Source organism: Ruegeria sp. N10, assembly GCF_056531545.1.
The window spans coordinates 111584-209435 of the sequence record NZ_JBQFLY010000007.1 but is presented as its reverse complement, the minus strand read 5'-3'; the positions used below and the strand labels follow the sequence as shown (position 1 = coordinate 209435).

The window sequence follows — 97852 nt, the reverse complement described above, 5'->3', positions numbered from 1 at the left end:
TGCTTTTTCTAGTGTGCAGGATGACGCTTCTGGGGCTGGCGCGGACACATGCCCCGTGCGCTTTCACATCAGTCCTTCAGGCTTTCTTCGCGCAAACCGTCGGCCAGCAGGTTCAAACCCAGAACCAGCGTCAACAAAGCCAGCGCGGGCGGCAGAGCAGGGTGCAGGTAGATCGACAAAAGCTTGCGCCCCTCGTTGATCGTCGACCCCCAGTCAGGGCTTTCGGGCGGCAGGCCCAGCCCAAAGAAACCTAAGGTTCCCAGAAGAATGGTGGTATAGCCAATGCGCAGGCAGAAATCGACGATCAGCGGGCCACGCGCGTTGGGCAGGATTTCCCACAGCATGATGTACCACGGACCCTCGCCACGGGTTTGTGCTGCCGCCACATAGTCACGGGTTTTGATGTCCATCGCCAGTCCGCGCACGATGCGGAACACGGTGGGCGAATTCACAAAGACCACCGAGACAAAGACCACCAGAATACCGCCTGGAATATCGAAAAGATCCAGATAGGTCGGCAGACCCCAGATACGATAGGCGTCGGTATTGATGATGTAGCCACCGGTCGAAATCAGAGACAGGTAGAACCAACCCGCAACCCCCAAAACTCCGATCAGCAGCGGTGTTCGGAAGTTCGGTCTGGTATAGTAGCGTGAGTTCAGCAGCACGCCGAGGAATATGATAGGGAATACGAACAAGACAGCCGCCATGTAGTTCGGCACACCGGTCGCAACGATCTCAGGCGTGACCAGCAAATAGAACAGCAGGATCACCGGGAAGGCCAGGATCAGGTTTGCAAGGAAGGACAGCAAGGTATCCAGCCGACCACCGTAGTAGCCTGCCGGCAGACCCAGCGTGATGCCAACCATGAAGGCAAATATCGTGGCAAGCGGGGCGATCTGAACAACAATCCAAGCCCCTTTGACCATGCGGCTGAACACGTCGCGGGCCAGGTTGTCGCCACCCAGCAGATACCAGGCGTATTGACCGTCCTCCAGATTGGACAGTGGCGTCCCTGGCACTTTGTTCTTCATGCCCGAGACCTGCGACAGCGGATCATGCGTGACGATCAGATCCATCGCGCCGAAAATCCCGGTGAAGACCCAGAACATCACAAGGCCAAAGCCAATCATGCCGATTGGACTGTCAAACAGTTTGCCGTAGAGGCCAAGCTTGCGTTTGAAAGCGATCGACATGGCATAAAGGATGATCAAAGACACCCATACGGGCAAAAACTGCTGGGACATGGCACCAATAATTCCGGCGCTGGTGCCCATCAGAACGCCTAGCACAATATAGGCGAGTGCGATTCCTACACTGGCCAGGAAACTGTAACGCAGCGCCAATTGTATCAGTGTCCGCAGGCCTGAGCTTGAGCTCAACGTACCGTCCGGGTTCACCGTCATCTGGTCTTCGGGCAGCACGATGCTGGCCAGCATCCATACGGCAATGGACAAGAGCATCAGCGCAAGGCCAAGTGCAAAAAGCGGGTTCAGGAAGGCGATAGAGCCGGTCCAGGTAAGTGGTTCCATGATCTAACCCTCCTTAAGAAATGCGGATGCGCGGGTTGAGGTAGACATAGCCGATATCAGAGATCAGCTGGGTCACCAGCACCACAAAGACCGACACGACCGAAATTGCCAGTAACAGCTGAATGTCGTTATTGCCCGCGGCCTGAACCAGCGCCCAGCCGAAGCCCTTGTAGTTGAACAGGGTCTCAACGATCACCACGCCATTCAGCAGCCAGGGGAATTGCAGCATGATGACGGTGAACGGTGCGATCAGCGCATTACGCAGCGCATGCTTCATGACGATATTGGGGAAGGATACACCTTTCAGACGCGCCGTCCGGATATATTGGGCGGTCATCACTTCAGTCATCGAGGCGCGGGTCATCCGGGCAATATAACCCATCCCATAAAGCGCAATGGTCAGGACCGGCAGGAAGAAGTTTTCAAAGGTCGGGTTCTCCATCGCTTGCGTGGCCGTACCCTTGAACCACTTCAATCCAACTGCAGAAGAGGTGAAAATGGCGATAAAGATCACGCCCGAGACGTATTCCGGTGTCGCCGTCGTTGTGATGGCGAAGGTCGACAACGTCCTGTCGGTGGCAGATCCTTCTTTCATTCCTGCCAAAACACCAAGGATCAACGCAGACGGAACCATCAGCAGCATGACCCAGAGCATCAGACGGCCAGTCAGAGCCAATCTGTTGCCAACAACGGTCGAAACCTCTTCTTTGAAGACGGTCGAATAGCCCCAATACCCTTGCAGGATTCCGCAAAAATTCGGAGATTCCTCGGCGGTTTTGCCCGGCAGAATGCATCTTCCCTGAACGGTTCCGTCTTCATTCGTGTACCGATATGAGGGCAGGACACCCAGCCATTCGCCGTATTTTATCGGAGTGGATTGGAGGTAACCATTTTTGTTCAGGTAGCTCTCAACCTGCTCATCCGACATCCGAAAGTTGCCCTGCGTTTTCGCCAGCTTTTCGAGGTTCGGATAGAGGTTGGTTAAGAAGAAAACCAGGAATGTCAGACACAATGCCGTCAACAGCATGATGCCAACGCGCCTTAGAATGAAAAGTCCCATATTTGCCCCTGTGGGTCGGCTAGCGCGGGTTTCATGGAACGCCACGCTTAGCTGTTATTATTTGTTCGCCGCATTCAGGACGAAGAAGCCGCGCCGAGGTGGCGCGGCCTTTTGCTTTTGGCTCAGGACGTAAAGCCGAACTTATAAAGCTGCGGCAGGTCAGCGATATGCTTTTCAACACCCACCAAATTGTCGCGATGATGGCGCATCGCAGTCCGCCAATAAGGTTGGATCGTGACACCTTCGTCAATCATGATTGCCTGCAGTTTGGCCATCACTTCGCGACGCTTATCTACGTCCGCGATCGAGTTTGCTTCAGACAACAAGGCGTCGAACTCTGCATTGGCGAAACCTGATTCATTCCAGGCAACACCTGACTTGTAGGCCAGCGCCAGAACCTGGGTGCCCAATGGGCGGTGGTTCCAGTTCGTCGACGAGAATGCGTATTTCGTCCAGTCGTTCCAGAAAGTTGATCCCGGCAGAACTGTGTGCTTGGCCTTGATGCCAGCGTCGTTCAGTTGCGCTACAACCGCAGCTGTGGTGTTACGACGCCAGTCATCGTCGATCGATTGCACTTCATGCTCAAAGTCACCCATACCCGCTTCGTCCATCAGGGCTTTCGCGCCGGCAGGATCATACGGAATGCGAGTTACGGCCGAGTCATGTTCAGGGTGCATTGGCCCGACGTGGCAGTTGTCAGCCGGAATGCCATAACCCGACATACCCAGTTCCAGACACACTTCGTTGTCCACCGCCATGGCTAAAGCCTGACGAACGCGCTTGTCGCCGTAGATTTTGTTACCGTTTTCGTCCTCCGCCAACTGGTTCGGGCGGATAACGATGGTGAAGCCCGACGGGATTTCCGAGCGCACAAGCCCAATGCCGTCGAAGATGTCGACGAATTCGCCAACAGACTCCCAGTTCATGTCGATCTCTTCGGCCTCATAGGCCGCAAGGAATGCAGCCGGGTCAGTGCCGTAGTCGATGAACTCGATGCGGTCTATATAGCCGCCTTTGCCGGCCTCATAACCCCACCATTCGAAGCCTTCGTTGCGCACCAGTACGCCTTTGACGCCAACTTCGTGGCTGTCGGGCAGCATGAAGCCTGTGCCGACCGGGTTTGAAAGCATGTCGTTTGCATCAAAGCTGCTATGAACGATAGGAGCGGGATAGTCCGCCATGCCCGGGATGATCGTGATGTCAGGCGCGTTGCACTTCAGTTTGACAGTATGGGAGTCGACAACGGTGATTGCACCGTCCGCAGCTTGCTGAGTGCTTTCGTCGATAAGCGACGCCATACGCGATGCCATCGAGTTGCCTTCTAGACCAGCGTCACACCATCCTGCGATGTTGCGGGCCACGTCTTCGGCTGTGAAATCGTCGCCATTGTTCCACTTTACGCCCTTGCGAACGTTCAATGTGTATTCGGTGGCATCGGCGTTGGCTTCCCAGCTTTCCAGCAGCATCGGCTTGAACGAGCCGTCGTTGTTGTATTCGACGAGGTACTCCAGCCAGCCTGCTGTGAAAGTAGCAATTTGCGTCCAGTCATAAGTCCGCGGATCTTTGAGCGCGCGCACTTCCATCTGATAGCGGATGGTGCCGCCGCGCTGCGGCTCTTGCGCCGCCGCAGGCGACTGCAGACCGATCAATCCATAGGCTGCCGGTACTGCGACACCCAGCGCCGTCGCGCGGGCCAGAAATTCCCGGCGGCTAAGCTTGCCGTCACGGTATTCCTGCGCGTGCATCTCGGCCGCCCAGTGCACCTTGTCTGTGGTGATTGCCGTATTGGTCATAAATGTCTCCCTGTGACATTGATTTTGTTGATTTGTTCTTGTTCTAAGCGACACGGGCTTGTCCTGTCGAAAGAAAGAAGGGTTCCGGTTTTTGGACTCTTTGCATCCCCATGCCGCTATTCGGCACCAGAATTCACTTAACGTCAACGTTCGGAATCGACATAAAATGCACAAAAGCGACGTTCCCGCAGTGTTGATACTTTGGCGCGGATTTTGTCATGTGGCGCTTCGTCAGGAGAAATCCTTGCGGAGATTCTGTGTCAAATCACTGATAACAGACGAAAAACTAATTCGTTTCCGTTGATCCGTTTGCTTTGGTTGTCAAATCTTGTGGAATGAACAACACCAGATATCACTTTGAGAAATCAACGTGATTCCATGTTTTCATTCTGGCCCGGAACCACGTGCGTTGGCGTTTGGCAAATTGCCGGGTCGAGATCGTGGCCCTTTCACGGGCCTGATCCAAAGTCAGTGTTCCATCCAGATAGGCCATAAGCTCTGGCACCCCAATGGCTTTGCAGGCGGGAAGAACGGGGTCGAAACGATCCCGCATGGCGCGAACTTCGTCGATTGCGCCCAGTTCCAGCATCTGGTCAAAACGGCGTTCAATCCGGTTCAGAAGCCACGCTTTGTCGACGTCGAAAACGATTGGAACCACATCTTTCAGCCGTAAGATTGGCGGTGGAGTATCGGCCTGCCAGGACATCAGGCTGCGCCCCGTGGCACGCTGCACTTCCCAAGCGCGCTGCACGCGCGCGCGGTTCTGTATATCCAGACCAGCCAGAGTCTGTTCGTCAACCCCGGCAACAAGATCAGCAAGGGTCAGCAAGTCTGCTTCGGCCCGCACCTGCACTGGGGTAGCAGGGATCTCGGCCATGCCTTCGGTCAGGGCCGTGAAATACAATCCTGTGCCGCCGACGATGATTGGCCGCTGGCTCCCGGTCAGCAGTGGCACCACTTCACGCAGCCAGTGACCGGCTGAATAATCCTGATCATAGGCGATGTGACCATAGAGCAGATGCGGTGCGCGTTCTTCTTCTTCGGCAGATGGTCGGGCCGAAATCACGCGCCAACAATCATAAACCTGACTTGCATCGGCATTGACGATGACCCCGCCATGGCGTTCGGCGATCTCCAGTGCCAGCGCTGATTTCCCGGATGCTGTGGGCCCTGCAATCAGGACAGGCTTGTCATCGGGAATAGGGGGCAATTGCCGAAATATCGCGTCTGTTGATCGCCGGGTCATATGCGGTTGCCTCAATCCTCACCAACCGCATTGAACCTGCGGAGCTTTTGCTTCATTTTGCGCCGGAAATTAACCCCGTGCCAGCCCGGAGCGCAACATGAGCCTTTCCCCGTCTTCTGAAACTGCCGAAACCCCGAAAACCACATACAAACGTGTCATGTTGAAAATTTCAGGAGAGGCATTGATGGGGGATCAGGGCTTTGGCCTGCACCCGCCGACAGTTCAACGCATCGCGCAAGAGGTGAAATCGGTTCACGATCTGGGCGTTGAGATCTGCATGGTTATCGGTGGCGGAAACATTTTCCGGGGCCTGAGCGGGTCTGCCCAGGGTATGGAGCGGACCACAGCAGACTATATGGGGATGTTGGCCACGGTGATGAACGCGCTGGGAATGCAGTCTGCCCTGGAAGAGATTGGGGTGTTCACCCGGGTCATTTCGGCCATTCGTATGGATGAGGTGTGCGAGCCTTATATCCGCCGCCGCGCCGTACGGCACCTTGAAAAGAAAAGGGTTTGCATCTTTGCGGCCGGTACCGGCAACCCGTATTTCACCACCGACACCGCGGCGACCTTGCGCGCCAATGAAATGGCGTGTGAGGCGATTTTCATGGGCAAGAACGGTGTCGACGGTGTTTACGACAAGGATCCCAAGCAACATGCCGACGCGGTGCGTTATGACACGGTCACCTATGACGACGTTCTGGCCAAGCGGTTGCGGGTCATGGATGCGTCGGCCATCGCGCTGGCGCGTGACAACAACCTGCCTCTGATCGTCTTCGGTCTGGATGAGCCCGGTGGTTTCCGTGGTATTCTTGCAGGCGAGGGGACGTATACCAAAGTTCAGGGTTGAGGTCCGAACGAGACTTGGCCCAGAGTATTAGCAACTCAGCCCTGGCAGTCCCGCCGGGGCTTTTTCTTTTGCTTCAGCTTGACGGTCGCGGATGGCGCTGTCTAAGTAACGGTGTCCTTCTGCGGTGAAGGGCTGCCCGGTGTTTCGTCAGTCCATGACGCAAGCACAGGCTGGGCTGGAAGACCTGCCATGATTTCTGAGATGTCCGGAAACATGAGCGGGCATCTTGTTGATATGACAGCACAACTAAGGAGCAATGAGGCATGAGCTCTCTGGATATCAATTTCGTTCGGGCACAGTTTCCGGCTTTTTCCGAACCCAGCCTGAAAGGACAGGCGTTTTTTGAGAACGCGGGCGGGTCTTATACCTGCAAGCCGGTGATCGACTGTCTGACTCGGTTCTATACACAGCGAAAGGTTCAGCCCTACGCCCCGTACGAGGCCAGCCGTCTTGCAGGCGCAGAGATGGATGAGGCACGCACGCGCATGGCCGCCATACTGGGTGTTGAAACCGATGAGCTGAGCTTTGGCCCATCGACAACTCAAAACACCTATGTTTTGGCACAGGCGTTCAGGCAATGGATGAAACCTGGCGAGGCGATTGTCGTGACCAATCAGGATCACGAGGCAAATTCGGGCCCATGGCGTCGTCTGGCCGAGGCAGGGATTGAAGTGCGGGAGTGGCAGATCAATCCTGAAACCGGATCACTGAACCCGCAGGATCTGGAAAATATGCTGGACGAAAAAGTGCGTCTGGTCTGTTTCCCGCATTGTTCCAATGTCGTGGGAGAGATTAACCCGGTCACCGAGATCACTGCGATTGCCCACGCGGCTGGTGCATTTGTCTGCGTGGACGGCGTATCTTATGCCCCGCATGGGTTTCCGAATGTTGGCGATCTGGGGCCGGATATCTATCTGTTTTCAGCCTATAAAACTTACGGCCCGCATCAAGGCTGCATGGTCATTCGCCGAACACTGGGAGAGTTGCTACCCAACCAAGCGCACTACTTCAACGCCGACGTTCTTTACAAGCGCTTTACCCCGGCAGGCCCGGACCATGCTCAGATTGCGGCAAGTGCAGGTATGGCCGATTACGTCGAGCTTCTGTGTGCTCATCACGGCGGGCCTGACATGGGCGCAGCAGAACAGGGTGCCTTTGCCCATGACCTGATGCGCGCGCATGAGGTGTCCTTACTTCAACCGGTTCTGGATGCGGTAAAGGACCGCAACGCGGTACGTCTGATCGGCACTTCAGATGCCACCCGGCGTGCGCCGACGGTAGCGCTGTCGCTGAACCGTCCCGCTGAGTCAGTTGCAGCAGAACTGGCGCAATACGGTGTTATGGCGGGGGGAGGCGACTTTTATGCTGTGCGCCCATTGCAAGCGATGGGCGTGGATCTGGCACAGGGCGTTTTGCGGGTCAGCTTTACACATTATACCTCGCAGCAGGAGATTGATCAGCTTTTGGAGGCGCTTGAACACGTTTTGTGATCCACTCAGCTTGGGGCTTCGTAGAACGAAGAAAACCTCAGGGTGGATATGGAAAACGAGCGGTCTCCGATCATCTTATGGTACCGACGGGATCTGCGCCTGTCGGACCATCCGGCATTGACTGCTGCTGTTGCAAGCGGCCGTCCGATCATACCAGTCTTTGTTCATGACCTTCTTGTGCAACACCTTGGCGCGGCCCCAAAATGGCGGTTGGGGTTGGGTCTGGAGGTCTTTTGCGACGCTCTGACGAGGCTTGGTAGCCGTCTGATCCTGCGGCGTGGCGATGCGCTTGAGCAATTGCGGACACTTGTCAAAGAGACGGGCGCAAAGGCTGTCTATTGGTCGCGGGCCTATGATCCGGCGTCGATCACACGCGATACACAGATCAAAACGGCTCTGACCGAACTGGGGGTATGCGCAAAGTCTTTTTCCGGTCATTTGCTTTTTGAGCCCTGGACGGTAACAACAAAACAGGGCCAGCCGTTTCGTGTCTACACCCCTATGTGGCGCGCGGTTCAGCGGCGGGACGTGCCCGCGCCGGATGCGTTGGTGTCACGCTTGGCAGCGCCAGCGACCTGGCCTTCCAGTGACAGACTAAGCACCTGGCAGATGGGTGCGGACATGAATCGGGGTGCTGCAATCGTGCGTCCCCATGTCCAACCCGGCGAGCAGGTCGCCCACGATCGCCTTGAGCACTTTCTCGACCATATCCCCCGTTATTCCACTGACCGTGACCGGTTGGATCTGGAAGGAACATCAAACCTGTCAGAATACCTTTCATTGGGCGAGATCGGGCCACGTACAGTCTGGCACAGGGTTCAACAGGCTGCGATGATAGGAACCCCCGGCACTGAGGCATTTCTGCGGCAGATGGTCTGGCGTGAGTTTGCCTATCACCTGATGTATCACTCACCGCATCTGCTGACCGAAAACTGGAAAGCGGAATGGGATGATTTCCCCTGGAACGTCGATCCGCACCATCCTGAAGTTGCCGCCTGGAGGCAGGCCCGAACCGGAATTCCTGTCGTCGATGCTGGCCTGCGACAGATGTATGTGACAGGCCGTATGCATAATCGGGCCCGGATGATTGTTGCCAGCTACCTGACCAAACATCTGATGACACACTGGAAAATCGGGATGAGTTGGTTCGAGGATTGCCTGATTGACTGGGACCCGGCCTGTAACACCATGGGCTGGCAGTGGGTTGCTGGGTCAGGCCCCGACGCGGCACCTTTCTTTCGCATATTCAACCCTCAAACGCAGGCGGAAAAGTTTGATCCGCAAGGGTCTTACCTGCGGCGCTGGATCGCCGAAGGCCAGACGAAACCCAGTGACATTGCGCTTTCTTATTTTGCTGCGGTTCCCCGGTCATGGAACCTGTGCCCGCAGGCGGATTATCCCGAACCTGTCGTGAAACTGGCGGACGGTCGAAACCGCGCCTTGCGTGCGTATGAAAGCCGAAAATCCCACTAAGGAACTGAAAACTTGCCAGAAACAAAATCGCGCCCTAGCCTGATAACTGTACCGCAGAGGGGAGAGCGGATGGTGCTGACGACGACAGAGGGGCAGTCGGATCTGCCCAGGTATTTCGCCCAGGTCTTCAAGATGCTGACCCGAATGGAGTCGGGGCGGTTGGACATTACATTGCCCGATGGCCGCACTTTTCGCGCTGAAGGGCCCAAGGCAGGGCCCGTCGCCCAGATCGACATTCACAACGGAGATGTTTTTGCCCGCCTGATCCGCGAAGGCGAACTGGGTTTTTCTGATGCCTACCTTGAGGGACATTGGAGCACGCCAGACCTCCGCTCATTCATGGATCTGGTCCATTTGGGGTCTGAGACCGTTTATGACGGATTTACTGGGAAATTTCTTGTTCAGGCCTATGAACGGCTACGGTTCTGGCTTCACCGTAATAACAGGACGCAGGCGAAGAAGAATATCTCGTACCACTATGATCTGGGTAACGACTTCTACGGTTTGTGGCTGGATGACACGATGACCTATTCCAGTGCCATTTTTGAGACCGGGCAAGAAAGTCTGGAGAAGGCGCAAACTGCCAAATACGCCAGCCTTGTCGATGAGATGGGGGCCAAACCCGGCGACCATATTCTGGAAATCGGATGCGGATGGGGCGGTTTTGCGGAATATGCCGCGAAAGAACGGGGCCTGCATGTAACCGGCCTTACGATCAGTGAGGAACAATTTAAATATGCGAAAGAGCGTATTGAAAAAGCAGGGCTTTCGGATCAAGTGACGTTCAAGTTGCAGGACTATCGCGACGAGCGTGGACAATATGATGGCATCGCCTCAATCGAGATGTTCGAGGCGGTGGGCCAAAAATACTGGCCGGTTTATTTTGAAACCGTTCGTGAGAGACTGAAGCCGGGGGCACAAGCGACCTTGCAAATCATAACGGTGGGTGACCACCGCTGGGATTACTACAAGAACGGTGTAGATTTCATTCAGAAATACATCTTTCCGGGCGGAATGCTCCCATCACCTTCGATCCTGCGGCAGCAGATCAATCAGGCCGGTCTGAATGTGGTGAAGTCGAAAGAATTCGGCAAAAGTTATGATCTGACACTGCGGAGATGGTATGAAACGTTCAACGCAAAATGGGAACAGATCGCAGATTTGGGGTTTGATGAGCGTTTTCGCCGCATGTGGAATTATTATTTGACTGCCTGTGGCGCAGCCTTTGACACGCGCAATTGCGATGTGACACAGATCACCGTAGTAAAGCAAGTTAACTGACGGACCGTTATATGCCCACTGCCTCGCGTCTCGTAGCCGCCATTTGCCTCATCGTGCTGGCCTTCATTGTCTCTGGCATGATCATCGAAAACGGTGAAGAAGGTAAGGATTATGGGTACTTTACCGTGGTCAACATGGCCCTTGGTGCGGTTTGCGGGTGGGGCATCATGGGTAAGCGGGCCGGGCGCGGTTGGACTGCTGCGATCAACAATGGGCTGACTGGTGTCGCCTCGATGATTTTCTGGGCGCTGTTCGTGCAGGGCTGTTATGAAATGTTCCGGCTTGCCATGCGCAATCGTTACGGTGGCCCGTTCGAGGCCATACTGGCCATTTTCAAAATCGGGATTGAGTATAGTAAGCTGCTGATTTATCCGGAAATCCTGATTGCATTCCTAATTGGTGCCGTTGTCTCGGGGCTGGCCACAGAACAGGCCAACCGTTCGTGGCGCTGATCCGTTTCCTTACAAGAGAGATCGAATTTGTCTGATTTGTTTTTTTATGGAACGCTGCGGCACTTGCCGTTGTTGGAACGCGTTCTTGGTCATCCTCTGAGCGAAAGCAAAGCACGGCCCGCCCGACTTCGAGGCCATGCTGTCCATTCTGTTCAGGGGCAGGATTTCCCGATGATCCTGGAAACGGAAGGCGCCAGTGCCGAAGGGTTGCTCGTGCAGGACTTGTCGCCTGAGGATCTGGCCAGGCTGGATTATTACGAAGGGTCTTTCGACTATGGTCTGAAGCCTTTGAAAGTCGAATTAGAAGACGGGACCGAGGCCGAAGCGCAGGTCTTTTTTCCGGCACCCGATGCCTGGAGACCGGGTGATTTGTGGTCGCTTCAGAACTGGGCGGACAGATTGGGCGAACTCACAACGCTCGCAGCTGAGGAAGAGATGGCCTATTTCGGGAAGGTCGCCCCCCGGGTCATGGCCCGCAGTATTCGCGCCACTCAAACGCGTGCCTGGTCGAAGATTATGGCCGGGCAGCGGCGAACCGGTGATCCGCGGGACATTGCAAAAGACGTGATCGTGCATCGCCATGACCGGGTGTATCTCGATTATTTCGGGATGGAGGAAATCGATCTGCAACACCGGCGGCATGACGGCAGCATGGGTCCGGTGCTGCGCCGTGGAAGCTTGTTGCAGGGCAGTGCGGTCGGCGTTCTGCCCTATGATCCGGTCCGTGATACCGTTTTGATCGTGGAACAGTTCAGACCGCCGGTTTTCCTGAACAACGATCCGGAACCCTGGCTTTGGGAAGCGGTGGCCGGGATGATTGATCCGGGCGAGACACCCGAACAGGCCGCGCATCGCGAGGCGATGGAGGAGGCGGGTATTCGTTTTGACAGGCTGGAATATGCCGGCGGGGCCTATACCTCGAGCGGATCTTCCACCGGGTTCATGTATCTTTATGTTGGTCTGGGTGAGTTGACGCACACCACAATCACTGGCGGCCTGGACACAGAAGGTGAAGACATCCGCAGTCAAATCTTGCCGTTCGACGAATTCATAGACATGACGGATCGCCATGTTTTCAAGGATCTACAATTGGTGTCTCTGGCTTATTGGCTGGCCCGCCATCGGGACAGATTGCGCGGGTGACTATCCCGCTTGTGGTCGCGGCGGTGCGGCTGTAAATCTTCGATGGTACAAAACGACAAGGGGCCATCATGCGCATTGCACGAGATCTTGCTGACGCAGTAGGAAAAACACCGTTGATCCGGCTGCGCCGCATCAGTGAAGAAACTGGTTGCGAAATTCTCGGCAAAGCCGAATTCATGAACCCCGGTCAATCCGTCAAGGACCGTGCTGCACTCTTTATTATCCGTGATGCCATTGCGCGGGGCGATTTGAAGCCTGGCGGCACCATTGTGGAAGGCACCGCGGGCAATACCGGTATTGGCCTGGCGCTGGTGGGTGCGTCAATGGGGTTCAAGACCGTGATTGTGATCCCGGAGACCCAGTCGGAAGAAAAGAAAGACATGCTGCGGCTGGCAGGTGCACAACTGGTTCAAGTTCCGGCTGCACCTTATCGCAACCCCAATAATTTCGTGCATTATTCCCGCCGTTTGGCCGAGGAATTGGCGCAGACGGAACCTAATGGGGCGATCTGGGCCAACCAGTTTGACAACGTGGCGAACCGTCAGGCCCATGTTGAAACCACAGGACCCGAAATCTGGGAACAAACAGAAGGTAAGGTCGACGGGTTTATCTGTGCTATCGGGTCGGGCGGTACGTTGGCCGGGGTTGCCGAAGCGTTACAGCCCAAGGGGGTGAAAATCGGTCTGGCCGATCCTATGGGTGCGGGTCTCTACTCTTACTACACCACCGGTGAAATCGCGATGGAGGGCGGATCGATTGCCGAAGGTATCGGACAGGTGCGGATAACAAAGAACCTGGAAGGGTTCACGCCGGATCATTCCTATCAGATTACTGACACCGAGGCGTTGCCCTATATCTTTGACCTGCTCCGTGAAGAGGGGCTGGTTATGGGCGGGTCAACCGCGATCAACATGGCGGGCGCCGTGCGTCTGGCCAAGGAAATGGGGCCGGGCCACACGATTGTGACTGTCCTTTGCGACTATGGCACGCGGTATCAGTCCAAGCTGTTCAACCCGGATTTCCTGCGCGAAAAAGAATTGCCGGTGCCGGATTGGATGACTGAAGCACCGCGCAGCATTCCCGGCGTTTTCGAGGACGTGTGATGCCGGGGCAGGTTCGCCTGTTTCTGACACTGGTATTCCTGTGTCTTGTCGGGCTCGCAGGCGGTGCTGTCGCGCAGCTGACCGACAGGCAAAGTGAGTATTACCGGGGCTGGATAAAAACGGCTGACCGTGCCGAGTCCGTGATTGAAGCGAACCGTGCGTCAAACGCTGCGTTTGAGAATTTACGTTCTGAAATAAACGGTTACCGAGAGGACTTTAACAAGGCACGCAGCGCCAACACAGACCGTATCACAACGCTGGAAAGCCAGATCAAGGCGCTTGGTCCGAAACCCGAAGGGGACGCGGCCGAACCTGAGGACATCGCTAAATTGCGAACTCATCTTAATGAGCAGCTCAACAGTTTGCGCGTGCCGCGCATCATTTCCGAAGAAGCGTATACCCGTGCAAATGGATTGATCAGTGAAATCGATCGGATCATCCGGACGCGGCAGACAAAACAATTCTTTGAGCGCGGGCCGTCACCGATCAACCCCGTATATTGGGGACCTGCATGGCAAGACGTAAAAGAGGCGCTTCTGAGCCTGACAAATGAAACATTTACCAACCTGCGTTCGGACGTAGTGAAAGAACGTATCCGTGATCGTGGCTTGGGAATCCTGTTTCTGGTGATCTTGGCCGCGGTTTTACTGATCTTCGGCAAACGTTGGTCCGAGCGGGGCGGCGACTATCTGAGGTTGCTGGGCGGAGCGGGCACTGGTGTTTGGTCCTTCATCATTTCTCTGTTGCGGATTCTGTTGCCATGGATCGGTGTCGTTGCCGCCATCGCCGCGATCAGTCTTTCGGGTATTCCGGGTCTGCGAGGCAGTTTGTTGCTGGAAAAAATCCCCTACTGGGCGGCAATTGCCTTCTTCTACGACTGGATTGGCCGACAGATTTACGTGATTGGCGCTTCACAAGGATTCAAGCGCCTGTCTGCTGCTCGGATTACCGAATTGCGGATATACATTGATCTGTTGGCTTTGATGTTGATCCTGCACGAACTGGCGCTTCTGTTTCAGCAGATCGAAAACGTCTCGGATGCGACCCGTGCGGTTATTAGCTTTCCCGTGATCGTCGGAACGGCATTGCTTTTGCTCCGCGTGCGGCAGACCCGAACGAACGACCGCCTGCTGGACCAGGCGGCGTCTACCCGGGCCGCCGGATTCAGCCAGTTGTTGGAATTCCTGCGCAAGGCCATGTTCCTGCTGGGGATTGCAACTCCCGTTCTGGCAATCGCCGGGTATACCAATGCGGCCGAAGCGATCGTGTTTCCGGCGGTAAAAACGCTGGTTCTGATTGCCGCACTGGCGATTTTTCAACGGTTCGTCAGTCAGATATACGGATGGATCACAGGGCAGGGCGACGCTGCGCGCGACTCTCTTTTTTCAGTCTTGGTGGGCTTTGCACTGGCCATCGTCGCGCTGCCTGTTCTGGCAATATACTGGGGCGCGCGCGAAACGGACCTGCTTGAGGTGTGGTCACGTCTGCTGCTTGGCTTTGACATCGGCGGTGTCATGATCTCGCCCAGCAATTTCCTGACATTTATCGCTGTTTTCGCAATCGGATATACGCTGACACGGTTGTTGCAAAGCGGGTTGCGCAACTCGCTGTTGCCCAAAACCAGCATCGATCCGGGCGGGCAGAATGCGATTGTCGCTGGCTCGGGGTATATCGGGATCTTTCTGGCTGCGTTGGCAGCGATCATGGTCGCGGGGTTCGACCTGTCATCGCTGGCAATTGTTGCTGGTGCACTGTCTGTCGGTATTGGCTTTGGCCTGCAAACGATTGTGTCCAACTTTGTGTCCGGCATCATCCTTCTGGTGGAACGGCCAATCTCCAAGGGTGACTGGATTGATGTGAACGGGATGATGGGCTACGTACGTGACATTTCCGTCCGCTCGACCCGTATCGAGACGTTCGACAGATCGGATGTGATCATTCCCAACTCGGACCTGATCAGCGGTGTTGTCACCAACTATACGCGTGGCAATACAATCGGCAGGGTGATTGTTCCGGTCGGCGTCGCATATGGCACTGATACGCGTCTGGTTGAGACCATCCTGAGTGAGGTTGCGAACAACCACCCGATGGTTTTGGCCAACCCGGCGCCCAGTGTGGTGTTTCAGGGGTTTGGAGCGGATGCATTGGATTTTGAAATCAGGGCGATCCTGCGGGATGTGAACTGGGTTCTGTCCGTCAAATCCGACATGAACCACGAAATCAACCGACGCTTCCTTGAAGCAGGCATCGAGGTGCCGTTTGCACAGCGTGATATCTGGTTGCGTAATCCCGAAGCTTTGCAGACCTCAAACAAGGTGAAAGCTGCTGGTTCTGCGTCCAAACAGAAGGCAGATGAGTTGACGACAAGAGAGCCAGTTGAACTGACCGAATCTGATCTGGACCCCGACGCTGGCGATGAATTTTGACGACCTGTCCGAAAGCTGAAGAGTAGCCTTTCCGGTGGTTTGGCACACCGGAAAGGCGACCGGATTTAATTGATCTTTCCCGTGATTTCACCGAATTGGGGCCTTGCAAATTCCATGACATTGGTCCAAACATCGCCGGCACGGAGAGGTGGCCGAGTGGTCGAAGGCGCACGCCTGGAAAGTGTGTAGGCGGGGAACCGTCTCCAGGGTTCGAATCCCTGTCTCTCCGCCATTACCACTTTTGACAGAGAACTATGTCTGCCCCGGCGTCTTGGCTGTGCAACGCAGTTTCGTGAACCACGCCAGATTTCCGAAAGCCCAGGATCGTGTACCCTGGTCGCTATTGCTTTCCCTTAAAAGAATACCCGGTAAGCCGGAAAATAAAAAACACCATAAACATTAACAAAAATATCAATTTGATATAGAGTTATAGTGTTTTTGTTCTGTATCGCTTGGGTTTTCGTGTGACACAAACGCTTTATGACAAATACGGTGGCTTCAAAACGATCAGCCGTGTCGTGATGACCTTCTATGAAATGGCGTTGGATTCGGATGATATCGGCCATTATTTTGAAGATATCGACATGCCTCGGCTGATTGATCATCAGACGAAATTCGTATCGTCCCTGATTGGCGGACCGGCGTCATTCAGTGATGACAGGATCGAAGCCGTTCACAGGCATCTGGGTATTTCACACGACGAATTTGATGTGATGGCTGAGCTGTTTGGCGAAGCGCTGAGCGTGCATGGTATGTCCGATCAGGATATCAAAACCGCGCTGGCTGCAATTGAAGGGAAGCGTTCAATTATCGTCGCCCGAAACGCGGCATGAGCATTCATGCAATAAACGAACAGCTGTTACGCGCCATCGGTGTCGGCATTGCCGTGGTGCGCGCCTCGGATCTTCAGTTCGTGTTTCATAACGGACCTTTCGCAGAGTGGTTTGGAACCCCCGAGAACGGCAGTACTCTTACGGACATTCTGCCTGCCCTTGATCCCAAAGAACTGGAAGACGTCAAGCAATCGGGCCTGAGATATTCGGTTGAGTTGCAGATCAAACCAAAGCGGCGGACCTTGATCTTTGCGGTCGCAGTTTCGTTGGCAAGCGGATTGTCAGAGCAGGTTCTGATTGTCGAATGCCAGAACATCACGCGCATTCGCGAGCTGGAAAGTATGATCGACAGCTATTCCACCATGGTCGAACGCAACACGCGAGAGCTGGAACGCGAAAAAGAACGGGTTGAACGCCTGCTTTTGAACTTGATGCCACGGGCGGTTTATGAAGAATTCAAGACATTCGGTGTTGTCACTCCGCAGCTCTACAAGCAGGTGTCTGTGGTCATGCTGGACTTTGTGGGTTTCACCGATTTCGCGGCCAAGACCGACCCGACAGTGACCCTGAGTGAGTTGAACGACATTTTCACGGCGTTTGACAGGATCGTTGAACAATTCGGGTGTGAAAGGATCAAAACAATTGGTGACGCATATCTTGCGGTCTCAGGCATGCCTGACCCGACACCCGATCACGCGACGGCAGTGGCCCATTGCGCGGTACGTTTCCTGCGTTATCTCGAACGCCGTAACGAAAGCCATCCGCACAAATGGCAGGCCCGGATCGGTTTGGGCATGGGGGCCGCAGTCGGGTCTGTCGTGGGCATTCAGAAATACGTCTACGACGTTTTCGGTCCGGCGGTAAATATCGCGTCCCGACTGCAAATATTCGCCAATCCTATGAAAATAGTTGCGCCGGAAGAGATGAAATACGCCCTGATTGACGAGTTTCAGGTCTCGGACCTGGGACGTGTCGACATAAAGGGAATGGGCGAGATGAATCTTATCAACGTTACGTCCGGGCTGAGCTTACCGCAAAGCAGTCGAACTTTTTGAAAGGTGTCAGTCGTCCTGCGGGATCAGACCCAGCCCTCGCAGATAGATACCAATGCCGCTTTCCAGCAGGTCTTCCGGGGGGAAGGGAGACGTCGCCCCGGTATTGCGCGCGTATAATTCGACCACGCCATGGCTCATCGCCCAGATGTGCGCGCTGAACATCGACGCGGGCGGGCGCTTTTCTGGTGGAATATGTTGCGACAAGTCAGCGGCTGCTTTCTCGAGAACCGATTTGGCCCGATTGGCGGCCATGGATAATTCTGGGGTGCGATTCAACGAAATTCCGCTTTCAAACATGGCGATGTAGTGGCCGGGGTTCTTCCGGGCAAAAGCCAGATAGGCCCGCCCGGTTGCTTCGAAGGCGGATAGGGCAGAGGGTTGGCCTGTGTCATAAGCGTATTGCATCAGGTCCGCAAACATCTCGAATCCCTGCCGTGCGGCTTCGGCGATAAGGTCTTCGCGCCCTTCAAAATGGCGATAGACTGCGGCTGGTGTTACGCCAGCGGTTTTGGCGGCTTCAGATAACGTAAAACCTGTCGGCCCCTTTTCTTCGATCAGGGACAAGGCTGCCTCGATCAGAGCTTGCTTTAGGTTTCCGTGATGATAACCGCGTTTCGACATCCCGGCCTCAGGTTCTTCGATTAGGTATTGGAAGACAAGGGGATAGACCAAATACACCCGGTCGTCCAACACTTGCCCTTGAAAGCCTTGGCCGGGCAGGGCGAAAACGCAACCTACGCTTCCCAGACATCCGGACCACCGCAGATCAGGGGATCAATGTTACCAATGCTTTTTGCGTCCTTCTCATCATAGTCCAGCGTGTGCAGGACCGATTGAATTGCTGCAAGACGGGCGCGTTTCTTGTCGTCGGACCGGACTATTGTCCAAGGAGATATGTCTGAGTGTGACCGGGTAAGAGTTTCCGAAATCGACTGTGTGTATTCGTCCCACTTGTCCAACCCTGCCACGTCAATCGGGCTGAGTTTCCATTGCTTTAACGGGTCGGTTTCACGGGCCAGAAAACGGTTTAGTTGCTCAGCGCGCCCGACATTGAGCCAGAACTTGAAGAGTTTGATGCCATCATTGACCAGACCCGTTTCAAGCGGCAGAACCTGACGAAAGAACCGCTCGCGCTCTTCCCGGGTGCAGAAACCAAAGACGTTTTCGACCACGCCGCGATTGTACCAGCTGCGGTCAAAGAACACGATCTCGCCGGCTGCAGGCAGGTGCGGGATGTAGCGCTGAAAGTACCATTGACTGCGTTCAGTTTCCGAGGGTTTGCTGAGCGCCACATTGCGCGCGCCGCGCGGGTTCAGGTTATCGCGAAACCGTTTGATCGTTCCGCCCTTACCGGCAGCATCGCGGCCTTCGAAGATGATGGCGATCCGTTGCGCCGTGTCCTTGACCCAAGACTGCATTTTGACCAGCTCGATCTGGAGCAGTTCCATCTGCTCTTCATAGTCCTTGGGTTTCATCTTCTCGCTATATGGGTAGGTCGGGTTCAGGATATCGCCTTTCTTCGAATTCTCGATCTCATCCCGCATAGCTTTGGGCGCGCTATCCTGAAAATACTTCTCGATAGAACCTTTTTCGGTCCGAGCCATATGTCACCTCGCGATAAAACCCATATCCGACTATGGATTAGAGCTTGGATTAACGCAAACCTGCACGCTGCGCTGCACGATCAATTGCGGCAGCAACTTCGGGCGCTGCGACAACCTGCGGCATGTGACCGATCCCCGGTAACGCGACCAGTTCGGCCTGCGGGATTTGCTGGATCAGACGTTGCGAATGCCATTCAAGGCCGACAGTGTCATCGGCGGTGCCGTGAACGATTTCGGTTGGCACTGAAATCTCACCGTATCGCGGCTGCAATTGGGTTATCTCATCCAATAGGTTGGCCCGTTGCTTGGCATTTGCATGCATGGAACTGCGCCGAATGGTCAGGCCGGGCCCAAAATGTTCAGCATATCCAGCGGGGGCCGATTGGGGCGCAAATACACTGTCCAATGCCCGCGTTACGTACCAATCGGGCACAAAGGAAGAAATCAGAGGCAGGGCGAGCGTATTGCCGAGCGTGGTAGACGCTAATTGGTTAAACCCATCCAGCGGCGTTTCCCACGGAATGGCGGCGGGTGCGATCAGAACAAGTGCTGAGAGGTCGTCGGGCCTTGTGACCGCCCATGCAAGTGCCACTGAACCACCATAGCTTTGGCCCGCAACGACAGGCTTGTCCGCCCCAAGTTGGGCAGCAGCTTTTTGCAGGATATCCGCTTGCTCCGTGATCGTTTCACCGTCTGGGTTGAAACTTTCTGAAAACCCCAGGCCGGGCCGATCAAAAACGATGACGCGGTAGTTTTCCGCCAGAATGGGTGCCAGCGCAAAGGTCATGTCGCGGGTGTTGCCGCTTGAGCCGTGAAGAAGGACAACATCCGGCCCATTCCCTATGACAACCGCATGAACGGCGATCCCGTCGACATCAAGAATCTGACCTTCGGGTGGGAAAGCCACTTCTGCCTGTGCTTCGTTCCGGGCGCTGCGCCACGCAGTCACAACGGCAAGGCCCAGAATGATGAGGCCAAAGGATATCAAGGTTTTAGTGGCCAATTTTGCTCATATCAAAAGGCGTAGTCTGATAGATTTCGTTTATCCAGTTTCCGTAAAGAAGATGCGCGTGGCTGCGCCAACGGTTTTGAGGTGTCTTGGATGGGTCATCATCCGGATAGTAGTTGATCGGCACGTTGATGGGCGTGTCATTGGCGACGTCGCGATCATACTCCTGTTTCAGCGTGTCGCTGTCATACTCAAAATGATTGAAGATATACAGCGCGCGGTGGCTGGGATCTTCGACCAGACAAGGGCCCACATCATCGCTGCCCAGCAGGGTCGTCAAACCCTGCGCGGCGTCGATCTCATCTTGTTTCATTTCCGTCCAGCGGCTGACCGGGATAACGCAATCGTCAGAGAACCCACGTAAAAAAGGTGATGCAGGGTTCAGGTTGCGGTGACGGAAACAGCCAAAGGCCTTGGCATCCAGCATGTGTTTTCGGACACCATGAAAATGGTTGATCATCGCCATCCCGCCCCAACAAACTCCAAAGGTTGAATGTACGTTTGTCTGAGTCCAGTCAAAGATTTCGCTGATTTCATCCCAATAGGTGACGTCACCAAATTCCAGATGCTCGATTGGCGCGCCAGTAATGATCAGGCCATCAAATTTATGGTCCTTGACCTCCTGAAAAGGCTGATAGAACTCGGACATATGCTCGGCGGCGGTGGTTTTTGTCTGGTGTTCCGTCATACGGATCAAAGACAGTTCGATCTGCAACGGGGTTGCGCCGATCAGGCGCGCAAACTGGTTTTCCGTCTGAATCTTCTTCGGCATCAGATTCAGCAACCCGATGCGCAGGGGGCGAATATCCTGACGCATTGCCTGATCCTCGGACATGACCATAACGCCCTCTTTGTTCAGGACGTCGAAAGCGGGCAGATCTGAGGGGATTTTGATGGGCATGTGTCTGACTTCGAAGAGATTAGGGAAAACTGGTAGTTAGGCGTTATTGCGTCTGGCCTCAAGGGTACGTTCGATCAACTCATCGAAATCGGCCGCATCGCGGATCTTGCCGATGTCATTGGCATCAATCGTCACGCCCCAGTTCTTTGCCATCGCCTCGTACCGGGGCTGACGATGGGCCAGGGCTTGCGCATAGGTCCAGCGGACAAAATCATCGGGGTTGACCTCGGCCTCTGTACAGCCGTGTTGATCCAGATACTCGGTCCAGGAACGTGTCAGGAAATCAGCCTGATAGGACATGGGTTTTGGGGCCTTGTCGAAACGGCGCACAAGGTCGGCTGTGTGACCCTCGTCACCCTTCAGCCAGATCATGAGGGTGTGCCGCGCGAGTTCGGACAAAACCTGATCCCTTGGGTCTTCGGGATCTACCCACTCGCAGATGGATCCGCCCGTATCGCAGATAAAGTGAGGATATTTGTACAGACGCTCGGCGCGGTCGATGAAGTATTCGGTGTCCAGCAGCGCATGAATTTCGGCCAAGCGAAACTGTTCCTGCCTGCGGCGGTATTCCGGCATGTCCAAGCCGCCCAGATCGGGGTTTCCCGGCTTGCCCAGATAAGCGGCAACAGGTGTCAGGTTGGCGAATGAAATATTCGAACCGATATAGATCGAATCCGACAACAGCAGTTCACGCAAGAACGGAACTTTCATGGCCTCGGCCTTGGCATTGTCGGTGATGTACTCGCCCATATAGCGCGTGCCGATCCGGTAATCGATCGAGTAGTGGAACCAGTTCCCGGAATCTCTGAGGATGTTGGATACGTAGGTCTTGCCCAACCCCGACATGCCAAAGAACAGCACTTTCTTTCGGCTTGCCGTGCGCCAGTCATTGGCTGAGGTGTAGATCATTTTGCGCTGTCCTTTTTTGCCCTAGCTAAATCGGGCAGCGCACGGCGTCAATTGGGCCGGGGCGAACGATTCAGAACCAAAAGGCCAATCGCCAGAACGGCAAAGCCCAGAAAGGCGTTAGGGGGCAGGGACTCTTCGCGCAGCAATGCACCCAGAACAATAGCGACCGGAGGTATGACAAGTGTGACCAGCATCAGATTGCCACTGCCGGCCATTGCCAAAACCCGATAGTAAAGCAGATATGCGCCGGCTGTTGCGACAATCGCATAGTACCCGATGGCCACCCAGGTTATTGCGGGTAGCGCCAAGCTGGGTACTCCATCAACTGCTAATGTTATTGGCAATACCAGCACTGTCGAAGCCGTCAGCATACCGGCGGCGGCAATCACCGGGGGAAGGTGCGATAATGTCTGCCTCGCCCAAGCCGCGGCACATGCGTAGGAAACTGTTCCGGCCAACACTGCAATCTGAGCTGTGCTTTGCAGGCTGAAACTCAAGAAGTTCAGCACTCCAATCGCGATTGAGACACCAAGAAAGCCCAGGCAGACACCCAGTAGCCGGGTTTTTGTCAATCGCTCGTCGCGAAAAAACAGTGCTGCTATCAAAACGCCGAAGATCGCAGTCGCCGCGTTCAGGATCGCCGTCAGACCCGTGTCAATGTAAAGCTGCCCCCAAGCCATCAGGCTGAAGGGGATGACGTTGTTCAACAGCCCCATGACCAGAAAAGTGCCCCAGATACGGGGCGCGCGCGGCACTTTGATCCCCCTGATCCAAGTTACCAGCCACAAAACCAGCATGGCCCAGAATGTGCGATGCAAAACCGAGGTCATCACGGGAAGCGTGTCCAGAGCGACCCGGATGGAAACAAAGGAGGCGCCCCAGATCAGTCCAAGGAGCAAAAGCTCGGCCCAGGCGCGGAGAGAGAGGTGTTTTTGTTTGTTCATGCGGGCACTTTTTCATTGATGTTAACCAACGGCGACCCGGTTCATGCGAAAAAGCCCCGCAGAAACTGCGGGGCTTTACAGTTACATAAGATTACTCAGATCAGTTCAGAGCGTATGTGATCTGGAAACCAACGCTCCAGGCGCTGTTGCCTGTGAACGTACCACGTGCCGCGGGACCAGCACCATTCGCGGTGGCATCCCCGATGTCGGTATAACGAACACCGCCCGAGATTTTTGCCTTCTCAAGCGAATACGTGCCACCCAGACCGATGCTCCAGAACCCATCTGTCGGACCGAGGTTCGAAACCGGCGTACCTTGGGAAGTTTCGTAGCCCAGTGTCACAGCACCAGAAAACTCTTCCGAGAACTGATAACCCAAACCCAGCGAGTAGGTGAACGTGGCGTCGTCATAGTCAACCAGGTTGCTGGTCGGCGGATAGTTTGGCGGATTATACACAAGTTGTGGCCAGTCGACCCAACGGATCGAGCCAAACAACAATGTCTTGGGCGCCACGCCAGTCTGGAAATCCAGGTTGATTGACTGGGGCGTTTCAATCTCACTTGTGGTGTTGAACGTTGCCACAGTCCCCGGTGGAATTGGTGGGAAAGGAGGCGGATTGAGCGATTCTGTCTGCGAAAGGTCGTGGCTGATCTTGGAGTTGTAAGTCAGCGATACACGTGCGGCGATTTCGGGTTTTTCCCACGCGACACCAACGACATACCCGAATGCGGTATCAGCGCTGGTATCCACCTGATAGCCTGCGGTAATCGGAACAGTTATCGAAGCCTCGACGCGTTGCGCGCGAATACCACCGATCGCACTGAATCCGCCATCGAATTTGTAGCGCAGCAGTGCAGTGATGGCATCTGTATCCGCTGTCGCCCTCAGGCTGTCGGTCCGACCGCCGGGAATTGGGTTGATAGACAGGGGATACGTGCTCGCGTACTGAATATCGGCGCCGTAGGGTTGATCGTAGATCAGCGCGAAATCAAGCTTTTCCGTAAGCGCCGTTTTGTACCCCAAGTGTGGCGTAAAGAAGTCGTTTGCAACTTCGCCGGAAGCAACGGGTTGGCCACCGTTTGTGCCAAAAAAGTCTGGCATCGTGCCTGTTACGCTTGGGTCGGTATACCCCAACCGAAACTGAACTGCAGAGCCTTCTTCAAAGATCAGGTTGATACCCTGACCGCTGCGGTCCAGACCGCCTGCATAACCAGCCGTTGCTCCAACGCACAAAGCGCACGTTGCGAGTAGTGTTGTTTTCATTCTGTCCTCCCGAACTTTTTTCGAGTATTTGCCTGGCGAAGAATTGAGTGAGTCCATCGCCTACCCGTGTGTAATGCGCGATACTTTCTTTTCAGTTAGTTTAAGGTCAACTGGTGACGGTGCGTTACTTGTTGCCACTACAGTTCTGAACTGTTGCTAAACTGTTACGATTTTCGGACCAGATGTTCAGGAAAATGCCTGCAAAGATGATAGCGGCGCCGATCAACACCCAATGGTCGATGGGCTCGTGATAGAGGAGCATCCCGATCACCGCGATTGTCGGAAGGCGTGCAAAATCAAAGGGAATGACGACGGTTGCCTGGGCGATAGACAGGGCATTGGTAATACAGAAATGCGCCAGCAAACCCGCCAACCCAACCAGAATCAAGTAGGGCGCGGTTTGCATTGTCGGAAGCGCAATCTGACCGTCGATGCCAGCGGCTGTGGCCCCAAGGACTGCTTGCATTGCAGTCAGCCAGAAAACGATACACCCAATACTGGCAAATCGCGTGAGCTTCTTGGTGGTAATCGTTGTAAACGCGAAGAATACCGCAGATGCCGCTGCTGTTATTAAGCCGGGGCTCAGGGGGGCAGCACCTGGGCGTGTGACGATCAGAACGCCCGAAAACCCGATAAGCGCCGCTATCAACCTGAGCGGCGTCAACCGTTCGTTCAGAAACAGCGGCGAGAGCAGGATTACCCAAAGCGGCTGCGTGAACTCCAGCGCGAATACCTGCGCTAAGGGAGCCACTGCCACGGCGTAGAACCAGAGATTTTGCCCCGTGAAATGTAAGGTGTTTCGTAAGGCGTGCAATCCCAGCCGTTCCGTCGAAACTTGCTGCCAGTTGCGAGTCACAGTCAGGACAGTTGCAACAACAACGAACCCAACGATGCTGCGATACATCATGATTTCAAAGGTATCATGCGCAGAACTCAGTTCACGCCCTGCAACCGCCATGGAAGAGAATGAGGCGATCGCGCCGGTCATCCATAGACCGGCCTTGATTACGTCTTTCTGCGCATGGCTCATTTCGGGCGTCCATCAGGTTCGTTGCGGGGCCGCGCTGCCAAAAGACCGCAAGGCCAAGCGCTTATGATAAGCAGGCTAGGTTTGCCCGGCTATTCAAACGTCGAAGGTGCACCAGATTCAAGGTCGTATAGATGACTGCCCTGAACAATAGCTTGAACGAGAAGGACGTTTTGCAGCTCAATCAGTTAGGTTTTTCGCAGGCATCTGCTGGTCATTCCCACTCGATAATATCAAAGCGTTAGTGACAAGGTGATTGAAAGATTTTTCTAAAAGGATCTTTCAACCCTTACAACCAAAACTAAATCTGGTTTTTCAGCAGACGACGCCAATTCTGACGGCAGCGAGTTTAGTTTGGGGCTCCAATGGCCGATATATCGAACATCCCTAAAAGATGCTTCAATATAGGGTCTGATTGCTGATGTAAAGGAATCCCCAATCACCCAAACAGACATATCGTTTAATGCCTTGGTGTTCAAAACCTTTCCATTCCATCCAAAAGAACTTTTTGGTTGGCCATTAAATTCCTCTTTAGAAATTTTTGATTCTCTGAGTATCTTAAAGCGCCAATCATCACCATCACTTAATGGAAAATCACTTAACTTACTAATATCTATCAGATCACCTCTATGTGTTGTACCGCTCTGAACAAAATCAACGCTTGGAGTTTTCAGGGATAGTCCTTCCATCAGAGATTTAAAGGCTAGGTACGAACCTTTTTGATTCCAATGTGTATTTGTCCGCCAATAAAGAATTCCCTCTTTCGATTTAGCACCGATTAGAAAATCAGTTGGATCTACAACCAGAAGATTTGATATATCTTTCAATCTATCAGTAAAAAAAGTGCTATACCTTTGTTCTGAAGGATTCATTTCATTGGGTAGATACTCAGTATAAACACTAGATTTATTTGGTCCCACCAAAAGAGCAACCTTAGTATTCGATTCCATACCTTGTCTAGCTAAAGCCTCAAATCTGGCAACTTCATTCGATATATTTTGACTTGAAGGTTCGGAAAATAATCTACGTTTAGCTACCGTTTGATCAAATTGGTTTCCTAAGAATAGCCAACCTTCTTTACCTTTATACCAATTCAAAGAAGAGCCGAAGCCGTGTTCAAAACCTTTGCGGGGAAATACTACATCTTCATAACCCCTAGTCTCGGACCAATCAGCATTATTAACGTAATAGCCAACAGCACCTATGAAAAAGAGCACTACAGCTATATAAACAGCACTCACCTTATGCTTCAAGTAGCCAAATCGAATAGGACTTTCCACAAGTTTGTAGGTAAGCCAAGCTAGTAGAACAGCAAGCAGAACAGCAAGAATTCGAGCATCTCTATGTGGCATTTCTCCTTCAACAATCTGAAGGAAGGATAAAATCGGCCAATGCCACAAATATAATGGATAACTAATGAGCCCAAACCAAACAGCTATCGGATTCATTAGAAATACGCGGTTCAGCCAAGCCTTAGAACCACTAGCGATTATTAAAACAGCCCCTAAAACTGGAATTAGAGCCCATTTTGAAGGAAACGAAAGACTTTCATTAATGCGGATTACGCCATAAGCCAATAATAGTAATCCGATAAGTGACATCAGATTAGATGTAGTTGAGCCATCGGCTTTAACTTCTTTTGGGTGAATAATTCTGACTGCGACCTTATCAACCCATAGCTTAAATCGGTTAAGTACCTCTGATTTATACAAGAGAAGCCAAGCTAGAACACTTCCACTTAAAAGCTCCCAGAAACGCCCCACCGGCCAAAAAAAGGTTTCTGTCGGATATGAGTTAACAAAACGCAGGTTTAAATAAAACGAGATCAAAGCCACTAAGATTGTAATCGTAAGTAAATCAAACCTACGCTTCCAAGCAAGCCAAAGTACTAGTGGCCAAACAATGTAGAATTGCTCCTCAACAGCTAAGCTCCATAAGTGAAGCATTGGCTTGGTTTCTGAGGCAGTATCGAAATAACCACTCTCATCAACCAAAATAAAGTTTGTAATGAACGCAGCACCGCTCGCGACGTGCTTACCGAGTTGAGAAAATTCGTCCGCTAGTAATGTAAACCAACCGAAAGCCAATGAGCAAGCCATTACAAGTATAAGGGCTGGGAATATCCGTCTAATACGACGACCAAAAAAGTCAGTAAAACTAAATTGCCCTTTGTCTAAATTTTCAAATATGTGACTAGTAATTAAAAAACCACTAATTACGAAAAAGACATCAACACCAATGAACCCACCTTTTATCCAACTAGGAAAGGCGTGAAAGGCTACAACGGATAAGACAGCAAATGCTCTTAAACCATCAATTTCAGATCGATAGGATGACTTGTTAGGAGATGATTGGTTCACTTGGTTCACTTGGTTCACAACTTGCTAGCCACAAAAATCAATATAAACAATAAGTTGGGTTGTTTGAGCTACTCCCACTCGATGGTGCCGGGAGGTTTCGATGTGATGTCATAGGTGCACCGGTTGATGCCTTTGACTTCGTTGATAATCCGCGTTGCCGTTTCGCCCAAGAAATCATGGCTGAACGGGTAGTAGTCCGCGGTCATGCCATCGACAGATGTGACGGCCCGCAGCGCACAGGCGTAGTCATAGGTGCGCCCGTCGCCCATGACGCCTACGGTGCGCACTGGTAAGATGGCGACAAAAGCCTGCCAGATGTCATCATAGAGGCCGTGTTTACGGATCTGGTCGATATAGATTGCATCCGCTTCTCGTAGAATACCCAGTTTTTCGCGGGTGATTTCACCGGGGCAGCGGATTGCCAGACCTGGGCCGGGGAAGGGGTGGCGTCCGATGAAGCTCTGCGGAAGACCAAGTTCGCGGCCAAGAGCGCGCACTTCATCCTTGAACAGCTCTCGCAAGGGCTCGACCAGCTTGAGGCCCATCTTTTCCGGCAAGCCACCGACATTGTGGTGCGATTTGATGGTTACAGAAGGACCGCCCGAAAATGACACCGATTCGATTACATCCGGATAAAGCGTTCCCTGGGCCAGGAACTCGGCCCCTTCAATGGTATCGGCGTGTTTCTGGAACACGTCGATGAACAGTTTGCCGATGATCTTGCGTTTGGTCTCCGGGTCGCTTTGCCCTTCAAGCTCGCCAAGGAACAGTTCGGATTCGTCCGCGTGGATCAGTTGGATATTGTAGTTGTCGCGGAACATGCCGACGACTTCTGTCGCCTCGTTCTTGCGCAACAGCCCGTGGTCAACGAAGACGCAGGTCAACTGGTCTCCAATCGCCTCGTGGATCAGGATCGCCGCGACCGAGCTGTCAACGCCGCCCGACAAACCGCAGATGACCTTCTTGTCACCAACCTGCTCGCGGATCTTGCGGATCATCTCTTCGCGATAGGCCCCCATGGTCCAGTCGCCCTTGAAACCGGCCAGCTTGACGAAGTTCTCGTACAGCTTCGCGCCCTTGGGCGTGTGGTGCACCTCGGGGTGGAACTGCACGGCATAGAAATGGCGCGCTGGATCGGCTGTGATCGCAAAGGGCGCGTTGGGCGATGTGCCAAAGACCTGAAATCCCGGCGCGATTTCACTGACGTGGTCACCGTGGCTCATCCAGACCTGTTCATCCCCGTCGTCAAACCAGCCCTTCAGAATTTCCAGTTCGTCTTTTGGCGTGACAAAAGCCCGACCGAACTCGGCGGTGCCATGGCCACTTTCGACCTTGCCGCCAAGCTGGTGCATCATCACTTGCTGGCCATAACAGATGCCCAGAATCGGCACGCCATAGTCAAAAATCTCTTGCGGAGCACGGGGCGAGCCCTCGCGCATCACACTGTCCGGCCCGCCCGAGAAGATCACCGCGCGCGGGGCCATTTCCCGCACGAAATCCATCGTGACATTCTGGTAAGGGTGAATTTCGCAATAGACATTCAGCTCACGCAGGCGGCGGGCAATAAGCTGCGTAACCTGGCTGCCGAAGTCGATGATCAGAAGGCGGTCGTGGGATGTCTGGGTCATGTCAGCGCCTTAGGGCAAGCCCGCACATTTCGCAAGAGCGAGGTCCGATTCCAGCGCGGGAATCAAAAAAGATCACTGCAATGATTTTTGACACGAGGGTTTCCGCCGGTGGCTCCGTCGGCGCACATGGACAGGGCAGAAGGGTACGCTTTCCAATTCCAGATTTCACCCTTGGCGGCCGGTTCGCCGGATTGCCGCGCGGCAATGTCGCTTTTCCCCCCAACGTGCCGCAATCCCTATGCTTGCGCCCCGGCAAACCTGTATCAAACGCTCAATCTAACCAACAACACGGGATCTTCTCATGACTGAGGCAAACACCCGGCGCAGGGCGAGAGGTGGCGGTGGCGCTGCCCGCCGTGCCGAGCGGACTGCAGTTCGTATCGAGACCGCGAAATACATCGAACGCAACATTCCGAACTTCGAAATCCTCAACGAAGAGGCACTGGAGATCATTGAAAACAACGCGGAAACCGTGTTGGAAGAGATCGGTGTTAACTTTGTTGATAACCCTGCCGCTCTGGAACGCTGGCGCGACGCGGGTGCGGATATCGACGGTGAACGCGTGCGCATTCCGCGCGGCCTTGCTCGTGAGCTGATTAAAACAGCGCCCAGCGAGTTCACCCAACATGCCCGCAACCCCGAGAAGTCGGTCGTGATTGGTGGCCGGAACATGGTTCTGGCCCCGGTTTACGGCCCTCCTTTCGTGCGCGATGCACAAGGCGGCCGTCGTTACGCGACGATGGACGACTTCAACAAGTTCGTGAAACTTGCCTATATGTCCAAGTGGCTGCACCATTCGGGCGGTACGGTGTGTGAACCGACCGACATTCCGGTGAACAAGCGCCATCTGGATATGCTGAAGGCGCATATGACTCTGTCGGACAAGCCTTTCATGGGCTCGGTGACCGATCCCAGCCGGGCGCAGGATTCGGTTGAAATGTGCGAAATCCTGTTCGGTAAGGAATTCGTCCAGCAAAACACGGTGATGACGTCGCTGACCAACATAAACTCGCCGATGACATTCGACGATGTGATGATGGGCTCGCTGGAAGTCTATGCCCGCAACAATCAGGCCTGCATCATCTCGCCCTTTATTGTGGGCGGTGCGATGGCGCCGGTCTCGGTGGCCGGTACTTTGACCCAGGTTCTGGCCGAGGTTCTTGCCGGTGTGGCGTACAGCCAGATCGTCCGTCCTGGTGCTCCCGCGATCTTTGGGGCATTCGTGACCTCGATCGACATGAATTCTGGCGCGCCGACCTTCGGTACGCCGGAAGCTTCGCATATCACCTATGGCGCGGGTCAGCTGGCGCGGCGTCTGAACTTGCCGTATCGGTCCGCAGGGTCGTTCTGCGGCTCGAAACTTCCGGATGCGCAGGCGGCTTATGAGACAGCGAACTCGCTGAACATGGGTCTGTTGGCTGGCGTGAACTTCATGCTGCATGCCTGCGGCTGGCTGGAAGGTGGCCTGGTGGCCGACTTCGAGAAATTTGTTATGGATGCCGACCAGTTGGGCGTTTTGCATTCGCTGGCCAAGGGCGTGGCCTATGATGACAACGCGCAGGCCATGGATGCGATCCGGGAAGTTGGCCCCGGCGGGCACTATCTAGGATGCGCCCACACGCAGGCGAACTTCAAGGAATCGTTCTGGAAGTCCGATCTGCTGGACTACAAGCCATATGAAACCTGGCAGGAAGAAGGTGCGCGTGATACGCGGGCTCTAGCCTCTGTGCGGGTTGAACACCTGCTGGCGAATTATCAGCAACCGCATATGGAGCCGGATACAGCCGCAGCGCTGGAAGCCTATATCGCCGAGAAAAAGGCCTCCATGCCGGATGCGTTTTCCTAATTATTGAAGGACCGGGGCGCGGTTGGCTTGATACAGCCGCGCCTCACCCAACAGCGCGATAAGAATGTCGAGATGCCGGACCAGAGAGTATGCGGCATCATCTTCTTTGCGCAGTTCATTCACCTCTTTTTCCATCTCCATCAGTCGCAGTAGGGCCTGACCTGAACCCGGCAATGACCCGTATCCCAGAATACGTTGCAAATGCCTGTCCCGGTTGTACTCTCTCGCTCCGAAATTGGCGGCTCTTGCCAACATGCGTGGGCGGTGAAGCGTTGAGATCATTGTCATCAGGTCCTGCATCTTACGTGTCCTGTGTCTGAAGGTTTACCGGACTATTTAATGCACAACCTAAGCGGGTGTTGCCTGCGTGACAGCCTCTCCGAACGATGGTTTCACGACTGTTTATCTTTTTGAATCAAATCTGGTTCGTGCCTTGTGCGGTTAACGAACGAGTAACGAATGGACCTCTAGTTAGATTTGGTTAACCCGCTATCCGAGGGCGAAAAGTGACATTTTGTTTTGTCGACGAGGGCAAATAATCATGGAAAACAACATGGCTTTCACCATTCCGGCATGGGTTCCAGAGGGGGCGCAAAGATACCTTGCTCATACCGAAACCGGACGCTCGATCCGCGATATCGCGAGATCGGCAGGTTGCCATGCGTCAACCATCCTCCGGCAAATCCGGCGTATCGAGATGCGCCGTGACGATCCTTTGGTGGATGCGGCGTTGCAGTCGCTGGCAGAAACACATTTTTCCATGCCCGACGACGCAGGCGACTCGGTCGTGATCGCGGATGAAGCTGCCCAGGAAGAGGCGTTCGAAAGAGAGGCATTGCGCATTCTGCGCCGCCTGAGCGAGACAGGTTCGGTTCTTGCCGTGGCTGAAGAAATGGACAAAGCGGTAGTCGTTCGTGACACCGGCAACGCCGGAGCGACCAGAACCGCGGTCGTCGATTGCGAGATCGCTCAGGCTCTGGCCTTAAAGGACTGGATTTCCTGCGATAACCCCGGTCGCATTTCACGGTACAGAATTTCTGCGGCTGGCCGAACGGCACTGAGCCACCTGATCGCAAAAGCGGAAAACAAGGCGCGCGTGGGTACCGAAGTCGGATTTGCCGAAGCTCAGTCGTTGTTTCAGGCAAAAACATCGGGTGGGGCGACTGACCGGATCAGGCGCATTCGCTATAGCGCCACGGAAAGCCCGTTGGTTGCCCTTGCACGCAGACGTGACCGCGATGGCAAGCCTTTTCTGGATGAATCGCTTGTCAGCGCAGGAGAGCGGTTGCGCGAAGATTTCGAGTTGGCGCAGATTGGTCCTCAGGTTTCACAGAACTGGGAGCGGTTTTTAACGGCTGGTGGCCGCAGCAGTTATGACAGTGAAAGCCACGGAGGAAAGGGATCATCGGATGCGCGGGACCGCGTGGCGCGGGCCCTGTCTGACCTTGGCCCCGGACTAAGTGATGTTGCCCTGCGGTGTTGTTGCTATCTCGAAGGGTTGGAACTGGCGGAAAAACGCATGGGTTGGTCGGCACGATCCGGAAAGATTGTTCTGCGGATCGCGTTACAACGGCTGAAACGTCACTATCGGGATCAGGCTGAACGCGACCGCATGATTGGCTGAAGGTACAAAAAAAGGCCCGTTAAAACGGGCCTTTTTTCGTCTTGTTATTACTCAAGCCAGTTCGGGTTCTGCCATCGCCTGAAGATGTTTCATCAGGTTTTCGGGCGAAGACACGCCATAGGGATCTTCGGGGCAGTTATCCATCAGGCCAGGTTCTTCGAACCAGGCTTCGACAACACCGTCGTTTACGATGGCAGCATAGCGCCATGACCGCATGCCAAAGCCCAGATTGTCCTTGTCAACCAACATACCCATTTTACGGGTGAACTCGCCCGATCCATCCGGAATGACCTTGACGTTGGTCAGGCCCTGATCTTGCGCCCATTTGTTCATCACAAAGCTGTCGTTGACAGACATGCAGTAGATTTCATCGACACCCTGGGCAATGAAATCGCCATATCCGTTTTCAAAGCCGGGCAGTTGATATGTCGAACAGGTGGGCGTGAACGCGCCGGGCAATGAGAACAGGATCACGCGTTTTCCGGCAAAATAGTCAGCGGTGGTCTTGTCTTCCCAACGGAATGGGTTTGGTCCTTCGATTGAGTCATCGCGGACACGGGTGTGAAAGATCACGTTGGGCAGTATTGCGCCGGATTTCATGTTCAAGCTCCTGTGATTCACCTGTGATTTTGCCGTGACTTAAAACAGTTCTAAACTGCCTTCAATCGACGATATGCCGCATTTTGAATTAATAACCTCTTCTCATTACTCATTGAAAACATGCGGTGAAACGGATTTTTACAATCTCGTTTTCGCTTATGCGCGGCGGCGTTGCATAGCGGCTATGCGCCGCTGGTGTAACACTGCACATCTGTTTATGTTATGAGCGACAAGATTGACCTAAAGTCAGGAATATTGCCCGTGCGAGATCTGAAGATCCCCGAACAGCGCCATCCGGAAAAAGCGCACCGCCCGGATAATGCGCAGCCCAAGAAACCGAACTGGATCAGGGTCAAGGCACCCGGCGGCAAAGGTTATGCAGATACGCGCCGGATCATGCGCGACAATAATCTGGTCACAGTCTGCGAAGAGGCGGGATGCCCCAATGTCGGCGAATGCTGGAGCCAGGGCCACGCCACCATGATGATCATGGGCGAGATCTGTACCCGTGGCTGCACATTCTGCAATATCGCTACTGGCCGCCCAGACGACCTTGACGCCTTTGAACCCGGCCGGGTGGCACATGCGGTCGAAAAACTTGGCCTGAACCATGTGGTTATCACCTCCGTTGATCGGGATGATCTGAGTGATGGCGGTGCCGAGCATTTTGCTCAGACCATCCGCGCGGTGCGGCACCGCTCTCCCAAAACCACGATCGAGATTCTGACGCCCGATTTTCTGAAATGCGATGCTGACGTTCTGGAAATTGTGGTTCAGGCAAAGCCGGACGTCTTCAATCATAATCTGGAAACCGTACCGGGTTTGTACCCCGAGGTTCGCCCCGGCGCGCGGTACTTCCATTCACTGCGTCTTTTGCAGCGGGTGAAAGAACTTGATCCGTCGATCTTTACCAAGTCTGGCATCATGGTTGGGCTTGGCGAAAACGAACAGCAGGTGCGTCAGGTCATGGATGACATGCGCGCGGCGGATATCGATTTTCTGACGATTGGCCAGTATCTGCAACCAACACCGAAACACCACGGTGTTGATCGTTTCGTGACACCCGACGAGTTCGCGTCATACGAAAAGGCAGCTTACGGCAAAGGCTTTCTGATGGTATCTGCGTCGCCGTTGACCCGGTCTTCCTATCACGCTGGTGATGATTTTGCCCGGCTGCGCGCGGCGCGTCTAGAAAAGCTGCAACACGCGTGACACCTGATCAGATCGCGCGACTGACCTATCTGCGCCACGAGCTGCATCAACAACCTGAACTTTCGGGACAGGAAGAGAGTACCGCAGCACGGTTGGCTGAACTTCTGCGCGACGCAGGCGCTGACCATGTCCTGACCGGAATAGGTGGGCACGGGATTGCCGCCGTTTTCGAAAGTGGCCAACCTGGTCCCACCCTGGGCATTCGCTGCGAACTGGATGGGTTGCCGATCCAGGAGTTGGCGGACCATTCCTATGTATCACAGGTCGCGGGCAAAGGTCATTTATGCGGCCACGACGGGCATATGACTATGGTTCTGGGCGTAGCAGACGGGTTGAAACATCACCGCCCCAAGAAGGGCCGCGTCGTATTGATCTTCCAGCCAGCAGAAGAGACCGGCCATGGTGCAATCGCTTTCCGGGCTGATCCCCAGTTCGCCGGGGTTGCGCCCGACCTCGTACTGTCTTTGCACAACTTACCAGGACTGGAGTTGGGCGCGGTCGAAATTTGTGACGGTCCTTCTAACTGTGCCTCACGCGGGATGCAGATTGTTTTGGCTGGAAAGACGTCGCATGCCGCTGCTCCGCAAGATGGGGTGTCACCTGCCAGTGCGCTGGCAAGTCTGATGCCGGCTTTGACCGCGTTAGGTGGCGGAGGGGATCTGAATGACGACTACGCATTGACCACCGTCACACATGCCACGTTGGGTGAGCGCACGGTCGGAGTAGCACCGGGGCAGGCCGAGCTGTGGGTGACGCTTCGCACAGTCACGGACGCGCGAATGGCGCAGCTGATCAGCGACGCTGAATCGTTGGTCCACGAAACGGCCAAAGCCGAAGGGCTGGCGGTCGAAATCAGTTATGACGAAGTGTTTGAGGCTTGTGCCAATCACCCGGAAGCAGTTTCGATCCTGTCCAAGGCCTGCACGGAGCAGGGCGTTTTTTGCAGATTGGTCGATCAGCCACAGCGGTTTTCAGAAGATTTCGGCCAGTTTGGAAAAAGCGCGAAAACCGCCATGTTCTGGTTGGGGTCGGGAAGTGACCAACCCCAGTTGCACAACCCGGACTATGATTTCCCGGATGCGCTTATTCCGATTGGGACCGGGATATTTCTGAGGGCCATCGAAGCTGTGTTAGGCCGCGACTGCTAGGACCGAGGCTTTCAATTCATCAGATCGCCAACGATTCCAACAGCTTCTATTACAGTCTTCGTATCATCTGATATCGAGATTATTTCGTCGTCGACCCGAATATACCGTTGCCCCGGCTTCAGCGGTTTGAGCTTCCAGTTGTCGAGGTCGTCAACATAGTCAAAACGCAGTTCGTCCGGTAATTTCTGACCTCGGGTGTATCGTTTGATTTGACCGGGCGGAACAGCCTTGCCGTTTGACTTAATGGATTTCTCTACTTTGGTTTTGTTGGCACCTTGTCCTTTGCCCTTGTTGTCTTTTGCATATGACGCGCTTGCAAGGGAGACGATCACCAAAAAGACGCCCGCTATCGAGATAAGACGCTTCATCAAAAATCCTCATGCGACTACCTGAAAGGTAAAGCGACGAGGCGATGGTTGTCCATTGATATTCTAAATAATGAATTTTTAATCGGGTCTGAGTACGAGGCCGGAAAAGGCCCGCTCGGGCTATTCGTCCGTAAAGCGGACTTTGCCAATATAGGGCAGGTTGCGATTGCGTTGAGCATAGTCAATTCCATAACCCACGACAAATTCGTCGGGTATCTCAAAACCGATCCAGTCTGATCGAAAATCCACTTCGCGGCGGCTCGGCTTGTCCAGCAAGGCAATGGATTTCAGGCGCGCGGGGTTACGGCTTTGCAGCAACTTGGTGACATGGTTCAACGTATGGCCTGTGTCAACGATATCCTCGACAACCAGCACGTCGCGCCCTTCAATTGCGCCGCGTAAGTCTTTGAGAATGCGAACTTCCCTGCTGCTTTCCATCGCGTCTCCGTAAGAAGATGCTTCAAGGAAATCCACCTCGATCGGAAGGTCAAGTTCGCGCACAAGGTCGGCGATGAAAACAAAGCTGCCGCGCAGCAGACCCACGACCACCAGCTTGTCAGTGTTTTTGAACTCTGCCGAAATGTCGCGACACAGCTCCTCGATTCGAGCGGCGATAGCCTTTGCCGAGATCATCTCATCTATCACATATGCGCGGTCAGTCATCGCAGCCCCCTTGATCTTTGGCGCGCAACATACGACATGACGCGCCATTGTCACCTGCAAATACCGGACGTCATGCCTATCCATTCGGAAACCCGCCACCTGCCGTATACAGCCCAGCAGATGTACGACCTGGTTGCCGATGTGGCCAAGTACCCCCAATTTCTGCCGTGGTGCGCTGCTGCCCGCATTCGCAAGACCTATGCGATGGAAGAGGCTGAGGTGATGGAGGCCGATCTGATCATCTCGTTCAAGGTTTTCCGGGAACGATTTGGCAGCAAGGTAACCCTGTTTGCGGATCAAAAGAAAATCGACACCGAATACCTGGACGGCCCCTTCAAATACATGAAATCCGACTGGCAGTTCGAGGACGCGCCTGATGGGGGCTGCAACGTCTCGTTCCATGTGGATTTCGAATTCAAGAACGCCATCTTGCAAGGGATTATCGGTGTGGTTTTCAACGAAGCGATGCATCGGATCGTGCGCGCGTTCGAGACGCGCGCGCAAGAACTCTACAGCTAGGTCTTTACCCTTGTCAGGCGCACGCTAGACTACGCGCATGACGGAATTTACTGTATCATTGGCCGCTTTTGCGGCAGGGCCGATTTCTACGTCGTCTCAGGCGCGAATCGTCACATCGCTATCTGTTCTTGACTGGGTCGCTGTGGGCCGGGCAGGCGCGCGCGAACCCGTCTCAACCACGGTTCGCGACATGATACTGTCCGAGGGCGGGAACCCTCAGGCGCATCTCCTTGGCGGCGGCTCGGCGCCGCTACGTGGTGCGGCGTTGGTGAATGGCACGGTGTCTCACGCGCTGGATTACGATGACACGCATTTCGCCCATATTGGGCATCCTTCCGTCGCCATTTTGCCCGCAGCCCTTGCGGTGGCCGAATGGGATGACCGTATTCTTGTCGACTTTCTCGAAGCCGCTTTGGTGGGTATGGAAACCTCAATCCGAATTGGCTTGTGGCTGGGGCGCGGTCACTATCAGGCAGGGTTTCACCAGACGGCGACATCCGGTGCCTTTGGGGCGGCAGTCGCTGTTGGCCGTTTGCTGGGTTTTGACGCAAACCAGATGCGAATGGTTCTGGGTCTGACGGCGACGCGAGCGGCGGGGCTGAAGGCGCAGTTCGGAACCATGGGCAAGCCGTATAACGCCGGACTTGCCGCTTCAGCAGGGGTCGAGACGGCCTTGCTGGTACAGCGCGGTTTTCAGGCCAACGCCGACGCGCTGGAGGGTCCTTATGGATTTGGGGCAACGCATCAAGGTGCAGCGGATCAAACTGCTCTGGATGGGTTGGGCGATGAATGGCTGTTTGAAACGGTCAGCCACAAGTTTCACGCCTGTTGCCACGGTCTTCACGCCGCGCTGGAAGCCGCGCGGGAGTTGGACATAGCGGAGCCAGAGGTCGCCGAGATCCAGATAAAGACTCATCCGCGCTGGATGAGTGTGTGCAATCAACTGTCACCGACAACCGGACTGGGGGCCAAGTTTTCCTATCGGACAGTGATCGCGATGCAGGCGCTGGGATATGATACGGCTTTGCCAGGTAGTTTCACCGACAAGGTCTGCGTCGACCCGCGTATAACGTCTTTGCGCGACCGCATCACGGTCGAGGCAGATGACAGCCTGTCAGAAACGCAGGCGCATCTGTCCCTGCTGCGTCGCGATGGCATTCGCCGCGAAGCGACGCATGATCTGCTGAACCCAATGTCGTTGTCGGACCGTGAGGATCGCGTGCGCGACAAAGCGACCAAGCTGATCGGCGCGGATGAATCGGACACGATCTGGTCGATGCTGCGCACCGGGGGACGTGCCCGCGATCTGGCCGAACGTATGGCGGGTTAAGCCACGCACCAGTGCAACGGAAAGCCCGGGTCAAACACAGTGACTGGTCCATCGCCTGTTTCAATCTTTGAGGGATACGAAACGGGCTCACCCTTGGTCAGGGTAATCATATCCTGGTTCACCGGTAAGCGATAGAAACCCGGCCCGTTGAGCGACACGAAGCCTTCCAGCTTTTCCAATGCACCTTCCCGGTCAAACATTTCAGCCACCAGAGACATGGTGTTGGTCGCCGTAAAACAGCCCGCACAGCCACAAGCCATTTCCTTGTTTGCATCCGTGTGCGGGGCACTGTCCGTGCCCAGAAAAAACCGCGCATCGCCCGATGTTGCGGCGGATAGCAGGGCCAGACGGTGTTCCTCGCGCTTGGCAACAGGAAGGCAATAGTAATGCGGTTTGATGCCACCAACCAGGATATGGTTGCGGTTGATAATCAAGTGGTGCGCCGTGATCGTTGCACCCAGATCAACCGCGTTGGCTTTGACATAATCCACACCATTGGACGTGGTGATATGTTCCATCACAACACGCAGGCCCGGAGTCGATCTGCGGATCGGATCCAGAACACGGTCGATGAACACGGCTTCGCGGTCAAATATGTCGATCTCCGGATCCGTCACCTCGCCATGCACACACATGGGCAGGCCGATTTCGGCCATCTTCTCAAGCACCGGGCGCACTTTGTCGAAGTCGCGCACACCCGAGGCGGAGTTGGTGGTAGCCCCGGCAGGATACAGCTTGACGGCTTTGATCAGACCGTTGGCATGGGCCGCTGCGACATCTGCGGCATCTGTATCTTCGGTCAGATACAGGGTCATCAACGGCTCGAACGTCATACCATCGGGCAGAGCCGCCATAATGCGGTCTCGATAGGCGGCGGCCTGATCGCCGCGCACAACCGGCGGTACAAGGTTCGGCATAATGATCGCACGGGCGAAATGGCGCGCGGTTTCGGGCAGGACGGCCTGTAGCATCGCGCCATCGCGCAGATGCAGATGCCAGTCGTCAGGGCGGCGGAGCGTAAGGGTGTCGGTCATGGCCTTCCGCTAGCATAGCTGTTGCGAAAGACCAACTGCGTCCGCGCAAGGCACAAAAAAAATCTTGTCAACCGACCTGAACGTCGTAGCTCTGTCCAAGGTTGAGGCCTTGACGCCCAGACACTTGCATGACCTGTTTATCCCTAAAGCAGAGAGGGGTTCCATGACACAGCCAGATTCCATCGATGCCGTGCAGCAGATGCTGGGTCGTCAGGGCTATGTCTGCGGTCGCGCCCTTGCGACGGTTGTGTTCCTGTCACTGAAGCTTGGACGCCCGTTGTTCCTGGAAGGCGAAGCAGGGGTTGGAAAGACCGAGATCGCCAAGGCTCTGGCATCCGGGTTGAACCGGCGCCTGATCCGGTTGCAGTGCTACGAAGGGCTGGATGCGTCCTCTGCCGTTTACGAATGGAACTTTCCGGCGCAGATGGTCGCGATCCGAACGGCCGAGGCCGCGGGTGGGGCCGACCGGGGCGCGTTGCAGACTGAACTGTTCTCTGACGAATACCTGATCGAACGCCCCTTGTTGCAGGCGATGCGCCCGGACGAAAACGGAGCGCCAGTTCTGCTGATTGACGAATTGGACCGGACCGATGAACCGTTTGAAGCGTTTCTGCTCGAAGCGCTCAGTGACTTTCAGGTCACCATCCCCGAACTTGGCACTATAATAGCACCTGAACCACCCATCGTGATTGTCACCTCGAACCGGACGCGGGAAGTGCATGATGCTCTCAAGCGCCGTTGCCTCTATCATTGGGTAGATTACCCCGACTTCGAGCGTGAGATCGAAATCCTGCACGCCCGTGCGCCTGAAGCTGCGGAAGCACTCAGTCGCGAGGTTGTAGCCTTTGTTCAGCGTTTGCGCACCGAGGATTTGTTCAAGAAACCCGGCGTGGCTGAGACCATTGACTGGGCGAAATGCCTGTTGGCGCTGGATGTGATGAACCTCAGCCCCGAGGTGATCGGGGATACGCTGGGTGCAATCCTGAAATATCAGGACGACATTCAAAAACTTCAAGGGTCCGAGGCAAAACGCATCCTCGACGAGGCCAAGGCCACGCTCGAACCGGTCTGATGTTTCATCTTTTTCCAAATACTCCGGGGGTATGGGGGCAGAGCCCCCGTAACGTCTGATGGCCGAACAACTTCCGCTGGATATACCCGACAACCCAAAGCTGGCGCACAACATCACCCATTTTGCCCGCGCGCTCAGAAAGGCTGGGCTGCCGATCGGACCCGGTCGTGTGATCGACGCTATTCGTGCAGTGCAGGCGGCAGGTTTTTCCGAGAAACGGGATTTCTACTGGACCTTACACGCCTGTTTCGTGAACCGCCCGGAACACCGCGTGATTTTTGCGCAAGTCTTCCGAATGTACTGGCGAGACCCGCGTTACATGGAACACATGATGGCGATGATGCTTCCTGCAATTCGCGGCGTTCAGGAGGAGCACAAGGCCGACGCCGGTGAAAAGCGCGCGGCTGAGGCACTGCTGGACGGGGTTGAGCGTGATTTGCCGGACGCTGCCGGGCAAGAGGAAGGCGAAACCGAGATCGAAATCGACGCAACCCAGACCGCCTCATCCGAGGAACGGCTACGCAATCTGGATTTCGAGCAGATGAGCACGGCCGAAATCGCGCAGGCCAAGCGCGTATTGGCGCGGATGACACTGCCGGTAAAGCCAATTGAATCACGCCGCGGGCAGACCAGTCATTTGGGGCACCGCATCGACCGTGCCCGCACATTGCGCGCGGCCATGCGGCAAGGGGGGGAGTTGCGCGAAATTGCCAGGCTACAGCCCAAACTACGCTGGCCAAATCTTGTCGCACTTTGCGATATTTCCGGCTCGATGAGCCAGTACAGTCGGATCATCCTGCATTTCCTGCACTCAGTGTCCAACGCCAAGGGAGCGGGTTGGGCCAAGGTCTATGCCTTCACATTCGGCACACGCCTCACCAACATAACGCGCCACCTGCACCAACGGGATGTAGACGCGGCACTTGCCGCAGCAGGGGCCGAGGCGCAGGATTGGGAGGGCGGCACGCGTATCGGAGAGTGCCTGCATCAATTCAATAGGGACTGGTCACGCCGGGTGATGGGGCAGGGGGCGGTTGTTCTGTTGATCACGGACGGGCTCGAGCGGGGCGATCCTGAGCTCCTCAGGAAAGAGATCGAGCGTCTGCACCTGTCCTCAAAACGCCTGATCTGGCTGAACCCCTTGTTGCGTTGGGACGGGTTCGCGCCCAGGGCGCAAGGGGTTGCCGCGATGCTGCCGCATGTTGACAGTTTTCGCGCAGGGCATTCGATTGCCTCACTCGAAGATTTGGCCGCAGCGATTTCACAACCCGACGATGAGGGGCAGAAAGCACGGCTGATGGCCGCGCTTTCCGACTAGCAGCTTACGACAGCTGTTCTTCATTGCACTTGCGGGCCATCTCCATGGCTTTGTAAGTGCCTGTCAGATCGACGGTGAAGGCATAGGATGTCTCGGGAAACACGATCATGACCTTCTTCTTGGCCAGATCATCCGCGAACTGTGGGCTGTCCGACAGAACATAACCACCGGAATAGCCTTTGGTGATGTTACCTTTCATGCCGGTCGCTTCACCCAGATATATGTTGTCGCCCAGCAGGATGGCGACTTCTTGCGTCTCGCCACGTTTGATATCGGTTTCAGCCTTGGTGAAGATGCCGACATATCCCACGCCACGATCTTCGGTCAGGCCCATCTGAACAACGTTTTCCGCATCATCCACCGCCTCGATCAGGCAGGATTTTTTTTCAGTGTCGATGAAGACTTTCCAGCCTTCAACCTCTCCATAGCGTTGGAATGTGTCAGCCCACGCTGCGGTTGAAGTCAAAAGACCAACTGCCGCGCCCAATGCAAGAATACGTTTCAACTGCATGTCTCCGATCTATGATTTGTATGGTATGCAAGCCAGACTTGAGGTCGGTTGCCTGCACAGGCTAGAACTCGGGTCACAAACAATCAATGCTATGATTTGTTGAATATGGCTCGGGCAATGGCCTTGCCCTATGGGGTTCAATATAGACCTTTTGGTAAGCCTGATGCGCTTTTCATCACGCAATTCCCGCTTATGTTGGTGTCATAGGTCATCCGGAGGTTCCGATGGAGCGATTCGACAACAGTCCTGAAACGGCGCTTGACTGGCACCGCAGCGGGCGCGGCGCGGCGCTCGCTACAGTTGTCGAAACCTGGGGCAGTGCGCCGCGGCGGGTGGGATCCCAATTGGTGATTGGCGGCGATGGTCGGATCGAAGGTTCCGTTTCTGGTGGATGTGTCGAAGGTGCTGTTATCGTCGAGGCGCTTGAAGCCATTGATGAAGGTGAAGCGCGTTTACTTGAATTCGGGGTCAGTGACGACGATGCCTTTGCGGTTGGTTTGGCCTGTGGGGGGACCATACGCGTTCTTGTTGAACCCATAGGAAAAGTCCTGTCCGAACCTATGTTGGCGGAACTGGTTGCCGCTCGGGCCGCTCGTGAGCCCGTTGCCTACGAAGTCAATGTCGAGACCGGGCGCAGGGCGTTGCGCCGCAATGCTTATGCCGACAGGCTGCGTATGGATCGGTCAGGGTTCGAAGAGGATGGCCAGACCTTTGTCGCAGTACATAACCCACCGCTGAGGTTGCTGGTCGTTGGGGCGGTTCACATCGCGCAGGCTCTGGTGCCGATGGCGCGGATTGCGGGCTATGATCCAACCATTATCGACCCGCGTGACGCCTTTGCGTCCAGAGCACGTTTTCCCGGTGAAACGATCCTGACGGATTGGCCGGATGAAGCCGTTGCGAAGCTGGGACTGGACGCGCGGACCGCTATTGTCCTGCTGACACATGACCCAAAACTTGACGATCCGGCGCTACAAGCCGCGTTGGCCGCCGATGTGTTCTATATCGGTGCATTGGGGTCAACACGCACCCATGCCAAGCGCATTGAGCGTATGAAAGCGGCGGGTTTTACCGATGCGCAAATCTCTGGCATTCATGGGCCCATTGGCCTGGATATCGGGGCCGCCGGTCCCTCGGAAATCGCGGTTGCGATACTGGCGCAGATCACTGCAGTTCTGCGAGGGAAAGCATGAAATTTGGGCCTGTGCCGGTGTCCCAGGCAGAGGGGGCCATTCTGGCGCATTCGGTTACAGCGGATGGGCGAAAGCTTCGCAAGGGGCTTGAATTGCGCTCGGAACATGTGGCGCAACTGATAAAGGCCGGTCTAAGCGAGGTCATTGTTGCCCGACTGGATTCCGGTGATTGCCATGAAGATCAGGCGGCACGTAAGCTGGCGTCTGCGCTGGCACCTGATCCAGCATCAGCCAACTTGCGGGTTACCGAGGCATTTACCGGGCGGGTAAACCTTTTGGCCGATGGGCCCGGGGTTGCCGTGCTCGATGTTCACGCACTTGAAATGTTCAATCTGGTCAATCCGATGATTACCGTTGCGACCGTTCCACAGTACCAGCAAATGGGGGCGAACGGCATGATGGCGACCATTAAGGTCATCTCATATGCCGTGCCAGAGGCTGATGTTCAGCGCGCCGCCGGGCTGGCACAAGGAGCTGTGCGTCTGGCGCGGCCTGTTCATCGGACAGCCGGTCTTGTTGTAACGGAAATTCCCGGTGGTCCACCGGACGAAAAGGGGATTGCGGCCATTCGGGGACGGGTCGAGGCAGTGGGAATGGAGCTTGCGGAGGTGCAGATTGTTCCGCATCGAACGGATTCCTTGACCAGCGCGATTTCTAAGGGGAAGGGCGATCTTCTGATGATATTGACGGGTTCGGCCACCTCGGATCCCAACGATGTCGCACCGTCGGCCGTTCGGCAGGCCGGTGGGACGATTGATCGCTTTGGTATGCCGGTTGATCCGGGAAACCTGCTGTTTCTTGGGGACTTGCAGGGCCGACCTGTGATCGGCTTGCCGGGATGCGCGCGCTCTCCGGCGTTGAATGGGGCGGATTGGGTGCTGTCGCGTGTCGCATGCGGGATTGAAACAACAGGCGCCGATATTGCCGGAATGGGGGTTGGCGGATTGTTGAAGGAAATCCCGACCAGACCTCAGCCGCGGGCGAAAAGAAACGACTGACCGCCGCCAAGGTCCGCGATATGGCGTATCACACCGTACTTGCGGCCAATGTATTATTGATATTCTAGGGTTTTCTCATCCTTGGCAATACGCCGGGCCGCCAATACGCGCCGGTGTCCTCCCGGGCTTTTTGAAACTGTTCGACCCTATCCCGTGCGGCGTCTCCTCCTGCATCAAAGAGATGTCCGAGCAGGCATTCCAGAACCGCCATCGCGCCAGAAAAGCTAGAAAACGGATGTAAAGTGCGGGTGCTGACGGGTAGAACGACATCCGGGTTGACGCCGGGTGCAATCACCTCGCTCTCCGACAGCAACACAATCTTCATGGCCCGGTCGCGGGCAAAACGCATCGAATGGATCGTATCTGCGGAATAGGGATGGACGGTGATGGCAAACAAACAATCCTCGGACGTGGCCTCGACCAGGTCATCGACAGCCGAGCCCATGTGTCTTGGTATCAGCTGTAATCCGGGATGGGCCATGCGGCCGGCGTAGTGAAAATAATAGGCCAGCGCATGACTGGACCTTGTGGCGGTCACATAACAACGACGTGCAGACACCATGTATTCAACGGCACGCTTGGCCAATTGCGGCTCCATCAGGCGCAGGGATCGGGACACAACATTCATCTCATTGCGCGCAAATCTGGCCTGTGCGTCATTGAAAGGGTCTTGTCTGGGTGACGTGGTTAACCATTCCTGACCAATCCTGTCTTCACTGTCGGTTGTGAGAGCAAGGCGAAATGGGTGGCGAAAGGCGTCAAAACTGTCGAAACCCATACGCTGCGCCAGTCGAACAAGAACACTGGTGCTGATGCCGATCCGGTCGGCGGTCGCTCGGACCGGGTTCAGGCCGAAATCACCGGGATGGTCGATGATATATTTCGCCGCGACTTGCATCTGCGCTGGCATCTCATCGATCTCGCGTCGAATTTGGCTGGTCAAGGCTGTAAGGGTGGGTGTCATACCAAAAAGAAACATATGTTTTCTTTTGTGTAAATTGAATACGTCGTCCAGCGACTCTAACTGAGGGCAAAGATTTGGGTGGTGCTATGACATCAATAACAACTGACAGCTCGGACAGGCCCTACGTTCTAGTTGCGCCAAACGGTGCCCGGCGGAACGCGTTGGATCATCCAGCCTTGCCACTCAGGATTGATCAGATCGTCATATCTGCGCGGGATTGCCATGCCGCAGGTGCGGATGGGTTGCATCTGCATATTAGGGATGCAGACGGACGGCATTCACTGGACGCCGGATTGTACCGGGAAACGCTTGCGGAATTGCAGCGCGAGGTTCCAAAAATGGAGCTACAGATCACGACCGAAGCTGCCGGGCAGTTCGACGTGGCATCGCAACTGGACTGTTTGCAAAAGGTGCGACCTGAATGGGCATCAATCTCGGTGCGTGAAATCGCCCGCGATCTGAACCTTGCGCCCAGGGTCTATGCACTATGTGCGGATCAGGGCACACGGGTTCAGCATATCTTGTACGATACTGAGGACGCACGTTTACTGGAACAGTGGCTCGCTTTGGGCATCGTACACGCGGATCAGACAGATCGTTTGCTTGTTCTGGGGCGATACAGCGATGGCCAGCAATCTGTGCCTGCCGATCTCGACGCCTTTCCAGAATGCCCGGCCCGTTGGATGGTGTGCGCCTTTGGAACGCAAGAACATGCCTGTCTGGCTGAGGCTGCGCGACGCGGTGGTGACGTGCGGGTTGGGTTTGAAAACAGTCTGACGGGGCCGGATGGCAGGCTGTGGGCAGATAACGCGGCCTCGGTTGCAGCATTAGTCGAATTGCTTGGAAGGGCACAGAAATGAGTCATGTTTTCCCACGTCACACGAAATCGGACCTTCCTGTCGCGGTTGGCGGCGATGGCTGTTATCTGATCGACGCAAAGGGCAAGCGTTACCTGGATTGCGGTGATGCGGCGGTATCTTGTCTGGGCCATTCGAATCAGGCCGTGATCCAAGCGGTACAGCAGCAGGTGGAACAGATTGCCTTTGCACATACAGGGTTCATGACATCAAAACCGGCTGAGGCTTTGGCCGAATTGTTGATCCGGCACGCGCCGGGGGATCTGGACCGGGTGTATTTTGTTTCGGGCGGGTCCGAGGCGACCGAGGCGGCAATCAAACTGGCGCGCCAGTACTTTCTAGAAATCGGACAACCTGAACGCCGTCACGTTATCGCGCGAAAGCAAAGCTATCACGGCAACACTTTAGGGGCTTTGTCCGCTGGGGGTAACGCATGGAGACGGGCGCAATTCGCCCCGATGCTGATCGAGATGACGCATATCTCTGCCTGCTACGAATATGCCGAAAAATCGGAAGACGAGAGCAGCTTTGACTATGGTCAGCGTGTGGCCAATGAGCTGGAATCCGAAATCCTGCGGCTGGGCCCTGATACTGTCATGGCATTTATGGCCGAACCAGTGGTTGGAGCTACCCTTGGCGCAGTCCCTGCGGTTGAAGGGTACTTCAAGCGTATTCGCGAGATCTGCGACCACTATGGTGTGTTGCTGATTTTGGATGAGGTGATGTGCGGTATGGGCCGAACCGGTCACCTGTTTGCCTGCGATCATGACGACATCGCGCCGGATATTTTGTGTATCGCCAAGGGGTTGGGGGCCGGATATCAACCAATCGGAGCCATGCTGTGCACCGGCAAAATCTATGACGCGATCCGCGACGGATCAGGGTTTTTCCAACATGGACACACCTATGTCGGTCATCCGGTCGCCACAGCCGCCGCATTGGCGGTAGTCCGTGAGTTGACCGAACGGGATTTACCTGCGCGTGCCGGGGTCATGGGCAACAAGCTGCGATCCGCCCTCGAGGCTGCATTCGGACAGCACCCGAACGTGGGAGATATCCGTGGGCGCGGGTTGTTCCGTGGTGTTGAACTGGTCGCTGACCGCGACAGCAAGGCCCCTTTTGATCCATCACGTGGCATCGCAGGTAAGGTGAAAAAGGCAGCACTGGACGAAGGGTTGATTTGCTATCCCATGGCTGGCACGCGGGATGGCCTGAACGGCGATCATGTCCTGCTGGCGCCGCCCTTTATTATTGAAGAGGAACAGATAGGCGAACTCGTCAGCAAACTGGAACGCGCCCTTTCTGCTGTGCTTTGACTTTACCGTGAGCGCACTGTTCGCCCGCAGCTTATTTGTTAATGTCGCGGGAGAAGTATCTGAAAAGGCGAAATCAATAGTGCTGGATATTTGGCGCAGTTTCCGTGCGCTTCCCCTTTGGGTGCAGATCTGGGTGGCCGTAATATTGGTGCCGGTTAATCTGGTTCCGCTTGCTTTCCTGGATCAGCCACAAGGGATGCTCATCGCTGTTCTGGCGATTACCGGTATGGCGCTGAACATACCCATCATGGCGGTTGCGCGCGGGATGAGTGGCGCGATGGCCTTGCCGCACATTCTGTGCTGGGTTCCACTAGTTGTCATTGTAGCGCTTTTGTTGTTTTCCGATGCGACCCTGAGCACTGCCTTTGCCAAGTTTCTTTGGGTGCTTCTGATCGTTGACGTAATTTCCCTGCTTTTCGATTTCAGGGATGCGGTCAACTGGTTACGAAGCAGACGCGCGACCTGAACAAAAAAAGCCCCTTCGGCAGCGAAGGGGCTTTGATCGTTTTGGTCTTTGAAGCAGATTACTTATGCGGAAGCGGACCGATCATCATGACCATCTGACGGCCTTCCATCTTCGGCATGTTCTCGATCTTGCCGACCTCTTTGATGTCTTCGGCCACACGCTCCAGCAATTCGCGACCCAGGTTCTGGTGTGCCATTTCACGGCCACGAAAGCGCAGGGTGACTTTGACTTTGTCGCCCTTTTCCAGAAACTTAAAGACGTTCTTCATTTTGACGTCATAGTCATGCGTATCGGTGTTGGGTCGGAATTTGACCTCTTTCACTTCGATGACTTTTTGTTTTTTGCGCGCTTCGTTTTCGCGTTTTTGCGTTTCGTACTTGTACTTGCCGAAATCCATGATCTTGCAGACCGGTGGGTTCGCATTAGGCGAGATTTCGACTAGATCAAGACCTGCATCTGCGGCCATCTGCATGGCTTTGGCGGGATGAACCACCCCGACGTTTTCACCTTCGGCACCAATCAGCCGAATTTCGGGGGCACGGATTCTTTCATTTACGCGCGGGCCGGTTTCACGTTGAGGCGGCGCGTTGTGAGGTCTGCGAGCTATGGGTTCATTCCTTTGATGATTGCAGAATTTCGAGCCCGGAATTTAAACCGGGCGAGACCGCACTTCAAGCGGCATAAATACAGGGTAATGCGAAAAAACTTGTTTTCTGCCGGTGTTTTTCGCGTTCAGGGCGGCAAAGCCCTGAACGCAGGGTTGCTTTAGCCGACAAAGGCTTTTTCGATCACGAACTCCTTGGGTTCCGAGTTGGCGCCTTCACGCAAACCAAACCCCTCGAGAATTTCCTTAATATCCAGGTTGAAAGCCAGCGAACCGCAGACCATTGCACGGTCGGTTTCAGGTTTGATGCCGCCATCAATACCCAGATCGGAAAATACGGTGCCATCCTGAAGAAGGGTGGTGATGCGGCCCATCTTGGGGCTCTCCTCCCGTGTGGTGGTCGGGTAATAGCGGATCTTGTCGGCAAATCCTTCACCGATCAGTTCGGCCAACAGTTCGTCCTGACGGATGCTGTCGATCAGCTGACGGCCATATTCCAGCTCTGCCACTTCGCGGCAGGTGTGGGTGATGATGACCTCGTCATAGTCCTCATAGGTCTGCGGTTCACGCAGCAGCGAGGCAAAGGGCGCAAAGCCGGTGCCGGTCGCGAAGAACCACAGGCGCTTGCCGGGCAGCAGGGCGTCATGCACCAATGTGCCAACCGGTTTGGGACGCAGGATAATCTGGTCACCCGGTTTGATATGTTGCAATTTCGAGGTCAGCGGGCCGTTCTGAACCTTGATCGAATAAAACTCCAGCTCTTCATCCCACGAGGGCGAGGCGATGGAATAGGCGCGCAGCAACGGCTTGCCGTTGTCGCCCAGAAGACCAATCATCACAAACTCGCCCGAACGGAAACGCAGCGAGGCCGGGCGAGACACCTTGAATGAAAACAGGCTGTCGGTCCAGTGTTTGACATCGGTTACAGTTTGCGCGTCCGGCAGGACGGGGACTTTTACGGCGGTTGCTTCGCTCACGGGCTTCATCTCTGTCATCGTTTACCTGCCGGTCTGCTAAACCGACATCTCCGTTTAATCTTTGATCCAAGTCAGGAAAAGGGGACAGATTGCCCCCTTTGCGTCACAGGCTGGCAATCGCGGGATCAGCCGCGCAGGCGAGCCTGATAGTTATTCTCTTTCCAGTTCGCGCGGGCCAGCCACTGATCCTCGGGTTGGCGGTCTGCCAGTTCTCCGTCGATCTCGACCTCGTCAAAGCCGCTGCGGCGCGCCATGGCGTATTGATCGGCAAGCACATGCCCTTTGGCGCGCAGCCGGCCTTTGTAGCCCTTCAGGCGCAATGTGCGAGCGATGGTAAATCCGCGACCATCTGCGAAAGACGGGAAGTCTACCCGAACCAGCCTCGTGCCGCCCAACCGGTCAAACAGTTCGTCCGGGTCTGTCTCCGAGCTCACGTCTAGCGCGACCACGTCATTGGCGGCATCATCCAGAGTGACAAAGCCGTCGGTCCAGTCATCAGGCGAAAAGCCCTCATCCGTTACGATTACGTTCATGTTTTCTCTCCGACGCGCATCATCTTGCCATCGACAAAATGGATGCCGCATTCTTCCTTGTTCTGGTCGCGCCAGCGTCCGGCGCGGGGGTCTTCGCCCTCTTTGACAGGCGAGGTGCAGGGCGCACAGCCGATCGAAGGGTATCCTTTGGCCACCAGCGGATGCCGGGGCAGGTTGTTTTCTTCCATATAGGCGCGCACATCCTCGGGTGCCCAATGGGCCAGCGGGTTGACCTTGATCCGGCCTGTTCCGTCCTCGACCTCGAAGAATTCCAGCGTGGCGCGCGTGCCTGCCTGAAACCGCTTGCGTCCGGTTATCCAGCCATCGAACCCCACCAGTGCTTTTTGCAGCGGGAAAGTCTTGCGCAGGTTGCAGCACGCGTCCGTGTCGCGCAGGCGCAACGCGCCGTATGGGTCTTCGCGTTCAACCTCTGCATCCTCGGCCCGGATGATGCGAATGTTGGTAAGCCCCAGACGCTCGCTCACCTCCTGCTGGTATTCCAGCGTTTCGGTGAACAGCATTTGCGTGTCCACGAAAAGAACGGGCGTTGCCTTGTTCACCACCGCCGCCATGTGCAACAGAACGACGGATTCCGCACCAAAGCTCGAGACCAGAGCAAGCTCATCGATCTCATCAATTGCTCCATGCATGACATCATGGGCGCTGTGGTGCCGGAACCGGGCATTCAGGTCTTCGACACGTTCAGTCAGTTCGCGTCTGTCCCGGCCCAGTTCCGTCTGGATCAGGTCAAGCGGCATTTGCGCGGGCCTCGGGGTAGAGGGCGTCTTTGAACGGCGCCATGCCCACCCGGCGATATGTTTCCAGGAATGTCTCCTCTGCGCTTGCACGCTGGTTCAGATATGTGTCGACAATGCGCTCTACGGCAGGAACGATTTCGTCATAGGCAAAGCCCGGACCGGTGCGATCACCAATTGCCGCAGTTTCGGTCGCATCGCCACCCAGAGTGATCTGGTAATTTTCCACGCCTGCGCGGTCCAGACCCAGAATGCCGATATGGCCGACATGGTGATGACCACAGGCGTTGATGCAGCCTGAGATCTTGATCTTCAGGTGGCCGATGTCATGCTCGAGCTTCAGGTCCTCGAACCGCGTTGCAATTTCCTGAGCAACCGGGATCGAACGCGCCGTCGCCAGCGCACAATAATCCATGCCGGGGCAGGCGATGATATCGCTGATCAGACCGATATTGGCGGTTGCCAGCTCGTATTCCTTCAGCTTGGCGTGAATTGCAGGCAAGTCCGATTTGTGGACATGCGGCAGGATCACGTTCTGCTCATGGCTAATCCGCAGCTCGTCATAGGCGAACTCTTCGGCCAGATCGGCCATAACGCGCATCTGCTCGGCAGTTGCATCGCCCGGTGTTGCCCCATGCTTCTTGATCGAGATCGTTACAATCGCGTGGTCCGCATTCTTGTGCGGCGCGATGTTGGTGTCGACCCACGAGCGGAAGACCGGATCGTTGGTATAGGCGCTTTCAAACGACGCAACCGAAGCATGGCGGAAGGCAGGCGGTGCAAAGTGGCCCTTGATCTCTTCCAGCAGGTTCATATCCGCGCCTTTGAACTGCGGGCGGACCTTCAGGAAGCGTTCGTTGACCTTGGCGCGGATAGCGTCGATGCCATGCTCGTGCACGGTGATCTTGATACGTGCCTTGTACTTGTTGTCACGGCGACCAATCTGGTTCCAAACTGAAACGGTGGCTTCCAGATAAGCCAGCAGGTCGTCAAAGGCGACAAACTCGGACAATTCCTTGCCGATCATGGGCGTACGGCCAAGGCCACCGCCAACAATGACGCGCGCGCCAAGAACGCCGTCACGCTCAACCAGTTGCAGGCCGATGTCATGCGCCTTGATCACGGCGCGGTCGTTTTCACTGCCAGTGATGGCGATCTTGAATTTGCGCGGCATGAACTGGAATTCCGGGTGGTCGGTCGACCACTGGCGCAGCAATTCGGCGTAAGGGCGGGGATCAGCGACCTCATCTGCAGCGGCACCGGCAAAGTGGTCGGCGGTCACGTTGCGAATGGTGTTGCCCGAAGTCTGGATGGCGTGCATGCCAACCTCGGCCAGCGCGTCCAGCATATCCGGCACGTCGCTCAGCTTTGGCCAGTTGTACTGGATGTTCTGACGGGTGGTGAAATGGCCATAGCCTTTGTCCCACTTCTCGGCCAGCAGCGCCAGTTGGCGCATCTGCGCACTGTTCAGCGTGCCATAGGGAATGGCGACACGCAGCATGTAGGCGTGCAGTTGCAGGTACAGCCCATTCATCAGGCGCAGCGGCTTGAATTCGTCTTCGGTCAACGAGCCGTCAATGCGACGTTCGACCTGGGCGCGGAACTGCGCGTTACGTTCTGCCAAAAATGCTGTGTCGAACTCGGAGTAGCGATACATGTCTAGCTGTCCTTGTTTGCAGCCCCGAACCTAGGGGCCTTGAAGGGGAGAGATATGGCCAGAGGTCAGGCCCGGGGCTGCGGGGAAGTTTCCTGTTTGCCGTGGGCATAGTTGGACGGACCAGTCCGGCGGAAATCTTCCCGAAAATGGGTGGGCTCGGGGCCGTTCTTGCCAGCAACGGCATCGGCCAGATAGGCGCCAACGACTTTATTTGCCTGACGCGCCGCATCCAGCAGACGCACCTGTGCATGTGCTTCGTCAGTTATCAGTTCCGCTTGGGACAGATCACGCGTCCAACTGTCATCTTCGGTCTGGTAAATGACGTCACCTACCAGCAAATCATTTGCGGTGACGACTTTGGGGGTAAAAGCGCGGGCCATCAGGCAAGCTCCTTATTGAATTCGGTTACGGCCTGCGCCGCTTCGCGCGGGGCAAGGCCATAGAATGTCAGGGCCGGTCCGTCCAATTCGGCGGCGGCCAGGTCGGCGGGCAGTTGATCCAGTGTGGTGGACAGTATCCGTTGGTTCGGGCGCGAGGCGTTTTCGACCAGCGTGACAGGGGTAGCGCGATCGGCGCCATGCATGATCAGGCGACCCTGGATAAAGCGGGCAGATTTCTTGCCCATATAAATCGCAGCAACCGAACCAGCCCGTGCCAGGGCATTCCAGTCATGATCGGCAAAACCTTTCATGTCGTGCCCGGTCAGGAACCGCACCGAGGAATTTCGACCGCGTTGAGTCAGGCTTTGGCCGATGCCAGCCACTGCGGCAGAGGCCGCTGTGATACCAGGAACGATCTGCCACGAAATGCCAGCCGCCTCGACGGCCTCGATCTCTTCATCCAGACGGCCAAAGACAGTGGGATCACCGGACTTCAGGCGGACCACGCGGTTACCATTCAGGGCATATTCGACCAAAAGCGCGTCAATATCACTTTGCTTCCAGGATGGGCCGAACCCGGCTTTGCCGACATCAACCAAGGCGGCGCTTTGACCGGCTATGTCCAGAACGGGTTCACTGATAAGGCGGTCATGCAGCACAACATCAGCCCGCTCAAACGCGGTCAGCGCCTTGAGCGTCAGCAACTCGGGGTCGCCCGGACCTGCGCCGACAAAGTCGACATGTCCTTTGGGGCCTGTTGTGCGAACGTCCTGCATTGGATCATCTCGGGTGTGGTTTGACTTGACCCTCAATATAGGAAATATTCCCACCAAAGCGCCATATGGACGCTCAAATAAGGACAAATGTTCCATCAATGGAAAATTTTGGAACGAAAACTTCGATGTGGAAGGAAAATTGGAATGTCGGTGCGGATAGATGATACGGATCGGAAAATTCTGGCCGAGCTGCAACGCGATGCAGGGCAGTCACTGGACGAAATAGCGGCTCGGGTCGGCAGTTCAAAGACGCCTGTCTGGAATCGTATACGCAAGCTCAAGAGTGCAGGAATAATAGGTCAGCAAACGGTTTTGCTGGATGCCGAAGCGCTCGGGTTTGAAGCGACTTTCTTTGTTTTGATCCGCACATCGGAACACGAGGCTGAGTGGCAGCGCAAGTTCCTTAAGGCGTTGCGTGATCACCCCGAGGTGCAAGAGGCGCATCGGCTGGCAGGTGACATTGATTATATACTCAAGGTTCGGGTCAAGAACGCGCGCGCCTATGATCAATTCTACCAGTCGCTGATATCGGAGGTGCGAGTGCACAACGTGACCGCGCTTTTGTCGATGGAAGAAATCAAGTCCACAACGATGCTTCCCCTCAACGCATTGGTTGAAGGGGCGTAAAAGGCAGGTGCTTCCAACGCCGGATCGAGCCGCGCCTTATACAGGTCAGACCTGAACCATTAACCGTTCCAAACCATGGAAGTGATAGCTGTCTGAATAGGTTGGCTCTGTAGCGAGCCGCAGGTTCGGGCAGCTATTGAACAGAATGGGCAGGGCTATGCGCATTTCCAACCTTGCCAAAGGGGCGCCGACGCAGAAGTGGATGCCTCCGCCAAAACTTGTGTTGACCTCAATCGAGCGCGTCGGAACAAACCTTTCGGGTTCATCCCAGACAGCAGGGTCGCGGTTTGCAGCGCCAAGCAATAGTGCGACCTGATCACCGCGCCTGAACGAATGCCCAAATATGTCAACGTCTTCATATGCATAACGTGTGAACATGTGCAAAGGCGGGTCATAGCGCAGAATTTCTTCAATCGTTGCGTCGATCTGGTCCGGTGCCAGAACGCCGGGGCAGGTATAAGTTTGCAACAGAGTTTTCACACCGTTCGCCAGCGAATGCACAGTTGCTTCGTGACCTGCATTCAGCAGCAAGATGCATGTTGCGACCAACTCGTCGATGGTCAGCTTTTCACCTTCTTCCTCGGCGCTGATAAGCCGGGTGATCAAATCGTCACGGGGATCATTGCGTCGCTGGTTAATGTATCCCAACAGGAAATCCGTGAACTCCTGAGAGGACTTGGCGGCCTTATCCTCGGTCGCCTGCGTCCGGTTGGCCTGATACATCGCGACCATGTCATGCGACCATTGCAACAGGTTGGGCGCCATGTCTTCGGGAACGCCCAACAGTCGACAGATGGTTACCACCGGGACCTGAGTGCAATAAGCACTCAGCAGATCGAAAGGTGTATTCGGAAACGCCTCGATAAGACTGTGGCATAGCGATTCAATGGAAGGCTGCAATGCAGAAATTTCCCGCGACGTGAAAGCGCGCATGACAAGCGCTCTCAGGCGGGTATGTCGCGGGGGTTCGGCTTCAAGCAGCGAGTGGGCTTCGATAGCCAGCCAGGGGGCCAGATGGGCAGGGCCCTGTGTCGCGCATTCAGGCGGAACTTCCCGCCCAAACCGGCGGTCGCGAAGAAGTGTCCGCACCGCCTGACAGGACGTTGCAGCAACCATATTGTAGTCGCGCCAATAGAACAGATCACCAGCAGTGCGGGCATGATCATAGAAAGGGTACGGGTTCTGAACGAAACCCGGATCTGTCGGGGATTGCGAGAATGACTTCATGCGACGCACACTTGCCACGAGCCGCGTTGAATGCAAGACCCTGTCTATGCAGAGAGTTTGGATCATTGTCGGTTTTTTGTCCGCTGTCGGGCTGCTGTCAGGTTTTGTTTGGTCTTATGGTTATCGTCAGGCGCTGTCTCAGCTAAGTGACAAGGCCGAAGCTGACCTTGAACTGGCGGCGGATCGGCTCAGCACCCAGATGCAGGTCTATCAGGAACTGGCGGTTCTGATGGCGACACATCCCGCCTTGCACGCGTTGGATACACCGACACAAATACATGACGCGCAAGCGATGTTGCTGGACGTCGCCGACAAGACAGCGGCCGTCAACATGATGTATCTGGATCGCAGCGGTCGGGTTCTGGTCACCGCACAGCCAGTGGCACAGCGAGACATGTCCGCACATCCAGCGTTCAGGCGCGCCATGCAGGGTGCGGTGGGTACCGCGCATGAGGTGGTTCCAGAGAGTGGCGACCGGATATATTCCTATGCCGCTCCGGCCTTTTCCCCGTCCGGGCAAGTCGAAGGTGCGGTGATGGTGGTTGCCGACGTCCAGGACATTGAACAAACCTGGCGGGGCAGTACCGAAGCCGTGTTCTTTGTTGATTCTGACGGTGTCGTCTTCATCTCGAACCGATCAGACTTGCTGTTCTGGAGCCGCGAGGCTGGCCAGTCCGGGCTGACACCGCCAGAAGGTGCGTCGGTGGATTTTGCAGCGACGCGGGTCGGCCAGCATGAATTGTGGCGGCTGAACTGGGGGCGGTATTTGCCACGCGATGCGTTGCACCTAACGCTTGAACTGCCTGTGATCGATATGACCGCCGAGGTTTTGGTGGACGTGGCTCCGGCCCGGCGACTTGCGGGGTTGCAGGCGGCGGCGGTCGCAGCGATCTGTCTGGCGTTTGGTGCCATGCTGTATCTTGCTATGGAGCGGCGACGGACGCTGGCTAATGCCAACATGGTTCTGGAAAGCCGGGTGGCGGAGCGTACCCGTGCATTGACCCAAGCGAACACTGCGTTACGCCGCGAAGTTGCAGAACGTCAGGAGGCCGAAGCAGCCCTGAAAAAAGCGCAGGCCGAACTGGTGCAGGCAGGTAAACTCAGCGCATTGGGGCAAATGTCGGCGGGGATCAGCCACGAACTCAACCAACCCTTGATGGCAATCCAGCAATTCGCGGACAATGGCACGGCCTTTCTTGAACGCGGCAAAGGCGACAGGGCCAGCGAAAACCTTGGGCGTATTTCGGAAATGGCCGCCCGCATGGCCCGGATCATCAAGAATCTGCGCGCGTTTGCCCGCAACGAAAGCGAACCAATGGGCCGGGTCGATCTGGTGCAGGTTCTGAAAACCGCCGTCGAGTTGACCGAAACCCGTTTGCGTGACGATGATGTGACGCTGGAATGGGAGCCGGGACAGTCTGCGGTTTATGTTTGGGGGGGTGAAGTCCGATTGGTGCAGGTCTTTGTTAATCTGATCAATAACGCGGCGGATGCGATGCTGGGGCGACCCAAACGGCACATTTCGATTGTGATGCACGAAGAAGACCGGTTGCGCGTTTCTGTGCGGGATACCGGCCCGGGGATTGAAGACCCCGACCGTGTGTTCGAGCCGTTTTATTCGACAAAAAGCGTAGGATCCTCTGAAGGTCTGGGGCTCGGCCTTTCAATATCATATGGTCTGGTTCAAAGCTTTGGGGGTGAAATCCGTGGGGCAAACACGACTGATGGCGCAGTGTTTACCGTCGAACTGGAACCCTATGGAAAAGAAGAGGCAGCATGATGCGCAGGGTTCTGTTGGTCGATGATGACGCAGCTGTTCGCGAGGCACTGGCGCAAACCATTGAACTGGCGGACTATGCACCGACAACAGCCGGATCTTTTGTGGCGGCCAAGGATCATATTCGGCGGGATTTCCCCGGTGTGATTATTTCGGACATCCGAATGCCCGGGCGGGATGGTTTCCATCTTCTGACCTATGCTCGGGATATCGACCCCGAACTTCCGGTGATCCTTTTGACCGGAGAAGGCGATATTCCAATGGCCGTGGAAGCCATGGGAAAAGGCGCGTTCGATTTTCTGGAGAAACCATGCGCTGCGTCTGACCTGATGGACGTTCTTGAACGCGCATTCGCGGCCCGCACTCAGGTTTTGGAACAGCGCGACCTGAAATCTGAACTTGAAAGGGGGGATCCGGCCGCACGTTTGCTGTTTGGTCTGTCTCCGCAAGCCGAGGCACTGCGGGATCGTGTGCGAACTGTTGCACCGACTGGGGCCGAAGTTCTTGTTACCGGCCCGCCGGGCAGCGGCATATCCAAAGTTGCCGAAGTGGTTCACCTGATGTCGCCCGCTGGTCAGGGGCCTTTTGTCAAACGCCCGGCTTCAAGCCTAAGCCCCGATAATCTTGCCCAAAGCTGCGGCGATGCCGTGGGTGGTTCCCTGTTTCTGGACGAAGTGTCCGCCATGCCCCAAGCCACGCAGTTTGCGGCGTTGGAGATCATCGAGCGCGGTCCGGGGGGGCGTATTATTGCAGGGACAACCGCTGATCTGTCCGCTTTATGTTCTGAAGGGCGGTTTAACGCAGATCTGTTCTATCGTTTGGATGTGATGCGGGTGCGTGTTCCATCATTGGCGGAACGCCCCGACGACATTCCGGTGATTTTTCGCCACTATGTGGCGCAAGCGGCCGAACAGGCTGGCATCGCAATTCCCGAGATTTCGTCCGAACATCTCGCGGCCTTGATGGCCAGCGACTGGCCGGGCAACGCCCGTTCGCTGATGTCAGCAGCGATGCGGTTTGTTCTTGGAATGCCCGAGGAGGTTACACAAGCAACGGATCTGGGGTTGAGCGAACAGATGGCGCGGGTCGAGCGGTCACTATTGATTGCAGCTTTGGGCCGCCACAATGGAAAAGCGTCAGATGCGGCCAAGGCGCTGAAGCTGCCGCGCAAGACCTTTTACGACAAGCTGGCGCGCTATCAGATTCGTCCCGAGGATTACCGCAGATGAGCGGGAACTGGATTGGCACTTCTGATTCGAATGAAGTGATTCGGAATATGTGCGGAATTCCGCACAAGACGCACTGAGGATGTGCGAGTTTTCGCACGGCTCGGGACTGTGAAGCGCAGAACCCGAACCAACAAAGCTGTAACACTTTGGTATTAAACATGTAATCAGACATTTTCCGCAATCGCAGTCAAAAGTTGTGTGCTTTACCCTGAGTCGCTTCACTGCACGCCATACGGCGCTTACCCGGCGTCGACTGCAAGTTTCAAGGAACTCTGGGAGGATATCAGATGAAGCTTCTGACAACGGCAGCAACTGCGCTTGCTCTGACTGTAACCGCAACGGCTGGTATGGCTGCATGCGACGAAGGTGAAATCGTCGTTAAGTTCGCGCATGTGACGAACACCGACAAACACCCCAAGGGCATCGCGGCATCGCTGCTGGAGCAGCGGGTCAACGACGAAATGAACGGCACGATGTGTGTCGAGGTCTACCCGAACTCGACGCTCTACAACGACGACAAAGTTCTCGAAGCGATGTTGCAGGGCGACGTGCAACTGGCAGCGCCCTCGCTGTCGAAGTTCGAGAAGTTCACCAAACAGTTCCGCCTGTTTGACCTGCCGTTCATGTTCAAGAACGTCGACGCTGTAGACGCGTTCCAGGCCTCGGCCGAGGGGCAGGCGATGAAAGACAGCATGCAGCGCCGCGGCCTGCAAGGGCTGGCGTTCTGGCACAACGGCATGAAGCAGATGTCGGCCAACAAGGCTTTGGTTGATCCGTCGGATGCAAACGGTTTGAAATTCCGCGTGCAGTCGTCAGATGTGCTGGTGGCTCAGATGGAGGCCATTGGTGGCAGCCCGCAAAAAATGGCATTCTCGGAAGTGTATGGCGCGCTGCAACAAGGCGTTGTGGACGGGCAGGAGAACACCTGGTCGAACATCTACGGCAAGAAGTTCTTTGAGGTGCAGGACGGTATCACCGAAACCAACCACGGCATCATCGACTATCTGGTCGTAACATCGGTGGACTGGCTGGACAGTCTTGATCCAGCGGTGCGGGATCAGTTCCTGACTATTCTGGCCGAAGTTACTGACACCCGGAACAAAGAAGCCTTTGCTGTGAACGAAGCGGCCAAAGCCTCGATCATCGATGCAGGCGGCGTCATCCGTGAACTGACCCCTGAACAGCGTCAGGCCTGGGTCGACGCGATGAAACCGGTTTGGGACAAATTCGCCGGTGACGTGGGTCAGGACAAGATCGACGCGGCACAGGCCATCAACGCCGGGTTCTGATCCGGTCAAAGACCGCGCGTCCGGGGACTGGGGAGTATTCGACGCGCAGGCCGGGCGGGCTGAAATGGCCCGCCCCATTCTCAACTCTCTCTTCAATAAAATGCGGGGACTAAAAGATGTCTGGTGCGAACTCCGGCCAGGGCGGGCTGATCGACCATATCGAAGAAACCCTGATCGCGTTGCTTTTGGGCCTTATGACGGTCGTTACATTTGCCAACGTGATCGCGCGGTTTGTCTTTAATTCCAATATCCTATGGGCGCTTGAGTTGACAGTGTTCACGTTTGGCTGGCTGGTGCTGCTGGGCGCGTCGTATGCGGTCAAGAAACATGCCCATCTGGGCGTGGATGCAATCCTGAACATGCTGGCGCCAGCACCGAGGCGCATTATGGCGCTGGTCTCGGTCGGGTTCTGTCTGATGTTTTCGCTGCTGATGCTCAAAGGGGCATATGACTATTGGGCCGTCTTTGCAGATCTGCCGCCAACATCGGGCCGCTGGTTCCCGACAGGGTTTGATTTCGGCGCGCGTAGCCAGAGTTTCTACGAGGTGGACGACATCCCCATGATCGCTCCGCTGCGCTTTCTGGAAGACCTGATCAACTATGGCGAAGGGTATGAAAAACTGCCCAAGGTCGCACCTTACCTGGTTCTGCCGGTATCCATGCTGCTGCTGGTGATCCGGTTTACGCAGGTCGCCGTTCAAATCTGGCGTGGTGAGACCGATCGCCTTGTCGCCAGCCACGAAGTCGAGGACGAGATTGAGGAAGTCCGCGCACAACAAGGGGTGCATGACTGATGGACGTTATCCTTCTTTTCTCGATGGTCATCGGCCTGCTGCTGATCGGGGTTCCGATTGCGGTTGCACTTGGCCTCAGCTCGACCCTGTTCCTGCTGATCTATTCCGACAGTTCGCTGGCTTCTGTCGCAGGCACGCTGTTCGAGGCGTTCGAGGGGCATTTCACCCTTTTGGCAATCCCGTTCTTCATACTGGCTTCGTCCTTCATGACGACAGGCGGTGTGGCGCGTCGGATCATCCGCTTCTCGATTGCTTGCGTGGGGCATCTGCCCGGTGGTCTGGCGATTGCGGGCGTGTTTGCCTGTATGCTGTTTGCCGCGTTGTCAGGATCATCCCCGGCCACGGTTGTGGCTATCGGGTCGATCGTTATCGCTGGCATGCGCCAGGTTGGGTATTCCAAAGAGTTCGCTGCCGGTGTGATCTGTAACGCGGGTACGCTGGGCATCCTGATCCCTCCGTCCATCGTGATGGTTGTGTATGCCGCCGCCGTCGAAGTTTCGGTTGGGCGCATGTTCCTGGCTGGCGTTATTCCCGGTCTGATGGCTGGCTTCATGCTGATGATCACCATCTATGTCATGGCAAAGGTCAAGAACCTGCCCAAGGGTGAATGGAAGGGGTGGGGTGAGGTCTTTACCTCGGCTCGCGAGGCCGGTTGGGGCCTGTTCCTGATCGTTATCATTCTGGGTGGCATTTATGGGGGTATCTTTACCCCGACTGAGGCTGCCGCTGTTGCTGCCGTCTATGCCTTCTTCATCGCCAGTTTCGTTTACAAGGACATGGGGCCGCTGAGTACGGAAGGGGACGCACCGAACCTGCCGCTTCTGAAAAAACCTTACGCATTGGTCACGGCGTTCTTTCACCCGGATACTAAGCATACTCTGTTCGAGGCGGGCAAGCTGACGGTGACACTGTTGTTCGTGATCGCCAACGCGCTGATCCTTAAGCATGTTCTGACAGACGAACAGGTTCCGCAGCACATCGCCGAGGCGATGCTGACCGCAGGGCTAGGGCCGGTGGCGTTCCTGATCGTTGTGAACGTGATCCTGCTGATCGGTGGTCAGTTTATGGAGCCGTCGGGCCTGCTGGTGATCGTTGCACCGCTGGTGTTCCCGATTGCCATCGAGTTGGGCATCGATCCGATCCATCTGGGCATTATCATGGTGGTGAACATGGAAATCGGAATGATTACGCCTCCGGTCGGTCTGAACCTGTTCGTAACTTCGGGCGTTGCGGGAATGCCGATGATGAGCGTTGTGAGGGCAGCGCTGCCGTTCCTTGCCGTTCTCTTCGTCTTCCTGATTATGGTGACGTATATTCCGTGGATATCGACCTTCCTACCCAACACCTTCATGGGGCCGGAAATCATAACCAATTAAGTGGTTTGACAATGTACGCAGCCGGGCGGTTCCGACCGCCCGGCTTTTCGTATCTTGAACCCCGGCATCAAGAGCTTAACTAGGGTTCAGAGGACGACCTCCCCATTATGGGACATCTTTCGGGACGACCCGAACGGATACGAGGTTGTCTTATGTCTTGGATATTTCTTCTTTTTGCTGGCTTGTTGGAAATCGTCTGGGCGGTAGCCATGAAGCAATCGGCTGGTTTCACCCGATTGTGGCCTACTGCCTTGATGGGTCTTTCGATGATCGGCTCTTTCGGCCTGTTGGCGCTGGCGATGCGCGACCTGCCGTTGGGCACGGCTTATACCATCTGGACCGGTATCGGGGCTGTGGGGGCGTTCTGTGTAGGTATCCTGTTTCTGGGCGAAGCCCTTAGCCCTGCGCGGATTCTGGCGGCTCTTCTGATTGTGTCAGGTCTTATCCTGATGAAGCTGGCGTGAGCATTTTATTGACCAAGCCATTTTGCTTGGGCAGGGTTCGGAAAACACGGGAAATGGAGACCGGAATGCTGACCGAGACCGACAAGCGCCTGCTGCGCGTCGCTTATGACGAGGCCAAAGCCGGGTTTGATGAAGGTGGATGCCCCATCGGGTCAGTTCTGGCGCGGGGTGGCGAAATTGTTTCACAAGGGCGCAATCAACGTGTGCAGGGCGGCGATCCGATCGCACATGGGGAAATGGATGCTTTGCGCAAAGCCGGGCGTCAGAAAACCTATCGCGACACGGTTCTTTACACGTCTTTGTCACCTTGCATGATGTGTTCCGGCACTATCGTTCAGTTTGGTATCCCGCGAGTGGTGATCGGCGATACCCAGAATTTTGGTGGCAACGAAGACTTCCTGCGCGACCGCGGCGTCGACGTGGTGATAGCCAACGATCCCGACTGCATCGCACTGATGCAGCGGTTCATCGAAGAAAAGCCAGAGCTTTGGGCGGAAGATATTGCCGAGTAAAGGCGAAACCTAGACGCTCTCCAGCGCCTGAATAATGCCCGTGAAATCCCCGGCCTTCAGGCTGGCGCCGCCCACAAGCGCACCATCGACATTTGAAACCGCAAAGATCTCCGCCGCGTTGGAGGGTTTGACCGACCCGCCATACAGAAGACGGACAGAGCGACCCACTCCTTCGCCAAAGCGACGCTCTAGCCGGGCGCGGATGAAGTCGTGAACCTCTCCGATCTCATCAAGCGTTGGAACCTTGCCAGTGCCTATGGCCCAGATCGGTTCATAGGCAATAATCAGGTTCTCGCCGGTTGCCTGATCCGGGATCGACCCCGACATCTGACCGCCGATTATGTCGAGCGTATTGGCCGCCTCGCGCTGTTCCAGGCTTTCGCCAACGCAAATGATCGCTTTTAACCCCGCGTCCATCGCTGCACGGGCCTTGGCGCGTATATCCTCGTCATGCTCTTCATGGTCCACGCGCCGTTCGGAATGACCCAGGATGACTGATGTCGCGCCCGCGTCCAGCAGCATCTCAGCGCTGATATCGCCTGTATACGCGCCTGCGCTTGCCGCGTGGCAATCCTGCCCGCCAACAGTAACTGCTGACCCGCGTACGGTGTCTGCCGCGCGGCTGAGCAATGTTGCCGGAGGGCAGATCAGGATATCGACAGAAGCGTCTGGGTGGGACTTGCACAGTGCTTCAAGCTCGCTCAGCGCAGCACCGGTTCCGTTCATTTTCCAGTTTCCTGCCGCAAGCTTGCGCCGCATACCCGTATCTCCCTGATCATTCGATGATTTAAGATGCGGATAGCATTGTCGGCACGATCTTACAATTCCACTGATCGGGTGGGTTCGCGCGCTTTGATCGACGCACGGCGTTCGGTCGGGCCCGAGTCACAGGATTACCCGGCGCAAACTAGGATTTCTGCACGATGCTCTCATCGAATTTGATGGATTCACCGCAACCGCAAGCGTCGACGACATTCGGGTTCCTGAACTTGAAACCTGATTCCAGCAACGACACCTCGTAATCGATTTCAGTCCCGAACAGAAACATCTGCGCCATTGGTGCGATCATGACGCGTGCACCATCCTGTTCAACGACTTCGTCGTGTGGATCGGCCTGATCGACATATTCCATGGTATATTCCATGCCCGCACAGCCGCCTTTCTTTACGCCAATGCGCAAGCCGACGTGGCCACCCGAGTTCATCAGGCGGGTAATTTGCTCTGCGGCTTTGGGCGTCATGGTCACAGCCTGTTTGCCGGGAATGCCGAACATGTAAGTCTCCGTTGTCGCGCGTTGCATTTAATCTAGGGCTCAGGGGGCCAAGGCTCAAGACGGTGTGTTATAAAGAGTTTTATCAGGATGAAACAACCCGGCATACAGTATGGGTTCGCTGAAAACACCCGACCGTTAAACCGTGGAGCTGAATAGGTTTAAGCTGGTCAATCTCCAAAACGGTTCGCATTATGGAAACATCGGAAAGGATAATATTGTGAAGAGATTAAAGGCAATTTTTAATCCAGTCTTGTTGGGAGCGGTACTTACCATTGCAGTTCTTCTGTTTGTCCCGGATGGTGCGGTGGCCGCCAATGATGGAGAGAGGCATCCGGTAAACTGCGCGACCGCCGAGGGCGATCTGCGCGCCATCGCGGCCGAGAGGAAACACGCACAGGACCAACAGTTGGAAAGCGTTGCCGCCATTACCCCCGCCGGAGCACTTTTGGGGCTGGTGACGGGAACCGAGCACAAACGGCTGCAAATGCTATCGGGGGACTACATCAATCAACTAGATGCCAGATCTGCGGAAATCAAAAAGACCTGCAACTTGAACTGATTACCCGACGATTGGTGATCTGGATAAGAAAAGGACCGTTCTCGGGCAAGAACGGTCCGTATTTCGGGGCCGGAACTCGGGGGGCGGTCAAATCATGTCTGGCCCGAAGTACGGCACCAATTGATGCCGTCCGCAGGCCTTTTCCCGTATCATTGTGACAAGGACAGCACGAGCAGGTAACAAAAACGCCAATGTTTTGTGACAAATAGCCGGGAAACTGTGGTGGGTGCCTACATAAACCCCAGTTCCAGACGTGCTTCGTCTGACATCATCTCCATACCCCAGGGCGGCTCCCAGGTCAGCTCCACGTCGACCTCTTTGACGCCTGCAACAGGCTCGATCGCTTCCATGATCCATCCGGGCATGTCGCCTGCAACCGGGCATCCAGGGGCCGTCAGGGTCATGATCACCTTCACGGCGTTGTCCGATGAAATGTCGACCGTGTAGATCAGGCCGAGGTCATAGATATTTACAGGGATTTCCGGGTCATAGACCGTGCGGCACGCCTCGACCACGGGCTCGTACAGGGGGTGCTCAATGGTTGACGGCGCAATCAGCGGCGTGCCTTCAAACTGTTCGCTCGGGTGGGTCATCTTTGCCTCGGGTCAGTTGCCTGAGTGATTATATAGGGAATAGCCGCAACAGCGTCCAGTAGGGCGGCGGCGCCGATTGGGGCGCCGCGGCAATTTAGTCGTTGATGTCGTGGTTGAAAGTTTTGACCTGACCGTTCGGCAACGCAAACAGTTTCCGCAAAACAAGCCATGCAATCAGTGACATCACTGCAAAGATCAGCGCCAATACATTCAAAGACAGAGCCATTCCGGGTACGGCAAGGATAAGCCCCGTGACTGCGGCTCCGATTGCAAAGCCCAGAAAGATGAAACCGGGCAGGAAAATCTCAAGGATACCCAGCGCCAATGCGGCGGCCAGCCAGATCCACCAGGTCAACCAGAAGGGGTCAGCCATCACTTTCCTCCTTTTAACATTTTGAACGCGTCACCAAAGGCTTCCAGTGCGTTGGCAGGCACAACAATGGTTTGCTTGCCAGTACCGTTTCCAAGCGCGTTCAGGGCTTCAACCTGTTTCAAGGCAACCTGATACTGGGCCGCTTCAATGCCGTTATCCTGAATGGCCTTGGCGACCACACCAGTGGCATAAGCTTCGGCTTCGGCCTGAATGCGCCGCGCCTTGGCGGTTTGTTCCGCCGCATAAAGCTCGGCGTCGGCATGCAGCTCGACTGCGCGTTTCTTGCCCTCGGCTTCTGTCACCTGTGCGCGGCGGGCTCGTTCGGCGTTCAGCTGTTGCAGCATGGCGTCACGGGTGGCCTGATCCAGATTTACGTCCAGAATCTCGGCGCGGGTGACTTCGATACCCCAGTCATCGACAGCTGTTTCAACGCTTTCCTGAATACGCGTGATCAGTTGGGACCGGTTCGACTGAACCTCATCCAGATCCATCTTACCAATCTCGGCGCGAACGATCCCGGCGACAGTGGTGGCAATCGCGCCATCTACGTCGCGAATTCGGTAGACCGTCTTTTCAGGTTCGAGAATACGGTAGAAGACCGATGTATCGATCTGCACCAGAACGTTGTCCTTGGTGATTGCGTCCTGCGTCGCGTTTGGCAGCTGGCGTTCCAGGATCGAGATCTTGTGACGCGCAATGTCCAGTAGCGGAACAATAAAGTTGATGCCGGGGCCAAGCACGGAATGCAGGCGCCCAAACCGTTCAACTACGTATTTTTCGGACTGAGGCACAATCTTGATGCCTTTGAAAATGATAACAATTACCAGCACCGCAGCCAGCAGGTAAATGATGTTTGACGAAAGCAATCCGATGATTTGGTCTTCGGTCATACTGTCCTCTTGTTTTTGTGTACTATAGTATACATGTGGCGATTGAGTCGCCCGATTTCAACTCTGGTATGAGTGGAAAGCAGCCCCATGCAAATGCTCCAATAGTAAAACGCTGTATCGAAAAATAGTGCTGTGACCGCTTTGCATCCCTAATTGTTTGCGGTATCGGGCTTGGATGAAACTGATAATCGATACAGATCCTGGCATCGATGATGCCATGGCAATCGCCTATGCCGCCGCAGCGCCCGAGATCGAGCTGATCGGCCTGACCACCGTGTTCGGAAACACGCATGTTCACCAATCCAGCCGCAATGCCCGGTTCCTGCTTGATAAGCTGGGTCTGGATCTGCCTGTCGCGGAAGGGGCTGCGGTTGCCTTGGGTGCCGATACGCATTCGCCCTCCGAACATGTGCATGGTCCCGAAGGATTCGGTGACCTGACTGACATTCCCGAAATTGGAAGCAACCACGCCCTGCCGGCTGCTGAATTTCTGGTTGATATGGCGCGAACCCACAAGAAAGAGCTGGTGGTGTGCGCCGTGGGCCCCCTGACCAACATCGCCAACGCCATTCGTCTGGATCCGGAATTCGCCGACAATCTGGGGCGTTTGGTGATTATGGGCGGGGCGGTGTACTGCCCTGGTAATATTACAGTACATGCCGAGGCCAACATCTATCATGATGCGATTGCCGCTGAAGAGGTCTTTGCCACACCGCCGGAAACCGTACTGGTCGGCTTGGATGTCACGCTGAAAACGCTCTACGAGACTGCAGATTTCGAAAGCCTGGCAATGCGATCACCTGACATGGGGTCCTTTCTGCGAGATATCTCTCGCTTTTACCTGAAGTTCTACAAGGACGTCGGTGGTCTGGAGGGCTGCGGCCTGCACGATTCGACGGCTGTGATTGCTTGTTCTCATGGTGCTATGTTTGACATGGTCGAAACGGGTCTGCGGGTTGTCACCGAAGGCGACCAGAAGGGTGCGACGCGACCTGATCCGGAACGTCCCGCAGTTCGGGTCTGCCGCGACGTGGATGGGGCAGGGGTTGTTCAACTGTTTACAGACCGTGTTGCCTCGCTACCCTGACGGGTTGCAAAGACCGACCGGATCGGGCAAAGCCTGCCCGGTTCGGCGACCCGAGGCGATGACATGACCCAACAGTTTTCTTTTGATCTGAAAGCCACAGACGGCAAAGCCCGGACCGGTGTGATCAGCACACCACGCGGCGACGTGAGAACGCCTGCCTTTATGCCGGTTGGCACTGCGGCAACGGTCAAGGCGATGATGCCGGAAAGCGTTCGCGCGACGGGGGCAGACATCCTGCTGGGGAACACCTATCACCTGATGCTGCGTCCGACCGCTGAGCGTATTGATCGACTGGGTGGACTGCACAAGTTCATGAACTGGGATCGGCCCATTCTGACAGATTCCGGCGGATTTCAGGTCATGTCGCTGGCCGGATTGCGCAAGCTGACTGAAAAGGGCGTGACCTTCAAATCCCATATTGACGGGTCAAAGCACGAATTGACGCCGGAACGGTCGATGGAGATCCAGCGCCTGTTGGGCTCGGACATTGTCATGTGTTTCGATGAATGCCCTGCGCTGCCAGCGGATCGTGACCGCATTGCCGAGTCGATGCGCCTGTCGATGCGTTGGGCGGAACGGTCGCGCGATGCGTTTGGCGATCGTCCGGGGCATGCGCTGTTTGGCATCATGCAAGGTGGGCTGGAAAAAGACCTGCGAGAAGAAAGCGCCAAGGCTTTGAAATCTATTGGTTTCGAAGGCTATGCGGTTGGTGGCCTGGCCGTCGGCGAAGGGCAGGAGGCCATGTTCTCTTGCCTCGACTATGCCCCCGATTTCCTGCCATCGGACAAGCCGCGCTATCTGATGGGCGTCGGCAAGCCCGACGATATCGTCGGTGCTGTTGCCCGCGGGATCGACATGATGGACTGTGTGTTGCCCTCGCGGTCCGGGCGTACAGGGCAGGTTTTCACCCGCTACGGCGTGGTGAACATCAAGAATGCCCGTCACGTAGACGATCCGCGGCCGCTGGACGAGCAGTGCACTTGCCCAGCCTGTTCTAATTATTCCCGCGCTTACCTGCACCACGTGTTCCGTGCGAATGAGATGATTTCCGGCATGTTGCTGACATGGCATAACCTGCATTATTTTCAGGAGATCATGGCCGGCATGCGCGACGCGATTGCCGCGGGTGCGTTCGAAGTCTGGCAAGCCGATTTCCACGCGCAGCGCGCGCAGGGGGATATCGAACCGCTGTGATGTTTTGCCCCCTCCAAGGCGAAAACGGGCAATTCTGCACAGCCGGGCTGTTTTCTGGCGACTGATCGCGCAAGACCGGGGCGTATTCTACTATTTTGGTGGATATGTTCCCGGCACGCCTTGCAGTCCGCCAAACCTCGGTTCATTCTGATTGGTGATACATGGCGGTAAGGTTGAAAATGGGCGATGAGGCCCCACCTTTATCGTCCAAGACAGGAGACGGACAAATGTTGCCTCGATGAGGGACAAGTTCCGTCTTGCCAACGATAAGGATAGAGCATGCAAGAGCCTCTGAATTCCTCCTACCCCGTCCTGCCGCTGCGCGATATTGTGGTGTTCCCACATATGATCGTGCCGCTTTTCGTAGGCCGTGACAAATCGGTCCGCGCGCTGGAAGAGGTGATGCAGGATGACAAGCAAATTCTGTTGTCCAGCCAGATCGATCCCGGTGTTGACGATCCGGATGAAGAAGGCATCTACCGCACCGGCGTTCTGGCCAATGTGCTGCAACTTTTGAAGCTGCCCGATGGCACAGTAAAGGTGCTGGTCGAAGGGCAGGCGCGCGTTCAGATCACCGAGTTTCTTGAAAACGAAGAGTTTTTCGAAGCCCGCGCGGAATACCTGACCGAAATTCCCGGCGACGTCACCACGACCGAAGCGCTGTTGCGCACTGTCGCGGATGAGTTCGAGCGTTACGCCAAAGTGCGCAAGAACATCCCCGAAGAGGCACTGACCGCAGTAGGCGATACCACCGAGCCTGCCAAGCTGGCCGACCTTGTGTCCGGGCATCTGGGCATAGAAGTCGAACAAAAGCAGGAGCTTCTGGAAACCCTCAGCGTCAGCGAGCGGCTTGAGAAGGTCTATGGCCTGATGCAGGGCGAGATGTCTGTTCTGCAGGTCGAGAAGAAGATCAAGACCCGTGTCAAATCCCAGATGGAGAAGACGCAGCGTGAGTATTATCTGAATGAGCAGATGAAGGCCATTCAGAAGGAACTTGGCGATGGCGAGGACGGCAGCAACGAAGTTGCTGAATTGGAAGCCAAAATCGCCGAAACCAAGCTGTCGAAAGAAGCGCGGGAAAAGGCCGAGGGTGAGCTTAAGAAGCTCAAGAACATGTCACCTATGTCGGCCGAAGCCACAGTTGTGCGCAACTATCTGGATTGGATTCTTGCTCTGCCTTGGGGCACTAAATCCCGTGTCAAAAAGGATCTGGGCCGCGCGCAGGAGATTCTGGACGCGGACCATTATGGGCTTGAGAAGGTCAAGGAACGGATCGTTGAATACCTCGCGGTTCAGCAGCGCTCGAAAAAGCTGAAAGGGCCGATTCTTTGCCTTGTCGGCCCTCCGGGCGTGGGCAAGACCTCGCTGGGTAAGTCGGTTGCCAAAGCTACCGGGCGTGAGTTCATTCGCATCTCACTGGGTGGTGTTCGAGACGAATCCGAGATCCGGGGCCATCGTCGGACCTATATCGGCTCCATGCCCGGCAAAATCATTCAGGCGTTGAAAAAGGCGAAGACCACGAACCCGCTGATTTTGTTGGATGAAATCGACAAGATGGGACAGGATTTCCGGGGCGACCCAGCATCCGCGATGCTTGAGGTGCTGGACCCGGAACAGAACAACACGTTCATGGACCATTATCTTGAGGTTGAATATGACCTGTCCAACGTGATGTTCCTGACCACGTCGAACAGCTACAACATGCCCGGGCCTTTGCTTGACCGGATGGAGATCATCCCGTTGGCCGGTTACACAGAGGACGAAAAGCGTGAGATCGCCAAGCAGCACCTGATCAGCAAACAGGTCAAGAACCATGGTTTGAAAGCCAAGGAATTCGAACTGACCGATGAGGCGCTGCAAAAGATCATCCGCACCTATACCCGCGAGGCGGGTGTACGGAACCTTGAACGTGAAATCGCCAAGGTCGCGCGCAAGTCGCTGACCAAGATCATCAAGAAGGATGCAGAAACCGTTAAGGTTACACCCGAAAACCTGCAAGATTTCCTGGGCGTGCCGAAATTCCGTTACGGTCTGGCCGAGCAGGACGATCAGGTTGGTGTTGTCACCGGTCTTGCCTGGACGTCAGTGGGTGGCGACCTGCTGCATATCGAAGCGTTGAAACTGCCCGGCAAAGGGCGGATGAAGACGACCGGTAAGCTGGGCGATGTGATGAAGGAATCCATCGACGCCGCTTCGTCCTATGTGCGTTCGATTTCACCTCAGATCGGGGTAAAGCCGCCGCAGTTTGACAAGATCGACATTCACGTTCACGTGCCGGATGGCGCGACACCCAAGGATGGCCCATCGGCAGGTCTGGCCATGGTCACGTCGATTGTCTCGGTTCTGACCGGTATTCCGGTTCGGAAAGACATCGCGATGACCGGCGAAGTCTCACTGCGCGGGAATGCGATGCCGATTGGTGGATTGAAAGAAAAGCTACTGGCCGCGCTGCGTGGTGGGATAAAGACCGTTCTGATCCCGGAAGAGAATGAAAAGGATCTCGCGGATATCCCGGACAACGTCAAAGAAGGGCTGAAGATCATCCCGGTCAAACATGTCTCGGAAGTTCTGGAACACGCATTGGTGCGCAAACCTGAACCGATCGAGTGGGATGAAGCCGCGGAAGAGGCCGCAGCAGCGGCGGCCGCGTCGACCGGTAATACCGGACCTTCCGCAACCGCGCATTAAGTCTTTGGAAAATCAAATAAAGGCGAAGCAATAGCTTCGCCTTTATTTGTCGAGGGATGTAGTGAAAACTGTAACATGCAGCGCCAAAACGCTGGATGAAACCAGTGTATCATTTTGGGCATCGGCGAGCTTTGAAAATGGTGGGTGATAACGGATTTGAACCGCTGACATCTTCGATGTGAACGAAGCGCTCTACCACTGAGCTAATCACCCATGGGACGGGGTGATATCTTTCCCGAAGGTTGGCTGCAAGGGAAATAGAACCCGCGGCATCCGCAAAAAATCGCGCCGTATACAAAAATCTGGAATCTGACAAAAAACTTGAAAACGCCGCTTGACGCTGCCCGAGCGTAGCCATAATACACCCAAACGTTCAGCAATGAACTTGCAGCGGGCGGTTGTAGCTCAGTTGGTTAGAGTACCGGCCTGTCACGCCGGGGGTCGCGGGTTCGAGCCCCGTCAACCGCGCCATCGCTGCCATCCTTGGTCCAGGTTAAAGGCCACGAAAATAGATGCGCGGTTGTAGCTCAGTTGGTTAGAGTACCGGCCTGTCACGCCGGGGGTCGCGGGTTCGAGCCCCGTCAACCGCGCCATTTTCCTCCTCTAACAGATCAAGGGTTGCGCCTTTTTAGGCACCTTTAGTCAATCCTGTGTTCATTGCAGGTTTTGATCGGCGAAAATTCGACTGTTCACTAAATGTTCTAACTTTTCTGTTGGAGTCTTGGTCTGGCTCGCCTATCTCTTAACCACTTGTTTGTTGGGGGCCGCATATGGCTGAGCTGAAGAATATCGAGGTGCGCGGCGCGCGCGAACATAACCTCAAAGGTATAGACGTTGATATCCCTCGGGATCAGTTGGTGGTCATAACTGGATTGTCGGGTTCGGGGAAGTCCTCATTGGCGTTTGACACCATCTATGCAGAAGGCCAGCGCCGGTATGTCGAAAGCCTTTCGGCCTATGCCCGGCAGTTCCTGGATATGATGGAAAAACCGGATGTCGATCATATCAGCGGCCTGTCTCCGGCAATTTCGATTGAACAAAAGACGACGTCCAAGAACCCGCGTTCAACTGTGGGCACGGTAACCGAGATCTATGACTATCTGCGTCTGCTGTTTGCCCGCGCCGGAACGCCCTACAGCCCAGCCACCGGGCAACCGATTGAGGCGCAGCAGGTGCAGGACATGGTCGACCGGATCATGACAATGGAAGACGGTACGCGCGGTTATCTTCTGGCCCCCATCGTGCGCGATCGGAAGGGTGAGTACAAAAAAGAATTCCTGGAGCTGCGCAAACAGGGTTTCCAGCGCGTCAAGGTGGACGGAGAGTTCTACGAACTGGATCAACCGCCTGTATTGGATAAGAAATTCCGTCACGATATCGATGTGGTTGTTGATCGACTGGTTGTGCGGGAAGGTATGGAAACGCGCCTGGCCGACAGCCTGCGCACCGCTCTGGATCTGGCGGACGGGATTGCCATATTGGAAACTGCCCCGCGTGTGGGTGATCCGGAACGCATCACATTCAGCGAGAATTTTGCCTGCCCGGTCAGCGGTTTCACCATTCCCGAAATCGAACCACGCCTGTTTTCGTTCAACGCGCCCTTCGGTGCCTGCCCGGATTGTGACGGTCTTGGAGTTGAGTTGTTTTTCGATGAACGCCTGGTGGTGCCGGACCAGACGCTGAAACTCTACGATGGTGCTTTGGCACCGTGGCGCAAGGGTAAATCCCCTTATTTCCTACAAACAATCGAGGCCATTGCGCGCCATTACGAGTTTGACAAGAACACGCCCTGGAAAGACCTGCCTTATAATGTGCAGGAGGTCTTTCTGCGTGGGTCCGGGGATGATGAAATTCAGTTCCGGTACGATGAAGGTGGGCGCGTCTATCAGGTGACCCGCAGTTTTGAAGGCGTGATCCCGAATATGGAACGCCGGTACCGCGAAACCGACAGCGCATGGATTCGTGAGGAATTTGAACGATATCAAAACAATCGTCCCTGCGGCGCCTGCGAAGGTTACAGGCTTCGGGCCGAAGCGCTGGCGGTAAAGATCGCCGGGCTGCATGTGGGGCAGGTGGTGCAGATGTCGATCCGTGAGGCTTTGGCGTGGATCGAAGACGCGCCCAACCACCTGAGCGCCCAGAAAAACGAAATTGCCCGCGCCATTCTCAAGGAGATTCGCGAGCGACTCGGTTTCCTGAATAACGTTGGTTTGGAATATCTTACGCTGTCCCGTTCAAGCGGAACACTGTCAGGTGGCGAGAGCCAGCGTATTCGTCTGGCCAGTCAGATCGGCTCGGGGCTGACCGGGGTTCTCTATGTTTTGGATGAGCCTTCGATCGGGCTGCATCAGCGAGACAATGACCGGCTTCTGGGTACGCTCAAGAACCTGAGGGATCAGGGCAATACGGTGATCGTTGTAGAACATGACGAGGAAGCCATCCGTGAAGCTGACTATGTTTTCGATATCGGTCCGGGAGCAGGTGTACATGGCGGGCAGGTGGTCAGTCATGGAACGCCTGCGCAAATCGCGGCGGATGCGGCCTCCATTACCGGGCAGTACCTTGCAGGAACGCGTGAAATCGCAGTTCCGGTACAGCGCCGTAAAGGCAAAAAGCAGAAAGTCACGGTGGTCAAAGCCACGGGCAACAACCTGAAGAATGTCACAGCCGACTTCCCCTTGGGCAAATTCGTTTGCGTCACAGGTGTGTCGGGAGGTGGTAAATCCACCCTCACGATTGAGACATTGTTCAAAACCGCGTCAATGCGGCTGAACGGGGCGCGTCAGACACCAGCACCCTGTGAAACCATCAAGGGGCTGGAACACCTCGATAAGGTCATCGACATCGACCAGCGCCCCATTGGGCGAACGCCGCGATCAAACCCGGCGACTTATACCGGGGCCTTCACCCCGATCCGAGATTGGTTTGCCGGGTTACCTGAGGCTAAGGCACGCGGGTACAAACCCGGTCGCTTCAGCTTTAACGTCAAAGGCGGGCGGTGTGAGGCTTGTCAAGGTGACGGTGTCATCAAGATCGAGATGCACTTTCTGCCGGATGTCTACGTGACTTGCGAAACCTGCAAAGGCGCGCGGTATAACCGCGAGACGCTTGAGATCAAGTTCAAGGGCAAATCCATCGCGGATGTGCTTGATATGACAGTGGAAGATGCGCAGGAGTTCTTCAAGGCCGTGCCGTCAATCCGGGACAGGATGGACGCCCTTGCTCGTGTGGGTCTTGGCTATATCAAGGTGGGTCAACAAGCCACAACGTTGTCAGGTGGCGAGGCGCAGCGGGTAAAGCTGTCTAAGGAACTGTCGAAGCGTTCAACCGGGCGAACGCTCTATATTCTCGACGAACCGACAACAGGTCTGCATTTCGAAGATGTGCGCAAGCTGTTGGAAGTGCTGCATGAACTTGTCGATCAGGGCAATACTGTGGTGGTGATTGAACATAATCTGGATGTGGTCAAAACTGCGGATCATATCATCGACATTGGACCTGAAGGTGGTGATGGCGGTGGCGAAATAGTCGCCACCGGAACACCAGAAGACATAGCCGATGTTGAACGCAGCCACACCGGGCGATACCTGAAGCCGATGCTGAAAGGGGCGCGCGTCGCGGCAGAATAAGTGCCTAGACGCGGCCTCAGTTCAGGATATCTGCGATCGCGCCGATCAGGTTCAGGACTTTGCGTGTCTCGGGGTCGACCCGGTACACGTAATCACCCGCACGGACATATGAGTAGTTTCGGTTCAACCCATAGCGATAGGGGTCATTGATCCAACGGTAGTCGTTGGTAATGAAGTCACCATCGCGATAGATTTTCTTTGCCTGACCAGGCGGCACGCAGGGAACGGATTTCTTGGCCAGACCCGGAGGGCAATGACCGGCCTTATTCTTTGCAACCGCGGCAACCGGGGAAAGGGCCAAAGCCGTCAGAGTTGCCGTCGTCACCAAAAATCTCGTCATGTCGCCGTCCTTTGCGATTTGGCCAGCCGGGCCTTTTGTTCATGACTGCCTAGATGGTCGCTTGCCCAACATCTGTCAAATCGTTGGGCAAGATGCCGCCAGTTGTCTTATTCACGCCCGCGCTTTTCGAACCGTGGCAGCATGGCACTGAAATCGCGTCCCTTGCCATCTTCATTCTCGACAAATTGCTCATAAAGCGCGGTGGCAACCTGACCCATCGGTGTATCTGCATCTGCACTCTCTGCCGCCTGCTGGCTCAGGCGCAGGTCCTTCAACATAAGCTCGGCCGCGAAACCGGGGGCGTACCCATTGTCCGCCGGGCTTTGCGGACCGACACCGGGGGCAGGGCAATAGGCGTTCATCGTCCAACTGTATCCGGACGACGTACTTACCACGTCAAACATCTTCTGCCGGTCCAGACCAAGCTTGTCGGCTAGGGCGAAGGCTTCACAGGTTGCGATCATGGTGACACCAAGGATCATGTTATTGCAGATTTTGGCGGCCTGGCCGGCACCGGCCTCACCACAGTGAACAGCTTTCTGCCCCATGATGTCGAACAGGGGAGATGCCTTGGCAAACGCGGCCTCTGATCCGCCAGCCATGAAGGTCAGCGTGCCAGCCGCAGCACCACCGATGCCGCCTGAAACCGGCGCGTCTACGGACAACAGTCCGGCGTTGATGGCCTGATCCGCAACTGCCCGCGCGCTTTCCACATCAACCGTCGAGCAATCGATTAACACGGCACCTTGTGCCATTGCGGGAATGATTTGATCGGCAACGGCCCTCAGAATCGCACCGTTTGGCAGCATCGTGATGACAGCATCGGCCGCTGCGACGGCTTCCGAAGCGGTTTCGGCCGGAGTAACTCCGTCAACCGTCACGCCCGCTGTGTCAAAGCCAAGTACCTTATGACCGGCTTTTGCCAGATTGGCCGCCATTGGCGCGCCCATGTTTCCCAGTCCGATGAAACCGATTTGCATCTCTTAATCCTCTTCGAAAGTCAGGGCGTCCGCACCCAGGGGCTGAAGCATTTTCGACACGGCAACCAGAGGGACGTTCATGTCAGGAAACTGCCAGTTCGGATTGCGATCCTTGTCGATGATCTGCGCGCGGATACCTTCCAGAAAATCTCCATGCTCCATCGCGCGGTAGGTGAAACGATACTCCATCTCCAGAGCTCGGCGTATGGTCAGAGAAGGGGTGCGCCGGCGGTGAAGAATCTCGATCGTGCAGGCCACGGAAAGCGGCGCGTTCTTCCTCAGTATGCCCAGAGTTTTTTCCGAAAACTCACTGTCGTCGCTGTGCAGACTGTTCAGAACGTCGCCAAGGGTTTCACCGGAAAAATGCTGATCGATCTGGGCCTGCAAGTTCGCCAATTCACCAACAGGCGGTGTATCAGCATGGTCAGCCAATAGTTCAGCGTTTCCAGAGGCTTCGAGCAGCTCGATCAGATCGGACCATTGTGATTGTGGGATGAAAAGATCGGCAAACCCTGCATAGATCGCATCCGCAGGCCCCATCCGATAGCCCGTTGTCCCCAGAAACTCACCCGTGCGTCCGGGTGCAAGGGCCAGCATCAAAGAGCCGCCGACATCCGGCACCAGTCCGATGGAGCATTCTGGCATGGCTATCTTTGCACTTTCACCTACAACGCGATGGCTGCCATGGCATCCGATGCCAACACCGCCGCCCATCGCGAACCCCTGAAGAAAGCTGATGACCGGCTTTGGATATTCGAAGATCAGGGCATTCAGACGGTATTCGTCACGCCAGAATTTCTGACCGTAAGAGAAATCGCCCTTGGTGCCGGTTTCATAAAGTTCAGCAATATCACCGCCCGAGCAGAAGGCTTTTTCCCCTTCGGCGTCCAGGATGATCAGGTCAATCTCATCGTCCTCGCGCCAGTTGCGCAGCGCTGTGTCGATGGCCATGCACATGTCATAGGTCATCGCGTTCAGCGCATGAGGACGGGTCAGGGTGATACGCCCGGCACGGCCTGTGGTGCGGATATCGATATCTGACATGGATGCCTCAGCGATTGGCAAGCAACTGGCGCGATACGATCACACGCATGATCTCATTCGTGCCTTCCAATATCTGGTGCACACGAAGATCACGCACAAGCTTTTCGATGCCGTAATCAGCAAGGTAGCCATAACCACCATGCAATTGCAGGCACTGATCCACCACTTTCGATCCGGTCTCAGTGACGAATTTCTTGGCCATAGCGCAGAACTTCGTGGCATCGGATGCGCCCTGATCCAGCTTCCAGGCTGCCTGCCGAAGGAACGTACGCGCGGCCTGCAATTCGATCTCCATATCCGCCAGACGGAACTGAAGGGCCTGAAACTGGTCGATGGATTGGCCAAAAGCCTTACGTTCAGACATGTATTGCAGCGTCATGTCCAGCCCCGCCTGAGCGGCCCCAAGGGAACAGGCCGAAATGTTAAGCCGCCCGCCATCCAGCCCCATCATCGCATATTTGAACCCGTCTCCTTCCGTGCCCACAAGGTTTCCGGCCGGTATCTTGCAATCGTCGAACTGAACTTGCGCGGTGGGTTGGCTTTTCCAGCCCATCTTCTGCTCGAGCGCGCCGAAGCTGAGTCCGGGCGTGCCGTCTTCAACGTAAACGGTCGATATCCCTTTGGGTCCATCCTGACCGGTACGCACCATGCAGACGTAAGCGTCGGAATATCCGCCGCCTGAAATGAAGGCTTTTGTTCCGTTCAGCGTATAGCCTTCATTGGTTCGTTCGGCACGTGTTTTCAGCGCCGCCGCATCCGATCCAGAGCCGGGCTCGGTCAAGCAATAACTCAGCACAGTTTTCAAGCTCAGAACATCGGGCATAATGCGCGCCTTGAGGTCATCGTCGGCAAAATTGTCGAGCATCTTGGCGCACATGTTATGGATCGACAGGAAGGCTGCGACCGATGGGCAGGCCATCGATAAGGCCTCAAAAACCAGGGTTGCATCCAGACGGGTCAGGTTTGACCCACCGCTAGCCTCTGACACGTAAAGGGCACCGAAGCCAAGCTCTCCGATTTGGGGCCACAAGGTTTTGGGGATCGTTCCATCAGCCTCCCATTGCCGGGCAAAAGGGGCGATGTGTTCCTGCCCAAAGGCATGTGCCATATCGAAAATGGCTGTTTGTTCCTCGCTGAGTGCGAAATCCATGGCGCTCCCTCCCATCGGCAATGAATTGAACAGTTGTTTATTTCTGAATTCTTACAGAAATTTTGCAGGTTCAACAATGGCTCTGGGCACGGGGCTGTTGTCGTTAGTGCCTAAAGATCCGCATGGAACTCTTCGATCAGGTGGCGTACGACGGCCTTGCCGGGATCTTCCCCTCGTGCGGCAGCTTCGGCGTGAACGCGGCGCTGGCGTGTGGCCGAGGTGCCGTTTTCGGCAATCTGCCGCAGGCGGGCCAGTTCCGACATTGTGCCCAGTGCCTCGGCATCTTCGGCCAGCAATCCCATCAGATCACCGATCAGGTCGGACATGGGTTTGATCGAGCGATCGCCGAAGTCGATCAATCCTTCGCCCACACCATATCGCTGCGCGCGCCAGCGGTTTTCACCTATAAGAAAGCGATCATATTGCCGCCAGCGCAAGTTGCGATCTTTCAAGCGGCACAACATTCTGGTCAACGCCTGAATAAGGGCGGCAAGTGAAAGCGTGTGCTCCAACCTTGGCTGGACATCCATAATCCGCGTTTCAAGCGTTGGAAAGCGATGCGAGGGGCGCAGGTCCCACCAGATCTTAGTGGTATCTTCAATGACCCCCAGTTCAATCAAAATACCTGTCGTGCGTTCATATTCGCCCCAGCTTGCAAAGACCGGCGGCAGACCAGTGCGCGGCAAATTGTCAAAGACAGTCAGGCGGTACGAAGACAGGCCCGTATCCTCGCCATTCCAGAAAGGCGAGGACGTGGACAACGCCAGAAGATGAGGCAGGAAGTAAGACAATTGCGGCATCAGATCAGAACGCAATGCTTGGCTTTCAACCCCGACATGAACATGCATTCCGCAGATCAGCATCCGGCGGGCCACGCCCCCCAGCGCATGTTGCAGCGCATCATAGCGTTCTTTGCGGGTGTGATGCTGATCCTTCCAGTTTGCGAAAGGGTGGCACGACACGGCAATTGGCGACAGATTATAATCCGCTGCCCGTTCTGATACACAGGACCGCAGGCGTTTCAGGTCCTCGCGCGCCGAAGCAACGGTTGCATGCGGGCGGGTGCCGACTTCAATCTGGCATTGCAGGAATTCGGGGCTGACCTGACCTTCGAAATCATTCTGACAGGCTTCCATCAGCGCTTCGGGGGCTTCGGACAATTGGAGGCTGTCGCGGTCTACAAGAAGGTATTCTTCTTCGATCCCGATCGTGAATTCCTGCTGCATGGCGGCCCTCGCGGTAGTTATTTCGATCAGTGAATACGGAAATTTTCTTTTTGCCAAGGGTTTGCCCGGCTTGTCCTTGCAGAGGAACGACTAGCAAAGGTAAGGAACATCGCAGCAAAGACTACGGAGCCAGCGACTTGAAACCCAGAAAATTCCCGCAGATCAACGCCGCCCTGGATGAGCTGGGTGTGAAACTGGTCGACAAGGTCACCGAACAGGATGAGCGCACACGGTTGGAAGCTTTTGAGGCTGCCGGAGGTCTGACGCGCCCCGTCTATGCTTTGTCCCCGGGGATGGATGGGTTTGATATTTCGCAGCTGGCCAGTGAATACGCCATGCACAAGAATGCGCTAGAGGCGCTAAAGGATCCAGAGCGCAATCAGACTGGCTATCGTACCGGAAACGGCTATTACGACAGCCCGGACGCGGATGCCTTGTATCTGATGATCCGCCGCTTTCAGCCCCGGCGGGTGATCGAGGTTGGATGCGGTAACTCGACCCGAGTAACCCGGCAGGCGGTCATCGATGGCGGGTTTAACACCACAATTACGGCCATCGATCCGTATCCCCGCGCTGACATTGTCCATGTTGTTGATCGGTTCGAACAAAAACGGCTGGAGGAGGCCGATCCGGCGCTGTTTTCAGAGCTGGAAGCCGGCGACATCCTGTTTATTGATTCCAGCCACGTCGTGCGGATGAGCAACGACGTCGCTCATCTTTTTTGCCGCATCATTCCAACACTGAAGCCCGGAGTGGTGATCCATGTGCACGATGTTTTTCTGCCCTACGAATACCCCAAGCGGTTCTTCTATGACTGCCCGGGTTGGGGTGAGCAATACATGCTGCACGCTTTGCTGCAATCTGGCGCGTATTCAATGCTTTGGCCGGGATATTACCTGCAACAGGATCGACTCGATGCCGTCGCCGATTTGCCCTTTTTGGCTGAAGGGCGCGCGCAAAGCATCTGGGTGCAGCTAAAAGAAAAATGATCTCAGACTGATCCGGCGTGACGAAAGCCCCGTATCCCTTTCCATAACAAGCTGGAGAGGAGAAGACAGCCATGTTTCGTCGTACTTTTATGGGTGCCGTCGCCGCATTTGCATTTGCCATGCCGCTCAAAGCGCAGGCTGCAGATATCGTTGATACCGCTGTAGCAGCCGGATCGTTCAACACGTTGGTGGCCGCAGTTCAAGCCGCAGGTTTGGTAGATACCTTGAAAGGAAAAGGTCCATTCACCGTCTTTGCCCCGACAGACGAAGCCTTTGCCGCACTACCCGAAGGCACGGTGGAAACGTTGTTGTTGCCGGAGAACAAGGATCAACTCGTATCGATCCTGACATACCATGTAGTACCAGCCAAAGTGATGTCCGGCGACATTGCTGGCAAGCGCGCCAAGGTTCTGACTGTTCAGGGTGATCGGCTTAGCGTGAATGCCAAAAACGGCGTCAAAGTGAATGACGCCAAGGTCATACAGGCAGACATTGAAGCCAGCAATGGCGTGATCCACGTGGTCGACGCTGTTATCCTGCCGGAATGACGCTCTGTTCCTAAAGAGATCAAAGCCCCGGCGTATGACCGGGGCTTTTGCTTTTCTGAGCTGGTAGATTAGATCAAACGAACCTGTGTGCCGACCTTAACCAGCGGATACAGTTCTTCGACATGCTGGTTGTACAGGCCAATGCATCCTGACGAGCTCTGACGACCGATCTTGCGCGTGTCGTGCGTGCCGTGGACGAGATAAGCAGGCCAGTCCAGATACATGGCGCGCGTTCCCAGCGGGTTGCCTGGATCGCCACCTTCCATCCGAATAGGCAGGTTGGGGTCACGCTCGCGCATCGAGGCAGTCGGTGTCCAGCTTGGAAACTCGGTCTTGCGCACAACTTTTGTGTAGCCGCGTTTTGTAAGCTCTTCGCTCATGGGCACAGAGCTGGGGTACAGCTTATAGGTGCCATCCGGCGCCCAATAGTGAACCGCGCGGCTGGTAATGTCGGCCAACAGGCAGCCTACGCCCAGCTCATCAAAATGGTCCTGCCAGTTTTGCTGCGAGAAGGACGACACATTGCGCCGTACCGGCAACTGTGTGCTGATCGCGTCTTCGGTTTGCGGGAAAGCATCAGTGCTTTGTGCCCGAACAAGGGCGGGGGTCGCCATCAGAGATGCAACGCCCAGTAGGGCGGAACGACGGGTTATTCGGGATTGGGACAAGGTTGCCTCCGGTAAGTTCACTGCTCGCTGTGTATTTGGCGGCAAGATATTTCCATTGGACGCAATTTTCCAGAGCGACGCACCTGAATTTCTTGTGAGCGTGGGGAATATGAACGCTGGTCGGCGGAAAGATGCGAAAACCCGGCCCTGAATGGGGCCGGGTTCCATGGTCGTGCAGGCTGAAATCAGTCCATGGCTTTGAAGTTGAACTCGCCACCTTCCTTGATGCCGGACGGCCAACGTGCGGTCACTGTTTTAGTGCGGGTGTAGAACTTGAAGCTGTCCGGGCCATGCTGGTTCAGATCACCAAACATGGATTTTTTCCAACCACCAAAAGTGTGATAAGCCAGCGGAACGGGGATCGGAACGTTGATGCCCACCATGCCGATATTGATCCGGCTTGCAAAGTCGCGCGCTGTGTCACCGTCGCGGGTAAAGATCGCTGTGCCGTTGCCGTATTCGTGGTCCATCGCCAGGCCAATCGCCTCTTCGTAGGAACCAGCACGGACGGTCGACAGAACCGGGCCAAAGATCTCTTGTTTGTAGATGTCCATGTCCGGAGTGACATGGTCAAACAGGTGCGGGCCGACAAAGAAACCGTCCTCATAACCTTGCAGGCTGAAGTCGCGGTTATCGACAACCAACTTTGCGCCTTGCTCGACACCCGAATTGATCAGGCCAAGGATACGTTCTTTCGCGGCGGCGGTTACAACAGGGCCCATGTCGACATCGTCACCAGCGGTGTAGGGGCCTACTTTCAGCTTTTCGACGCGTGGGATCAGCTTTTCGATCAGCTTGTCCGCGGTTTCTTCACCAACGGGAACCGCAACAGAGATTGCCATGCAGCGTTCGCCAGCTGCGCCAAACCCGGCACCGACCAGCGCGTCGGCGGCCTGATCCAGATCGGCGTCCGGCATGACGATCATGTGGTTCTTGGCACCACCAAAACACTGCGCGCGTTTGCCGTTTGCTGTGGCGCGGCTATAGATATACTGCGCGATCGGGGTAGACCCCACAAAGCTGACGCCCTGAATGATCTCGCTGTCGAGGATCGTATCAACGGCCTCTTTGTCGCCATTCACGACCTGGAACACGCCTTTGGGCAGACCGGCTTCGACAAACAGTTCGGCCAGCATCAGCGGAACCGAGGGGTCACGCTCGGAAGGTTTCAGAACAACGGCGTTACCGCAGGCCAGTGCAGGACCGACATGCCACAGGGGCATCATCGCAGGGAAGTTGAAGGGCATGATCGACCCCACGACACCTAGTGGTTGGCGCATGGAATACATGTCGATGCCGGGGCCTGCGCTGTCTGTAAACTCACCCTTCAGCATCTGCGGTGCACCGATGCAGTATTCGATCACTTCCAGACCACGCTGCAAGTCGCCCTTGGCATCGGGGATGGTTTTGCCGTGCTCGCGGCTTAGTGCCTCGGCCAGTTTGTCCATGTCGCGGTTCATCAGGCCGACCATTGCCATCATGACACGTGCACGTTTCTGAGGGTTGGTTGCGCCCCATTCCGGCTGGGCAGCGGCTGCGGCCTCAATCGCCGCCGTGGTTTCCGCAGCACTTGCCATCGGGCACTTGTATTGAACCTCGCCCGTTGCCGGGTTGTAGACGTTGTCGAAACGACCGGATGTACCGGCGACCATTTCGCCGTTCAGGAAATGGGTCAGATCTTGCATCAATAACTCCTCCGATAGATTTATGCGCACAATAGGCTTGCAGAAATCCCGCGAACAGAGGCAATGTCTCAAAAGAGTTTTGCAAAAATGCAAAAGGAAGCGGTGTGACTCCAAACTGGGACGATATGCGGATCTTTCTGGCCGTGGCGCGCGAGGAAAGTCTTTCCTCCGCTGGTCGTATCCTGAAAATCGACCCCGCCACCGTGGGGCGACGTGTTGCGCGATTGGAAACGACGCTGGATTCTGCGTTGTTCACCAAGTCGCAGCAGGGCTATGTCCTGACACCGGCAGGGCAGCGCCTGTTGGAGCATGGGTTGCATGCCGAAGAGGCGATGCGCGCAGCGGCCGGAGCCGTGGCAGGATCCACGAAATCACTCAGCGGGCAAATCCGGATCGGCGCGCCAGATGGCAGCGCAAATTACCTGTTGCCCCAGGTCTGCGCCAGGATCAGTGATTCAAATCCGGAACTGGATATTCAGATTCTGGCTCTGCCGAGGGTTATCAACCTGTCCCGTCGCGAGGCCGATATGGCCGTGACCGTCAGCGCGCCAACCGCAGGGCAGCTTTTGGTCAAGAAAGTCAGTGACTACAAACTGCACATGGTCGCGACCGATGAATATTTGAAACGTCACGAACCAATCCACTCGGTCGCTGACCTCAAGGGGCACCGGTTGATCGGTTACATCCCTGACATGATCTTTGACCGCGAACTGGATTACCTGAACGATATTGGGGTTGACCGTGTCGCGCTTGCATCGAACTCGGTCTCGGTGCAATTGCGGCAGGTCAGTTTGGGAACAGGCGTTTGCGTGGCACATGACTTTACGTTGCCGTTCCATCCGGGGCTACGGAAAATCCTGACGGATCAAGTGAGTCTGACACGAAGTTTCTATCTGGTCCGGCATGAAGGAGATCAGCGCAATGAACGGCTGAACCGCTTTGCCGATGCCCTAACGCGCGGCATTCGCGAGGAAGTGCTTCGATTGGAAGCAGATGCCGGTGCTTGACAGGTCGCCACAATCGCGCAACGCTTTGGAATAAGTGTTATTATTCCGGAGGAATTCTTCATGTTGGTACAGGCTATCCTGACGTCCAAAGCGACAAACGGCGTTGTAACGGTGGCGCCAACGGCGACAGTTTCAGAAGCCTCGAAAATTCTTGCGGAAAAGCGGATCGGGACGGTTGTTATTTCGGACGATGGCGGAGAAACCGCTATTGGAATTCTGTCTGAACGCGACATCGTCCGCGAGCTTGCCGCCAGCGGTAGCGGCTGTCTCGACCAGCCTGTAAAATCCTACATGACGCAGGATCTGATCACGACGACGCGTCAGGCCTCAGTTCAGGATATCATGGCCCGCATGACAGAAGGGCGCTTTCGCCATATGCCGGTTGTCGAAGACGGTAAACTGATCGGCATCGTCACACTTGGTGACGTGGTAAAGGCCCAACTGGCCGAACTGGCGATGGAAAAAGACGCTCTGGAAGGCATGATAATGGGGCACTAACAGCAAGGGGTGCCAAAGCAATCACTTGCACCTGCAGCAAAGTTGTGTTTGCTTGCGCAGAAATTTTGTTGCGCAGGAGGGCGCGATGCGGGTTGGTTTGTATCCGGGAACATTTGACCCTATCACCATAGGGCACATCGATATCATTCGCCGGGCGGCGGCATTGGTGGATAAACTGGTCATTGGCGTCGCCATCAACCGGGACAAAGGCCCGTTGTTCTCGCTGGAAGAGCGCGTCGCCATGATCGAGGCCGAATGCGCCGAACTGACCGAACAAACCGGCACGGAAATCATCGCTCATCCCTTCGAAAATCTCTTGATCGATTGCGCAAGGGATGTCGGTGCGCAGATCATTGTACGCGGTTTGCGCGCTGTCGCGGATTTCGAGTATGAATTCCAGATGGTTGGTATGAACCGCGCACTGGACGACTCGATCGAGACTGTCTTTTTGATGGCCGAAGCACGCCATCAGGCGATTGCTTCAAAACTGGTGAAAGAAATTGCCCGCTTGAACGGGGACGTGTCAAAGTTTGTCACGCCCAGTGTCAATGCCGCACTGCGCGAGCGGTTAGGCTAGGGCACCCATCGAGGCGGCCGTATCCAGCATCCGGTTCGAAAAGCCCCATTCGTTGTCATACCAGGCCAGTACGCGAACCAGCGTGCCGTCGGTGACTTTGGTTTCTGCCAGTGACACCGTCGAGCTGTGCGAGTCGTGGTTGAAATCGACCGAGACCAGAGGACGGCTTTCCGCCGCCAGAACACCAGGGATCTTTGCTGCGGCGTCAATGAAAAGTTGATTGACCTCATCTTCGGTCGTTGGGCGCGAAACCTCGGCAACCAGATCAACGACCGAAACGTTCGGGGTGGGTACCCGGATGGCCTGACCGGTCAATTTGCCCTTGAGTTGCGGCAGTACCAGCCCCACGGCGGCGGCGGCACCGGTTGTGGTGGGGATCATCGACAGGGCTGCGGCGCGCGACAGGTAGGGGTCTTTTCCAACCGTGTCATGCACCGGCTGGCTGGCGGTATAGGCGTGAACGGTGGTCATGTTGCCATGTTTGATGCCAAGACCAGCGTCCAAAGCTGCGGCAACCGGAGAAAGACAATTCGTGGTGCAGGATGCGTTCGATACGATCAGATCGTCGGCGGTCAGTTCGTTATCGTTGACACCAAAGACGATGGTTTTCACACCGCCGTCACCCCGTGCAGGGGCTGAGATCAGGACTTTCCGCGATCCGTTCTTGAAGTGACGTTCCGCTGCTTCGCGGGTGCGGAAAACCCCGGTGCATTCCAGAACAACGTCGATATCAGACCAAGGCAGGTCTTCGGGATTACGCTCACTACTCAGGCGGATCGGGCCGCGCCCCACATCCATGCCGGCGTCTGTAAGCGTGACAGGGTTGGGATAACGGCCATGAACACTGTCAAACTCGAATAGATGCGCGTTCATGTTGGGTTTGCCCAAGTCGTTGATCGCGACGATCTCAACGTCTGTACGTCCGCTTTCCATCACCGCGCGCAGAACCCCGCGCCCGATCCGTCCAAATCCGTTGATCGCTAGTTTCAGGGTCATGGTTCGCTCCGTACAAATATCTCAGTTATATGAGTTAGCGCTAACAATTACAGATCAAGAGAAATGTCAAGAAAAACCTCTGTCATCGCCAAAAAGCGAGCCAGTCCAGAAAGTCGTAAAGCTTCTTACCGAGGAACAACATGTGCTCGGTACCATACAAGGCCACGTCCAGCATCATGCCCCCAAGCAATAGGACGCCAAGCCACATAGCAATTTGATTGTTCATGTCGGTTCCGAATGAAAATGCCCGCTCAGATAACCTGAGCGGGCACCAACGTACAAGCGAAGTCCGAAGGGTCAGTTAAGGCGGCCCATGGCGACGGCTACGTCTGCCATGCGAACCGAAAAGCCCCACTCGTTGTCATACCAGGCCAGCACGCGCACCAAGCGATCATTGACGACGCGGGTCTGGTCGGGTGCGAAGATCGAGCTTTCTTCGGTGTGGTTGAAATCGGTTGATACCAGAGGCGCGGGCTCATATCCCAGAACACGCTGCATCGGGCCTTTGGCTGCTTCTTCGACGATAGCGTTGATTTCGGTCACCGAGGTGTCACGCGACGCGCGGAAGGTCAGGTCAACTGCAGAAACATTCGGGGTAGGAACCCGGATGGCAGACCCGTCCAGACGGCCTTTCAGGTTTGGCAGAACTTCACCCAAAGCTTTGGCAGCACCGGTTGAGGTCGGGATCATCGACATTGCGGCAGCGCGGGCGCGATAGAGGTCGCTGTGGCGACGGTCCAGCGTGGGCTGGTCTCCGGTATAGGCGTGAATGGTGGTCATGATGCCATGTTCAATGCCGACACCCTCGTCCAGCACCTTGGCCAGCGGGGCCAGGCAGTTTGTTGTGCAAGAGCCGTTCGACACCATGTTGTCATTTGCGGTCAGGGTGTTGTGGTTCACACCAAAAACGATGGTCTTGTTCACATTTTTGCCGGGGGCGGACAGCAGCACCTTGCCCGCACCGCGATCCAGATGTGTTTTGGCCTTGGTGCCATCATTGAATTTACCGGTGCACTCCAGAACGACGTCACAGCCGTCCCAGTCCAGTTCGTTCATATCGTAGGTCGAAAACATCTGCATTGGGCCACGACCCAGATCCATCGTGTTGCCTTCGATTGAAACTTCGCGCGGGAAACGCCCATGAACGCTGTCATATTTCAGCAGATGCGCAGAGGTTTCCAATGGGCCGGTTGCGTTGACTTTGATCACTTCGATGTCGTTACGCCCCGACGCGGCGATGTGCGACAGGGTGCAGCGGCCAATACGGCCAAAACCATTGATACCGACCTTGATGGTCATGTGACGTCTCCTGATGCGCTTGCGTTGAGGGCCATATAGCGGCGAAATGGGAATCTCAAAAGGGCAAAAACGGCATATTTTTAAGGTGTTAGCGCAAACCTGCGACGGTTGCGCTAACGCTTGCGCTAGCCGTTGGATCAGGTAGGGTCCGGATGCGGCAGCGAACGGGAAAGGAAACGCGATGAGTGGTCTTTTGGCCTTGTTGGACGATGTGGCCGGGATCGCCAAGGTCGCGGCGACATCGGTGGATGATGTCGTGGCAGCGGCAGGCAAGGCAGGGGCCAAGACTGCAGGCGTAATCATTGACGACGCTGCGGTAACACCAAAATACGTTCAGGGCTTTGCCCCGGCGCGCGAATTGCCGATCATCTGGCGTATCGCGCGCGGTTCGGTTTTCAACAAAATCATACTCCTGTTGCCGGTGGCCTTGTTGCTGGCCAATTTCGCCCCGTGGCTGATCACCCCACTGTTGATGCTGGGTGGATCATATTTGTGTTTTGAAGGCGCCGAGAAGATTTTTCACGTCCTGTTTCCTCATGGTAGCCATGTAATTGAAGAGGATATGAAAAACCGGGACCCGGGCCATCTGGAAGAGCAGAAGGTCAAGGGCGCAATCAAGACCGATTTTATTCTGTCTGCCGAGATTATGACCATTGCACTGGCGGCGATCGAAGCCCCGAACCTATGGATGCAGGCCGCGACGCTGGCCGTTGTGGGGATCGGCGTGACGGTGGCCGTCTATGGGTCGGTGGCTCTGATCGTGAAAATGGATGATGTTGGGCTTTATCTGGCGCAGAACGCGCCGACACCTATCGGTCGCGGTCTGGGCCGAGGGTTGGTCAAGGCAATGCCCGGGGTGATGAAAACACTGTCCATTGTCGGAACAGCGGCGATGCTGTGGGTGGGGGGCTCGATCGTCATCCACGGGTTGGAAGTTCTTGGCTTTGGCTGGCTGGCGCATCACATCCATGACTGGGCCTATGCTATTGGGCATACGGTTTCTGAGGAATGGACGAATGTTGTCGAGTGGATCGCCAAAGCAACCATGGACGGTGTTTTTGGCTTGGCATGGGGGTTTGTTCTGATCCCGTTGGCAACCAAGCTGGTTGCCCCGTTGCTTTCAAAGAATACTAAAACACATTGAACCCAAATGAAAAGGGCGGCCAAGGCCGCCCTTTGCTCGATCAGGTGGGACTGATTTACAGCCCCAACAATTCCTTGACCTTTGCGACGGTCGCTTCGGCGGTGATGCCGAAATGCTTGTACAGTTCTCCCGCAGGGGCCGAGGCACCAAAGCTGGACATGCCGATGAACCCGGCTTTGGCTTCGCGGCCACGTTCACCCAGCAACCAACGATCCCAGCCACCAGCGCGAACCGCGGCTTCGATACCAACGCGGACCGGACCCGCCGGAAGGACGCGCTTGCGGTAGGCTTCGTCCTGCTGTGCGAACAGCTCCATGCAGGGCATCGAGACGACGCGGGTGCCGATGCCCTCGGCCTCGAGCATCGCTTTGGCTTCCATGGCCAGCGACACTTCGGAACCTGTGGCGATCAGGATTGCCTGACGCTTACCTTCTGCTTCGGCCAGAACGTAAGCACCTTGTGCGGTCAGGTTCTTGGTCTTGTGCTCGGTACGTACCGTTGGAACACCCTGACGGGTCAGCGACAGGACCGAGGGGCTGTCCTTGAAGGTCAGCGCCAGTTCCCATGCCTCGGCCGTTTCAATGGTGTCAGCCGGGCGGAAGACAAAAGTGTTGGGGGTTGCACGCGAGATCGCCAGATGCTCGACAGGCTGGTGGGTCGGGCCGTCTTCGCCCAGACCGATCGAGTCATGGGTCATCACGAAAACCGAAGGGATCTTCATCAGCGCCGCCAGACGCATGGACGGGCGGGCATAATCGGTGAAGGCCATGAATGTACCGCCATAGGGGCGGATACCACCATGCAGCGCCATGCCGTTCATCGCCGCCGCCATGCCGTGTTCACGGATACCATAATGGATATAGCGACCCTTGCGGTTTTCCGGAAGGAACACGCCCATATCGGCCGATTTTGTGTTATTTGACCCGGTCAGGTCCGCCGAACCGCCAACGGTTTCGGTCATGATCGGGTTTACAACGTTCAGGACCTTCTCCGACGACGAACGGGTGGCCAGTTTCGGCTGGTCTTCGGACATCTGCTTTTTGAAGGCGCGAATGGCTCCGGCCAGACGCTTGGGGGCCTCGAATGCATATGCGCGGGTGAACTCAGCCTGCTTACGCTCGGACAGTTGTGCGAAACGCTCTTCCCATTCCGAACGCTCGGCAGCGCCACGCGCACCGATAGCTTCCCATGCGGATTTGACACTGGCAGGCACGTCAAACGCGTCATGCGCCCAGCCATAAGCCTTCTTGGCGGCCTTCAGCTGATCCGCATCGGTCAGCGCACCGTGCCCCTTTGACGTGTCCTGCGCCGCGTGGCCCAGAGCAATGTGGGTTTTACACGCGATCATTGTCGGCTTGTTCGACTTCTTCGCCTGAACGATGGCCGCGTCGATGGCCTTGGGGTCATGACCGTCGATTTCAATCACATGCCAGCCCGAGGCCGCAAAGCGGCGAACCTGATCGGTGCGGTCGGCGATGTCGACGGTGCCGTCGATGGTGATGTTGTTGTTGTCCCAGAAGACGATCAGCTTGCTCAGCTCGTGACGACCGGCCAGGGTGATTGCCTCCTGGCTTACGCCTTCCATAATGCAGCCGTCGCCCGCGATGACATAGGTATAGTGGTCAACAACCTTCTTGCCATAATGTGCGCGCTGGATTTCCTCGGCCATCGCAAAGCCCACGGCGTTCGAGATACCCTGACCCAGCGGTCCGGTCGTGGTTTCAACACCGGCGACCAGAAAGTTTTCTGGGTGGCCTGCGGTTTTTGCGCCCAGCTGGCGGAAATTCTTGATCTCCTCCAGCGTTACATCTGCATATCCGGTGAGGTACAGCAACGAATAGACTAGCATCGAACCATGGCCTGCGGACAGGATGAAGCGGTCACGATCCGGCCAGTTCGGGGCCGAGGCGTCAAACTTCAGATGCTTTTCGAACAGGACAGTCGCGACATCCGCCATGCCCATGGGCATACCGGAATGTCCGGAGTTTGCAGCGGCGACGGCATCAAGGGTCAATGTGCGGATGGCCGCAGCTTTGTCCCAGTGTTCGGGGTTGGCATTGCGCAGCGCAGTCAGGTCCACGGGCGTTGTTCCTTTGGATAAAAAGCAGATTGCGGGCTCAATACCACTCAGCACTCAAAGTGCAAGCAGAACCGGGGTTTATCCGCTTGGATTGCGTGAACTGCGTGGTCCAAGTGGTTGAAAGCAAACAGTGGGTATTTTCTGTCGCATTCCGTTAGACTGGCGGCAGGCGGGATTCGATTTTGATTCGGATCGCTTCGCAACAGAATGAACCTTGATAAAGAGGTGACAGGGGCATGAGCCAACTTGAGGAATTACAGCACCGCATTATTGCGGCGATGGACCGTATCGGAGCGGGCGTCGACGCATTGGGCGGCGCGTCCGTGGATGCCCGGCCGGATGACGGCCTCCAGGCAGCGCTTGAAGATGAAAAAGTTGCGAACGCGCAGCTTCAGGAACGTCTGAGAACCCTAAAGGAACAGCACGAACAGGAAGTGGATGGGCTGAGAGCCGATCTTGAGGAGTTGCGAACCGCTCCGGCCAATACAGCCGAAACAGACGCTCTGCGATCCGAGCTGGAAGAAGCCCGTGCGAAAATCGCGACGGTCGAAGCCGCGCGCGCTGAATTGGCCGAAGCCAAGGCCGCATTGGACAACAGCACCGAGCTGGAGGCGCTGAAAGCGGAAAACAGCCGTCTAAAGGACGAACTGTCAGATACAGTCCGCGTCGACGACCTGAGCGCCGAGCTTGAGATGCTGCGCGCTGAACGGACCAGTCACGGCGCTGCAATGTCGCGACTGGACGACGATCTGCAACGGATGCGCAAGGCAAACGAGCAGTTGCGCACTGCGATAGAGGAATTGCGCGCCGCCGCCGCCGAAGGTGTCGCAGATGCCGAGCTGCTGAACCGGGCCACCGTCGCGGAACTGGAAGCAACGCGCGCAGCACAGGCGTCAGACGCCGCCGAAGCGCAGGCAGTTCTTGCAAGGTTGGAACCTTTGCTGTCGCAGGCGAAACTTGTTGAAGGTGAGGTAGAGTGATGCCCGAAGTGACCATTCATATCGGCGGGCGCGGTTTTGAGGTATCCTGCCGGGACGGGGAAGAGCCCTTTCTGCACGCTGCCGCCAAAGTGTTGGACGACGAGGCACAGGTGCTGTCCGATCAGATCGGTCGTATGCCGGAATCCCGCATGTTGCTGATGGCCGGCTTGATGCTGGCCGACAAGACTGCGGCAACAGAGGACAAGGTCAAATCGCTCGAAGGGAAACTGGCCGAAGCCGAAGCCGAGCTTCAGGCGCTGCGAAGCGCCCCGGCGCCCGAACCTGAGCGCATCGAAGTGGCTGTGGTTCCGCCATCTGTTACAGATACGCTGGCCGAACTGGCCGCACGAGCCGAAGCGCTGGCCGCAGTAGTTGAGGAGAAAAAGGCACGATGAAGGTCCTGCGCAAATTCATCTGTGTTGCGGCGCTGGTCATGCCCGCAACAACGGCACTGGCCGAAATCGATATTCTGTCTGTCACCTTCACCTGCGAAAACGGAATACCGCTGCCTGTTACCTATTTCAACGCACCGGATAGTACAGGGGCCGCGGCAACCTTGGTGGACAATTCTCTGGTTGTTATGCGTCAGGTCGAAAGCGGTTCAGGTATCCGCTACGAATCCTTTGGTGAAAGTGGAACCTACATCCTGCGCTCGAAAGGGTGGGACGCGTCGGTTAGCTATTTGGCGGCGGGCGCCGCCAATGAGCAGGAGATCTATCGGGGTTGTTCCAGCCGGTAGGCCGGATTACGCGTTTGCTTCGCGGATTTTGTCGGCTGCTTCCTTGTTGTAGCCGACATTATTTTCGTCGAACAACGCATCCAGTTCACCCGACAAGGTCATCTCGGTGATGATATCGCAACCGCCAACAAACTCGCCTTTGACATAAAGCTGGGGCACAGTTGGCCAGTCGGAATAATCCTTGATCCCCTGACGCACTTCTTCGTCGGCCAGAACGTTCACATCCGTGTATTCGACGCCCATATAGTTCAGCACGCCAGCCACGCGCGAGGAGAACCCGCATTGCGGCATTTCCTTGGTGCCTTTCATATACAGCACCACATCGTTGGCTTTGACGGTTTCGTCGATCCGGGTCTTAACGTCGGTCATCTTGTTTTCCCTTTTCATCCGCATCTGCGGGGATTGTTCCATCACTGGGCAAACTGAGTGCCCATCCTTCCGTTTCAAGCTGCCGGTGTTCAGCCTGCGCCATTTTCACCGGATCAAGCCCATATCTCTCAAGGCCGCCCATTTTGCTGAGTTCACCCGGATCCGGACGCATATCGGACAGTTTTCTTTTTCGGTTGCGTTTGACATAGGCTTCGATCAGCGCGGCGGCAACTATCAATGCTGCAAATAAACCTATCCAGAACAACAAGCCATTCATAATTGGGCACTCTCAACCTTTGCGCTGTGTGAGTTTTCGCCGTCTCATATTCCTTGTGACGCGCCAATATCTGGGCCCATATTTCAGTAGCTTCGGTAGATCACAAAACAGGATCGCCAAGGAGCTGATAACGTCTAAGAACAGAAAGGTTAGTCTCAGTAGAGCCCATCCTATCGGTTCGTCTGCTATTCAGGCACTTTCGTGGTCAATGCCAGTGCGTGCAGCTCTCCATCCGGGCCATCCATCTTGCCCTTCAGGGCCGCATAGACGGCGCGCTGTTGTTGAACTCGGTTTTTGCCGCGAAAGCTTTCGTCCACCACCATGGCGGACATATGAACACCGTCGTTGCCGCCAACCTGAATGACCGCATCAGGAAAGGCTTCTCGCAGCAGGTGTTCTATTTGATGGGCGCTCATCGGCATGTAGGTAACTCCTGAAGGTCTTTCCAAAGATGTAGAGCGCTTGAACCTGGCGCGCAAGGGCACATGAATGTGCCAAAACGACGAAACCTGCGCTTATTCAGGGCGCAGGTTTCGAGCGATATTTAAACAGCCTGATCAGGCGACGGCGTCGGCAAAGCTGTTGCGGAAAACGGCCGTCAGGTCTTCTAACGAGGCCTCCGAGCCGCCGATCCTGACGGTATCGCCAGTAAACCGACCTACCGAGACCAGCGGTACACCTGCCTGACCCGCCGCGATCATCAACGCCTCGGCCTGATCAAAGTTGCAAGCGACCAGATACCGCGCCTGATCTTCCCCGAACAGAAACTCCGTCGGTGCATCATCCAGACACACGCCAACTCCGGCTGCCTCGGCAAGTTCGAAGGCCGCCAGCGCAAGGCCGCCATCACTCAGGTCTGTGCAGGCCTTGATCATTCCACGATTGGCGCGAATGAAATCACCGTTGCGTTTTTCAGCGTCCAGATTCACATGCGGCGCGTCGCCATCTTCTCGGTTGAAGACTTCGGCCAAAAGGGCTGACTGACCCAGATGGCCTTTGGTTTCGCCGATCACCAAAGCCACGTGACCCTCGCGCACCTCGTTGCCGATGATTTCATCGCTGTGGTTCAGCAGCCCAACAGCGCCGATTGTTGGGGTGGGCAGGATCGCCTGACCGTCGGTTTCATTATACAGCGACACGTTGCCGGACACGATCGGCATATCCAGCGCGCCGACTGCGGCGCCGATGCCCTGAACGGCGCCAACAAACTGGCCCATGATTTCGGGCTTTTCCGGGTTGCCGAAGTTCAGGTTGTCGGTGGTAGCCAACGGTTTCGCCCCAACAGCCGTCAGGTTACGGTAGGCTTCGGCCACCGCCTGTTTGCCGCCTTCAACCGGGTTGGCGCGGACGTAGCGCGGGGTCACGTCAGAGGTGAACGCCAGCACCTTGTCGGTGCCGTGAACACGCACCATACCCGCACCCAGGCCCGGTGTCCGGTTTGTATCCGCCATCACCATCGTGTCGTACTGCTCATAAACCCACTGCTTGCCCGCGTAGTTGGGCGACGACAGCAGGGCACGCAGGCCGTCAATCGGGTCGATCTGAGGCACTTCGGCAAGGTCTTCGGCTTCGGGCGTCGGCACCCAAGGGCGATCATATTCGGGCGCGGTCGAAGACAGTTTGGACAGGACGAGATCGGCCTTGACCTCACCGTTATGCATGATCAGGAAGCGATCCTCGGCAATCGTTTCACCGACGATGGCAAAGTCCAGGTCCCATTTCTCGAACACGGCGCGGGCTTCGGCCTCAAGCTCGGGCTTGAGAACCATCAGCATGCGTTCCTGAGATTCGGACAGCATCATCTCATAGGCTGTCATATTCTCTTCGCGCTGGGGGACGTTTTCCAGATCCAGGCGCACGCCCAGACCACCCTTGTCGCCCATCTCAACGGCGGAACAGGTCAGGCCCGCAGCACCCATGTCTTGAATCGAGATCACGGCGCCGGTCTGCATCAGCTCCAGTGTTGCTTCCATCAGGCGCTTTTCGGTGAAGGGATCACCCACCTGAACAGTGGGGCGTTTTTCCTCGATGGTGTCGTCAAATTCGGCCGAGGCCATCGTTGCGCCACCAACACCGTCGCGACCAGTTTTTGCACCAAGATAGACCACCGGCATGCCCACGCCCGACGCGGCAGAGTAGAAGATCTTGTCACTGTCGGCCAAACCGGCGGCAAAGGCGTTCACAAGGCAATTGCCGTTGTAAGCGGGGTGAAAGCGGACCTCGCCCCCAACGCAGGGAACACCGAAACAGTTGCCATAGCCGCCAATACCTTCAACCACGCCGTTGACCAGCTGGCGGGTTTTGTGGTGGCCGGGTTCACCGAAGGACAGCGCGTTCATCGAAGCGATTGGGCGCGCGCCCATGGTGAACACGTCCCGAAGGATGCCGCCGACACCCGTTGCCGCACCTTGGTAGGGTTCGATGTAGGACGGGTGATTGTGGCTTTCCATCTTGAAAACCACGGCCTGACCGTCGCCGATATCCACGACACCGGCATTCTCGCCCGGGCCGCAAATGACCTGAGGCCCCGAGGTTGGAAGAGTGCGCAACCATTTCTTCGACGACTTGTAAGAACAATGTTCGTTCCACATCGCCGAGAAAATACCAAGCTCGGTAAAGGTCGGTTCACGCCCGATGATCTCGAGGATCATGTCATATTCCTCGGGCTTGAGCCCATGTGCTGCAATCAGATCGGGTGTGATAGCGGGCTCTTGCATCTTCTGTCCTGTGTCCAAGTGGGCCGAGATTGCGCGCCTTGTAGGGCAAGCGCGCGCGTGTGGAAAGGGTCAAGACGGCGCAGGTCGCGTCTTTCAAAGAAAAACGGAACCGGCATCACGGCCGGTTCCGATAAACCGCACAGCAGTCCTGCTGCAAATCGCGGACGTAAACCGCGAAGATTACGCCGATCCCTTGTCCTTGTTGACCTCGGCAGCAGCTGCGGCGCCAACAGCAGTCTTCTGTTCGGGCGTCAGATGCTCGACCTCTTCCAGCCCGGGAATTGCAACGCGCACCTCGCGGCGGGCAAAGTCAATGCCGTTGGCCTTGAACTCGGCCTTGACCTTGTTAAAGATCTCCTTGCGCAAGGTGAACTGCTTGCCGGGCTTTGCCATGAATTTACCGCGAATGATCATGCCGACATCGTCGAAGTCGAACACGCCCTGAGATTTGAACGGTTGCAGAAAGCCTTCTTTGTGGGTTTCGTCCTCCATCATCTCGGCCCCGATCTTCTTGAAGATTTTCTTGACCTTGTTCGGGTCGGTATCGAAGGGCACGGTGAATTTCAGCTTCATGATCACCCAGTCACGGCTATAATTCGTAAGCTTCTGGATTTCACCATAAGGGATTGTGTGCACAGGCCCCCTGTGATGGCGCAGTTGCATTGAACGGATCGAGATTTTTTCGACCGTTCCTGTGGTTCCGCCCACATCGACATATTCGCCGACGCGGAAGGCATCATCGATCAGGAAGAAAACACCACCGACGATATCCGCCACCAGTTTCTGAGCACCAAAGCCGATGGCCAGACCCAGAACACCGGCACCGGCCAGAAGCGGTGTGATGTTGATACCCA

General features: G+C 55.8%; 94 protein-coding genes, 4 tRNA genes and 1 pseudogene (1 of these 99 only partly in view). 48 read left to right on the top strand and 51 right to left on the bottom strand.

What is annotated here, in order from left to right; translation table 11 throughout:
- Positions 1 to 68: 68 nt before the first annotated feature.
- From ACR0JI_RS12145 to miaA, 4 genes are all read right to left on the bottom strand, one after another.
- Positions 69 to 1532 (bottom strand): ABC transporter permease, encoded by a 1464-nt coding sequence (locus tag ACR0JI_RS12145; protein WP_480472420.1) that lies wholly within the window; start codon positions 1530 to 1532, stop codon positions 69 to 71.
- Positions 1533 to 1545: 13 nt separating this feature from the next.
- Complete coding sequence (locus ACR0JI_RS12140; protein ID WP_480472422.1) at positions 1546 to 2592, bottom strand: ABC transporter permease; 1047 nt, start codon at positions 2590 to 2592, stop codon at positions 1546 to 1548.
- Between the two features lie 122 nt (positions 2593 to 2714).
- Positions 2715 to 4385, bottom strand: coding sequence for an ABC transporter substrate-binding protein (locus ACR0JI_RS12135; protein ID WP_480472425.1), 1671 nt, complete (start codon positions 4383 to 4385; stop codon positions 2715 to 2717).
- Positions 4386 to 4737: 352 nt separating this feature from the next.
- Positions 4738 to 5631: a tRNA (adenosine(37)-N6)-dimethylallyltransferase MiaA gene (miaA, locus tag ACR0JI_RS12130; RefSeq protein ID WP_480493328.1), complete on the bottom strand. Its 894-nt coding sequence runs from the start codon at positions 5629 to 5631 to the stop codon at positions 4738 to 4740.
- Positions 5632 to 5728: 97 nt separating this feature from the next.
- Between miaA and pyrH the strand changes: the two genes are divergently transcribed.
- From pyrH to ACR0JI_RS12075, 11 genes are all read left to right on the top strand, one after another.
- Positions 5729 to 6481 (top strand): UMP kinase, encoded by a 753-nt coding sequence (gene pyrH, locus ACR0JI_RS12125; RefSeq protein WP_209504110.1) that lies wholly within the window; start codon positions 5729 to 5731, stop codon positions 6479 to 6481.
- A gap of 263 nt (positions 6482 to 6744) precedes the next feature.
- Complete coding sequence (locus tag ACR0JI_RS12120; protein ID WP_480493327.1) at positions 6745 to 7971, top strand: aminotransferase class V-fold PLP-dependent enzyme; 1227 nt, start codon at positions 6745 to 6747, stop codon at positions 7969 to 7971.
- Between the two features lie 48 nt (positions 7972 to 8019).
- On the top strand, positions 8020 to 9444 hold the full coding sequence (locus ACR0JI_RS12115; RefSeq protein WP_480493556.1) for a cryptochrome/photolyase family protein: 1425 nt from the start codon (positions 8020 to 8022) through the stop codon (positions 9442 to 9444).
- A gap of 69 nt (positions 9445 to 9513) precedes the next feature.
- Complete coding sequence (locus ACR0JI_RS12110) at positions 9514 to 10725, top strand: class I SAM-dependent methyltransferase (RefSeq protein ID WP_480493325.1); 1212 nt, start codon at positions 9514 to 9516, stop codon at positions 10723 to 10725.
- Between the two features lie 11 nt (positions 10726 to 10736).
- The gene (locus ACR0JI_RS12105) at positions 10737 to 11177 is read left to right on the top strand and encodes a TrgA family protein (RefSeq protein WP_480493323.1); all 441 of its coding nucleotides are present in this window, start codon (positions 10737 to 10739) and stop codon (positions 11175 to 11177) included.
- 27 nt (positions 11178 to 11204) lie between these two features.
- Entirely contained in the window at positions 11205 to 12320 is a 1116-nt protein-coding gene (locus tag ACR0JI_RS12100; RefSeq protein WP_480493321.1) for an NUDIX domain-containing protein, read from the top strand.
- 68 nt (positions 12321 to 12388) lie between these two features.
- On the top strand, positions 12389 to 13423 hold the full coding sequence (locus ACR0JI_RS12095; protein ID WP_480493319.1) for a cysteine synthase A: 1035 nt from the start codon (positions 12389 to 12391) through the stop codon (positions 13421 to 13423).
- Positions 13423 to 15849, top strand: coding sequence for a DUF3772 domain-containing protein (locus ACR0JI_RS12090; protein ID WP_480493318.1), 2427 nt, complete (start codon positions 13423 to 13425; stop codon positions 15847 to 15849). Before ACR0JI_RS12095 ends, ACR0JI_RS12090 begins: the two co-directional genes overlap by 1 nt.
- Before the next feature lie 142 nt (positions 15850 to 15991).
- A tRNA-Ser gene (locus ACR0JI_RS12085) sits at positions 15992 to 16081 on the top strand.
- A gap of 232 nt (positions 16082 to 16313) precedes the next feature.
- Positions 16314 to 16682, top strand: coding sequence for a group I truncated hemoglobin (locus tag ACR0JI_RS12080; protein WP_480493317.1), 369 nt, complete (start codon positions 16314 to 16316; stop codon positions 16680 to 16682).
- The gene (locus tag ACR0JI_RS12075) at positions 16679 to 17737 is read left to right on the top strand and encodes an adenylate/guanylate cyclase domain-containing protein (RefSeq protein ID WP_480472441.1); all 1059 of its coding nucleotides are present in this window, start codon (positions 16679 to 16681) and stop codon (positions 17735 to 17737) included. Before ACR0JI_RS12080 ends, ACR0JI_RS12075 begins: the two co-directional genes overlap by 4 nt.
- A gap of 6 nt (positions 17738 to 17743) precedes the next feature.
- Here the strand turns inward: ACR0JI_RS12075 and ACR0JI_RS12070 are convergent, their stop codons facing one another.
- The 10 genes from ACR0JI_RS12070 to guaA form a co-directional block, all read right to left on the bottom strand.
- The gene (locus ACR0JI_RS12070) at positions 17744 to 18358 is read right to left on the bottom strand and encodes a TetR/AcrR family transcriptional regulator (RefSeq protein ID WP_480476721.1); all 615 of its coding nucleotides are present in this window, start codon (positions 18356 to 18358) and stop codon (positions 17744 to 17746) included.
- 113 nt (positions 18359 to 18471) lie between these two features.
- Positions 18472 to 19341 carry a polyphosphate kinase 2 gene (gene ppk2 / locus ACR0JI_RS12065; RefSeq protein ID WP_480493315.1) on the bottom strand — a complete coding sequence of 290 codons (870 nt, stop codon included), beginning with the start codon at positions 19339 to 19341 and terminating at the stop codon, positions 18472 to 18474.
- A gap of 49 nt (positions 19342 to 19390) precedes the next feature.
- Positions 19391 to 20344 (bottom strand): alpha/beta fold hydrolase, encoded by a 954-nt coding sequence (locus ACR0JI_RS12060; RefSeq protein WP_480493313.1) that lies wholly within the window; start codon positions 20342 to 20344, stop codon positions 19391 to 19393.
- Positions 20334 to 21251: a homoserine O-acetyltransferase MetA gene (metA, locus tag ACR0JI_RS12055; RefSeq protein WP_480493311.1), complete on the bottom strand. Its 918-nt coding sequence runs from the start codon at positions 21249 to 21251 to the stop codon at positions 20334 to 20336. Before metA ends, ACR0JI_RS12060 begins: the two co-directional genes overlap by 11 nt.
- Positions 21252 to 21287: 36 nt before the next feature.
- Positions 21288 to 22160, bottom strand: coding sequence for an ATPase (locus ACR0JI_RS12050; protein WP_480493309.1), 873 nt, complete (start codon positions 22158 to 22160; stop codon positions 21288 to 21290).
- Between the two features lie 47 nt (positions 22161 to 22207).
- A complete protein-coding gene (locus tag ACR0JI_RS12045) occupies positions 22208 to 23104 on the bottom strand; it encodes a DMT family transporter (protein WP_480493308.1) in 897 nt (298 codons plus the stop codon).
- 100 nt (positions 23105 to 23204) lie between these two features.
- The gene (locus ACR0JI_RS12040; protein ID WP_480472453.1) at positions 23205 to 24368 is read right to left on the bottom strand and encodes an OmpP1/FadL family transporter; all 1164 of its coding nucleotides are present in this window, start codon (positions 24366 to 24368) and stop codon (positions 23205 to 23207) included.
- Positions 24369 to 24492: 124 nt separating this feature from the next.
- Positions 24493 to 25398 (bottom strand): DMT family transporter, encoded by a 906-nt coding sequence (locus ACR0JI_RS12035; RefSeq protein ID WP_480493306.1) that lies wholly within the window; start codon positions 25396 to 25398, stop codon positions 24493 to 24495.
- Between the two features lie 266 nt (positions 25399 to 25664).
- On the bottom strand, positions 25665 to 27755 hold the full coding sequence (locus ACR0JI_RS12030; protein WP_480493305.1) for an acyltransferase family protein: 2091 nt from the start codon (positions 27753 to 27755) through the stop codon (positions 25665 to 25667).
- A gap of 68 nt (positions 27756 to 27823) precedes the next feature.
- Entirely contained in the window at positions 27824 to 29383 is a 1560-nt protein-coding gene (gene guaA, locus ACR0JI_RS12025) for a glutamine-hydrolyzing GMP synthase (protein ID WP_480493303.1), read from the bottom strand.
- Positions 29384 to 29684: 301 nt separating this feature from the next.
- Between guaA and ACR0JI_RS12020 the strand changes: the two genes are divergently transcribed.
- Positions 29685 to 31229 carry a trimethylamine methyltransferase family protein gene (locus ACR0JI_RS12020; protein ID WP_480472461.1) on the top strand — a complete coding sequence of 515 codons (1545 nt, stop codon included), beginning with the start codon at positions 29685 to 29687 and terminating at the stop codon, positions 31227 to 31229.
- Here the strand turns inward: ACR0JI_RS12020 and ACR0JI_RS12015 are convergent, their stop codons facing one another.
- Entirely contained in the window at positions 31230 to 31529 is a 300-nt protein-coding gene (locus tag ACR0JI_RS12015) for a DUF6477 family protein (RefSeq protein WP_480472463.1), read from the bottom strand.
- A gap of 241 nt (positions 31530 to 31770) precedes the next feature.
- Between ACR0JI_RS12015 and ACR0JI_RS12010 the strand changes: the two genes are divergently transcribed.
- Positions 31771 to 32853, top strand: coding sequence for a DUF6456 domain-containing protein (locus ACR0JI_RS12010; protein WP_480472465.1), 1083 nt, complete (start codon positions 31771 to 31773; stop codon positions 32851 to 32853).
- Positions 32854 to 32904: 51 nt separating this feature from the next.
- On the opposite strand, the gene ACR0JI_RS12005 is transcribed toward ACR0JI_RS12010, so the two are convergent.
- The gene (locus ACR0JI_RS12005; protein WP_480472467.1) at positions 32905 to 33453 is read right to left on the bottom strand and encodes a redoxin family protein; all 549 of its coding nucleotides are present in this window, start codon (positions 33451 to 33453) and stop codon (positions 32905 to 32907) included.
- Between the two features lie 261 nt (positions 33454 to 33714).
- On the opposite strand from ACR0JI_RS12005, the gene lipA reads away from it, so the two are divergent.
- The gene (gene lipA / locus ACR0JI_RS12000; protein ID WP_480472469.1) at positions 33715 to 34665 is read left to right on the top strand and encodes a lipoyl synthase; all 951 of its coding nucleotides are present in this window, start codon (positions 33715 to 33717) and stop codon (positions 34663 to 34665) included.
- Complete coding sequence (locus ACR0JI_RS11995) at positions 34662 to 35813, top strand: amidohydrolase (RefSeq protein WP_480472471.1); 1152 nt, start codon at positions 34662 to 34664, stop codon at positions 35811 to 35813. The genes lipA and ACR0JI_RS11995 overlap by 4 nt, the downstream gene beginning before the upstream one ends.
- Positions 35814 to 35824: 11 nt before the next feature.
- On the opposite strand, the gene ACR0JI_RS11990 is transcribed toward ACR0JI_RS11995, so the two are convergent.
- Together ACR0JI_RS11990 and hpt are read right to left on the bottom strand one after the other, a co-directional pair.
- A complete protein-coding gene (locus ACR0JI_RS11990) occupies positions 35825 to 36181 on the bottom strand; it encodes a hypothetical protein (protein WP_480472473.1) in 357 nt (118 codons plus the stop codon).
- Between the two features lie 120 nt (positions 36182 to 36301).
- Positions 36302 to 36844, bottom strand: a complete 543-nt coding sequence (gene hpt / locus ACR0JI_RS11985) for a hypoxanthine phosphoribosyltransferase (RefSeq protein WP_480472475.1) — start codon at positions 36842 to 36844, stop codon at positions 36302 to 36304.
- A gap of 72 nt (positions 36845 to 36916) precedes the next feature.
- On the opposite strand from hpt, the gene ACR0JI_RS11980 reads away from it, so the two are divergent.
- Together ACR0JI_RS11980 and ACR0JI_RS11975 are read left to right on the top strand one after the other, a co-directional pair.
- Complete coding sequence (locus ACR0JI_RS11980) at positions 36917 to 37363, top strand: type II toxin-antitoxin system RatA family toxin (protein WP_480472477.1); 447 nt, start codon at positions 36917 to 36919, stop codon at positions 37361 to 37363.
- 37 nt (positions 37364 to 37400) lie between these two features.
- Entirely contained in the window at positions 37401 to 38693 is a 1293-nt protein-coding gene (locus ACR0JI_RS11975; RefSeq protein WP_480472479.1) for an MmgE/PrpD family protein, read from the top strand.
- Here the strand turns inward: ACR0JI_RS11975 and pyrC are convergent.
- The gene (pyrC, locus tag ACR0JI_RS11970; protein ID WP_480472481.1) at positions 38690 to 39727 is read right to left on the bottom strand and encodes a dihydroorotase; all 1038 of its coding nucleotides are present in this window, start codon (positions 39725 to 39727) and stop codon (positions 38690 to 38692) included. The genes ACR0JI_RS11975 and pyrC overlap by 4 nt on opposite strands.
- A 163-nt stretch (positions 39728 to 39890) precedes the next feature.
- Between pyrC and ACR0JI_RS11965 the strand changes: the two genes are divergently transcribed.
- A complete protein-coding gene (locus ACR0JI_RS11965; RefSeq protein WP_480472483.1) occupies positions 39891 to 40799 on the top strand; it encodes an AAA family ATPase in 909 nt (302 codons plus the stop codon).
- Positions 40800 to 40857: 58 nt separating this feature from the next.
- Positions 40858 to 42117, top strand: coding sequence for a vWA domain-containing protein (locus ACR0JI_RS11960; protein WP_480472485.1), 1260 nt, complete (start codon positions 40858 to 40860; stop codon positions 42115 to 42117).
- Positions 42118 to 42121: 4 nt separating this feature from the next.
- On the opposite strand, the gene ACR0JI_RS11955 is transcribed toward ACR0JI_RS11960, so the two are convergent.
- On the bottom strand, positions 42122 to 42628 hold the full coding sequence (locus tag ACR0JI_RS11955) for a hypothetical protein (protein WP_480472487.1): 507 nt from the start codon (positions 42626 to 42628) through the stop codon (positions 42122 to 42124).
- 224 nt (positions 42629 to 42852) lie between these two features.
- Here ACR0JI_RS11955 and ACR0JI_RS11950 point away from each other — a divergent pair, with 224 nt between their 5' ends.
- Together ACR0JI_RS11950 and ACR0JI_RS11945 are read left to right on the top strand one after the other, a co-directional pair.
- Entirely contained in the window at positions 42853 to 43821 is a 969-nt protein-coding gene (locus ACR0JI_RS11950; protein WP_480472489.1) for an XdhC family protein, read from the top strand.
- A complete protein-coding gene (locus ACR0JI_RS11945; protein WP_480493302.1) occupies positions 43818 to 44819 on the top strand; it encodes a molybdopterin-binding protein in 1002 nt (333 codons plus the stop codon). Before ACR0JI_RS11950 ends, ACR0JI_RS11945 begins: the two co-directional genes overlap by 4 nt.
- A gap of 64 nt (positions 44820 to 44883) precedes the next feature.
- On the opposite strand, the gene ACR0JI_RS11940 is transcribed toward ACR0JI_RS11945, so the two are convergent.
- Positions 44884 to 45798 carry a MurR/RpiR family transcriptional regulator gene (locus ACR0JI_RS11940; protein WP_480493300.1) on the bottom strand — a complete coding sequence of 305 codons (915 nt, stop codon included), beginning with the start codon at positions 45796 to 45798 and terminating at the stop codon, positions 44884 to 44886.
- Positions 45799 to 45869: 71 nt separating this feature from the next.
- Here ACR0JI_RS11940 and ACR0JI_RS11935 point away from each other — a divergent pair, with 71 nt between their 5' ends.
- The 3 genes from ACR0JI_RS11935 (at position 45870) to ACR0JI_RS11925 (ending at position 48422) form a co-directional block, all read left to right on the top strand.
- Complete coding sequence (locus tag ACR0JI_RS11935) at positions 45870 to 46643, top strand: beta-keto acid cleavage family enzyme (RefSeq protein ID WP_480472495.1); 774 nt, start codon at positions 45870 to 45872, stop codon at positions 46641 to 46643.
- Complete coding sequence (locus ACR0JI_RS11930; RefSeq protein WP_480472497.1) at positions 46640 to 47956, top strand: aspartate aminotransferase family protein; 1317 nt, start codon at positions 46640 to 46642, stop codon at positions 47954 to 47956. Before ACR0JI_RS11935 ends, ACR0JI_RS11930 begins: the two co-directional genes overlap by 4 nt.
- A 79-nt stretch (positions 47957 to 48035) precedes the next feature.
- Positions 48036 to 48422 (top strand): hypothetical protein, encoded by a 387-nt coding sequence (locus tag ACR0JI_RS11925; RefSeq protein WP_480493298.1) that lies wholly within the window; start codon positions 48036 to 48038, stop codon positions 48420 to 48422.
- 58 nt (positions 48423 to 48480) lie between these two features.
- On the opposite strand, the gene infC is transcribed toward ACR0JI_RS11925, so the two are convergent.
- The 7 genes and pseudogenes from infC to cobA form a co-directional block, all read right to left on the bottom strand.
- Complete coding sequence (infC, locus tag ACR0JI_RS11920; RefSeq protein WP_480481680.1) at positions 48481 to 48942, bottom strand: translation initiation factor IF-3; 462 nt, start codon at positions 48940 to 48942, stop codon at positions 48481 to 48483.
- Positions 48943 to 49187: 245 nt separating this feature from the next.
- Positions 49188 to 50021 carry a ferredoxin--NADP reductase gene (locus tag ACR0JI_RS11915; RefSeq protein ID WP_209504075.1) on the bottom strand — a complete coding sequence of 278 codons (834 nt, stop codon included), beginning with the start codon at positions 50019 to 50021 and terminating at the stop codon, positions 49188 to 49190.
- Positions 50022 to 50128: 107 nt separating this feature from the next.
- Entirely contained in the window at positions 50129 to 50536 is a 408-nt protein-coding gene (locus ACR0JI_RS11910) for a DUF934 domain-containing protein (protein WP_267365587.1), read from the bottom strand.
- Positions 50533 to 51294 carry a phosphoadenylyl-sulfate reductase gene (locus ACR0JI_RS11905; protein ID WP_209504073.1) on the bottom strand — a complete coding sequence of 254 codons (762 nt, stop codon included), beginning with the start codon at positions 51292 to 51294 and terminating at the stop codon, positions 50533 to 50535. Before ACR0JI_RS11905 ends, ACR0JI_RS11910 begins: the two co-directional genes overlap by 4 nt.
- Positions 51284 to 52948 carry a nitrite/sulfite reductase gene (locus ACR0JI_RS11900; protein ID WP_480481141.1) on the bottom strand — a complete coding sequence of 555 codons (1665 nt, stop codon included), beginning with the start codon at positions 52946 to 52948 and terminating at the stop codon, positions 51284 to 51286. The genes ACR0JI_RS11905 and ACR0JI_RS11900 overlap by 11 nt, the downstream gene beginning before the upstream one ends.
- A gap of 65 nt (positions 52949 to 53013) precedes the next feature.
- On the bottom strand, positions 53014 to 53328 hold the full coding sequence (locus ACR0JI_RS11895) for a DUF2849 domain-containing protein (protein WP_480472509.1): 315 nt from the start codon (positions 53326 to 53328) through the stop codon (positions 53014 to 53016).
- Positions 53328 to 54074, bottom strand: a pseudogene (gene cobA, locus ACR0JI_RS11890) (uroporphyrinogen-III C-methyltransferase); the annotation flags it as partial. The gene ACR0JI_RS11895 and the pseudogene cobA, both read right to left, overlap by 1 nt.
- Positions 54075 to 54248: 174 nt before the next feature.
- On the opposite strand from cobA, the gene ACR0JI_RS11885 reads away from it, so the two are divergent.
- Positions 54249 to 54731: an Lrp/AsnC family transcriptional regulator gene (locus tag ACR0JI_RS11885; RefSeq protein WP_480472511.1), complete on the top strand. Its 483-nt coding sequence runs from the start codon at positions 54249 to 54251 to the stop codon at positions 54729 to 54731.
- A gap of 45 nt (positions 54732 to 54776) precedes the next feature.
- On the opposite strand, the gene ACR0JI_RS11880 is transcribed toward ACR0JI_RS11885, so the two are convergent.
- Positions 54777 to 55958, bottom strand: a complete 1182-nt coding sequence (locus ACR0JI_RS11880; protein ID WP_480493296.1) for a cytochrome P450 — start codon at positions 55956 to 55958, stop codon at positions 54777 to 54779.
- Between the two features lie 46 nt (positions 55959 to 56004).
- On the opposite strand from ACR0JI_RS11880, the gene ACR0JI_RS11875 reads away from it, so the two are divergent.
- The 7 genes from ACR0JI_RS11875 (at position 56005) to ACR0JI_RS11845 (ending at position 63399) form a co-directional block, all read left to right on the top strand.
- Positions 56005 to 57738 carry a sensor histidine kinase gene (locus ACR0JI_RS11875; protein ID WP_480493294.1) on the top strand — a complete coding sequence of 578 codons (1734 nt, stop codon included), beginning with the start codon at positions 56005 to 56007 and terminating at the stop codon, positions 57736 to 57738.
- Complete coding sequence (locus tag ACR0JI_RS11870; RefSeq protein ID WP_480472517.1) at positions 57735 to 58964, top strand: sigma-54-dependent transcriptional regulator; 1230 nt, start codon at positions 57735 to 57737, stop codon at positions 58962 to 58964. The genes ACR0JI_RS11875 and ACR0JI_RS11870 overlap by 4 nt, the downstream gene beginning before the upstream one ends.
- 287 nt (positions 58965 to 59251) lie before the next feature.
- Positions 59252 to 60253 (top strand): DctP family TRAP transporter solute-binding subunit, encoded by a 1002-nt coding sequence (locus ACR0JI_RS11865; RefSeq protein ID WP_480472519.1) that lies wholly within the window; start codon positions 59252 to 59254, stop codon positions 60251 to 60253.
- A gap of 116 nt (positions 60254 to 60369) precedes the next feature.
- Positions 60370 to 61047: a TRAP transporter small permease gene (locus tag ACR0JI_RS11860; protein ID WP_480493292.1), complete on the top strand. Its 678-nt coding sequence runs from the start codon at positions 60370 to 60372 to the stop codon at positions 61045 to 61047.
- Complete coding sequence (locus ACR0JI_RS11855) at positions 61047 to 62423, top strand: TRAP transporter large permease (RefSeq protein ID WP_480493290.1); 1377 nt, start codon at positions 61047 to 61049, stop codon at positions 62421 to 62423. The genes ACR0JI_RS11860 and ACR0JI_RS11855 overlap by 1 nt, the downstream gene beginning before the upstream one ends.
- Before the next feature lie 152 nt (positions 62424 to 62575).
- Complete coding sequence (locus tag ACR0JI_RS11850) at positions 62576 to 62887, top strand: DMT family transporter (RefSeq protein WP_480493288.1); 312 nt, start codon at positions 62576 to 62578, stop codon at positions 62885 to 62887.
- Positions 62888 to 62952: 65 nt separating this feature from the next.
- Positions 62953 to 63399, top strand: coding sequence for a nucleoside deaminase (locus tag ACR0JI_RS11845; protein ID WP_480493286.1), 447 nt, complete (start codon positions 62953 to 62955; stop codon positions 63397 to 63399).
- Positions 63400 to 63408: 9 nt separating this feature from the next.
- Here the strand turns inward: ACR0JI_RS11845 and tpiA are convergent, their stop codons facing one another.
- Positions 63409 to 64158, bottom strand: coding sequence for a triose-phosphate isomerase (gene tpiA / locus ACR0JI_RS11840; protein WP_480472529.1), 750 nt, complete (start codon positions 64156 to 64158; stop codon positions 63409 to 63411).
- 148 nt (positions 64159 to 64306) lie between these two features.
- Positions 64307 to 64672: a HesB/IscA family protein gene (locus ACR0JI_RS11835; protein ID WP_480476725.1), complete on the bottom strand. Its 366-nt coding sequence runs from the start codon at positions 64670 to 64672 to the stop codon at positions 64307 to 64309.
- Between the two features lie 217 nt (positions 64673 to 64889).
- On the opposite strand from ACR0JI_RS11835, the gene ACR0JI_RS11830 reads away from it, so the two are divergent.
- Complete coding sequence (locus ACR0JI_RS11830) at positions 64890 to 65231, top strand: hypothetical protein (protein WP_480493284.1); 342 nt, start codon at positions 64890 to 64892, stop codon at positions 65229 to 65231.
- 230 nt (positions 65232 to 65461) lie between these two features.
- Here ACR0JI_RS11830 and ACR0JI_RS11825 read toward each other — a convergent pair whose 3' ends face one another.
- From ACR0JI_RS11825 to ACR0JI_RS11815, 3 genes are all read right to left on the bottom strand, one after another.
- Positions 65462 to 65824 (bottom strand): SUF system Fe-S cluster assembly protein, encoded by a 363-nt coding sequence (locus tag ACR0JI_RS11825; protein ID WP_480493282.1) that lies wholly within the window; start codon positions 65822 to 65824, stop codon positions 65462 to 65464.
- Between the two features lie 94 nt (positions 65825 to 65918).
- On the bottom strand, positions 65919 to 66197 hold the full coding sequence (locus ACR0JI_RS11820; protein WP_267364499.1) for an NfeD family protein: 279 nt from the start codon (positions 66195 to 66197) through the stop codon (positions 65919 to 65921).
- Entirely contained in the window at positions 66197 to 67087 is an 891-nt protein-coding gene (locus tag ACR0JI_RS11815; protein WP_480472533.1) for an SPFH domain-containing protein, read from the bottom strand. Before ACR0JI_RS11815 ends, ACR0JI_RS11820 begins: the two co-directional genes overlap by 1 nt.
- A gap of 175 nt (positions 67088 to 67262) precedes the next feature.
- Between ACR0JI_RS11815 and ACR0JI_RS11810 the strand changes: the two genes are divergently transcribed.
- From ACR0JI_RS11810 to lon, 3 genes are all read left to right on the top strand, one after another.
- A complete protein-coding gene (locus ACR0JI_RS11810; protein WP_480472535.1) occupies positions 67263 to 68174 on the top strand; it encodes a nucleoside hydrolase in 912 nt (303 codons plus the stop codon).
- A gap of 63 nt (positions 68175 to 68237) precedes the next feature.
- The gene (gene tgt / locus ACR0JI_RS11805; RefSeq protein WP_480472537.1) at positions 68238 to 69368 is read left to right on the top strand and encodes a tRNA guanosine(34) transglycosylase Tgt; all 1131 of its coding nucleotides are present in this window, start codon (positions 68238 to 68240) and stop codon (positions 69366 to 69368) included.
- 279 nt (positions 69369 to 69647) lie between these two features.
- Entirely contained in the window at positions 69648 to 72056 is a 2409-nt protein-coding gene (gene lon, locus ACR0JI_RS11800) for an endopeptidase La (RefSeq protein ID WP_480493281.1), read from the top strand.
- A 138-nt stretch (positions 72057 to 72194) separates the two neighbouring features.
- On the opposite strand, the gene ACR0JI_RS11795 is transcribed toward lon, so the two are convergent.
- A tRNA-Val gene (locus ACR0JI_RS11795) sits at positions 72195 to 72269 on the bottom strand.
- Between the two features lie 181 nt (positions 72270 to 72450).
- Here ACR0JI_RS11795 and ACR0JI_RS11790 point away from each other — a divergent pair.
- The 3 genes from ACR0JI_RS11790 to uvrA all read left to right on the top strand — a co-directional run bounded on the left by ACR0JI_RS11790 (position 72451) and on the right by uvrA (position 75685).
- A tRNA-Asp gene (locus ACR0JI_RS11790) sits at positions 72451 to 72527 on the top strand.
- Between the two features lie 45 nt (positions 72528 to 72572).
- Positions 72573 to 72649: transfer RNA gene (locus ACR0JI_RS11785), tRNA-Asp, on the top strand.
- Between the two features lie 177 nt (positions 72650 to 72826).
- On the top strand, positions 72827 to 75685 hold the full coding sequence (gene uvrA / locus ACR0JI_RS11780; protein ID WP_480493280.1) for an excinuclease ABC subunit UvrA: 2859 nt from the start codon (positions 72827 to 72829) through the stop codon (positions 75683 to 75685).
- Between the two features lie 16 nt (positions 75686 to 75701).
- Here the strand turns inward: uvrA and ACR0JI_RS11775 are convergent, their stop codons facing one another.
- The 5 genes from ACR0JI_RS11775 to ACR0JI_RS11755 all read right to left on the bottom strand — a co-directional run bounded on the left by ACR0JI_RS11775 (position 75702) and on the right by ACR0JI_RS11755 (position 80425).
- Entirely contained in the window at positions 75702 to 76025 is a 324-nt protein-coding gene (locus tag ACR0JI_RS11775; protein WP_480472543.1) for a hypothetical protein, read from the bottom strand.
- 107 nt (positions 76026 to 76132) lie between these two features.
- Positions 76133 to 77005, bottom strand: a complete 873-nt coding sequence (gene mmsB / locus ACR0JI_RS11770; RefSeq protein WP_480493278.1) for a 3-hydroxyisobutyrate dehydrogenase — start codon at positions 77003 to 77005, stop codon at positions 76133 to 76135.
- Between the two features lie 3 nt (positions 77006 to 77008).
- Complete coding sequence (locus ACR0JI_RS11765; RefSeq protein ID WP_480493276.1) at positions 77009 to 78049, bottom strand: 3-hydroxyisobutyryl-CoA hydrolase; 1041 nt, start codon at positions 78047 to 78049, stop codon at positions 77009 to 77011.
- Between the two features lie 7 nt (positions 78050 to 78056).
- On the bottom strand, positions 78057 to 79199 hold the full coding sequence (locus tag ACR0JI_RS11760; protein ID WP_480493274.1) for an acyl-CoA dehydrogenase family protein: 1143 nt from the start codon (positions 79197 to 79199) through the stop codon (positions 78057 to 78059).
- A 110-nt stretch (positions 79200 to 79309) separates the two neighbouring features.
- Positions 79310 to 80425 carry a carboxylate-amine ligase gene (locus tag ACR0JI_RS11755; protein ID WP_480472551.1) on the bottom strand — a complete coding sequence of 372 codons (1116 nt, stop codon included), beginning with the start codon at positions 80423 to 80425 and terminating at the stop codon, positions 79310 to 79312.
- Positions 80426 to 80562: 137 nt separating this feature from the next.
- Here ACR0JI_RS11755 and ACR0JI_RS11750 point away from each other — a divergent pair, with 137 nt between their 5' ends.
- Together ACR0JI_RS11750 and ACR0JI_RS11745 are read left to right on the top strand one after the other, a co-directional pair.
- Positions 80563 to 81414, top strand: coding sequence for a class I SAM-dependent methyltransferase (locus tag ACR0JI_RS11750; RefSeq protein ID WP_480472553.1), 852 nt, complete (start codon positions 80563 to 80565; stop codon positions 81412 to 81414).
- 71 nt (positions 81415 to 81485) lie between these two features.
- Positions 81486 to 81962 carry a fasciclin domain-containing protein gene (locus tag ACR0JI_RS11745; protein WP_480472555.1) on the top strand — a complete coding sequence of 159 codons (477 nt, stop codon included), beginning with the start codon at positions 81486 to 81488 and terminating at the stop codon, positions 81960 to 81962.
- Between the two features lie 68 nt (positions 81963 to 82030).
- Here ACR0JI_RS11745 and ACR0JI_RS11740 read toward each other — a convergent pair whose 3' ends face one another.
- Together ACR0JI_RS11740 and ACR0JI_RS11735 are read right to left on the bottom strand one after the other, a co-directional pair.
- Positions 82031 to 82576, bottom strand: a complete 546-nt coding sequence (locus ACR0JI_RS11740; RefSeq protein ID WP_480472557.1) for a L,D-transpeptidase — start codon at positions 82574 to 82576, stop codon at positions 82031 to 82033.
- A gap of 239 nt (positions 82577 to 82815) precedes the next feature.
- Positions 82816 to 84315 (bottom strand): CoA-acylating methylmalonate-semialdehyde dehydrogenase, encoded by a 1500-nt coding sequence (locus tag ACR0JI_RS11735; RefSeq protein WP_209596112.1) that lies wholly within the window; start codon positions 84313 to 84315, stop codon positions 82816 to 82818.
- Positions 84316 to 84440: 125 nt separating this feature from the next.
- On the opposite strand from ACR0JI_RS11735, the gene ACR0JI_RS11730 reads away from it, so the two are divergent.
- From ACR0JI_RS11730 to coaD, 3 genes are all read left to right on the top strand, one after another.
- Complete coding sequence (locus tag ACR0JI_RS11730; RefSeq protein WP_480476727.1) at positions 84441 to 85322, top strand: LysR family transcriptional regulator; 882 nt, start codon at positions 84441 to 84443, stop codon at positions 85320 to 85322.
- 60 nt (positions 85323 to 85382) lie between these two features.
- Positions 85383 to 85820 (top strand): CBS domain-containing protein, encoded by a 438-nt coding sequence (locus ACR0JI_RS11725; RefSeq protein ID WP_480472559.1) that lies wholly within the window; start codon positions 85383 to 85385, stop codon positions 85818 to 85820.
- A gap of 85 nt (positions 85821 to 85905) precedes the next feature.
- Positions 85906 to 86397 carry a pantetheine-phosphate adenylyltransferase gene (gene coaD, locus ACR0JI_RS11720; RefSeq protein WP_480493272.1) on the top strand — a complete coding sequence of 164 codons (492 nt, stop codon included), beginning with the start codon at positions 85906 to 85908 and terminating at the stop codon, positions 86395 to 86397.
- Here coaD and gap (ACR0JI_RS11715) read toward each other — a convergent pair.
- From gap (ACR0JI_RS11715) to gap (ACR0JI_RS11705), 3 genes are all read right to left on the bottom strand, one after another.
- Complete coding sequence (gene gap / locus ACR0JI_RS11715; protein ID WP_480493270.1) at positions 86389 to 87393, bottom strand: type I glyceraldehyde-3-phosphate dehydrogenase; 1005 nt, start codon at positions 87391 to 87393, stop codon at positions 86389 to 86391. The genes coaD and gap (ACR0JI_RS11715) overlap by 9 nt on opposite strands.
- 82 nt (positions 87394 to 87475) lie before the next feature.
- Positions 87476 to 87619, bottom strand: coding sequence for a hypothetical protein (locus ACR0JI_RS11710; RefSeq protein ID WP_480493268.1), 144 nt, complete (start codon positions 87617 to 87619; stop codon positions 87476 to 87478).
- Positions 87620 to 87690: 71 nt separating this feature from the next.
- Positions 87691 to 88692 (bottom strand): type I glyceraldehyde-3-phosphate dehydrogenase, encoded by a 1002-nt coding sequence (gap, locus tag ACR0JI_RS11705; RefSeq protein WP_480493266.1) that lies wholly within the window; start codon positions 88690 to 88692, stop codon positions 87691 to 87693.
- A gap of 181 nt (positions 88693 to 88873) precedes the next feature.
- On the opposite strand from gap (ACR0JI_RS11705), the gene ACR0JI_RS11700 reads away from it, so the two are divergent.
- Entirely contained in the window at positions 88874 to 89836 is a 963-nt protein-coding gene (locus tag ACR0JI_RS11700) for a DUF808 domain-containing protein (protein ID WP_480472567.1), read from the top strand.
- Positions 89837 to 89891: 55 nt separating this feature from the next.
- Here the strand turns inward: ACR0JI_RS11700 and tkt are convergent, their stop codons facing one another.
- A complete protein-coding gene (gene tkt, locus ACR0JI_RS11695) occupies positions 89892 to 91916 on the bottom strand; it encodes a transketolase (RefSeq protein WP_480493264.1) in 2025 nt (674 codons plus the stop codon).
- Positions 91917 to 92152: 236 nt separating this feature from the next.
- On the opposite strand from tkt, the gene ACR0JI_RS11690 reads away from it, so the two are divergent.
- The 3 genes from ACR0JI_RS11690 to ACR0JI_RS11680 are packed head-to-tail and all read left to right on the top strand — an operon-like array spanning position 92153 to position 93635.
- Positions 92153 to 92896, top strand: coding sequence for a hypothetical protein (locus ACR0JI_RS11690; protein WP_480493263.1), 744 nt, complete (start codon positions 92153 to 92155; stop codon positions 92894 to 92896).
- Positions 92896 to 93291 carry a cell division protein ZapA gene (locus ACR0JI_RS11685; protein WP_480472573.1) on the top strand — a complete coding sequence of 132 codons (396 nt, stop codon included), beginning with the start codon at positions 92896 to 92898 and terminating at the stop codon, positions 93289 to 93291. Before ACR0JI_RS11690 ends, ACR0JI_RS11685 begins: the two co-directional genes overlap by 1 nt.
- A complete protein-coding gene (locus ACR0JI_RS11680; RefSeq protein ID WP_480472575.1) occupies positions 93288 to 93635 on the top strand; it encodes an MliC family protein in 348 nt (115 codons plus the stop codon). The genes ACR0JI_RS11685 and ACR0JI_RS11680 overlap by 4 nt, the downstream gene beginning before the upstream one ends.
- A 6-nt stretch (positions 93636 to 93641) precedes the next feature.
- Here ACR0JI_RS11680 and grxD read toward each other — a convergent pair whose 3' ends face one another.
- From grxD to ACR0JI_RS11655, 5 genes are all read right to left on the bottom strand, one after another.
- Positions 93642 to 94004 (bottom strand): Grx4 family monothiol glutaredoxin, encoded by a 363-nt coding sequence (gene grxD, locus ACR0JI_RS11675; RefSeq protein WP_480472577.1) that lies wholly within the window; start codon positions 94002 to 94004, stop codon positions 93642 to 93644.
- The gene (locus ACR0JI_RS11670) at positions 93991 to 94281 is read right to left on the bottom strand and encodes a hypothetical protein (protein ID WP_480493261.1); all 291 of its coding nucleotides are present in this window, start codon (positions 94279 to 94281) and stop codon (positions 93991 to 93993) included. The genes grxD and ACR0JI_RS11670 overlap by 14 nt, the downstream gene beginning before the upstream one ends.
- A gap of 185 nt (positions 94282 to 94466) precedes the next feature.
- Positions 94467 to 94703, bottom strand: coding sequence for a BolA/IbaG family iron-sulfur metabolism protein (locus ACR0JI_RS11665; protein WP_480472581.1), 237 nt, complete (start codon positions 94701 to 94703; stop codon positions 94467 to 94469).
- Positions 94704 to 94838: 135 nt separating this feature from the next.
- Entirely contained in the window at positions 94839 to 96998 is a 2160-nt protein-coding gene (gene purL, locus ACR0JI_RS11660) for a phosphoribosylformylglycinamidine synthase subunit PurL (protein ID WP_480493260.1), read from the bottom strand.
- 180 nt (positions 96999 to 97178) lie between these two features.
- A protein-coding gene (locus ACR0JI_RS11655) for a mechanosensitive ion channel family protein (RefSeq protein WP_480472585.1) crosses the window boundary here: on the bottom strand, positions 97179 to 97852 show its 3' portion. 1573 nt of this gene lie beyond the right edge of the window; only the last 674 of its 2247 coding nucleotides appear in the window; its start codon lies beyond the right edge, outside the window; its stop codon occupies positions 97179 to 97181.

What these genes read in the sequence shown, in the direction of transcription:
- ACR0JI_RS12145 (WP_480472420.1), bottom strand. Translation starts at nt 1,532, where the DNA reads ATGGAACCACTTACCTGGACCGGCTCTATCGCCTTCCTGAACCCGCTT.
- ACR0JI_RS12140 (WP_480472422.1), bottom strand. Translation starts at nt 2,592, where the DNA reads ATGGGACTTTTCATTCTAAGGCGCGTTGGCATCATGCTGTTGACGGCA.
- ACR0JI_RS12135 (WP_480472425.1), bottom strand. Translation starts at nt 4,385, where the DNA reads ATGACCAATACGGCAATCACCACAGACAAGGTGCACTGGGCGGCCGAG.
- miaA (WP_480493328.1), bottom strand. Translation starts at nt 5,631, where the DNA reads ATGACCCGGCGATCAACAGACGCGATATTTCGGCAATTGCCCCCTATT.
- pyrH (WP_209504110.1), top strand. Translation starts at nt 5,729, where the DNA reads ATGAGCCTTTCCCCGTCTTCTGAAACTGCCGAAACCCCGAAAACCACA.
- ACR0JI_RS12120 (WP_480493327.1), top strand. Translation starts at nt 6,745, where the DNA reads ATGAGCTCTCTGGATATCAATTTCGTTCGGGCACAGTTTCCGGCTTTT.
- ACR0JI_RS12115 (WP_480493556.1), top strand. Translation starts at nt 8,020, where the DNA reads ATGGAAAACGAGCGGTCTCCGATCATCTTATGGTACCGACGGGATCTG.
- ACR0JI_RS12110 (WP_480493325.1), top strand. Translation starts at nt 9,514, where the DNA reads ATGGTGCTGACGACGACAGAGGGGCAGTCGGATCTGCCCAGGTATTTC.
- ACR0JI_RS12105 (WP_480493323.1), top strand. Translation starts at nt 10,737, where the DNA reads ATGCCCACTGCCTCGCGTCTCGTAGCCGCCATTTGCCTCATCGTGCTG.
- ACR0JI_RS12095 (WP_480493319.1), top strand. Translation starts at nt 12,389, where the DNA reads ATGCGCATTGCACGAGATCTTGCTGACGCAGTAGGAAAAACACCGTTG.
- ACR0JI_RS12090 (WP_480493318.1), top strand. Translation starts at nt 13,423, where the DNA reads ATGCCGGGGCAGGTTCGCCTGTTTCTGACACTGGTATTCCTGTGTCTT.
- ACR0JI_RS12075 (WP_480472441.1), top strand. Translation starts at nt 16,679, where the DNA reads ATGAGCATTCATGCAATAAACGAACAGCTGTTACGCGCCATCGGTGTC.
- ACR0JI_RS12070 (WP_480476721.1), bottom strand. Translation starts at nt 18,358, where the DNA reads ATGTCGAAACGCGGTTATCATCACGGAAACCTAAAGCAAGCTCTGATC.
- ppk2 (WP_480493315.1), bottom strand. Translation starts at nt 19,341, where the DNA reads ATGGCTCGGACCGAAAAAGGTTCTATCGAGAAGTATTTTCAGGATAGC.
- metA (WP_480493311.1), bottom strand. Translation starts at nt 21,251, where the DNA reads ATGCCCATCAAAATCCCCTCAGATCTGCCCGCTTTCGACGTCCTGAAC.
- ACR0JI_RS12050 (WP_480493309.1), bottom strand. Translation starts at nt 22,160, where the DNA reads ATGATCTACACCTCAGCCAATGACTGGCGCACGGCAAGCCGAAAGAAA.
- ACR0JI_RS12045 (WP_480493308.1), bottom strand. Translation starts at nt 23,104, where the DNA reads ATGAACAAACAAAAACACCTCTCTCTCCGCGCCTGGGCCGAGCTTTTG.
- ACR0JI_RS12040 (WP_480472453.1), bottom strand. Translation starts at nt 24,368, where the DNA reads ATGAAAACAACACTACTCGCAACGTGCGCTTTGTGCGTTGGAGCAACG.
- ACR0JI_RS12035 (WP_480493306.1), bottom strand. Translation starts at nt 25,398, where the DNA reads ATGAGCCATGCGCAGAAAGACGTAATCAAGGCCGGTCTATGGATGACC.
- guaA (WP_480493303.1), bottom strand. Translation starts at nt 29,383, where the DNA reads ATGACCCAGACATCCCACGACCGCCTTCTGATCATCGACTTCGGCAGC.
- ACR0JI_RS12020 (WP_480472461.1), top strand. Translation starts at nt 29,685, where the DNA reads ATGACTGAGGCAAACACCCGGCGCAGGGCGAGAGGTGGCGGTGGCGCT.
- ACR0JI_RS12015 (WP_480472463.1), bottom strand. Translation starts at nt 31,529, where the DNA reads ATGCAGGACCTGATGACAATGATCTCAACGCTTCACCGCCCACGCATG.
- ACR0JI_RS12010 (WP_480472465.1), top strand. Translation starts at nt 31,771, where the DNA reads ATGGAAAACAACATGGCTTTCACCATTCCGGCATGGGTTCCAGAGGGG.
- ACR0JI_RS12005 (WP_480472467.1), bottom strand. Translation starts at nt 33,453, where the DNA reads ATGAAATCCGGCGCAATACTGCCCAACGTGATCTTTCACACCCGTGTC.
- ACR0JI_RS11990 (WP_480472473.1), bottom strand. Translation starts at nt 36,181, where the DNA reads ATGAAGCGTCTTATCTCGATAGCGGGCGTCTTTTTGGTGATCGTCTCC.
- hpt (WP_480472475.1), bottom strand. Translation starts at nt 36,844, where the DNA reads ATGACTGACCGCGCATATGTGATAGATGAGATGATCTCGGCAAAGGCT.
- ACR0JI_RS11980 (WP_480472477.1), top strand. Translation starts at nt 36,917, where the DNA reads ATGCCTATCCATTCGGAAACCCGCCACCTGCCGTATACAGCCCAGCAG.
- ACR0JI_RS11975 (WP_480472479.1), top strand. Translation starts at nt 37,401, where the DNA reads ATGACGGAATTTACTGTATCATTGGCCGCTTTTGCGGCAGGGCCGATT.
- pyrC (WP_480472481.1), bottom strand. Translation starts at nt 39,727, where the DNA reads ATGACCGACACCCTTACGCTCCGCCGCCCTGACGACTGGCATCTGCAT.
- ACR0JI_RS11965 (WP_480472483.1), top strand. Translation starts at nt 39,891, where the DNA reads ATGACACAGCCAGATTCCATCGATGCCGTGCAGCAGATGCTGGGTCGT.
- ACR0JI_RS11960 (WP_480472485.1), top strand. Translation starts at nt 40,858, where the DNA reads ATGGCCGAACAACTTCCGCTGGATATACCCGACAACCCAAAGCTGGCG.
- ACR0JI_RS11955 (WP_480472487.1), bottom strand. Translation starts at nt 42,628, where the DNA reads ATGCAGTTGAAACGTATTCTTGCATTGGGCGCGGCAGTTGGTCTTTTG.
- ACR0JI_RS11950 (WP_480472489.1), top strand. Translation starts at nt 42,853, where the DNA reads ATGGAGCGATTCGACAACAGTCCTGAAACGGCGCTTGACTGGCACCGC.
- ACR0JI_RS11945 (WP_480493302.1), top strand. Translation starts at nt 43,818, where the DNA reads ATGAAATTTGGGCCTGTGCCGGTGTCCCAGGCAGAGGGGGCCATTCTG.
- ACR0JI_RS11940 (WP_480493300.1), bottom strand. Translation starts at nt 45,798, where the DNA reads ATGTTTCTTTTTGGTATGACACCCACCCTTACAGCCTTGACCAGCCAA.
- ACR0JI_RS11935 (WP_480472495.1), top strand. Translation starts at nt 45,870, where the DNA reads ATGACATCAATAACAACTGACAGCTCGGACAGGCCCTACGTTCTAGTT.
- ACR0JI_RS11930 (WP_480472497.1), top strand. Translation starts at nt 46,640, where the DNA reads ATGAGTCATGTTTTCCCACGTCACACGAAATCGGACCTTCCTGTCGCG.
- ACR0JI_RS11915 (WP_209504075.1), bottom strand. Translation starts at nt 50,021, where the DNA reads ATGACAGAGATGAAGCCCGTGAGCGAAGCAACCGCCGTAAAAGTCCCC.
- ACR0JI_RS11910 (WP_267365587.1), bottom strand. Translation starts at nt 50,536, where the DNA reads ATGAACGTAATCGTAACGGATGAGGGCTTTTCGCCTGATGACTGGACC.
- ACR0JI_RS11905 (WP_209504073.1), bottom strand. Translation starts at nt 51,294, where the DNA reads ATGCCGCTTGACCTGATCCAGACGGAACTGGGCCGGGACAGACGCGAA.
- ACR0JI_RS11900 (WP_480481141.1), bottom strand. Translation starts at nt 52,948, where the DNA reads ATGTATCGCTACTCCGAGTTCGACACAGCATTTTTGGCAGAACGTAAC.
- ACR0JI_RS11895 (WP_480472509.1), bottom strand. Translation starts at nt 53,328, where the DNA reads ATGGCCCGCGCTTTTACCCCCAAAGTCGTCACCGCAAATGATTTGCTG.
- ACR0JI_RS11885 (WP_480472511.1), top strand. Translation starts at nt 54,249, where the DNA reads ATGTCGGTGCGGATAGATGATACGGATCGGAAAATTCTGGCCGAGCTG.
- ACR0JI_RS11880 (WP_480493296.1), bottom strand. Translation starts at nt 55,958, where the DNA reads ATGAAGTCATTCTCGCAATCCCCGACAGATCCGGGTTTCGTTCAGAAC.
- ACR0JI_RS11875 (WP_480493294.1), top strand. Translation starts at nt 56,005, where the DNA reads ATGCAGAGAGTTTGGATCATTGTCGGTTTTTTGTCCGCTGTCGGGCTG.
- ACR0JI_RS11870 (WP_480472517.1), top strand. Translation starts at nt 57,735, where the DNA reads ATGATGCGCAGGGTTCTGTTGGTCGATGATGACGCAGCTGTTCGCGAG.
- ACR0JI_RS11865 (WP_480472519.1), top strand. Translation starts at nt 59,252, where the DNA reads ATGAAGCTTCTGACAACGGCAGCAACTGCGCTTGCTCTGACTGTAACC.
- ACR0JI_RS11860 (WP_480493292.1), top strand. Translation starts at nt 60,370, where the DNA reads ATGTCTGGTGCGAACTCCGGCCAGGGCGGGCTGATCGACCATATCGAA.
- ACR0JI_RS11855 (WP_480493290.1), top strand. Translation starts at nt 61,047, where the DNA reads ATGGACGTTATCCTTCTTTTCTCGATGGTCATCGGCCTGCTGCTGATC.
- ACR0JI_RS11850 (WP_480493288.1), top strand. Translation starts at nt 62,576, where the DNA reads ATGTCTTGGATATTTCTTCTTTTTGCTGGCTTGTTGGAAATCGTCTGG.
- ACR0JI_RS11845 (WP_480493286.1), top strand. Translation starts at nt 62,953, where the DNA reads ATGCTGACCGAGACCGACAAGCGCCTGCTGCGCGTCGCTTATGACGAG.
- tpiA (WP_480472529.1), bottom strand. Translation starts at nt 64,158, where the DNA reads ATGCGGCGCAAGCTTGCGGCAGGAAACTGGAAAATGAACGGAACCGGT.
- ACR0JI_RS11835 (WP_480476725.1), bottom strand. Translation starts at nt 64,672, where the DNA reads ATGTTCGGCATTCCCGGCAAACAGGCTGTGACCATGACGCCCAAAGCC.
- ACR0JI_RS11825 (WP_480493282.1), bottom strand. Translation starts at nt 65,824, where the DNA reads ATGACCCACCCGAGCGAACAGTTTGAAGGCACGCCGCTGATTGCGCCG.
- ACR0JI_RS11820 (WP_267364499.1), bottom strand. Translation starts at nt 66,197, where the DNA reads ATGGCTGACCCCTTCTGGTTGACCTGGTGGATCTGGCTGGCCGCCGCA.
- ACR0JI_RS11815 (WP_480472533.1), bottom strand. Translation starts at nt 67,087, where the DNA reads ATGACCGAAGACCAAATCATCGGATTGCTTTCGTCAAACATCATTTAC.
- ACR0JI_RS11810 (WP_480472535.1), top strand. Translation starts at nt 67,263, where the DNA reads ATGAAACTGATAATCGATACAGATCCTGGCATCGATGATGCCATGGCA.
- tgt (WP_480472537.1), top strand. Translation starts at nt 68,238, where the DNA reads ATGACCCAACAGTTTTCTTTTGATCTGAAAGCCACAGACGGCAAAGCC.
- lon (WP_480493281.1), top strand. Translation starts at nt 69,648, where the DNA reads ATGCAAGAGCCTCTGAATTCCTCCTACCCCGTCCTGCCGCTGCGCGAT.
- uvrA (WP_480493280.1), top strand. Translation starts at nt 72,827, where the DNA reads ATGGCTGAGCTGAAGAATATCGAGGTGCGCGGCGCGCGCGAACATAAC.
- ACR0JI_RS11775 (WP_480472543.1), bottom strand. Translation starts at nt 76,025, where the DNA reads ATGACGAGATTTTTGGTGACGACGGCAACTCTGACGGCTTTGGCCCTT.
- mmsB (WP_480493278.1), bottom strand. Translation starts at nt 77,005, where the DNA reads ATGCAAATCGGTTTCATCGGACTGGGAAACATGGGCGCGCCAATGGCG.
- ACR0JI_RS11765 (WP_480493276.1), bottom strand. Translation starts at nt 78,049, where the DNA reads ATGTCAGATATCGATATCCGCACCACAGGCCGTGCCGGGCGTATCACC.
- ACR0JI_RS11760 (WP_480493274.1), bottom strand. Translation starts at nt 79,199, where the DNA reads ATGGATTTCGCACTCAGCGAGGAACAAACAGCCATTTTCGATATGGCA.
- ACR0JI_RS11755 (WP_480472551.1), bottom strand. Translation starts at nt 80,425, where the DNA reads ATGCAGCAGGAATTCACGATCGGGATCGAAGAAGAATACCTTCTTGTA.
- ACR0JI_RS11745 (WP_480472555.1), top strand. Translation starts at nt 81,486, where the DNA reads ATGTTTCGTCGTACTTTTATGGGTGCCGTCGCCGCATTTGCATTTGCC.
- ACR0JI_RS11740 (WP_480472557.1), bottom strand. Translation starts at nt 82,576, where the DNA reads ATGGCGACCCCCGCCCTTGTTCGGGCACAAAGCACTGATGCTTTCCCG.
- ACR0JI_RS11735 (WP_209596112.1), bottom strand. Translation starts at nt 84,315, where the DNA reads ATGCAAGATCTGACCCATTTCCTGAACGGCGAAATGGTCGCCGGTACA.
- ACR0JI_RS11730 (WP_480476727.1), top strand. Translation starts at nt 84,441, where the DNA reads ATGCGGATCTTTCTGGCCGTGGCGCGCGAGGAAAGTCTTTCCTCCGCT.
- ACR0JI_RS11725 (WP_480472559.1), top strand. Translation starts at nt 85,383, where the DNA reads ATGTTGGTACAGGCTATCCTGACGTCCAAAGCGACAAACGGCGTTGTA.
- coaD (WP_480493272.1), top strand. Translation starts at nt 85,906, where the DNA reads ATGCGGGTTGGTTTGTATCCGGGAACATTTGACCCTATCACCATAGGG.
- gap (WP_480493270.1), bottom strand. Translation starts at nt 87,393, where the DNA reads ATGACCCTGAAACTAGCGATCAACGGATTTGGACGGATCGGGCGCGGG.
- ACR0JI_RS11710 (WP_480493268.1), bottom strand. Translation starts at nt 87,619, where the DNA reads ATGAACAATCAAATTGCTATGTGGCTTGGCGTCCTATTGCTTGGGGGC.
- gap (WP_480493266.1), bottom strand. Translation starts at nt 88,692, where the DNA reads ATGACCATCAAGGTCGGTATCAATGGTTTTGGCCGTATTGGCCGCTGC.
- ACR0JI_RS11700 (WP_480472567.1), top strand. Translation starts at nt 88,874, where the DNA reads ATGAGTGGTCTTTTGGCCTTGTTGGACGATGTGGCCGGGATCGCCAAG.
- ACR0JI_RS11690 (WP_480493263.1), top strand. Translation starts at nt 92,153, where the DNA reads ATGAGCCAACTTGAGGAATTACAGCACCGCATTATTGCGGCGATGGAC.
- ACR0JI_RS11685 (WP_480472573.1), top strand. Translation starts at nt 92,896, where the DNA reads ATGCCCGAAGTGACCATTCATATCGGCGGGCGCGGTTTTGAGGTATCC.
- ACR0JI_RS11680 (WP_480472575.1), top strand. Translation starts at nt 93,288, where the DNA reads ATGAAGGTCCTGCGCAAATTCATCTGTGTTGCGGCGCTGGTCATGCCC.
- grxD (WP_480472577.1), bottom strand. Translation starts at nt 94,004, where the DNA reads ATGACCGACGTTAAGACCCGGATCGACGAAACCGTCAAAGCCAACGAT.
- ACR0JI_RS11670 (WP_480493261.1), bottom strand. Translation starts at nt 94,281, where the DNA reads ATGAATGGCTTGTTGTTCTGGATAGGTTTATTTGCAGCATTGATAGTT.
- ACR0JI_RS11665 (WP_480472581.1), bottom strand. Translation starts at nt 94,703, where the DNA reads ATGCCGATGAGCGCCCATCAAATAGAACACCTGCTGCGAGAAGCCTTT.
- purL (WP_480493260.1), bottom strand. Translation starts at nt 96,998, where the DNA reads ATGCAAGAGCCCGCTATCACACCCGATCTGATTGCAGCACATGGGCTC.